Raw genomic sequence first — 94,135 nt, 5'->3', positions numbered from 1 at the left:
CGCAACAAGGGCGTGGCCTACTGCCCGCACTGCGACGGCCCGCTGTTCAAGGGCAGGAAGGTGGCGGTGATCGGCGGCGGCAACTCCGGCGTCGAGGCGGCCATCGACCTGGCCGGCGTGGTCGAGCACGTCACGCTGATCGAGTTCGCCGAGGCGCTGAAGGCCGACGCCGTGCTGGTGAACAAGCTCAGGAGCCTGCCCAACGTCGCGATCCACACCGGCGCACAGACCACCGAGATCGTCGGCAACGGTCAAAAGGTGACCGGCCTGCGCTACAAGGAGCGCACGACCGGCGCCGAACACGGCATCGATCTCGCCGGTGTGTTCGTGCAGATCGGTCTGGTACCCAATACCGAATGGCTCAAGGGCACGCTGGAGCTGTCGAAGTACGGCGAGATCATCGTCGACGCCAAGGGCGCCACGAGCATCCCCGGCGTGTTCGCCGCCGGCGACGCGACGACGACGCCGTACAAGCAGATCATCATCGCCGCTGGCGAAGGCGCGAAGGCGGCGCTGTCGGCCTTCGACCACCTGATCCGGCACGGCACGAACGGCTGAGCTCGAGCACGGCGTTCCACTGCAAACATGGGGGGCCGAGCGCCAAGGCATAGGGATGTGAACGGCGCGTCGACAGGGCTTTGATGGCAGGCCACGCGGACGTGACGTCCGCCCTGCCAAGGAGGCCCGCATGGCCACTGTCTTCCGCATCCACCCCGCGATCGGTGTCGCGCGCGTCGGCAACAGCGACGAATTCTTCATCGGGCCCGAGCGCATCGGGCAACGGCCCCAGCCTGCCGGCGGCTTCAAGGACGCGCAGTGCCGCGTGAAGCGGCAGGCGGCACGCTTCCACATCTTCGCCCACCACGACGACGGCACGGTCGAGGAGATCACCGACGCCGACGCGACGATCACCTGGACCGTGCATCTGGCCAACCGCAAGGCCAGCTACCCCGGCCGCGGCAACAGCGAGCCGGCCGGCGACCTCGCCATCGATCCCGGTGCGCGCAGCACCAACGGGCCGAACCAGCGGCGCCTGTTCGACACCGGCACGATCCGCTTCTCCGGGCAGGGCGCCGTCGCCGTGCCGCTGGGCGAGATGCGCAGCGACACCGAAAACCGGCTGCTCGTCTTCGCCGGCGCGGGCCATTCGGCCTCGCCGGCCGGCAACGGCATCGGCAACTTCTGGGCCAACGCCGGCTGGTACGACGACATCGCCGACGGGCCGGTGTCGGCGACGATCACGCTGCGTGCCGACAACAGTTCGCCGCCGGTGGTCGGCGCCTGGGTCGTCACCGCGCCGCCGAAGTTCGCGCCGCACCAGGACACCTCGACGACGCTGTACGACCGGCTGCTGCAGGTGATGGTCGACGCGGGCCTCGCCGCCGCGCCCGCCGCCACGTCCTACACCCGCGACATCCAGCCCATCCTGCAGCGCGGCCGCGATACGCGGTGGGTCTACAACCTCGGCGGCTTCCCCTCGGCCCACACCTGGGCCGACCCGGTCACCGCGCCGGCCCTGCGCACTGCGGTGCTCAACCGCATGCGCCCCAACGGCAACATGCCGCAGCTCGCCGGCTCCGACCCGGGGCCGACCGCCCTCCAGCTTGCGCACCTGCAGCGCTGGGAAGCCGGCAACTTCGCCGACGACTGGGGCGCCGTGCCGGTGGTCGAGCCTGCGATCACCCCGGCGGGACTGGACCGGGCGGCGCTCGACGCCTGCGTCGGCGGCTCCTTCTTCCCCGGCATCGAGGCCGGCGGCAAGGATCCGTCGAACCGGCCGATCCTCTTTGCCACCAACTACAGCGAGGCCTTCCGCATCAATCACGCCACCGTCCTGCCGGGCACCCTCAGTGCCTCGATGGCGCTGCCCTGGCAGGCGGACTTCATGGCCTGCGGCGGCAACTGGTGGCCGGTGCCGCGGCCGTCGTCGGTGATCCCGCAAGGCAGCAACAGCTACCAGGACTGGACGCGCGGCATCACCGGTTCAGAGGACCTGGTCGAGCGCTGGCACACGCTCGGCTTCGTCGTCGCACAAGGCGCGTCGCATGTCGAGGTGGAGCGCTGCGACACGGCGACCATCAACCTGCTGACCCCGCACCTGAACTTCATCGACGTGCCCCAGGGGCCGATGGGCATGGTGCGCGAGCAGCCGCTGGCAATCAGCTTCGAAGTCGTTGCGCCGAGCGCGGCGGTGACCCTGGAGTACGCGCCCGGCGGCGGTCCGACGCACGCCCAGCTGGTGCCGGGCAACACCAGCGTGACCGTGGGGCCGACGGGTGGCAGCGGCGTGGCCACGGCACGGCTGTGGGTGATCTATCGCACCGGCGCCGCGCCATCGGCGATCTCGACGCAGACCGTCACGGTGCGCGAGCCGGTCAGCGGGCAAAGCTGGAGCATCGGCATCGATGCCAACACGGTCGCGCGCAAGACGGCGGCAGTGGCGCTGGTGCTCGACCGCTCGGGCAGCATGGCGCAGGACCGCGGCGACGGGCAGAGCAAGCATGCCTCGCTGCAGCAGGCGACGGAGACCTTCGTCGACGTGATGCTCGAAGGCGACGGCATCGGACTGGTGCGCTACAACCAGGACGCGCAGGTGCTGCAGGGCGTGGTCCCACTGGGCGCAGGCGGGCTGAGCGACCTCAACCGCAGCGGCACCATCGATCTGATCCGCGGCAACGGCCTCGACCCGGCCGGCGCCACCAGCATCGGCGACGGCATCTTCGAAGGGCGGCAGATCCTCGACAGCGCGGGCGGCTTCGACGTCAAGTCGCTCGTCGTGCTGACCGACGGCGTGGAAAACAGCCCCCGCTTCATTGCCGACGTGGCCGGCGAGATCAACGAGCTCACCTACGCCATCGGCCTGGGCACGCCGCAGAACACCAGCGCCGCCGCGCTGCAGAACATCTCCGGCAACCACGGTGGCTTCCTGCTCATCACCGGCGCGATCGATCAGAACAACCGCTTCCTGCTGCAGAAGTACTTCCTCCAGGTCCTGGCTGGCGTGAGCAACGCGGAGGTGGTGCTCGATCCCGACGGCGAGCTCGTGCCCGGCGCAGTGCATCGCATCCCGTTCCGTCTCACCGACGCCGACGCCGGGGTGGACGTGATCCTGCTCAGCCCGTTCGTGCAGGCGGTGGATTTCCGCCTGCAGACGCCCTCCGGCCTGATTCTCGAGCCCTGGCGTGCGGCCGGCGAGCCGGCGATGCGCTGGGTGCTGGGGCGCGGCGTCAGCTACTACCGGCTGGTGCTGCCCATGCAGCTCCTGCAGGACCGCTTCGACCAGGGCGGCACCTGGCACGCGCTGCTGACCATCGGCAAGCCACGCACCCGGCCGTCCAAGGGCAGCGAGGACGGCGTCGACCTGTCGATCCTGCGCGGCCTGCACGCGAGCCCTGCGAGCCGCCAGCGCGAGCTGCGCGCCGCCGGCATGCCGAGCGAGAACCAGCGGCGCTTCGAGGTGGCACAGCACTTCGATCGCGATGGGCTGGCGGCCACGGTGATCGGCAACGCCTCCGGCGAACTTGCCACGGGCCAGGCGCGGCGCACGCTGCCCTACAGCCTGATCGTGCACAGCTACTCGAGCATCTCGCTGCGCGCCGAATCTCACCAGAGCGGCTACGAGCCCGGCGCGACGGTGCGCGTGCAGGCCACGCTGACGCAGTCGGCCGTGCCGCTGGAAGGCATGGCCAGCGTGTGGGCCGAGCTGCTGCGGCCTGACGGCAGCAGCACGACGTTCGCCCTGCACAGCAGCGAGGCCGGACGCTACGCCGCCGAGTTCACGGCCGACAGCACCGGTGTCTACCGGCTGCGCGTGCGTGCCCATGGCCAGACGCGCCAGGGCATGCCGTTCACGCGCGAGCGCAGCCTGACCGCTGCGGTCTGGCGCGGCGGCGACCGCGACGCCGAAACGGGCGTCGGCCGTCCGGGCGGCGGCGCGAACGAGCAGCTGTGCGAGCTGCTGCAATGCCTGCTGAGGGAGGGCGGGCTGATCAGTCCCGAGCTGGAGAAGCGGCTGCGCGAATCCGGCGTCGACCTCGGCCGGCTGCGCAAGTGCGTCGCCGGCCACTGCGCCGCCGAGAAGCTTTCGCCACGCATGGACGGCTGATCGCCATGGCAGCCACCGAAGCGCTGCGCTGCGACGTGGCCATCGTCGGTGCCGGCCCCGCCGGCGCCGCGCTGGCGCTGCGCCTGGCCCGGCAGGGCCGGCGCGTGGCCCTGCTCGAACGCAGCCGCTTCGAGCAGCCGCGCGTCGGCGAGACCCTGTCGCCGCCCGTGCAGGGCGAACTGCGCGCGCTCGGCGTGTGGGACGCCTGCCTGGCGCTGGGCCCGCTGCCGTCGTGGGGCACCAGCAGCGCCTGGGGCGACGGCGAGCTGCGTTCGCAGTCGCACCTGCTCAGCCCTTGGGGCTGCGGCTGGCACGTCGACCGCGAGGCATTCGACCGCCTGCTCGCGCATTCCGCCGCGGCCGCCGGAGCCTGCCTGGCCGAAGGCGCCGCGGCGCGCGAGTGGCGGCATGACGGCCGGCATTGGTGGCTGCGTGCCGGATCGACAGCGCTGCGCGCGAAGGTGCTGGTCGACGCCAGCGGACGCAGCGCACATGTCGCGAGGCAGCTGGGCGCATGCCGGCTGATGCTCGATCCGCTCGTCGGCATCGCCGCGGCGTGGCGGGACGTGGAGGAAGCGCAGCAGCACCACCTGCTCGTCGAAGCCGTGCCGGAGGGCTGGTGGTACTCCGCGCCGTTACCGGCGCCCGGCGCTGTGCGCTCGATGATCACCATGCTGATGACCGACGCGGACGGCTGCGCCGCGCAGCAGCTGCAGCGTGCCGGGCCATGGCACGCAGCACTGGCGCGCGCCGACGCGACGCGACGGCGACTGAGCGGGGCGCGGGCAGTGGCGGCGCCACGGGTCCACGTCGCGCAGAGCCAGCGGCTGCGCCGCCGGCAGGCATCGACCGCAGATGGCCCCTGGCTCGCCGTCGGCGATGCGGCGCTGGCGGTCGACCCCCTGTCGGGCAGTGGCGTGCTGCGTGCGCTGCGCCAGGCGGCGCAGGCGGCCGAGGCCGTCGCGGGGATCCTGGATCGGCCGCAATGTTCTGTCGAAGTCCTGGCCGCCTACGAATCGGCGCTCGACGGGGAATGCTCGCGCTACTTGGTCGAGCGCGCACAGCAGTACGGAATGGAGGGGCGCTTCGAGACGCCGTTCTGGCGCCGGCGTCAGGCGCGCATGCCGAGCCTGGCGCGACCGGCAGGAATCGAACCTGCGACGTAGCCTTCGGAGGGCTGCATGATATCCACTTCACCACGGTCGCTCGCGAGGGGCGGATTCTACCGCCCAAGCCCTGCGCCCGAAGCGGGGCCCGTCGCCGCGAGGCGCGGGAGGCCTCAGCGCCGGCGACGCTTCAACCAGCGTTCGGCGCCCTCGAACAGCGCCTGCGTCGCCAACGCCATCGCCGCAGCGGGCAGCGCGCCGGCCAGCAGCGTCGCGTGGTCGTTCAGCGCCAGCCCGGTGGCGATGCGCTCGCCGTAGCCGCCGGCGCCGATGAAGGCGGCGATCGTCGCCGTGCCCACCGTGATGACGGCCGCCGTCTTGAGACCGGCGAGGATCACTGGCGCCGCCAGCGGCAGGTCGACCGTGCACCACCGCTGCCAGGGGCTCAGGCCGAGCGCCGTGCCGGCGTCGCGCAAGCCGCGCGGCACCTGCGCCAAACCGGTGGTGGTGTTGCGCACGATCGGCAGCAGCGCGTACAGCGCCAGCGCCACCAGTGCCGGCACGGTGCCGATGCGCCCGAGCAGCGGGATCAGCATGGCGAACAGCGCCAGCGACGGCACCGTCTGCAGCACGCCGACCAGTGCCATCACCGTCTGTTCCAGACGCGGCAGTGCGGCCGCCGCCGCGCCGAGCGGAATGCCGATGGCCGCGGCGGCACCGACGGCGACCAGCACCAGCATGAGGTGCTCGCGCGTGAGCCGGCCGAGGTCGTCGGCGAACAGCCGCTCGCGCCAGCCGCTGCGGCCTGCCGCCGCCTCGCCCCGCGGCGGCGCGACGAAATCGCGTGCGATTTCCATGAACGGACGGCCGCGCAGCTCCGCGTCGCCGTTCATGGCGATCATCCTCGCGGCATCGATGCGTCCTTCGAGCGCCGCGATGGCGCGCCAGGCGGCCGGGGCGCGCTGCGCGAGGTCGAGGCGGTACAGCAGCACAGCGTCGTAGCGCGGGAAGTAGCCTGCGTCGTCGTCGAGCACCGTCAGCTTCATCTCGGCGATCTTCGCGTCGGTCGAGTAGATGTCGGTGAGGTCGATGCGCCGTGTGGCCAGCGCCTCGTAGGCGATGCCATGTTCGATGCCGGTCGGCCGCTGCGGCAGCCGGTAGCGCGCTGCGAGACCGGGCCAGCCATCGGCGCGGCCGATGAATTCGTGGGACAGGCCGAACACCAGCTGCGCATGCGTGGCGAGGTCGCTCAGCCGGGTGATGCCGAGTCGCGCCGCCTGCTCCCCGCGCATCGCCAGGGCATAGCCGTTCTGGAACCCCAAGGGCACCGCCACGCCCAGACCGAGCGGCGCCAGCTCGCGGTTCATCGTCGCAATGTCGGTCGGCCGGGGGTGCTTGAGGATCTCGGCGTCGACGGTGCCCAAGTACTCCGGGTAGACGTCGATTGCACCGGCCTTCAGTGCCTCGAAGACCACGGCGGTGTTGCCCAGGCCCTGTCGATGCTCGACGGCGGCGACATGTGGCGCCGCCGTCTGCGCGACGATCTCGCCGAGGATGTAGGACTCGGTGAAGCGCTTCGAGCCGACCACCAGCCGGCCGGCGTCGGCAGCCAGGGCCGGCAGGCCCACGGCGCACAGCACGAAGCCGAGGACGAGGTCACACGGACGCACGGGCGGTTCCCCCTACGATGGAGCGCCGATTCTGCCTGCGACCCGGGACGCTTGCGGCAAGGGCGCGCGAAGGCGCCCCGTGGGCACCCCTATAATCTGCGGGTTTTTGCTCTCCCGGGCGTGTTCCGGGGAAGCATCGCACCCGCAGCGCACCCGAAGCCGAGGAATTCATGAGCGACTCCCACGACCAAGACGGCCCGCACGAAGGCCCGATCAAGACGCCCAAGCAGCTGATCCTGGCGGTGGTGTTCTCGTTCGTCATCCCGATCCTCGCGATCGTGCTCCTGGTGAAGTACGTGACCACCGAGCACGGCCAGGCCGCCGGCAGCGAAGGTCTGGGCGCCGAGGCCGTGGCCCGCCGCATCCAGCCGATCGGCAGCATCGAGGTGAAAGACGCCAGCGACGCGACCACGCTGAAGACCGGCGAGCAGGTCTACGCCGCGCAGTGCAGCGCCTGTCACGCCTCCGGCGCCGCCGGCGCACCCAAGATCGGCGACACCGCGGCTTGGGCGCCGCGCATCCAGACCGGCTACGAGGCGCTGCTGAGCTCGGCGCTGAAGGGCAAGGGAGCGATGGGCGCGCAAGGCGGCGGCGACTTCAGCGACCTGGAGATCGGCCGCGCCGTGGTGCACATGGCCAACGCGAGCGGCGCCAAGTTCGACGAGCCCAAGGCCCCGGCTGCGGCAGCCTCTGCCGCGAAGTAGGTCTCGCGCCCTGCGACGAAACCGGCCCGCGGGCCGGTTTTTTCATGACCGCTCGCCGGCCGGGCTGAGCCGGAAACCGAAGCGTGCCGGCAGTTCGGCGAAGCGGATCTGCTGCGGTACCCAGAGGCCGCGCTCCACCGCGTCGGCCGCGGTCTCCATGTCCAGGGTGTGCACGAGCCCCAAGCCGAGGTCGGTGGCGAGGAAGAGCCGGCCGTGCTCGTCGAGCCACGCCGAGTCGAAGCGTGCCGCTTGCCCGGTGTGGCTGGTGATGAGCGGCATGCCCGGGGCGGGCGAGAGCCGCCACACGAACGGCGCGGCCTCCAGCTCGACGTAGACGCGCTGCGGCCCGTTCTGGAAGTACCAAGCGCCTGCCTCGTCCACCAGGTAGTTGCGGTGGATGAAGTCGCGCAGCTTGTCGTGCAGGATGCGGCTGCCCTTGACCCGCGGGAAGGGACCGGCGGCCTGCACGCGGTCGTCGCGCATGTACCAGTCGCCGCGAGCGTCCAGCGCGAGCCAGCCCCAGCAGTGCGGCACGTTGGGCCACTTCTTCAGCGCCGCCTTGACGATCTCGTCCATGCGCCGATGCTGCGTCAAAGCTGGCGCGTGATCCAGCCCATCACCTGCTCCGGCAGGGTCATCACGTGGCCAGGCCAGCGGCCACCCGGGAAACCGACATGGCCGCCGTGCGGTGGCTGCCACAGCGTGACGTGGCGACCCACCTCGTGCCCTTGCGGCAGGCAGGCGCCGGGCACGAAGGGATCGTTCAGCGCGTTGAGCACCAGCGCCGGGATGCGGATCAGGCTCAGGTGCGGCTTCGCCGAGCCGCGCGCCCAGTAGTCGTCGGTGCCGGCAAAGCCGTGCAGCGGCGCGGTGAAGACGTTGTCGAACTCGTAGAGGTCGCGCGCCGCGAGCAGCTTCTCGCGGCTGAACAGGCCCGGGTGCTGCGCCAGCTTCGCCAGTGCCTTGGGCTTCATCGAGCGCAGGAACATGCGCGTGTAGACAAGCCGGTTGAAGCCGCGCCCGATGGCGTGGCCGCCGGCGGCGAGGTCGATCGGCGAGCTGATCGCGGCGACCGCCTTCACGGTGGCCGAGGCCGTCTCGCCGGCCTCCTCGGCCCAGCGCAGCAGCGCATTGCCGCCGAGCGACACGCCCACGGCCACCAGCGCTCCGGCATGTCGCGCTCTCGCCTGCGCGAGCATCCAGCCGATTTCCTCGTGGTCGCCGGAGTGGTAGGCGCGAGGCGCCAGGTTCAGTTCCCCCGAGCAGCCGCGGAAGTGCGGCATCACGAAGCGCCAGCCATGGCGGCGCGCCCAGCCGGCGAAGGCCTGCGCATAGTGACTGCGCGTCGAGCCTTCGAGGCCGTGGAACATCACGAGCAGCGGGGCCCGCGGGTCCTCGCCCAACCAGTCGGCGTCGACGAAGTCGTGGTCCGGTGTGACCCAGCGCTCGCGGCGGAATGCAAGCTTCGGCCCATGGTGCCGCCGCCCGAACAGCGCCGGCCAGATGGTCTGCGCGTTGCCGCCGGGCAACCAACGCGGCGCTCGGTACAGCCTCACCGCCGCTCAGTGCAGCGTGGACGCCGCTTCGGCGATGTCCTGCACCTCGCGCGGCGAGCCGGGGCTCGCGTGGTGCGCCGCCATCGCCCAGCCGGCGCCGGACTTCACATAGACGTTGGTCGCCACCACCCAGGCCGTCTGCGGCCCTTCGTCGGTGGGAATCTCGATGCGCTCGAGCACGCTGTGCACCGCGCAGTTCATGGCCTGCAGCCGGCGCACCTTCTCCGCGCGCGCGGCAATGGCGCCGTTGGCGAAGATGGCCTCGAAGGCGGCCCGGATCGCGGCGGCGCCGACCGCCCGCGGCCCGCCCGGGTGCACGCAGACGATCTCGTCGTCGTCCGACCAGACGGCCATGAGCGCCTCGATGTCGGCGCGCTGCAGCGCCTCGTAGAACTGCTGCTCGATCTCGTCGGGCGTCGACGGCGGCGGTGGCGGCTTGGCGCGCGGCATCTTCTGTTCCCGTCCGGCCTCAGCGGAACACGACGGTCTTCCTGCCGTTGAGCAGCACGCGGTGCTCGACATGCCAGCGCACCGCGCGGGCCAGCACCACGCACTCGACGTCTCGGCCGACGGCGGTGAAGTCCTCGGGGCTGAGCGTGTGGTCGACGCGCTCGACGTCCTGCTCGATGATCGGGCCCTCGTCGAGTTCGGCGGTGACGTAGTGCGCGGTGGCGCCGATCAGCTTCACGCCGCGCTCATGCGCCTGATAGTAGGGCTTCGCACCCTTGAAGCTGGGCAGGAAGCTGTGGTGGATGTTGATCGCGCGGCCGCGCAGGAACTGGCAGAACTCGGCGCTGAGGATCTGCATGTAGCGCGCCAGCACGACCAAGTCGACCTGCTCCCGGTCGACCAGCGCCTCGACCTGCTGCTCCTGCGCGCGCTTGGCTTCGGCGCCCGCGCCGGTGGGCAGCGGCAGGTGGTGGAAGGGGATGCCGTAGCTGGCCGCCAGATCGGCGTAGTCCGGATGGTTGGAGACGATCGCCGGGATCTCGACGTCGAGCTGCCCGGAGCGCCAGCGGAACAGCAGGTCGTTCAGGCAGTGGCCGTGCTTGCTGACCATCAGCAGCACGCGCGGCTTGCGTGCCAGCGAGTGCAGCTTCGCGTCCATGCCGAACTGCTCGCGCAGGTGGGTGAACAGCGGGTCGAGCTTGGCCGTGTCGGCCAAGTGCGGCGGTGCCTCGAAATGCACGCGCAGGAAGAACAGGCCCGTCGCGTCGCTGGCGAGCACGTCGCCGTACTGCTGCGAATCGATGATGTTGCAGCCGGCCTGGAACAGCAGGCCGGAGACGGCGTGCACGATGCCTTTGGTATCGCGGCAGGACAGGGTGAGGACGAATTGGTTGCGGCTGGACATCGGTGCGTTCCTGAGGTCCGGGCATTGTACGGAGCGCCTCTGTCGGCCGTCGGCAGGCGCCGGGACGGCGTCAGCGCCCAGCGCCCCGCAAGGTCACGCTGAAGGTCGACCCGCGGCCGGGTGCGCTGGCCACGTCGATGCGGCCACCCATCAGTTCGACCAGCGCCTTGGTCACCGCCAGGCCGATGCCGGCGCCTTCGATCGCGCTCGTCGCCTGGGCACCACGCTGGAAAGGCTCGAACAGCGTGGCCATGTCCTCGGCGGCGATGCCCATGCCGGAGTCGTGCACCTCGATGACCACGGCGCCGCCATCGACGCCGCGCACCGCGATGCCGACGTGGCCGCCGCGGCGGTTGTACTTGATCGCGTTGCCCAGCAGGTTGAGCAGCACCTGGCGCAACCGCGTGGTGTCCACGCGCGCGGACACCGCGGCGCCGGCACCGTCGAAGTCCAGCTCGATGCCTGCCGCATCCGCCTGCGGCCGCACCAGCGCGAGACAGTCGATGATCAGCGGCGCGAGCGGCAGCTCGGCAAGCGTGACGGCGAGCTGGCCGGACTCGATGCGAGTCAGGTCGAGCAGTTCGCCGATCATCTGCAACAGGTGCGCTCCGGCCTCGCGGATCAGCTCGACGCGGCGGCGCTGCGTCTCGGTGAGCGGCTCGCGCACGTCCATCTCGAGCAGTTGCGCAAAGCCGAGCACCGCGTTCAGCGGCGTGCGCAGCTCATGGCTCATGCGAGAGAGGAAGTCGGTCTTGGCGCGGTTGGCGGCCTGCGCCGCCACTGCGTCGGCGCGTGCCTGTTCGAGGTCGTGGGTGTCGGTGATGTCCTCGATGTAGCCGTGCCACAGCACGCTGCCGGCGGCCTCGCGCTGCGGGGTGGCATGCAGGCGGACCCAGCGCGTCTGGCCATCGCCCAGATGGAGACGGAACTCGCAACGCCAGCGCTGCATCGCGCGCAGCGCGTCGGCGACGCCGGCGAACACCCGTTCGCGGTCCGCGCGCTCGATCAGGCGCATGGCGCGCGAGGGGTTCTCGATGAACGCCTGCGGCTCGAGCCCGAGCAGCTCGATGCAGCTCTCGCTGATGAAAGGAAACTCACCGCCGCCATCGGGCAGGGTGCGGTACTGGTAGACGATGCCCGGCACGTTGCGCACGATGCGGCGCAGGCGATCGCTCAGCGTCAGTGCCTCGCGCTGCGCATCGCGGCGCTGCGTGATGTCGGACAGCGTACCGACCACGCGCAGCGGCTCGCCCTGCGCGTCGCGCTCGACCACCCGGCCTCGCTCGGAGATCCAGCGCCACGAGCCGTCCTTGCAGTGCGCGCGGTACTCGTGCTCGTAGATCGGCACCTCGCCGCGCGCATGGCGCAGGTAGGCGGCGTGGTTCTCGGCCAGGTCGTCGGGATGGATCAGCGCGTTCCACGCCTGCTGCGACATCGTGATCTCGCCCGGACCGTAGCCGAGCAGCGCCGCGCTGGCGTCGGTGCTGGAAAGCCGGTCGCTGGGCACCTCCCACTCCCACACCGAGGTGCCGGCACCGAGCAGCGCATCGCGCATCAGCGCCTCGGTGATGCGCCCGGTCTCGTCCCTCATGGCGCCAGCGCCTCGTCCAGCGCGGCCTCGACACGCTGCGGCGCCACCTCGGTCAGGCAGCGCGTGTGGCCGTAGCGGCAGCTGCGCTCGAAGCAGGGCATGCAGTCGAGCTTCAGTTCATGCTTCAGCCACAGCACGCGGGCGCGCGGATTCAGCGGCGGCGTGTGCTCGGGGCTGGTGGAACCGAACACCGCCACCTGCGCGATGCCGAAGGCAGCAGCCACGTGCATCAGCCCGGAATCGTTGCTGACCAGGCCGCGCGCGCCGGCGATGATCGCCATCGCGTCCATCAGCGCGGTCTGGCCGGCCATCACGCGGCAGGCGCCGGGCGCGGCCTCGGCGATCTGCTCGCACAGCGCCGCCTCCTTGCCCGAGCCGAGCAGCAGCACCGGCAGGCCGTCGCGCTGGTGCAGGCGCCGCGCCAGCGTCGCATAGTGCGAGGCTGGCCAGCACTTGGCCGGGCCGTACTCGGCGCCCGGCGCGAAGGCCCAGTAGCGCCCCGGTACGACGCCGGCGGCATGCGCGGCCGAGGTGATCACGCCGGCCTCGAAGCGCAGCCGAGGTCGCTCGTCCGCGCGCGGCCCTTCGCCCGACAGCGCGGCATAGAAGGCGACCATCGGCGGCCGGCCCCCCGGGTTGGGCAGCATCCGATTGAGCAGCAGCCAGCGCCCCTCGCCGCGGTAGCCGACGCGCGTCGCGATGCCGGCGAACCAGGGGATCAGCGCCGCCTTGATCGAATTGGGGAGGACGTAGGCAGTGTCGAAGCGGCCGCGAAGCGTGGCCGCGATGCGACGCCGCGCCGCCCAGTCGAGCCGACCATGGGCGAAGGGCAGCTCGATCACCTCGCGCACCTGCGGCATCGCGCGGTAGACCGGCGCCACCCACGGCAGCGCCGCCACCGCGAGCGTGTCGCCACGCGCCGCCAGGCGCGCCAGCAGCGGCTCGGACATCACCGCGTCGCCGATCCATTGCGGCGCGATGACCAGCGAGCGGGTCATGGACGGCGTGTTCTCAGCGGGCAGACACCCGGCATCAGTGCGAGTGCAGGACTTCGCCGGCCTTCAGCCGGTACACCGTGCCGCAGTACGGGCACTTGCCTTCGCCCTCCGTGGCCACGTCGATGAACACGCGCGGGTGGGTGCTCCACAGCGCCATCTTCGGGTTCGGGCAGGCCACCACTCCCGGGCCCTGCACGTCCTTCGCGGTCACCTCGACCACGGCCTTGGGTTCGCTGCTCATGATGTTCAGACCTTGGTGAGCCACTCGGCGTATTTCGCATTGCGCCCGTTGACGATGTCGAAGAAGGCGCTCTGGATCTTCTCGGTGATCGGGCCGCGCGACCCGCTGCCGATCTCGACGCGGTCGAGCTCGCGGATCGGCGTGACCTCGGCGGCGGTGCCGGTGAAGAAGGCCTCGTCGGCGATGTAGACCTCGTCGCGGGTGATGCGCTTCTCGACCAGCCTGATGCCCAGATCCTGGCAGATCGCGAAGATGGTGTCGCGCGTGATGCCGTTGAGCGCGCCGGCAGACAGGTCCGGCGTGTAGACCACGCCCTTCTTGATGACGAACAGGTTCTCGCCCGCGCCTTCGGAGACGAAGCCCGAGGCGTCGAGCAGCAGCGCCTCGTCGTAGCCTTCGTCGGTGGCCTCCATGTTGGCGAGGATGGAGTTGGTGTAGTTGCTCACCGCCTTGGCCTGCGTCATCGTGATGTTGACGTGGTGGCGGGTATAGCTGCTGGTCTTGACGCGGATGCCGCGCTTCATGCCTTCCTCGCCGAGGTAGGCGCCCCAGGGCCAGGCGGCGATCATCAGGTGGATGGTGTTTCCCTTGGGGCTGACGCCGAGCTTCTCGGAGCCGATCCAAGTCAGCGGGCGCAGGTAGCAGCTCTCCAGCTTGTTGACTCGCACCACTTCGCGCTGAGCCTCCATCACCTGCTCCAGGCTGAAGGGGATCTTCATGCGCAGGATCTTTGCGCTGTTGAAGAGTCGCTCGGTGTGCTCGCGCAACCGGAAGATCGCCGTGCCGTCCACCGTGTTGTAGGCGCGCACGCCCTCGAAGGCGCCGCAGCCGTAGTGCAGCGTGTGGCTCAGCACGTGGATCTTGGCGTCGCGCCAGTCCACCAGCTGGCCATCCATCCAGATCTTTCCGTCGCGGTCGGCCATCGACATGGCAACTCTCCAGGTTTCCTCGAACTGGCGATTTTACGGCGCAGGGGGGGAGGGCTCGCCGGCACCCGGCGGGCGCTCCAGCTGGAAGCGCACCAGCTTGCCACGCGCGAAGTGCAAATGCACGCTGCTGCCGCCTTCGTCGCGCCAGCTCCAGTCGTCGTCGCCGTCACTGAGCTTGCGGCCCAGGCTCCTCGTCAAGCCGATCACCTGCAGCAGGGTCATTCCGGGGCGCAGCTTCGCATGCAGCATCACCGCGCTGTCCACGCGCCCCGCCGGCGCCCGACCGGCCAGGCGCATCGCCCGCATCACGCGGCTGAACTGCAGCAACAGCCAGAACACCACCGCCGAGAAGGCGAACAGCACCCCCTGCCAGCCATAGGCCTGCCAGGCGAGTGCGACGAAGAGGGCGGCAAGCGCCCAGCCGATCACGGGATTCATGGCGGCGATGGTACGGGCGGCGCGCCGGCCTCCCAGCGACCGACGAATCCGCTGCGCAGCGCATCGGCCCAGTCGGCGCGGCCGTTCGCCTCGGCGCGGCGCGCGGCGGACTCGCAGTCGTACGGCAGCGCCCGCAGCTCGACCTGCCAGCCGTCGCGGCGCCGCGTCAGCAGCGCATAGCGCGCATGTGGGGTGCCGGTCTGGGCCACGTGCGGCCGCGGGTGGACATCGTCGAAGGCCTGCAACCCGACGCTGCCGGGATTGACCACCAGGCGCCCGTCGGCGAGCCGCAACATGCGCGGCACGTGGGTGTGGCCGCAAAGGATCAGGCTGTGGCGGACGCCGCCAGCGCGCTCGGCGGCTTCGTCGGGCGTGGCGGCGCGCAGACCGGGCTCGGCGGTGCCGGTCCAGCCCGCTGGCGTCACCGTCTCCAGGAAGTACTGCAGGTCGCTGCTCGGCGTGCCGTGACAACAGAACACGTCGGTGGCGAGCTCCATCGTGGCCGGCAGGGCGACCAGCCAGTCGCGCTGAGCGGCCGTGATCTCATCGCTGGCGAAGGCATCCGATGCCCCCTGGCGCCCGCGCGGCAGCGAGAGCAGTTGCCGTTCGTGGTTGCCGCGGATCGTCGGCAGCCCAAGCGCCATCAGCCGCTGCGCCGTCTGCGCCGGCCACAGCGGGCCGGAGAGGATGTCGCCGAGGTTGACGCTGAGGTCGACATTGCTCCCGGCGATGTCGTCGAGCACCGCCTCGAGCGCCGGCAGGTTGCCGTGGATATCGGAGATCACCGCAATGCGCATGGCGGATCGTGATCAAAGGTTGCGCACCAGCGCGATGGCTTCCTCGATGCGCTCGACCGCATGGATCGTCAGGCCCTCGATCGGCTTCTTCGGCACGTTGGCGTGGGGTACGACCGCGACGGAGAAGCCGAGCTTGGCGGCTTCCTTCAGCCGCTCCTGGCCGCGCGGCGCCGGACGCACCTCGCCGGCCAGCCCGACCTCGCCGAAGGCGATGAAGCCGCGCGGCAGCGCGCGCGCACGCAGCGAGCCCTGGATGGCCAGCATCACCGCGAGGTCGGCCGCCGGCTCGCTGATGCGCACACCGCCGACCGCATTGACGAACACGTCCTGGTCGAAGGCGGCGATGCCGGCGTGGCGGTGCAGCACGGCGAGCATCATCGCCAGCCGGTCGCGCTCGAGACCGACGCTGAGGCGGCGCGGACTCGGCCCGCCGGCATCCACCAGCGCCTGGATCTCCACCAGCAGCGGCCGCGTGCCCTCCAGCGTGACCAGCACGCAGGAGCCCGGCACCGGTTCGCCGTGCGTGGACAGGAAGATCGCGCTGGGGTTGGCCACGCCCTTGAGGCCGCGTTCGGTCATCGCGAACACGCCGATCTCGTTGACCGCGCCGAAGCGATTCTTGATGGCGCGCACGAGGCGGAAGCTGGAGTGGGTGTCGCCCTCGAAGTACAGCACGGTGTCGACGATGTGCTCGAGCACGCGCGGTCCGGCCAGCGTGCCTTCCTTGGTGACGTGGCCGACGAGCACCACCGTCGTGCCGCTGGCCTTGGCAGCGCGCGTCAGGTGCGCGGCGCACTCGCGCACCTGCGCTACCGAGCCGGGCGCGGAGCTGAGCTGGTCCGAGTAGACGGTCTGGATCGAGTCGATCACACACACCGCCGGCTGTTCAGCCTCGAGGGTGGCGAGGATGCGCTCGAGCTGGATCTCGGCGAGCACGCGTACCTGCGAGCCTTCCAGGCCGAGGCGTCGCGAGCGCAGCGCCACCTGTGCGCCGCTTTCCTCGCCGGTGACGTAGAGCGTCCTCATCGAGCGCGAGAGTGCATCGAGCGCCTGCAGCAACAGCGTGCTCTTGCCGATGCCCGGGTCGCCGCCGATCAGCACCACGCCACCTTCGACGATGCCGCCGCCGAGCACCCGGTCGAGTTCGGCGATGCCGGTGGGCTGACGCTCGATCTCGCTGGCCTCGATCTCCGACAAGGTGGCCACCGGCTGGCTCTTCGCGAGCGACTGGAAGCGGTTTTTGCCCGTGCCCGTCTCCGCCACCGACTCCACCAGGGTGTTCCAGGCCCCGCAGCCCGGGCACTTGCCCAGCCACTTCGGGCTGCTGGCGCCGCATTCGTTGCACGTGTAGATCGACTTATCCTTGGCCATGGCGCATTGTCTCCGGCGCAAGGCGTGCAGCGAGGACCGTGCATCACCCGGCGCTCCGACGCAGCTGTGGAGTTCGTCCATTCGTTCGTGCCGGAATTTCTTCACGCCCCGCTGCGCGCCGGCGCATGCGTCGAACGCTCGCAAGGCCAGAATGGGCGGCCGCACCGATTGCCGCGCGCGGCACGAGGGGCCACTGGGCAAGAGAGGTGTCCGAATGCGAACCGTCCTGTCGTCCGTTGCGCTGAGCCTGGCTGCCATCACAGCCTCCGCGGCCGAGCTGTCCGCCATCGTCGCCATCGAGCCGACCTCGAAGAAGGACGGCATGGTGGTCTCCCGGTCGGCCCTGGCCGCGAGCCTGGGCAAGGCCGCCGGAGCACCCGTCACAGTGCTCACCAGTGAGGACCTCGCCGAGGTGATGCGCGCCACGCGCAGCAGCGGCTTCGACATCTTCATCGCGCCACCACAGGTGGCGGCCTCGGCGCTGATGCGCGGCTACGAACTCGTCGGCTCGACCGATCGCGCCGAGCACTACGTGCTGGTCGGACGGCCGCAGTTCGGTTCGACCGCGGACCTGAAGGGCGGCAGGATCTACCTGCCGCAGCAGGACTCGATCTACACCTACATGGCCCGCGGCATGCTGAACGCCAGCGGCCTGTCGTTCAAGGACCTGAGCTCGGTTCAGCATGAACGCTACCCGCAGGCCGGCCTGACCGCACTGCTGCTCGGACAGGCCGACGCGACCGTCGTGCGCCGCAGCGACTGGGAGGAATGGTCCAGGGACCATGGCGGAGCCGGAAAGTTGCTGGCCTCTTCTTCTCCGGTGCCCGGGGGCTTCACGGTGGTCGTCAAGAAGGACCTGCCGGCCGACGTACGCTCACGCGTGGCCAGCTGGTTCGCCAGCGCGGCGCAGACCGCCGGGCTGAAACCGGTGGTCCTGCGCGCCGAGCTGGCCGAGTACAAGACCGTCGCCGAGCTGGGCCTGTTCACGCCCACCCTGCTGCCGGGCGCCAGGATGGTCACGGCGCGCGAAGTGCAGCAGTTGATCGCGCGCGGCGCCGTCATGGTCGATACGCGCACCGAGAAGGAGTACGCCACGAAGCGCATTCCGGGCGCGGTGTTCGTGCCGTACCACGAAAAGAGCCTGAAGGACGTCGCCTTCGATGCGAGCAAGGACGACTTCTCCGGTGTGGCCAAGCTGGACCGCGCGAAGCCGACCGTCTTCGCCTGCAACGGCGCGGAGTGCTGGAAGTCGTACAAGGCCAGCCGCGTCGCCCTGTCCAGCGGCCTGAAGGAGGTCTACTGGTTCCGCGGCGGCTTGCCCGAATGGGAGGCCGCCGGCCTGCCGGTGGAGAAGAACTGAGGAGCGCCTGAGCCGGCCACGTTGCGCGAGCCCGCTGGCCGTGCGCATTGCAGGCCTTGCGCGACAATTCGTGCCATGGAGCCCGCCACCTGGATCGCCTTCTTTGCCGCCGCCTGGGCGATCAGCCTGTCGCCCGGCGCCGGCGCCGTCGCCGCCATGAGCGCCGGGATGAACCACGGCTTCCGGCGCGGCTACACCATGACTTTCGGACTCGTCACCGGCATCTGGACGCAGGTGCTGGTGGTCGGCGTCGGCCTGGGCGCGCTGATCGCGGCGTCCAGCCTGGCCTTCGCCGTCGTGAAGTGGGCGGGTGTGGCCTACCTCGTCTGGCTCGGCATTCGACAGTGGCGCGCACCGGCCGCGCCGATGGCCGCCGCCGACGGCCCGAGCGCCACGGTGTCGCGCCGAGAGTTGTTCGTGCGCGGCTGGATCGTCAACGCGCTGAACCCCAAGGGCACGGTGTTCCTGCTCGCCGTGGTGCCTCAGTTCCTCGAGCTCGCGCAGCCGCTGCTGCCGCAGTATGCGGTGATCGCGCTGACGCTGGCCTTCACCGACCTGGTGGTGATGGCCGGCTACACCGCACTCGCTGCACGTGTGCTTCGTGCCTTGCAGGCGCCGGGCCACATCAGGGCCATGAACCGCGCGTTCGGCGGGCTCTTCGTCGCCGCCGGAGCACTGCTTGCCTTGTTCAAGCGCGCCTGATGCGTCGTTCGGCCCCGTCACCGACCATTACTATATTTGTCCGAATATTCCTATAGCATCCCGGGCGGCGCGGCGACTCCGCTGCACGCCGTCACTCAGGAGAGACCGCATGAATCAGAGAACGTTGGGCGTGATGTTCACCCTGGCGAGCGCCCTGCTCGCCGCTTGCAGCAGCACGCCGGTGACCCCGACCGCCGCTGCGCCCGCACCCGCCGCCGCGGCGCCCGCCGCGCCGGCACCGACCGCTACGGCCAAGCCGGCACCCGCGTCGACCGTGGCCACGGTGAACCTGCCGGCCCACCTGGATCCGAACAATGCCATCTCGAAGGAGCGCAGCGTCTACTTCGACTTCGACGACTTCTCGATCAAGGCGGAGTTCTCCGCGCTGATCGAGCGCCATGGCAAGTACCTCGCCGGCTCGCCGGCACTGGCGATCAAGGTCGAGGGCAATGCCGACGAACGCGGCAGCACCGAGTACAACCTCGCGCTCGGCCAGAAGCGCGCTGAAGCGGTACTGCGCTCGCTGAAGATCTACGGCGCGAAGGACCAGCAGATGGAAGCGGTGAGCTGGGGCGAAGAGCGCCCCGTGGCCAGCGGCCACGACGAGGCCGCCTGGGCGAAGAACCGCCGCGCCGACCTCGTCTACCCGAAGCAGTAAGGCCGCGAAGCTGCCGGCTTCACTGGCCCAGCGGGATGTTGGCGCCGCGTTCGTCGACACCGAGCGCGGCGATCAGTCGCGCCAGGTCGGCGTCGAGCCGCGTCAGCGTCTTCGCGTCGAGACCGGCCAGCGCCTGCGGCAGCACACCTGTGAAGGGCCCCGGAGCTTGGCGAAGCACCTTGCGCCCGGCGGCAAGAACGTTCAGTTGCACGGCGCGGCGGTCCGGCCCTTCGCGTGCGGCGACGATCAGCTCGCGCTCGGCGAGCGCCCTGACGAGATTGCTTGCCGTGGACTGGTGCACGTCCATCGCGCGCGCCAGTTCGTTCACGCCGAGACCCGGACGGGCGTGGATGATGCTCAAGGCCCAGAGCTGCGCGCCGCCGACCCCCGCGCGGCGCTCGACCTGCTGAAAATGCGTCTTCACCGCATTGAACACGAGACGGAAGCGCCGCAGCACGCGGGCCGCCGGCTCACCGATCTCGTCGACCAGGGTGTCTTGCGTCGCGTCGCTGACGGCAGGCATCTCGTTGCGACGGGGGTTGCTGCGAGCGGTCATCGCAACATGATAGAGGGCCGGACGTGAACCACGAGTTGCGCATCGTTGCCGCGTTCCGGCGCGAGTTGTCGGATTGGCGGCTGTGGCTGGCGCGTAGCGTGGTCATCGCCGTGGCCGCGGCCGCCGGGCTCACCGTGGTCGCCTTCACCTGGATCACCGAGCGTGCGCTGGAGCTGTTCTTCACGGTGCGTGCGTCGTGGTGGTGGATGCCGCTGATCGCTACGCCGTTGATCACCGGCGCGATCGTCTGGCTGACGCGGCGCTTCGCACCGGGGGCCGCCGGCTCGGGCATCCCGCAGGTGATGGCGGCGCTCGACCCGAGCGTGGACGGCACCAGCCGCAGCCTGTACGTGTCGCTGCGGCTGACGGCGGCGAAGATGCTGTTCACCGCGTCGGGCCTGCTTGGCGGCCTGTCGCTCGGCCGCGAAGGCCCCTCGGTGCAGATCGCCGCCGGCGTGATGCACGCCGCCAAGCGCTGGCTGCCCCAGCGCAGCGCCGTCACCGAGCACGGCCTGCTGGTGGCCGGCGGTGCCGCCGGCATCGCTGCCGCCTTCAACACGCCACTGGCCGGCGTGATGTTCGCCATCGAGGAACTCTCGCGCGCTCCGGAGCAGCGCAACAGCGGCCTGCTCGTCGCCGGCATCGTGCTCGCCGGCCTGGTGGCGGTGTCCATTCTCGGCAATGGCACCTACTTCGGCGTCATCCAGGTGCCCGCGCTCAACCTCTCGCTGCTCGGCCCCGGCCTGCTCGTCGCACTGACCGCAGGCGTGACCGGCGGGCTGTTCTCGCGGCTGCTGATCGCCTCGCTGTCGGGCAAGTCCGCCGACGGCGCGAGCCGCTGGCGCGCTCGGTACCCGGTGCGCTTCGCCATGGCTTGCGGCCTGGCGGTGGCCATCATCGGCGTGGCCACGCTGGGTGCCACCTTCGGCAGCGGCTACGGCTACACGCGCGAGATGCTCGGCGGCGGCGAGACCACGCCGGGGCTGCACTTCGTGCTGAAGTTCGTCGCCACCTGGCTGACCGCCTGGTCGGGCGTGCCCGGCGGCATCTTCGCGCCGGCCCTGACGATCGGCGCCTCGCTGGGCAACGACATCGCACTGCTGACGAGCTACCCGCATGCCCCGGCGCTCATAGCCCTGGGCATGGCCGGCTTCCTGGCCGCGGCGACGCAGGCGCCGCTGACGGCGTTCATCATCGTCATGGAGATGGTCGACGGCCACGCGATGGTGCTCAGCCTGATGGCCTGCGCACTGGTGGCCAGCGGCATCTCGCGGCTGATCAGCCGGCCGCTGTACCCCACGCTGGCGCGGTTGCAGCTCGAGCGGCTGCCGCCACCCGGCCCGCGCTGAGCAGCGGCCCAAAAAAAGGGGGCCCGCGCGGGGCCCCCATGAGGACAAGACTCTTCCTGGCTTGCTCGCCGCCCTGAGACAGAGCGAGCGAAGTGGATTGTATTTGTATCAATCCATTTCCGCCAGTCGACTTCGGGACATCCCTCGTCCTCGCCCGTGTCCCGGTGAACCGGACCCGCGCGGCGTCGCGCTCGCCGTCAGAGACTGACCTTTGCCCGCCCGGCCTTGATGCCGCTGCGCAGCGACTTGCCCTCCAGCCGGCGCTGCTTCGAGGCGCGCGTGGGCTGGGTCGGGCGGCGCACGCGCGGCAGGGTGGCCGCCGCCTGCACCAGCTCGTGCAGCCGTGCCATCGCGTCCGCGCGGTTCTGCTCGAGGCTGCGGTGCTGCTGCGCCTTGATGACCACCACCCCCTCGTCGTTGATGCGCTGATCGCGGGTCGCGAGCAGGCGCGCCTTGATCGGCTCGGGCAACGAGGAGGCGCGCACGTCGAACCGCAGGTGCACGGCGTTCGACACCTTGTTGACGTTCTGGCCGCCCGCGCCCTGGGCGCGGATGGCGCTGATCTCCACCTCGGCCGGATCGATGGCGAAGGGGATGCGCATGGGCGTCAGCCGCGCAGCAGCCTGACCGCCTGCGGCAATGAGCCGGCCTGCGGCAGCCAGTGGTCGATCGTCGCGCCGAGCAGCGCAGCGAGCACGACGAGGATCAGCATCGGCCGCCAGGTGCGGCCGAAGGCATGCTGCAGCCAACCCTCGCGGCGTGCGCGGAAGGCGAACGCGCCACCGGCCGAGGCGAAGGCGATCTCCACCGCCACGCCGAGCAGCACCTCGACGCCGAACAGGCCGAACACCGCCACGCTCAGACCGCTGGCGATCAGCACCGCGATGCCGATCACCACGGCCAGCGGGACCGCCACGACTGCCGCTTCGTCGGCCGAACCGACCAACTGCAGTGAGCCCTCGGCGAGGTCGCCCGCCTCGAGGCCGCTGTCACCACATTCCACGCCGCCGCCGCCGCGCGTCGGCACGAAGCCGTCCAGCGGCAGGTCGCAGTCGGCCTCGCCGCGAGACAGCAGCCAGCGGCACCACAACCACAGCAGTCCCAGGAAGACGAGGTAGCCGCCCGACAGCGCCGCCGACCAGCGCAGCGCCAGGCTGCCGATGCCGGCGCGCATCAGCGCCGCCGAGAACGCCCAGCTGGCGAGGAAGCACAGCGTGCCGATCAGGAACGCATGCACGCGCAGCCAGCGGCGCTGCTGCAGGTCGGCGCGCACGCGGCGCTCGAACAGGCTCGGGTCGGGGTGCCCCCGACTCATGCTGCGCTCACCGGCACGCGCGGCGCGAGCGCGCACATGAGTTCGTAGCCGACGGTGCCCGCCGCGCGCGCCACCTCGTCGATCGACAGCAGGCTGCCCTTCGGGCCCCGACCCCACAGCGTGACCTCGGCGCCGAGGCCGGCGGCGCGCACCGGCGTCAGGTCGACCGTGATCATGTCCATCGACACGCGGCCCACGGTGCGCGTCCGAACGCCGTCGACGAGCACCGGCGTGCCGGTCGGCGCCACGCGCGGGTAGCCGTCGGCATAGCCGCAGGCGACGATGCCGATGCGCATGGCCTCGCCGGCCGTGAAGCTGCCGCCGTAGCCGACACGGTCGCCGGGGCTCAGCGCCTGAATGGCGATCAGCTTCGCGCTCAACGTCATGGCCGGCTGCAGACCCCAGTCGCGCGCGTCGTGGGCCGGGTGGTCGGGCGCTGAGCCATAGACCATGATGCCCGGTCGCACCCAGTCGGCGGCGACGCGCAGGCCGTCGCCCTCGGCGCCGGCAAAGCGCAGCGTCGCCGCGCTGTTGCCCACCGATCGCTCACCGGGCAGGTCGCGCGTGGCCGCCTCGAAGGCCTCGAGCTGGGCGGCCACGCCGCCCTCGCCGTCGGCATCGGCGAAGTGCGTCATGAGCGTGATCTCGTCGACCTGCGTGAGCCCCGACAGCCGCTGCCAGGCGGCACGGTAGTGCTGCGGTCGGAATCCGAGCCGGTTCATGCCGCTGTTCATCTTCAGGAACACACGGTGCGGCGCATGGGTCTTGTGCGCCGCGAGCATGTCGATCTGCGCCTCATGGTGCACGGTGTGCCAGAGGCCGAGCCGAGAGCACAGGTCCAGATCGCGCGGCTCGAAGCAACCTTCGAGCAGCAGGATGGGCCCGCGCCATCCGAGGTCGCGCACGCGTTGCGCCTCGTCGAGGTCGAGCAGCGCGAAGCCGTCGGCGCCGGACAACCCTGCATAGGCCCGCTCGATGCCGTGACCATAGGCGTTGGCCTTGACGACCGCCCAGACGCGTGACTGCGGCGCCGCCTGCCGCGCGCGGCGCAGGTTGTGGGCGAGCGCCTCGGTATGGATGGTCGCCGAGATCGGACGGGGCATGGTGCAACCGATTCTGCCAGCGCCTTCACGCCCGAGGAGACCACCCGGACGAGGGCGCGTAACCACATGCTATAAACCTGCGCCGCCGACGACATCCCCCGCATTCCCGGGCCACGTGCGCGCGATACGGAGCGAATGAAAAAGGGCTTCTACACCATCATGTCGGCGCAGTTCTTCAGCTCGCTGGCCGACAACGCACTGTTGGTGGCGGCCATCGAACTGCTGAAGAGCGCCGGAGCGCCGTCTTGGCACGTGCCGGCGCTGTCTCCGATGTTCGCGCTGTTCTACGTGATCCTCGCACCCTTCGTCGGCGCCTTCGCCGACGCGGTGCCCAAGGGTAGGGTCATGTTCGTCTCGAACGCGATCAAGGTGGTCGGCTGCCTGTTGATGCTGTTCGGCGGCCACCCGCTGCTCGCCTACGCCATCGTCGGCCTGGGCGCGGCGGCCTACTCGCCGGCCAAGTACGGCATCCTCACCGAGCTGCTGCCGGCCTCGCAGCTGGTCAAGGCCAACGGCTGGATCGAGGGTCTGACCATTCTGTCGATCATCTTCGGCATCCTGCTCGGCGGCCAGCTGGTCGGCCAGCGCGTCGCCGGCGCGCTGCTCGCCTTCAATCTGCCGCTCATCGACACCTCGATCGACACCGCGCCGGAAGCGGCGATCTCGCTGATCGTCATCCTTTACGTGATCGCAGCGCTGTTCAACCTGAAGATTCCGCGCACCGAGGCGCCCCTGCAGGCGCTGAGCGGCAACGTTGTCGCGCTGGTGCGCGACTTCTCCAGCTGCAACGCGAGACTGTGGAGCGACAAGCTCGGCCAGATCTCGCTGGCCACCACCACCTTGTTCTGGGGGGTGTCGGGCAACCTGCGCGTGATCGTGTTCGCCTGGGCCGCGGCGGCGCTGGGTTACAGCACCACGCAGGCCTCGTCGCTGGTCGGCGTGGTGGCCATCGGCACCGCCGCCGGCGCGATCGTCGCCTCGCTGCGCTGCCGGCTCGACCAGGCCACCGGCGTGATCCCGCTGGGCGTCGCGATGGGCGTGCTGGTGATCGGCCTGAACTTCATCACCAACGTCTGGGCAGCGGCACCGTTCCTGATCGTCCTCGGCGCGATCGGCGGATATCTGGTCGTGCCGATGAACGCGCTGTTGCAGCACCGCGGCCACAACCTGATGGGAGCCGGCCGCTCGATCGCGGTGCAGAACTTCAACGAACAGGCCTGCATCCTCGGCCTGGGCGCCTTCTACGCCGCACTCACCAAGTTCGGCATGTCGGCATTCGGCTCCATCACCCTCTTCGGCCTCGTGGTGACCGGCACGATGTGGCTGATTCGCGGTTGGCATCGATCCAACCTGGTGAAGCACAAGGCCGAACTCGATCACCTGCTGGCGATCGCCCGGACCGACAAGCACTGACCTCGGTCCGCGCCTGCGGGGCGCAGTGTCGTGCCACCGCAGGCCCCCGAGACACAGCCACCAGCCCGCGGCGGACCTCAGGCCCTCTGGTCGTTGATCACCTTCTCGATCGCCGCCGCCCACGGCACCGCCAGCTTCTGGCAGCCGGCGCGGTTCAAGTGGATCTCGTTGATCCAGTCGCCGCTTTCGCCGGTGCTGCCCTGGGCCGCCGGCGTCACCGCGATCGTCGTGGAGTCGAAGAAGTGCAGGTTCGGGAAGCGCGCCGCATCGGCCGCGCAGCCCGCCAGCAGCGCCGCCAGCCGACCGATCAGCAGTGCCGCCACGGCCTCGAAGTCGACCTCGGGAATGGCGTAGGCCTGCACGGAAGGCAGCAGCCACGGGCCGATGCCCAGTTCGGCCGGCGCCGGACGAGGCGTCGGCACCGCGTAGCCATGCATGAAGATCGGCGCCCCCTTGGATTGCGACGACGCGGCGTCGCGCAAGGCGACGATGTGGTCGAGGTTGGCCTTCAGGTAGGTGCTGAATGTCTGCCAGCCGGCATCGCTGAGGTAGCGCGACGCGCCCTGAACAGGGTCACCCCACTCGGCCGCTTCGCGAAGCAGGCGCAGCTGCAACGGGATGCCGGGGCCGCGCACGGCCAGCGCGTCGATCAGGTCGTTGCCGCCACACGACAGCAGGATGCCGTCCCAGGGGCGTCGGCGCTTGCCGACCAGCAGGTCGGTGAACACCGGATCGCTGCTCGTCTGCGCCATGCGCTGCAGCGTGTCGCCGGGCGTCGCGCAATTGATCGCCACCGCGCTCTGCGCGAAGCGCATCTCGAACAGCAGGTTGGCGTTCTTCAGCGGGTTCAATGCACCGATGGTGAACCACGAGTCGCCCTCGGCGAGGAAGCGGATGCCGAACTCGCCGAGGTTCGGTGCCAGGTCGGGGGTGTCCAGGTCGGATGGCGGGTGGATCTTCAGCTTTGGCATGGCGGAGCTCCTCCTTGCGGACGGTGAAGGTAACGCCGCCCGCCGCGCCAGGCAATCCGACAAGCTTGGGAAGGCGCGGCATGCCCAGCGGCGAGAATCGCGCGGATGTCCCTGGCCAGCCACCGCACACCCTTCCTCTGGCCCGCCCTGGCCCTCACGCTCAACGCCTTCGTCTGGGGCACATCCTGGTGGCCCTTCCGCCAGCTCGAGGCCCGTGGGCTGCACCCGCTGTGGGCCACCGTGCTGATCTATGCCGTGGCGGTGCTGGTGATCCTCGCGCTGCGCCCGCGTGCGCTTGGCCAGCTCGTGCGCACGCCGACGCTGTGGGTGCTGGTGCTCGCCTCGGGCACCACCAATGCCGCCTTCAACTGGGCGGTGACCCTGGGCGACGTGGTGCGCGTGGTGCTGCTGTTCTACCTCATGCCGCTGTGGACGGTGCTGCTGGCGAGGCTGCTGCTGCACGAGCCGCTCACCCGCACAGCCAGCGCCCGCGTCGTGCTGGCGCTGGCCGGTGCGGCCATCGTGCTGTGGCCGGCCGAGCGCAGCGGCTGGGAGGCTCTGCCGCTGCCGCGTTCGCTGCCCGACTGGCTGGGCGTGATCGGCGGCTTCAGCTTCGCGCTGAACAACGTGATGCTGCGCCGCGAGGCGCACCGCCCGGAGGAAGGCCGTGTGCTGGCGATGTTCTGCGGCGGCATGGGGGTCGCCGGCGCGCTCGCGCTGGTGCTGTCCGGCGACGCCGCGGTGCCCGGCATCCCCGCGCCCGCGACGCTGTGGATCGCCGGCGTGGCGGCGATGGCGCTGCTGTTCCTCGTCGGCAACCTAGCGCTGCAGTACGGCGCGGCGCGTCTGCCGGCCAACGTGACCGCGGTGGTGATGCTCACCGAGATCCTGTTCGCCTCGGTCTCGGCGCTGGCGCTGGGCGGCGGCAGCCTGACTGCTCAGCTGTTTGCCGGCGGCCTGCTGATCCTGCTCGCGGCGCTGCTGTCGACGCTGTCCAAGGCGCCCTCACACTGAGGCCGGCGTGTCGGTGTCCCACTCGAAGTCCGGGTCGACCTGCAGCAGCGCGGCGATGAACTCGGCCTCGTGCAGCGGCTTGGTCAGGTAGGCGTCGCAGCCGGCGAGCGAAGCGCGCACGCGATCGGTGGCGCCGTCCAGACCGGTGACCATCACCACGACGGTGCGCAGGCCGGCGCCCTGCGCGCCGCGCTGCTTGAGGCGCTGGCACAACTGCAGTCCGGTGATGCTGCCCGGCGGGCCGAGCGTGACGTCGAGGAACGCCATGACGAAGGTGCGCTTGGCCAGCATGTCCATCGCGGCCTCGCCCGAGGCGCATTCGTGCACGCGGTATCCGAGGGTCTGCAGCCGCCGCTTGAGGAACTGGCGGGCGATCGCGCTGTCCTCCACGACCAGCACCTCGCGCCCCCCGCCGCCACGCGGCGTCACGGGCTCCACGGCTCGTGCCACCGGCACCTCGCGGCGCAGCGCGGCGCTGGCACGCGCGGGCGCCGCCACGGGCGTCGGCGCAAGCGCGGGTGCGGCCAAGGGGCTCAAGTCGATCACCGGCGACCGCGAATCGCCATCGAACGGATCGAGATCCATCATCGCGCTCGGCGGGTCCGGCGTGGTCAGGCGCAGTTCGACCAGCGCGTCGAGTTCGCGCATCACGTGCATCGGATCGATCGGCCGCGGCATCCAGGCGCTGGCTCCTTCCGGCGGCGCGGCGCCGATGAAGACGGTGTCGCCCATTCGCCGGCCGCGCCGGACCGCCGCCATCGCGGCGGCGCTGTCGGCGTCGGCGATGAGGAAGTCGGCCATGCCGGGTTCGTCGACCTGGCGGAAGGCCGGCGCACGCCGGGCGGCGAGACGGAAACAGGAGGCGAGCGCCTGGCGTTCGAAGGACGAGAAGCCTTCGATGGCCACGGTGAAGGTGTCGGTGAACCCGGAGACGGACATCGGCGTGCATCATCGCGCGCCGCGAACCCGCGTCAAGAAGCGCTGTGCGGAATTGCCGGATCTGCACGGTGATTCCTCACACCGCCGTTACCATCGCGGCTCCACCCGCGGAGGAGCCCATGGCCCAGCCCAGCGTCTACGACTTCGAGGCCCTGTCCATCGAAGGCAAACCCGCCCACCTGTCCACCCAGCGCGGCAAGGTGCTGCTGATCGTCAACACCGCCAGCCAGTGCGGCTTCACGCCGCAGTTCGCCGGGCTGGAGCAGCTCTGGAAGGACTACCGCGACCGCGGCCTGGTGGTGATCGGCTTCCCGAGCAACGAGTTCGGCGGCCAGGATCCAGGCGACAACGGCGAGATCGCCTCGTTCTGCGAGATGAACTACGGCGTGAGCTTCCCGATGATGGGCAAGATCGCGGTCAACGGCGCGCACGCTCACCCGCTGTGGAAGTTCCTCACCCGCGAGGCGCGCGGCGTGCTCGGGTCCCAGGCCGTCAAGTGGAACTTCACCAAGTTCCTCGTCGGCCGCGACGGCACCGTGCTCAAGCGCTACGCGCCCACCGACACCCCTGAATCCCTGCGCCAGGACATCGAGGCCGCGCTGGCGGCCTGAGAACACGGACCCTTCCCATGTTTGCCCACGTCGAACCCTTTGCCGGCGACCCCATCCTCAGCCTCAACGAGGACTTCCAGAAGGACCCCCGGCCGCACAAGATCAACCTGTCCATCGGCATCTACTTCGACGACGCCGGGCGCATCCCGGTGCTGGAGTCGGTCAGGCGCGCCGAGGCGAGGGTGGTGGCCGAGGGCGGCGCCAAGCCCTACTTGCCGATCGAGGGCGCGGCCAACTTCCGCAGCGCCGTGCAGGCGCTGCTGTTCGGCGCCGAGCACGAGGCGCTGAAGAGCGGTCGCGTGGCCACCCTCCAGTCGGTCGGCTCCTCGGGCGGCCTGAAGGTCGGCGCCGACTTCATCGCGCGCTGGTTCCCCGGCAGCGGCGTGTGGGTCAGCGACCCCACCTGGGACAACCACCGCTCGATGTTCGAAGGCGCCGGCATCGCGGTGAACACCTACCCGTACTACGACGCTCAGAGCGGCGGCCTGCGCTTCGCCGACATGCTGGCCACGCTGGAGACGCTGCCGGCGCGCAGTGTCGTGCTGCTGCACGCCTGCTGCCACAACCCGACCGGCGTCGACCTGACGCGTGCGCAGTGGGACGAGCTGATCCCCCTGCTCAAGCGCCGCAGCCTCATCCCTTACCTCGACCTCGCCTACCAGGGCTTCGGCGACGGCATCGCGGAAGACGCCTATGCGATCCGCGCCATCGCGGCGGCCGGGCTTCCCGCCTTCGTGGCCAACTCGTTCTCCAAGAGCATGAGCGTCTACGGCGAGCGTGCCGGCGCGCTCAGCGTGGTCTGCCCGGACGCGGCGCAGGCGGCGCTGGTGCTCGGCCAGCTCAAGTTCACCGTGCGGCGCAATTACTCCAGCCCGCCGATCCACGGCGGCCAGATCGTCGCGAGGGTCCTCAGCGACCCCGAGCTGCGTCCGCTGTGGGAGGGCGAACTCGCCGCCATGCGCACGCGCATGCTGGCGATGCGCCAGCAACTGCACGCAGTGCTCAGCGCCAAGCTGCCGGGCCGCGACTTCGGCTACTTCCTCAGCCAGCGCGGCATGTTCAGCTACACCGGTCTGTCGGCCGCGCAGGTGGACCGGCTGCGCGAGGAGTTCGCGGTCTACCTGATCCGCTCCGGCCGCCTGTGCGTGGCCGGGCTGAACAGCGGCAACGTCGAGGCCACCGCCCGGGCCATGGCCGCCGTGATGTGACGCAGGTCAAGCGGCGCGGGGCGCTAAGAGTTCCTTAAACCCGCGCCGCGACCATGGCGACACCGAAAGGAGTCGCCATGCAGAAATCCACCGTTCTCGTGATCGCCCTGGCGCTGGCCGCCACGGCGGTCGCCCGCGCCGCCACGCCGGCCGAGCAGCTCGCCGGCTACAGCAGCGCCGCCAAGGCCGCCGCCGAGCCCGCGCGCGGCCAGAAGTTCTTCACCACCCAGGGCCCCAAGGACTGGAGCTGCTCGTCGTGCCACGGCGCCACGCCCACCGGCACGGGCAAGCACGCCTCCACCGGCAAGCTCATCCAGCCGCTCGCGCCGGCCGCCAACGCCGAGCGCTTCACCGACGTCGCCAAGACCGAGAAGTGGTTCCGCCGCAACTGCAACGACGTGCTCGGCCGCGAGTGCACGCCCGGCGAGAAGGCCGACGTGCTGGCCTGGCTGCTGACGCTGAAGTGAGGAGCGTTGCCATGAACCCGATCCGCCTCGCCCTCCTTGCTCCGCTCACGCTGGCCGCCTCGCTGGCCCACGCGGACGACGACCGCTACATGCTCTCGCCGGCCTACGTGCAGGAATGCGGCGCCTGCCACACGCCCTACCCGCCGGCCCTGCTGCCGAAGGAATCCTGGCAGCGGTTGATGGCCAACCTCGGCAAGCATTACGGCACCGACGCCTCGCTCGACGCCGCCGCGCAGAAGTCCATCGGTGACTGGCTGGTGGCCTACGCCGGCAGCGGCAAGCGTGCCCGAACGGCGCCGCCCGAAGACCGCATCACGCGCAGCGACTGGTTCGTGCGCGAGCACCGCGAGGTGCCCAAGGCGGCCTGGACGCGGCCGGCGATCAAGAGCGCCTCGAACTGCGGCGCCTGCCACCGCGGTGCCGCCGAGGGCGAATACAACGAAGACCGCATCAGCATTCCGCGCTGAGCCGAAGGAGATCACGATGAACACCGAATCCCGGACTCCGTCCACCCTGGTGTGGGACGTGCCCGTGCGCGTCTTCCACTGGCTGCTGGTGGCCAGCTTCGCGGGCGCCTGGATCACCGCGGAGAGCGAACACTGGCGGCTCGTGCACGTGACGCTGGGTTACACCATGGCCGGCCTGGTGGCCTTCCGCGTGCTGTGGGGCCTGGTCGGCACCCGCTACGCGCGCTTCAGCAGCTTCGTGCGCGGCCCGCGCGCGGCCTTCGCCTACCTGCGCTCGCTGCTGGGCCGCTCGCCCGAGCACCACACCGGCCACAACCCGGCCGGCGCACTGGCCATCGTCGGACTGCTCGCCTTGATCGGCGTCACGGCCGCGAGCGGCTTCGCGACCTACAACGACCTCGGGGGGGAATGGCTCGAGGAACTGCATGAACTCGCCGCCAACGGATTGATGGCCTTGGTGGTGATTCACGTCGCCGGCGTGGTGGTGGGCAGCCTCGTGCACAAGGAGAATCTGGTGCGATCGATGTTCACCGGCCGCAAGCCGGTGCCGCAGGGCGAGGGCATCCGCCGCGGCTGGGCGACCTTGGCTGCGGTGATGATCGCCGCGGTGCTGGGCTTCTGGTGGACGCAGTGGCAAGCCGCGCCGCAGGACGCCGGCACACAGCTGACGCGGCTGGTGCACGACGGCGACCGCGACGACGACTGACAATCCGGCCATGCGCATCCTGCTCGTCGAAGACGACCCCCTGCTCGGCGACGGCCTGCGTGCCGGCTTGAGGCAGCTCGGCTTCCAGGTCGACTGGGTGCGCGACGGCCAGGCGGCCGAGCGCGAGTTGCGCGGCGCCAGCCACGATGCCGCGGTGCTCGACCTCGGACTGCCGATGAAGGATGGCATGGACGTGCTCGGCGCCGTCCGCGCCGAGGGCGTCAAGCTGCCGGTGCTGGTGCTGACGGCACGCGACGCGGTCAGTGAACGCATCCGCGGGCTGGACCTCGGTGCCGACGACTACGTGCTCAAGCCGGTCGACCTGCACGAGTTGGCGGCGCGGCTGCGCGCGCTGGTGCGCCGCGCCCACGGCCAGGCCGACCAGCAGCTCGCCCTCGACGGCGTGGTGCTCGATCCGGCCAAGCGCATGGTCACGATGGACGGCGAGCCGGTGGCCCTGTCGGCCCGCGAGTTCGACGTGCTGCACGCGCTGATGCTGGCCGACGGCCGCGTGCTCTCGCGCGAGCAGCTTGAGCAGCGCATCTACGGCTGGGGCCAGGAGGTGGAGAGCAACGCCGTGGAGGTGCACATCCACCACCTGCGGCGCAAGCTGAAGACCTCGTTGATCCAGACCGTGCGCGGCATCGGCTACGCGATCGCGCGCCCCTCGTCCTCGTGAAGATCCTGCACTCCCTGCAGGCACGCGTGCTCGCCCTGGCGCTCGCCACGGTGAGCCTGGTCTGGCTCGCTGCCGCGGCCTTCACCTGGTGGGAGGCCAGGAACGAGCTGGGCGAACTGCTCGACGGCCATCTCGCCCAGGCCGCCGCGCTGCTCATCGTGCGCCAGGTCGACGACATCGAGGAGACCGAGGACGACGCGCGCATCGATGCGCCGACGCTGCACCGTCATGCGCCCAAGGTGGCGTTCCAGATCTGGCACGAGGGCCGGCTGGTGGCGCGCTCGGCCAACGCGCCGGCCACGCCGATGACCGCGCTGCGTCGCGGATTCGCCTCGCCGGAGATCGCGGGGGAACGCTGGCGCGTGTTCGCCGCGCACGGCGACAAGCGCGATGTGCAGGTCTACGTCGGCGAGCAGCTCGCGTCGCGCGATTCCATCCTCGAGGGTCTGCTCGCCGGGCTGGTCGGACCGATGCTCGTGGCATTGCCACCGATGGCGCTGCTGCTGTGGTGGGCGGTGCACCGGGGGCTGCTGCCGCTGCGGCGCATCGGCGTGGCGATCGCGGCGCGCGAACCGAAGGCACTGCAGCCGATCCGTGCCGACGCCGCTGGCGACCGCCTGCCCAGCGAGATCGCCCCGCTGGTGGAGGCGCTCAACGGCCTGTTCGCTCGCATTGCCGCGCTGCTGGAGAGCGAGCGCCGCTTCACCGCCGACGCGGCACACGAGTTGCGCACGCCGATCGCCGCGATCCGCGCCCAGGCGCAGGTGGCGCAGGGTGCCGGTGGTGACGACACCGCACGCGCGCAGGCGCTGGCGGCCACGCTGGCCGGCTGCGACCGCGCCACGCGCCTGGTGGAGCAGTTGCTGACGCTGGCGCGGCTGGAGTCCGCCGCCGAAGGCCCGGGCGAGACGGTGGACCTCGCCGCCGTCGCGCGCGAGGTGCTGGCTGACCTGGCCCCGGCGGCGTTGGCGCGCAGCCAGTCGCTGGAGCTGGAGGCCGAAGGCGCCCAGCCGGTGCGCGGCAGTGCCACGCTGCTGGCCGTGCTGCTGCGCAACCTTGCCGACAACGCCTTGCGTTACGGTGGTGACGGCGTGCGCGTGGTGGTGACACTGGCGCGCGAGGATGGGCGCACCGTGCTGCGCGTGGAAGACAGCGGGCCGGGCCTCAGCGACGAACAGCGCTCACACCTCGGGGAGCGCTTCTTCCGCGTGCTCGGCACGGCCGCGCCGGGCAGCGGCCTGGGCTGGTCGATCGTCCGGCGCATTGCGGCGGTGCATGGCGCGCATGTCGACACCGCGCGCTCCGGGGCGCTGGGCGGACTGGCGGTGCGCGTGACCTTCTCGGCCTGAGGCGTTCGCAGGCTCGGGGTCGCACGGGAGATCGGCAGTTCCCGACCCGTCCGAGACATCGGGCGCATTGAAGTCGTCGCCTCGAGGCCGCCGTTTTCACCATTGGGTGAGGCACTGCTTGACCTTTCGAGCGGGATGGTCGCCTTGACAAGAATTGACCCACGCCGCAACCTGTTTCGGGTCGACGAGACGTAGCTGCCCGCCCAAGGCGGCAAGCATCGAGCATCTCCTGCGGGCATCTGTTCACGGTCCCAAATGTTGGGTCCACGTCTGCGCATGGATCCGACGCAAGGGGGTGTGGCATGTCGGACGACATCGATCGGAATGCGTTCCGCGACTTCGAGCGCAGCGCCCATGACCGGCTCGCGAGCACCTACCATGCCTTCTTTGCGCCGGTCACCGAGCGAGCCGCAGGTCCGCTTCTGACCAAGGCCAACGTCGGCGCGCGCACGCAGGTTCTCGATGCGGCATGCGGTTCCGGCGTGATCGCGAGGCACGCCGCGCTGCTTGGCGCAATCGTTACCGGCGTGGATCTCTCCCCACGCATGATCGAGCTTGCCGCCAGGCTCAACCCCGGCTGCACGTTTCGCGAAGCGAGCGTCGACTCGATGCTCTTTGACGATGGCGCGTTCGATGCGGTGGTGTGCGCGTTCGGCATCGGCCACTTTCCCGACCCGCCAGTCGCGGTGGCCGAGTGCGCCCGTGTATTGCGCGACGGTCGTATCTGCGCACTCGCCTGGTGGGATCTTCCGGCACGCAATCGCTTGCATGGCGTGCTAATGGCGGCGCTGGAAGAGATCAACCCCGTGGCGCCGCCGGATCTTCCGGCGGGGCCGCCGCTGTTCAGGTACTCAGAGGATGACGCCTTCCGTGGCCTGCTCGAATCCGCCGGACTTCGAGATGTCGGCGTTGCGTCGCACACCTTCGAGTGGCGCCTGCCCGATGCCCAGGCGCTCTGGTCGGGCTCGCTGGGCTGCATGGCTCGCAACTCTGCCCTGATCTGCGCACAGCTTCCGGAGACTCGTGCGCGAATCCAGGCTGCGTTCATCCGCCATGCGAATCAGTACCTGGCCGAAGACGGGCTCAGCTTGCCGATGGCCTTCAAGGTTTGCGCAGGGCGCAAGCCGGCATTTCGATAGGTCCGCTCCTGGCCGGGAACGGACGCCACGAACAGGCCCGTTCTTCGCCCGCGATGTTCGCTGCGCCGGATCAGACGCCGAGGTAGCCCGCCAGCGCCGGGCTCGCCGCCACCGTCTCGCTCTCGCCCTCCAGCACCACCTGGCCCTTCTGCAGCACCAGCGCGCGGTCGCTGCGCGCGAGCACACGGCGGTAGTCGCGGTCGACGATCAGCGTGGCGATGCCGCTGGCGCGGATCTCGCCGATGACGCGCCAGATGTCGGCCACGATCAGCGGCGCCAGGCCTTCCGTGGCCTCGTCGAGGATGATCAGCTCCGGGTGCGTCATCAGCGCGCGGCCGATCGACAGCATCTGCTGCTCGCCCCCAGAGAGCTGCGCGCCGAGGTTCGTGAGCCGCTCCTTCAGCCGCGGGAAGGTCTCGAGCACGCGCTCGTAGCTCCAGTCTGCGCGGCCATCGCGGCCGGGCCGCGCAGCCATCACCAGGTTCTCGCGCACCGTCAGGTTGCCGAACACGCCGCGGCCCTCGGGCACGTAGGCCACGCCCAGGCGCGCCACCTGGTGCGGTTTCGCCTTCGAGGCATCCTGCCCGAAGAAGGCGATCTGCCCTTCGCGCTGCGCCACGTGGCCGAGCAGCGTGCGGATCAGCGTGCTCTTGCCCATGCCGTTGCGGCCCAGCAGGCCGAGCGTCTGGCCACGCGCGATCGTGAGGTCGATGCCGTGCAGCACGTGGCTGGAGCCGTACCACGCGTGCAGGCCGCGCGCTTCGACGAGGTAGTCGTGGTTCATCTCAATGTCCGAGGTAGGCCGACTGCACCTGCGGGTTGGTGCGGATCGCATCGGGCGTGTCGGAGGCGATCACGCAGCCGTTGACCATCACCGTGATGCGGTCGGCGATGCGGAACACCGCATCCATGTCGTGCTCGACGAGCAGGATGGCGTGGTCGGCGCGCAGCTCGGCCAGCAGCGCCAGCATGCGCTCGGTCTCCTCGGCACCCATGCCGGCCAGCGGCTCGTCCAGCAGCAGCACCTCGGGTGCGGTGGCCAGGCACATGGCGATCTCGAGCTGGCGCTTCTGCCCGTGGCTGAGCAGGCCGGCCGGGCGCTCGAGCAGTGCGTCGAGCCCGGCCTTCGTCGCCGCCAGGCGCGCGGCGGCGGTACTGGCCGCGCAGCGCTGTGCGTCCTGCCACCAGGCCCACGGCTTCTGCGTGCGCGCCTGCGCGGCGAGGCGGCAGTTCTCGAAGACGGTGAAGCTCGGGTAGATGGTGTTGCGCTGGTAGCTGCGGCCGAGGCCCGCTCTCGCGCGCTTGGGTTGTGTCCAGCGCGTCACGTCCTGGCCGAGCAGCTCGACACTGCCGCCCGAAGGCGGGATCTCGCCGGAGAGGATGTTGATCAGCGTGGACTTTCCGGCGCCGTTGGTGCCGATCACCGCGTGCACGCTGCCGCGCTCGAGCTCGATCGAGACGCGGTCCACCGCCACCAGGCCGCCCCAGCGGCGGGTGATGTCCCGGCCGCGCAAGAGCACGCCGTTCGCTTCAGGCTTCATTCAGCGCCTCCTTCCCGGTGACGGCCGGGCGGCTGCGGCCCACCAGCCGCTCGCGCCACTGGCCCGGCATCCCCACCAGCCCGCGCGGCAGCAGTGCCACGCTGGCGATGATGGTCAGGCCCAGGCCCAGGTGCCAGTGCTTGGCGAAGCCAGCGAAGATCGCCTCGCTCTTGAAGAACTCCTGCAGCAGCGCGAAGGCGAAGGCGCCGATCAGCGCGCCGCGCAGGTGGCCGATGCCGCCGAGGATGATCATGATCAGCACCGCGCCACTCAGGTGCCAGCTCATCAGCTCGGGGTTCACGAAGCCGTCCTTCACCGCGAACAGGAAGCCGGCCAGGCCGGCGACGCCGCCGGAGATCGTGAAGGCCGCCAGCTTGTACGGGTAGGTGGAGAAGCCGGTGGCGCGCATGCGCTGCTCGTTGACGCGGATGCCGGCCAGCGCCCGGCCGAAGCGCGAGCGCAGCAGCACGGCGAGGAAGGCGAACACCGCGACCAGGCAGGCGAGCGTGAAGAAGTACAGCGTGAGCGCACCGTCGAGGTCGACCAGCGAGCCCAGCACCGGCTTGACGTAGAGGTAGATGCCGTCGGTGCCGCCGCCCAGCGGTGTGTCATGCACCACGTAGTAGGCCATCTGCGCGAAGGCCAGCGTGACCATGATGAAGTACACGCCCTTGGTGCGCAGGCTGAGCGCACCCACCGCCAGCGCGTAGAGCGCCGCCGCGACGACGCTCACCGGCAGCAGCCACCCCAGGCCGGCCGCCTCGCTCTGCGGCGACAGCAGCACGGCCGCATAGGCCCCGATGCCGAAGAAGGCGGCTTGCCCGAAGCACACCAGCCCGGTGGCGCCGACGAGCAGTTCCAGGCTCAGCGCGAAGATCGCGTAGACCATGATCTTGGTGACCAGGTCCACGCCGTAGCTGCCGGCCAGCATCGGCAGCAGCGCGAGGGCGAGGAAGCAGGCGGCGACGAAGCCGGCCTTGGAGCGATCGATCCCGTTCATCGTCAGGCCGCCTTGAAGAGTCCGTCGGGCTTCCACAGCAGGATCAGCGCCATCAGCACGTAGACCAGCACACCGGCGGCCTGCGGCAGCAGCACCTTGCCGAAGGTGTCGACCGCGCCGATCAGCAGGGCTGCCAGCAGCGCGCCGCGGATCGAGCCGATGCCGCCGATCACCACCACCACGAAGCAGATGATCAGCACGGTGTTGCCCATGCCCGGGTAGACGCTGGACACCGGCGCGGCCACCATCCCGGCAAGCACCGCGATCGCCACGCCTGCGGCGAACACCACGCGGTAGAGGAACTTGATGTCGATGCCCAGGCTCTGCACCATCTCTCGGTTGGTGCTGCCGGCGCGGATCATCATGCCCAGCCGCGTGCGCGTGAACACGAACCACATGCCGATGGCCAGCGCCAGGCACACGCCGCTGACGAACAGGCGATAGACCGGGTAGGTCATCATCTCGCCGAGCGGCAGCGTGCCGGCGAGGATCTCGGGCGGCTGCACGCCGTGCACGTCGTCGCCCACCAGCAGGCTGCGCAGCTCCTCGAAGACGAGGATCAGCCCGTAGGTCATCAGCACCTGCTGCAGGTGCTCGCGTTCGTAGAGGAAGCTGAAGAAGGCCCACTCCAGCACGTAGCCCAGCAGCACCGCGAGCACGGTGCCGACCACCAACACGGCGAAGAAGCCGCCACCGAAGGTGGCCGCGACCACCGGCGCCAGCGCGAAGGCCATGTAGGCGCCGATCATGTAGAAACTGCCGTGCGCCAGGTTGATGACGCCCATGATCCCGAAGATCAGCGTCAGGCCGCTGGCCACGAGGAACAGCAGCAGCCCGTACTGCAGCGAGTTCAGGCACTGGATGAGGAACGTGGCGAGATCCATGGGCGAAGCCTTCCCCTGCGGCCGCCCTTCCGGCGGCCGTTGGTCGGTTGAATCGGGAGTGCCGGAGCGGCCTTACATCCTGCAGCCGCGGGCGGGGTCGGCGAGAGACTTCGAAGCCACGCCGACCAGCTTGTTCTCCTTGCCGCTGACCTGGCGCAGGTAGATGTCCTGCACCGGGTTGTGCGCCTTGGAGACGCTGAAGGCGCCGCGCGGGCTGTCGATCTTGGCCTTCTCCACCGCCGCGGCGAACTCGGCCTTCTTGCTCACGTCGCCCTTCACCGCCGCCAGGCCGATGCCGAGCATCTGCGCCGCATCGTAGCCCTGCACCGCATACACGTCGGGCTGCAGCTTGTAGGCCTTCGCGTAGGCCAGGCGGAAGGCGTTGTCGCGCGGCGTGTTCAGGCTGTCGCTGTAATGCAGCGTGGTGAGCAACCCGTCGGCGTCGGCGCCCTGCGCCTCCAGCGTGCCGTCGGTGAGGAAGCCGGCACCGTACAGCGGGATGTTCTTCTTCAGGCCGGCGGCGGCGTAGTCCTTGACGAACTTCACCGCGCCGCCGCCGGCGAAGAAGGTGTAGACCGCGTCGGGCTTGCTGGCGGCGATCTCGGTCAGCAGCGCCTGGAACTCCACGTTCGGGAAGGGCAGGTTCAGTTCCTTGACCACCTTGCCGCCAGCCTTCTCGAAGGCCTCCTTGAAGCCCCTGACCGACTCGTCGCCGGCAGCGTACTTCCAGGTGATGGTGACGACGTTCTTGTGGCCCTTCTTGGCCATCACCTCGCCCATCGCATAGCCCGGCTGCCAGTTGCTGAAGCTGGAGCGGAAGATGTTCGGCGCGCACATCGGGCCGGTCACCGCATCGGCGCCGGCGTTGGGCACCAGCAGCAGCGTGCCGGTGTCCTTGGCGACCTTGGCCATCGCCATCGCCACGCCCGAGTGCACCGTGCCGACCAGCACGTCGACGTTGTCGCGCTTGATCAGCTTGTTGACGTTGTCGGTGGCCTTGGCCGGATCGCTCTCGTCGTCGACCTTGACGTATTCGATCTCGCGGCCGCCGAGCTTGCCGCCCTGCTCCTCCACGTACAACCGGAAGCCGTTCTCGATGGCCGTGCCCAGCGCCGCGAAGGTGCCGGTGGCCGGCAGCATCAGGCCGACCTTGAGCTTGGCACCCTGGGCCTGGGCGGTGGCGGCGGCCGCGACGAGCGCAGCGGCGAGGGCGATGGTCTTCAGCTTCATGGCGTCTTGTCTCCGGTGGTGTGCGAGCGAATGAATCGGTTGGCGGCCTCGATCAGCGCCTGTGGCTGGTCCTTGTGCGGCGAGTGGCCGCACTGCGGCAGTTCGAGCAACTGCGCCTGCGGCACGCGCCGTGCAATGCCGCGGACCTGCTCCAGCGTGCCGTACTCGTCGTCCAGGCCCTGCACCGCCAGCAGCGGGCAGGTGATGGTGCGGATCTCCTCCTCGATCGACCACTGCTTGAACGGCGGATGCAGCCAGATGCTGTTCCAGCCCCAGAAAGCCGAGTCGGGGTCGTCGTGGTACTTCGCCAGGCGCTGCCTGAGATCGGTGGTTTCGTAGGCGGTCTTCGCCTTGGCGATGCTGTCGACAGACAGATCCTCGACCAGGATGTGCGGCGCCAGCACGATCGCGCCGGCAATCGCCTCGCGCAGTTTCGCGGCGTAGAGCAGGGTGATCGAGCCGCCGTCGCTGTGGCCGAACAGCCAGGGCTTGTCGTGGACGGTGTCGATGTCCAGGGTCTGCAGCAGCGCGGGCAGCACCTCGTGCGCTTGGCGGTGCATGAAGTCGAGGTCCCAGGCCTCCTGTGGCGCGCGCGGTGTCGAGCGACCGTAGCCGGGGCGCGAGTAGACCAGGCCGCGCACCCCCGCCGCGTCGCACAGCGCGCTCGGAAAGTCGCGCCACATGGCCAGCGAGCCCAGCCCCTCGTGCAGGAACACGACCAGCGGGGCCGTCTTGCGCTGCGGCGCGATGAACGCGTGCTCGATGCGCACGCGCTTGCCGCGCCACTCGATCTCGACGAACGATGGAGTCACTGTCCCGCGCCCTTTTCCTGCTCACGCAGCTTGAAGCGCTGGATTTTCCCGGTGGCCGTCTTCGGCAGGTCCGCCACGAAGGCGATCTGCCGCGGGTACTTGTAGGGCGCGAGCTTGTCCTTCACGAAGGCCTTCAGTTCCGCGTCGGTCGCGCTGGCGCCGGACTTGAGCACGACGAAGGCCTTGGTCTTGGTGAGCCCCTCCGCATCGGGCACGCCGATCACCGCGGCCTCCAGCACGGCCGGGTGCTGCACCAGCGTCGCCTCGACCTCGAAGGGCGAGACGTAGATGCCGCTGACCTTGAGCATGTCGTCGCTGCGTCCGCCGTAGGTGTAGCTGCCGTCGGCGTTGCGGATGTACTTGTCGCCGCTCTTCGTCCAGCCGCCCTGGAAGGTCTCGCGCGTCTTGGCGCGGTTGCCCCAGTACATCATCGCCGCCGAGGGGCCGTGGATGTAGAGGTCGCCCGGCTCGCCGTCGGGCACGGGTTGGCCATCGTCGCCGCGCAGCTCGATCTCGTAACCCGGCACCGGCCAGCCGGTGGTGCCGTAGCGCACCTTGTCGGGCCGGTTCGAGATGAAGATGTGCAGCATCTCGGTGGAGCCGATGCCGTCGACGATGTCGACGCCGAAATGCGCCTTGAAGCGCTCGCCGAGTTCGGCCGGCAGGGCCTCGCCGGCCGAAGAGACGAGGCGCAGTTCGACCTCGCTCCGCTTCGGCAGGTTCGGCGAAGCCAGCATGCCGGCGAAGCCGGTGGGCGCACCGTAGAACACGGTCGGCTTCGTGCCGCCGACACCGCCGGTCCAGCGCCGGAAGGTGGCATCGGGCGTCGGGCGCTCGCCCATCAGGATCGTCGTAGCCCCCACGCTCATCGGGAAGGTCAGCGCATTGCCCAGGCCGTAGGCGAAGAACAGCTTGGCGGCGGAAAAGCACACGTCCTTGTCGGTCAATCCGAGGATCGCCTTGCCATACAGCTCCGAGGTCCAGTACGGATTGGCGTGCGAGTGCACCGTGCCCTTGGGGCGTCCGGTGGATCCGGAGGAATACAACCAGAAGCCCGGGTCGTCGGGACCGGTTCTGGCGGGCTTGGCCATCGGCGTCTGCGCGGCGATGAAGGCCTCGAATTCGACCTCGGCCGGGTGCAGCGGCGCCACCGGGCGCGACACGATGACCTTCTGCACTTCGTGGTCCGACTTGATCAGCGCGCTGGTCAGCGCCGGCAACAGCGCGCCCGACACCAGCACGGCCTGGGCTCGGCTGTGCTCCAGCATGTAGGCGTAGTCGTCCGCGGTGAGCAGGGTGTTGACCGCCACCGGCACCACGCCGGCGTACATTGCGCCGAGGAAGCTCACCGGCCAGTCGGTGCCGTCCTGCATCAGCAGCAGCACACGCTCCTCTCTCTTGAGTCCGAGCGAGCGCAGGCCGGCGGCGATGCGCCTCACACGCTCTGCCAGCTCGCCGTAGGTGAGGGTACCGGCGTCGTCGATGAAGGCGGCCTTGCTCGCGCGCGCGGCGTTTTGGCCGAGCAGGTGCTGCGCGAAGTTGAAGGATTCCGGCGGCGCGGGAACGTTGGCGGTGTCGGTCTGGGTCATGGTTGTCTCCTCCGGCTCAGGCCAGATGGTTCAGCGTCGCCGTGCTCGCCTGGATGGCGGCGCGGCGATGGTAGAAGTTCAAGGCGCGCAATCCGCCGAGTTCCTCGCCGCCACCCGCGCGGCCGGGGCCGCCGTGCAGCGATTGCGGCATCACGTTGCCGTGTCCGGTGTGCAGCGCGGCGACGTCGGGGCTGACGACGTGCACGCGGCCGTGCAGCGGCGCCAGCTCGATCGCAGCTTCGGCGAGGGCTTGGGGGTCACTGCCGTACAGCGAGGCCACCAGCGAACCTTGGCCGCGGCCGATCAGCTGCAGCGCATGGGCCCGGTTGCGGTAGGGCACAAGGGTCGCCACGGGGCCGAACACCTCGGTGTCGTGGATGTGGTCGCCGGTGTCGCTGCCGGCGGCATCGCGCGTGCCCAGCAGCGTCGGGCCGACACAGCAGGCCACCGCCGGATCGGCGTCGACCAGCGCATGCTTGCTGCCGTCATGCAGGGTCTCGGCCTGCGCCTGCAGATGGGCCAGCCCCTCGCGCACGGCGTTGAGTTGCGCGCGGCTGACCAGCGCGCCCATGCGCACCGCCTCGTTGCGCGGGTTGCCGACCGTGGTCTTGGCCAGCCGCCCTGCGATCGCCTCGGCGGCCTGCGCGTACAGAGTCTCGGGCACGAAGATCCGGCGGATCGCCGTGCATTTCTGGCCGGACTTCTGCGTCATCTCGCGGGCCACCTCCTTGGCCAGCAGCTCGAAGGCCTCGCTGCCCGGCACGTCCCCCGGCAGCAGGAGGGCGCTGTTGACACTGTCGGCCTCGATGTTGACGCGCACCGAGCGCTGCGTCACCGCGGCATGCGAACGGATCAGCGCGGCCGTGTCGGCCGAGCCCGTGAAGGAGACGACGTCGAAGGGGTCGAGCGCATCCATCAGGCCTGCCGAGCTGCCGCACACCACCGACAGCGCGCCGGCGGGCAGCACGCCGGCCTCGACCACGTCGTGCACCATGCGCTGGGTCAGCCAGGCCGTCGCAGTGGCCGGCTTGATGACCACCGGCACACCGGACAGCAGCGCCGGCGCCGCCTTCTCCCACAGGCCCCAGCTCGGGAAGTTGAAGGCGTTGATGAAGAGCGCGAGGCCACGCGTCGGCACCATCACGTGGCGGCTCTGGAACAGCGGCTCCTTGCCCAGGCGCGCCGATTCACCGTCGGCCAGGAAGTGGCGCTCGCCGAGCGATTCGCCCAGCTTCGCGTAGGTCGACAGCGTGTAGATGCCGCCGTCGATGTCCACCGCCGAGTCGTTCTTCACCGTGCCGCTGTTGGCGGTGGCGATGGCGTAGTAGTCGTCCCGTTTGCCTTGCAGCACCTTCACCGCGGCGGCCAGCATCGCGGCCCGCTCGCGGTAGCTCATGGCGCGCAGCGCGCCACCGCCTGCTTCGCGGGCGAAGGCGAACCCGGCGCGCAGGTCCAGGCCGGTGGCGTCGACACGGGCAAGCTCGTCGCCCAGCACCGGGTCGAACAGCGCCACGCCGGCTCCCGCGCCGGCGATCCAGCGGCCGCCCAGGTAGTTCTTCAGCAGTTCGCTCATCTCTGTCTACTTAGTGAACTCGATCGCGCCTTGCGGCAGCAGGTAGAGCACCAGGGCGCGACCCTGGCTCACGGTGGGGCGGTGCGCGCTGCCGGGCGGCATCACCACCCAGCCGGCGGGACGGCCATCGAAGCGCGCGTCGCCTTCGATCGGCAGCACCAAGTCGATCTCGCCGTTCGGATGCACATGGTGCGGGCCGGCGATGTCCTGCATGTCGACCACGTCCACCGAGAAGCCCTGCAGGTCGTCGGCCGGCTTGAAGATGCGGCCGTACTTGATGCCGCCGCCTTCGCGGTTGCACAGCCAGCCATCGGCGACGCCTGCTTCGCAGCTGGCCTTGAGCTCGGCGAAGGTGGCGCTGCCGGCACCATGCTCGCGATTCAGCCAGGCGTCGAGTTCGGCGTCGAGGGTCTGGCCGGCGAGCTGCGCGGTCAGCCCGGCGATCTGCGCACGGAATTTGTCGGGGGTCATGCTGAGCTCTCCAGAACCCACATCCACCTTGCCTTGCCCCAGGGGATGCAGTATTGTGCTTGAAGGCACTTTAGGGGCCAGACTGAACCATGTCAAGCACTATATTGCAAGCTTCGGGGAATCCCCAGGGCGAAGCCGAGGTCCTGGAGGGGGCAGACGAGGCGAAGAACCCGTTCCTGGTGGCGCTGGGCGAGCGCGCCCGTGCCCTGCGCTCGCGCCGCGGCATGACGCGCAAGGCGCTGGCGCTCGCGGCGGATGTCTCCGAACGCCACCTGGCCAATCTCGAATACGGCGTGGGCAACGCCTCCATCCTCGTGCTGCTCGATGTTGCGCGCGCGCTCCAGTGCTCCCTGGCCGAGCTTCTCGGAGATGTGACCACCAGCTCACCCGAATGGCTGATGCTTCGGGAGCTGCTCGAGAACCGCGATGAGGCCACGCTGCACCGGGTGCGCGTGATGGTCGGCGAGATGCTCGGCACGGGCGGCGCCAACGCCAGCGGCGGTCGCGCGCGCAGCCAGCAGGTGGCACTGATCGGCCTGCGAGGCGCGGGCAAGTCCACGCTGGGCGCCATGCTCGCGGAAGACCTCGGCTTTACCTTCGTCGAACTGAGTCGCGAGATCGAGAAATTCGCCGGCTGCAGCATCAGCGAGATCCAGGCCCTTTACGGCCAGAACGCGTACCGACGCTACGAGCGCCGCGCACTGGAGGAGGCGATCCAGATCTACCCCGAGGCGGTGATCGCCACACCGGGCGGCATCGTCTCCGATCCGGCCAACTTCAACCTGCTGCTCGCCCATTGCACCACCGTCTGGCTGCAGGCCGATGCGGAGGATCACATGAAGCGAGTGCTTGCTCAAGGCGATACCCGTCCCATGGCAGCCAGCCGAGAGGCCATGGAGGACCTGAAATCCATCCTGGCCGGCCGCGCCGCCTTCTATTCGAAGGCCGAGTTCCGTCTCGACACCAGCTCGCAGGCGCTGGAACCCACCTTTGTGGCGCTGCGCGCTCTGGTGCGCGAGGCGCTGCAACTGCCCGCCTGATCATGGTTCAGCGAAGGCATGCAGAAAATTGCATCTTTTGCTTGACGGTCGAAAGTTCATGCACTATGCTGCTCATCATTCACTGCACGAACACCAGCAGCCCCTTGCATCCTGACCGGGAGACACCCCATGAGCACTGACCGCGTCGACTACCAGACCCACCCCAACCAGTACAAGCACTGGAAACTGAAGTTCGAGGGCCCCGTGGCGACGCTGGCCGCCGACTTCGACGAGAACGGCGGCCTGCGCCCCGGCTACAAGCTGAAGCTGAACAGCTACGACCTCGGCGTCGACATCGAGCTGAACGACGCCGTCAACCGCATCCGCTTCGAGCACCCGGAGGTGCGCACGGTGGTGGTGACGAGCGCCAAGGAGAAGGTGTTCTGCTCCGGCGCCAACATCTTCATGCTCGGCGTCTCCAGCCACGCCTGGAAGGTGAACTTCTGCAAGTTCACCAACGAGACGCGCAACGGCCTGGAAGACTCCTCCAGGCACAGCGGCCTGAAGTTCCTCGCTGCGGTCAACGGCGCCTGCGCCGGCGGCGGCTACGAGCTGGCACTGGCCTGCGACGAGATCGTACTGGTGGACGACCGCAGCAGCGCGGTCAGCCTGCCCGAGGTGCCGCTGCTGGGCGTGCTGCCCGGCACCGGCGGCCTGACCCGCGTGACCGACAAGCGCAAGGTCCGCCACGACCTGGCCGACATCTTCTGCACCACCACCGAAGGCGTGCGCGGCCAGAAGGCCAAGGACTGGCGCCTGGTGGACGACATCGCCAAGCCGGCGGTGTTCGCCGCCAAGGTGCAGGAGCGTGCGCTGGAGCTCGCCAAGCAGAGCCACCGTCCCACCCACGGCAAGGGTGTGACGCTCACGCCGCTGCAGCGCACGATCGAGGCCAACGCGCTGCGCTACCCGAGCGTGACGGTCGAGATCGACCGCGCCAAGCGCACCGCCGTCTTCACCGTCAAGGCGCCGACCGGGACGCAGCCGAGCGACGTCGCCGGCATCGAAGCCGCGGGCTCCGACTGGTACCCGCTTCAGCTGGCCCGCCAGCTGGAGGACGCCATCCTCGAGATGCGCACCAACGAGCTCGACATCGGCCTGTGGCTGGTGAAGACCGAAGGCGACGCCCAGGCGGTGCTGGCCATGGACGCCACGCTCGCCGCGCATCAGGATCACTGGCTGGTGCGCGAGACCATCGGCTACCTGCGCCGCACGCTCAGCCGGCTGGATCTCTCGTCGCGCAGCCTGTACGCGCTGATCGAGCCGGGCTCCTGCTTCGCCGGCAGCTTCCTCGAGCTGGCCTTGGCCTGCGACCGCAGCTACATGCTGATGCTGCCCGACGACGAGGCGAAGACACCGAAGATCACGGCGGGCGAGGCCAACTTCGGCTTCTACCCGATGATCACCGGCCAGAGCCGCCTGCAGCGCCGCTTCTACGAAGAGGCGCCCGCGCTCGACGCCGTCCGCGCGCAGGCTGGCCGGGCGCTGGACGCCGACGCCGCCTTCAAGCTCGGCCTCGTGACCAGCAATCCGGACGACATCGACTGGGCCGACGAAACGCGCATCGCCATCGAGGAGCGTGTGTCGATGAGCCCCGACGCGCTGACCGGCATGGAAGCCAACCTGCGCTTCAACGGCCCCGAGAACATGTTCACCCGCGTCTTCGGCCGACTGACCGCCTGGCAGAACTGGATCTTCCAGCGCCCCAACGCCGTCGGCGAGAAGGGTGCCTTGAAGGTGTACGGCAAGGGCGACAAGGCCGCCTTCGACTGGAACAGAGTTTGACGACCACCCCCCGGAGCGGCTGACGCCGCTCCCCCTCGAGGGGGCGACGCCAATGGCCCGGCAAAGCCGAATCCACGGCGCCTGCTTGAACGACACATGCACCGGAGCGACAGATGAGCACCATCAACTACAGCGAGAAGATCCCCAACAACGTCAACCTGAGCGAGGACCGCACGCTGCAGCGTGCGCTCGAGCAGTGGCAGCCGAACTACCTGCAGTGGTGGGGCGACATGGGTCCGGACGGCTCGCAGAACTTCGACGTCTACCTGCGCACGGCGATCAGCGTCGACCCGCAGGGCTGGGCGCAGTTCGGCCACGTGAAGATGCCGGACTACCGCTGGGGCATCTTCCTCAACCCGGCCGAGAAGGATCGCAAGATCCACTTCGGCGACCACAAGGGCGAGGACGCCTGGCAGGACGTGCCTGGAGAGTACCGCGCCAACCTGCGTCGCATCATCGTCACCCAGGGTGACACCGAGCCCGCCTCGGTGGAGCAGCAGCGCCACCTCGGACTGACCTGCCCGAGCCAGTACGACCTGCGCAACCTGTTCCAGGTGAACGTCGAGGAAGGCCGTCACCTGTGGGCGATGGTCTACCTGCTGCACAAGTACTTCGGGCGCGACGGGCGCGAGGAGGGCGAGGCGCTGCTCGAGCGCCGCAGCGGCAACCAGGACAACCCGCGCATCCTGCAGGCGTTCAACGAAGAGACGCCGGACTGGCTGTCGTTCTTCATGTTCACCTACTTCACCGACCGGGACGGCAAGTTCCAGCTGTGCGCGCTGGCCGAGTCGAGCTTCGACCCGCTGGCCCGCACGACCAAGTTCATGCTCACCGAGGAAGCCCACCACATGTTCGTGGGCGAGTCCGGCGTGTCGCGCGTCATCCAGCGCACCTGCCAGGCGATGAACGAGCTGAAGACCGACGACCCGGCCAGGCTGCGCGCCGCCGGCGTGATCGACCTGCCGACCATCCAGCGCTACCTGAACTTCCACTTCAGCGTGACGATCGACCTGTTCGGTGCCGACCAGTCGAGCAACGCGGCGATCTTCTACTCGACCGGCCTGAAGGGCCGCTTCGAGGAAGGCAAGCGCAACGACGACCACCTGCTCAAGGGCCAGACCTACAAGGTGCTGGAGGTCAGCAACGGCATGCTCGTCGAGAAGGAGGTGCCGATGCTCAACGCGCTCAACGAGGTGCTGCGCGACGACTACATCACCGACTCCAGGGCCGGCGTGGAGCGCTGGAACAAGGTGATCGAGAAGGCCGGCATCCCGTTCCGCCTGAAGGTGCCGCACAAGGCCTTCCACCGCAACATCGGCGCGCTGGCCGGGGTGAAGGTGAGCCCGGATGGCCGCCACATCCACGACCACGAATGGAACGCCAACGTCGAGCAGTGGCTGCCCAGCGACGAGGACCGCGCCTTCGTGGCCAGCCTGATGGGCCGCGTCGTCGAGCCGGGCCGATTCGCCAACTGGATCGCGCCACCGGTGATGGGCATCAACCGTCAACCCGTCGATTTCGAGTACGTGCGCTTCAACTGATTTCGCGCATCATCGAGGCAGTCGCGAGGGGCCTGCGGGCCCCTCGTGTCCAGAGGAGACAAGGCGATGGACATGGCCGTCAGTGTCATCAAGCAGCACCTGATCGACCCGGAGATCTGCATCCGCTGCAACACCTGCGAGGCCACCTGCCCGGTGCAGGCGATCACGCACGACTCGCGCAATTACGTGGTCGATGCGGAGAAGTGCAACCTCTGCATGGACTGCATCCCGCCCTGCCCGACCGGCAGCATCGACAACTGGCGCACCGTGCCGCGCGTGAAGGCCTACAGCGTCACCGAGCAGCTGGGTTGGGACGAGCTTCCCGCCGAGCTGACGCCCGAGCAGCTCGCCGAGGCCGGCGTCACCGCCGACACGCTGCCTGCGCCCGTGCCCGCCACGCCGTCGGCCGCGGCGAGCGCCACGCCGGGCAGCGAACAGGCCTTCAACAGCGCGCAGTACAACGCCACGCTGCCGCCGTGGTCGGCAGCGCACGCCTACACGAACCTCTACGGCCCGAAGGCGGCGGAAAAGAGCGTCACCGCCACGGTGGTCGGCAACGTGCGCGTCACCGAGGTGGGCACGGAGTACGACACCCACCACATCGTGCTCGACTTCGGCGCCATGCCCTTCCCGGTGCTCGAAGGGCAGAGCATCGGCATCGTGCCCCCGGGCACCGACGCCGGCGGCCGACCGCACCATGCGCGCCAGTACAGCATCGCCAGCCCGCGCAACGGCGAGCGCCCGGGCTACAACAACGTCTCGCTGACCATCAAGCGCGTGCTGGAAGACCACCAGGGCCAACCGGTGCGCGGCGTGGCGAGCAACTACATGTGCGACCTGAAGGTCGGCGACAAGGTCCAGGTGATCGGCCCGTTCGGCAGCACCTTCCTGATGCCGAATCATCCGAAGAGCCACATCGTGATGATCTGCACCGGCACCGGCAGCGCGCCGATGCGGGCAATGACCGAATGGCGCCGACGGCTGCGCCAATCGGGCAAGTTCGAGGGCGGCAAGCTGATGCTGTTCTTCGGCGCGCGCACCAAGGAGGAGCTGCCTTACTTCGGCCCGCTGCAGAACCTGCCCAAGGACTTCATCGACATCAACTTCGCCTTCAGCCGCACGCCGGGGCAACCGAAGCGCTACGTGCAGCACGCCATGGCCGAGCGCAACGCCGACCTCGCCGCGCTGCTGGCGGACCCGAACGCCTATTTCTACGTCTGCGGCCTGAAATCGATGGAGGAGGGCGTGGTGGCCACGCTGCGCGACATCGCGCGCGGCGCCGGCCTTGACTGGGACACGGTCGGCGCGGCGCTCAAGCGCGAAGGGCGACTGCACCTGGAGACCTACTGAGCATGACGATCGATCTTCGCGGCGCGCCCGTGCTGGTGGTGGGCGCCGGCATCATGGGCGCCGGCATCGCGCAGGTGGCCGCGCTGGCCGGCCACAGGGTGCAACTGTTCGACATGCGCGAGGGCGCGGCGCTGCAGGCGCTCGACAAGCTCTCCGCCACGCTGAAGTCGTTGGTCGACAAGGGCAGGCTGAGCGCCGACGCGGCCCGCGCCGCGCTCGAGCGCATGGCGCCCATCGGTGCGCTGGCCGAGGCGCGCGAGGCCAGCCTCGTCGTCGAGGCGATCGTCGAGAACCTCGACGCCAAGCGCGCGCTGTTCCGCGAGCTCGAGGCCCTGCTCGCCCCCGAGGCCGTGCTCGCCACCAACACCTCGTCGATCAGCGTCACCGCCATCGCCAACGGCCTGAGGCATCCGGCGCGTCTGGTCGGCATGCACTTCTTCAACCCGGTGCCGCTGATGAAGCTGGTCGAGGTGGTGAGCGGGCTGCAGACCTCGCCCCAGGTGGCGGCGGCCATCTTCGAGCTGAGCCGGCACTGGAGCAAGGTGCCGGTGCACGCGAAGAGCACGCCGGGATTCATCGTCAACCGCATCGCGCGTCCGTACTACGCGGAGACGCTGGCGCTGCTGCAGGAGCAGGCGGCCACGCCACAGGTGCTCGACGCCTGCCTGAAGGCTGCCGGCTTCCGCATGGGGCCGTGCGAGCTGATGGACCTGATCGGCCACGACACCAACTTCGCCGTCACCGGCTCGGTCTACGAAGCCACCTTCTACGACAAGCGCTACGTGCCCTCGCTGGTGCAGCGCGAGATGGTCGCCGGCGGACTGCTGGGCCGCAAGAGCGGGCGCGGCTTCTACGCCTACGAAGGCGGCGCGGCCGGCGTGCCACCGCTGCCGGTGGCGGTGCACGAGGCGCCGGCGACGGCACAGCAGGTCACCGTGCACGGCATCGGGCCCATCGCCGACCACCTCGAGCACGCCGCCATCGCGGCGCTGGCGCCGCAGGGCTGGGGCCCGGCGCGCGACCTGGCGAGCGACTGGATCGGCCTGTCCGTCGACGGCGCACGCCTCGTGCTCACCGACGGCCGCAGCGCGCAGCAGCTCGCACGCGACATCGGCGCGGCCGACGTGGCGGTGTTCGACCGGCCGCTGCTGCAGCCGATCGCGCCCGGCACGGCGCTCGCCTACGCCGTCGCGCCGGGCGCGCACACCGCCTGGCGCACTCAGGCCGGCGCCTGGCTGGCCGCGCTCGGCTTCACGCCGCTGCCGCTGGCCGATTCGCCCGGCCTGGTGGTGGCGCGCACCATCGCTATGCTCATCAACGAAGCCGCCGACGCGGTGCTGCAGGGCGTGTGCGACTGCAGCGGCGCGGACGCGGCGATGAAGCTCGGCGTCAACTACCCGGCCGGCCCCTTCGAATGGCTGGCGCATTGGAGCGTCGACGGAGTCGCTGGCGTGGTCGACGCGCTCGACGCCGAGTACCGCGGCGAGCGCTACCGCCTCAGCCCCTGGCTGCGCCGGCGCGCGCACCACTGATCGCCGGATCATGAAGTTCGCCGAGTTCCAGCCCGGCCAGGTGATCGAGGCCGGGCCCTATGCGGTCAGCGAGGAGGAGATCGTCCGCTTCGCCACGCAGTACGACCCGCAGTGGTTCCACACCGATGCGCGGGCCGCGAAGGCTGGGCGCTTCGAGGGTCTGATCGCCAGCGGCTGGCACACCTGCGGCATCGCGATGCGGCTGGTGGCCGACGCGGCACTCGCCGGCAGCGAGTCGTTCGCCTCGCCCGGCCTGGCCTACGTGAAGTGGCCCCATCCGGTGCGACCGGGCGACCGCCTCACGATGCGCGCCACCGTCGTCGAGGCGCGCCTTTCGAAGGGGCGCACCGCGCTGGGCATCCTGCGCTGGCGCTGGCAGCTCTTCAACCAGCACGCCACCGAGGTGCTGGATCTGGAGGCCACCAGCCTGTTCGACCTCAGCTGAGCGCGATCCATACGCGGCGGTGCCCCCGACCAGCTGCTTGACGCCGCGCCGCTGCGGCACGTCCTGGGGGTCGCCCTGGAGGGTGCAGTTCGACAGGAAGCAGGGGGCAGACTCACTCCTTGCGATGGCAGTGCCGCTAGCCGCAGATGCGCATGCTGCAGTGGTCGAGGCGCCAGCGCTGCCGTGCAGCTGCCTGAAACGGCGCAGCAGATTCGCCCCTCGTCCCGACCGAACAGTTGCCTTGCCAGCAGTCTTTCGAGCTGTTCGGCGACGCTGACTAGCGTCCGTACCAGCGCTGCGCGAACACCGCGAGCCCGCTGGCGACGCTGGCGAAGCGGTCGCCACGGACGACTCGCGCGTCCGGAAAGGCCGCCGCGATGCGTTGCGCCAGCAGGCGCAGGCCGGTCGATCCACCGGTGAAGTAGAGCGCATCGATCGCCCGGCGCGCGAGGCCGGCGAGCCGAACCGTCTCCTGGGCTGCGGCGACGATGCGCCCGATGTCGGCATCGAGCGCGGCCATGGCCTGCGGCTCGGTCAGCTCGACGGCCAGGCCACGCTCGACGTGCGACAGGTCGATGACCGTGCGCCCGCCTTCCGACACGGCGATCTTCGCGCCTTCCGCGCGCGCCGCCAGCTCGTGTCCCAGCCGCTCGGTGAGCACCGTCATCAGCCGCTCGTGGTGGCGCGGGTCGGCGTAGAAGCCGCGCATGGCGCGCAATTCGGCCACGCGCGCCGGGTTGTAGACGGTGTTGATGAGATGCCAGCTGGCGAGGTCGAAGTAGATGCCGCTGGGCACCTCGCGCGGCGCGGCGCCGTCGATGCTGCGTCCGTAGGCGCCGTAGCCGAACTCCGGCAGGATGGCCGCCAGCTCGATGCGGCGGTCGAAGTCGGTGCCGGCGATGTGCACGCCGTGGCTGGCGAGGATGTCGTCCTTGCGCTCGAGCTTGCCCGCATGCTGCGGGCCGACACGCACGATGGAGAAGTCCGAGGTGCCGCCGCCGATGTCGGCCACCAGCACGACCTGCTCGGACTCGACGCCCCGCTCGTAGTCGAAGGCGGCGGCGATCGGCTCGTACTGGAAGTGGATGTCGGCGAAGCCGACCTGGCGCGCCGCGTTCTCCAGCGCCGCCTGAGCCTGCGCGTCGCGCGCCGGGTCGTCGTCGACGAAGAACACCGGCCGGCCGAGCACCGCGCGGTCGATCGCCGCGCCGGCGTCGCGTTCCGCGCAGCGCTTCAGGTGGCGCAGGTAGCCGGCGACGACGTCGAGGTACTTCGCACCGCGCCCGCCACCGACGTCGGTGGTCTGCTCGATCAGGCTGCTGCCGAGGATGCTCTTCATCGACCGCATCAGCCGCCCGTCCAGCCCGTCGACATAGGCGGCCACCGCGGCGCGGCCGAAGGCACGCGGCGGGCCGTCGTGCTCGGAGCCTTCGACAAAATAGAAGACCGCCGTCGGCATGGTCGTGTGGCCGGGCTCCAGTTCGACCAGGCGCATGCCGAGCGCCGCGTCGGGCACGGCGACGGCGGAGTTGGAGGTGCCGAAGTCGATGGCGCAGTACATGGCGGCGGTGTCGGGCGCGAGGGGGCGCGATTGTAGGGGCCCCGTGAGCCAGCCGGCACAATGCAGGGCTGACCATGGATCGCCGCCAACTGCTCCAGCAGCTCGGCCGACAGGCCGCCGCCGTGGCCCTGTCCAGCCTGTTCGGTCACGCCGCGCGAGCGCAGGCCGCCGCCGCGCGCTGGCCGCCGGGGCTGGGCAACCCGTTCACGCTGGGCGTGGCCAGCGGCATGCCCCGCCCGGACTCGGTGGCGATCTGGACGCGGCTTGCGCCGCGCCCGCTGGAACCGGGCGGCGGGCTGCCGGCCACGCCGCTGGCGCTTCGCTGGGAGCTCGCCGAGGACGAGCGCTTCTCGAAGGGCGTGCGCCGCGGCGAGTTCGTCGCCCGGCCCGAGCATGGGCACAGCGTGCACGTCGATGTCGGTGGCCTGACCAGCGGCCGCACCTGGTACTACCGCTTCATCGCCGGCGACGCGGCGAGCCCGATCGGCCGCACGCGCACCGCGCCGGCCGAGGACGAAGCCGTGGGGCGCCTGCGCATCGCGCTCGCCTCCTGCCAGCACTACGAGCAGGGATGGTACGTGGCGCATCGCGAGATCGCCGCGCGCGAGGTCGACCTGGTGCTGTTCGTCGGAGACTACATCTACGAGTCCTCCAGTCCGCGCTACCGACTGCGCGCCCACGAAGGTCCGGCACCGCACACCCTGGACGCTTACCGGGCCCGCCACGCCACCTACAAGCTCGATGCCGACCTGCGCGCCGCCCATGCCGCCCATCCCTGGCTGTTGACCTGGGACGACCACGAGGTGGAGAACGACTACGCCGGCGAGGTCGGCCCGGCCGGCCGCGACCGCGACACGTTCCTGCAGCGCCGAGCCGCGGCCTACCAGGCCTATTTCGAACACCTGCCGGTGTCGCCATCGATGGCGCCGCGCGGCGCGGCGATGCGCATCCACCAGGACTTCCGCTGGGGCCGGCTGGCCGAGCTGTGGACGCTGGACAACCGCCAGTACCGCAGCCTGCAGGCCTGCAGCACGCCCTACAGAAGGGGCGGCGACCTGCTCGCCGGCTGCGACGAGCTCGCCGATCCCGCCCGCACGATGCTGGGCCGCGAACAGGAAGCGTGGCTGGCCCGCGGCCTGGCCGGCAGCCAGTCTCGCTGGCAGCTGCTTGCCCAGTCCACACAGCTCAGCCCGTGCGGCCTCGACACGCCGCTGGGGCGCCGCCTCTTCAGCGACGGCTGGGACGGCTACCCGCGCGCCCGTGAGCGGTTGCTCGATGCGATCGCCGCGGCCGGACGCCGCGACGTGCTGGTGCTCGGCGGCGACGTGCACCGCCACGTGTCGGCGAACCTGCGGCTGCGGCCCGATGATCCTCGCTCGCCGGTGGTGGCCAGCGAGTTCGTCTGCAGTTCGATCACCAGCCGCGGGCTGTCGGAAGCCGTGACGTCGCTGATCAGGGCGAGCAACCCGGACCTGCTGCACGCGCGCAGCGACGAACGCGGCTATGCACTGCTGGAGATCACGCCCGAGGCAGCGCTCTGCGACTTCCGCGCCACGCCGTTCCCAGCCCAGGCGGACGCGAGGCTGCACTCGCAGGCACGCTTCGTCGTCGAAGCCGGCCAGCCGGGTGTGGTGCGCGACTGACGCTCGATCCGCCCTTTTGTCACGCCGGTCGGCCTCTCGTATCGAAATGCACGGCAGGGGTGCGGTTGTTCTCGGCTTCGGCCCACCGGGGCGTTCACCACACTGGAATCATTGCGACATCGCGGTGGTGATCAGGTCGGAGGTGCACATGGACAAATCGTCTTCAGTTCCTTGGTGGTCAGCGCTGGGCTTCGCCAAGACGGCACCGGCGCAGGACACGGACTATGCCGACATGGGCACGGCCTTCGGTCTCGATGCCAGCTTCGGCAAGGCGGCGATGCCCGGCCCTCGCGACGCCAGCGGCGACAAGGGCGTGCCAGCGCGCTCCGGCGCCAGCCCCCTCAAGAAGCGCTGACTGCCGTCGGCTCGAGCGCACTTCGGCAGCACCGCGCTGCCGCTCGCGTGATCACCCCGCTCGAGCCGGGTGGACCGCCGGCGGCTGTCGCATGAACGGGAGCGAGCGTCCCGAAAGACAGAGTGACTCAGCACTGGAGCAACCCACGAGTTCCATTGGTGACCGTCAGGTCACACAAAGACTCCAGCGTCCCGTTTCACCCCGCGTTGGCTAGAATGTGCCGATGGCCAAGGTGTCGTTCCGTGAGCAGGTGTTGCGCGCCCGAGAAGACGCGATCGTGTCGTCCGTGAACCGCCTGCTGGCGGAGAAGGGCTTCGACCTGATGACGGTCGACGAAGTGGCGGCCGACGTGGGTATCGCCAAGGCCAGCTTGTACAAGCACTTTGCCTCGAAGGAGGCGCTGGCCGCGGCGGCGATGATTCGTGTCCTCGACCGTGCGCTCGCATTGCTCGACGAAACCGCCGCGAAGTCGCCGGCACGCGCCATCGATCAGCTCAAGTCGGTGGCGCGCTGGACCATGCAGGTGCAGCTGGCCGGAGAGATGCCGTCACTGCCGGCGCAGAACTCCAGCCTGCGCGCGGCGCTGACGGCCAACAAGGCCTACCTCGACCGGCTGATGGCGGTGAGCGACCGGCTCGGCGCCTGGATCACCGCCGCGCAGGCATCCGGCGACCTCAATCCGGCGCTGCCGCCGGAACTCGTCCTGTACACCCTGTTCGCCCGTGCCTGTGACCCGGTGCTCGGCCTGCTGAAGCTCAGCGGGCAGTACAGTGACGAGCAGATCGTCGAGTTGCTGCTGTCCACCTGCTTCGACGGCCTGGCGAAGCGTTGAGCTCGGCGCCCCCCGGCCTTTCGATCAGCGCACCAGCAGGACCGGCGTCTTGCACGCCGAGAGGACCTTGGTCGCCACCGAGCCCATCACCAGGTTGCCCAGCGAGCCGTGGCCGTGCGAGCCCATCACCAGCAGGTCGTACTTGCCGGAGTCGGCGGTCTTGGCGATGACCTCCGGCGCGTGGCCGACCTTGCCGATGAACTCGGCCTCGATGCCCTGCTTCTTGAAGAAGGCGCGGATGGGCTTGAAGACCGCCTCGCTGGACTCGGCGTAGTAGCTCTTCAACGTGTCGCGATCGATCACCGCGGCTGCACGCGGCGGCACCGGCGCCACGGTGTTGAGCACCGTGAACTGGTGGCGACCGCCGCCGAGCCACTCGTCGTGCGCGGCGAGGTACGCCAGCATGCGCTTGGTGAACGGGCTGCCGTCGGCGGCGATGAGGATCTTCATGGGCGTCGTCTCCGCAAGGGGAATCTTCGAAAGCGCCGCAAGTCTCGCACAGGGTGCCACACCGTTCTTGACAACCCGCAACCTCGCCCGGCCTTACCATCCACGCCCCATGAACCCTCGCATCGATGAAATCAAGCGCCAGTTGCGGCAGCTCGAAGAGCTCGCCGCGTCCGGCGCGCTGCCGGCCGACCAGGCCGCGGCCTCGCGCAGCACGCTGGAGCAGGAACTGCTCGCGCTCGTCCTGCAATCCGGCGATGCCTCCGCGCCCCCCGCGGCGCCGGCGGCCCCCAGGCCGTCGCGCCGCCTGCTCGCTGCGATCGCGGGCTTCGTGGTCGTCGTCGCCGTGGCCGGCTATGCCGTCTACGGCACGCCGGGCGCGTGGAAGGGCGTGCCGGTCGCCGGTGGCGAGGGCGACGGCGGGCACGGCAGTGCCATGGCCCAGATCGAAGCGATGGTCGCCAAGCTCGAACAGCGGCTGAAGGACTCGCCCGAGGATGCCGAGGGCTGGTCCATGCTCGGCCGCAGCTACAGCGCCATGGGCCGCTACCCCGAAGCGGTGAAGGCCTTCCAGCGCGTCATCGACATGACGCCGAAGGACGCGCAAGCCTATGCCGACCTGGCCGACGCCACCGCCATGGCAGCCGGGCGCAAGCTGGCCGGCGAGCCGGCGGCGCTGATCGCCAAGGCCCTCGAGCTCGATCCGAAGAACCTCAAGGCGCTGGCGCTGGCCGGCACGATCGCCTTCGACAACAACGACTACGACAAGGCGGCGAGGCTGTGGGAGGCCGCCGTCGCGGCCGCGGAGCCCGGCAGCGAGCTCGCGCGCAACCTGCAAGGCGGCGTGGCCGAGGCACGCTCGCGTGCCGGTCAGGCTTCGCCGGGCGCTGCGCCGCCCGCGCCGCAGGCCGTGGCGGGGGCCAGCGTGGCCGGCGAAGTGCAGCTCGCTGCGGCATTGAAGGGTCGGGTCTCGCCCGAGGACACGGTGTTCGTCTTCGCGCGCGCGGTCGACGGCCCGCGCGTGCCGCTGGCCATCCTGCGCAAGCAGGTGAAGGATCTGCCGTTGAACTTCACCCTCGACGACTCGATGGCGATGAGTCCGGCCACGCGCCTGTCCACCGCGAAGCAGGTGGTCGTCGGCGCACGCGTCAGCAAGAGCGGCAACGCGATGCCGCAGCCGGGCGACCTGCAGGGCTTCTCGCCACCCACCGCCGTGGGCGCCAGCGGGCTGAAGATCGAAATCGCCGAAGAGCTGAAATGAACCGCGGGACGCCTCAGAGCTCGTAGACGCGCAGCGGGTCGTGGCCCTCGGCCTCGCCCTTGCGGCCATGACCGCGCGCGTTGCACACCACCCGGGTGCGGCCGTGCTCGTGCTCGACCAGGTAGTCATGGCGGCAGTGCAGGTGGCCGTGGATCCAGGTCGACGCCAGCGGCAGCAGCGCGTCGTCGGCATTGCAGAAGCTCGCCGTGCCCGGCTGGGCGCCGTAGCGCGGATCGGCACTGCGCAGTGACGGCGCGAAGTGCGTCAGCACCACGGTACGGTCCCAGTCACCGCGCGGCGCACGCAACGCGTCCGCCAGCCAAGCGCGGCAGGCCAGCGCCTCCTCTCGCACGCCATCGGGATCGAAGGGCTCGCCGCGGCGCACGCTGCGCATGATGCGCATGTAGTAGCCCGCCGCGCGCATCGCGGTGGCCCGGCCAGGCTCGCCGAAGAGGTCGAAGTCGCACCAACGCACGGTGGCGACGAAGCGGATGCGCTCCCCGCCCGTGCCCTGCAGCACGCGGCACTCGCGCTCGATCAGGTCGATGCCGAGCGCGTCGCAGCGTGCACGCAGCGCAGGCCAGGCCTCGTCGACGTCGCGGCCGTCGAACTCGTGGTTGCCCGCCACCATGAGCACCGGCACCGGCCAGCCGCGAAAGCGCGCCAGCGCTTCCCACGAACTGTCGATGTCGCCACCCAGGACGAGCAATTCGGCGGCCGGGTTCGGCTCCGGCTCGAAGTCCTCGGTCTCGAGGTGAAGGTCGGACAGCAGCTGGGCTCTCATCGCCCCCCTCGCCGGACGCTCAGGCCTTGCCGTGGCACTGCTTGAATTTCCTGCCGCTGCCGCAGGGACAGGGGTCGTTGCGGCCGACCTTGGGCGCGTCGCGCTTCACCGTCTCGACCTTGTAGCGACGCTCGCGCGTCAGGTCCTCGAGATCGGCGACGATGACGATCATGTCCTCGATCGCCTCGTCCAGCGTGGCCAGCGGATGCTCGCGGTCGAGCGTGGCCACCACCTCGCGCTCCTCGTCGGTCTGCGCCGGCAGGTGGCGGTACAGCCTGGCGAGGGCGACGTCGATCGCCGCGTCGGGCAGCTCCAGCAGGTCGGGGAACGTCTCCATCGCGTGCTGGAAACCGGCCACCCAGGGGAACAGCGCCTGCGACAGCGGATTGAGGCTGGCCGCCGGTTCGTCGGTTCGCGGCGGGTTGAAGTCGTCGGGTTCGAGGATCAGCGGGTCGAACCAGCCGTCCTCGGCGAGCGCGCGGTTCAGCGCGGCGTGCCGGCGCAGGATCAGCGCGGTGATGCGCTCGCGCCAGACCGGGTCGGTGTCGTCCGGCAGTGGCTGGCCGTCGAAGTCGAACACATGGGGCAGCCAGGCGTCGGTCTCGATGAGCACCGGCTGCACGAGCACGCCGCAGAGGTAGCCGTCGAGCATCACCGCATCCAGCGGCTCGAAGGGCTCCGGCGTCACGGCGAGCAGTTCGTCGAGCTCGGCGAACTCGGCGTCGGTGAGGTCCTGGGAGGGCAGTCGGTGGGCGGGAGTCTGCATGGCGCGCTTTCGTCGTGCTCAGACCGAGAAGTGCCCGATCAGCCGGTAGCGGGAGCCCGGATGGTACAGGCGCGCCACCGAGGCCACCGCGCCCTGGGACACGGTGCGCCGCGACACCATCAGCAGCGCGCTGCCCTCGGGCACCTCGAGCGCCCTGGCCTGCTCGGCGTCGGCGAGCACGGCCTCGACCACCTGCTCGGCCTCGGTGAGCGGCGCATGCCGGAACAGCACGTGCGAGGGCGTGACCTGCGTGAAGTCAATCGCCAGGAAGTCGGGCGCGAGGGCCGGATTGACGTGACGGTCCTCGAGCTGGATGGCCACGCCGTTCTCCAGGTGCACGAGACGCACGTGGTAGACCGTCGCGCCCTTGCGCAGCCGCATCGCCGTGGCGATCTCGGCGCCGGCCTTCTCGCGCGCCACGTCGAGCACGCGCGTGACGTGCACATGGCCGCGCTCGGCGATCTCCTCGTGGATGTCGCGCACCTGCAGCACGTTGGAGATCGGGTGCAGCTGCGCCACGTAGGAGCCCGAACCCTGGCGCCGTTCGATCAGGCCCTCGCCCTCCAGCTCGCGCAGCGCATGGTGCACCGTCATGCGTGCGCAGCCGAACTGCTGCACCAGCTCGCGCTCGGATGGCAGCCGCATGCCGGCCTGCCAGCCGCCCTCGGCAATGCGCTGGCGGATCGAGGCCTTGACTTCCTCGGATGGCAAGCGGCGGGGCGCGACGGGCGGCGTCATGGTTCCATTCTATCCGTCGCCATGCTAAAGTTGTCTAGACCACTTTCGGAGCCCGATCATGCATGCCATCGTTCCCGGCGAACTCGACAAGCCCCTGCTGCAGCGCGTCGCGGCCGGCCCGCTGCGTCTGACCATCGCCGACTCTGCCCGGCCCGGCATTGCAGCCAGCGTGGCGGCGGTGCGCACGCTGGTATCGCGGCACGAGCCGGTATACGGCATCAACACCGGTTTCGGCAAGCTGGCGCAGACGCGCATCGCGGACGACCAACTCGTGCAGCTGCAGAAGAACCTGGTGCTGTCGCACAGCGCCGGGATCGGCCAGCCGCTGGCCGCGCCGGTGGTGCGACTGATGCTGCTGCTCAAGGCGGCGAGCCTCGCGCACGGCGTGTCGGGCGTGCGCCTCGAGGTGATCGAGGCGTTGCTCGCGCTGCTCGCGCACGACGTGCTGCCGGTGGTCCCGGAGAAGGGCTCGGTCGGCGCCTCGGGCGACCTCGCGCCGCTGTCGCACATGGCCGGCGTGCTGATCGGCGTGGGCGAGGCCTTCGTCGGCGGGAAGCGCATGAGCGCGCTGGAGGCGCTGCCCCATGCCGGCCTGACGCCGATGCAGCTCGGCCCCAAGGAAGGCCTCGCCTTGCTCAACGGCACGCAGGCGTCCACCGCGCTGGCCATCCACGCCGCGCTGCGCCTGGAGCGCGTGTTCGATGCCGCGCTGGCGGTCGGCGCGATGACGGTGGACGCGGCCAAGGGCTCTGACACCCCCTTCGACGATCGCATTCACGCGGTGCGCGGCCAGAAGGGCCAGCGTGCGGTGGCCGCTCGCTATCGCGCCTGGCTGAAGGACAGCCCGCTGCGCGCCTCGCACCTGCACTGCGAGAAGGTGCAGGACCCGTACTGCCTGCGCTGCCAGCCGCAGGTGATGGGCGCCTGCCTCGACCAGATGGCGCACGCCTGGGACATCCTGCTCACCGAAGCCAACGGTGTGTCGGACAACCCGCTGGTGTTCGCCGACACGATGGAGGCGTTGTCGGGCGGCAACTTCCACGCCGAGCCGGTGGCCTTCGCCGCCGACAACCTGGCGCTGGCCATCGCCGAAGTCGGCGCACTGTCGGAGCGGCGCACCGCGATGCTGATGGATCCGGTGCTGTCGAACCTGCCGGCCTTCCTGGTCGAGCACGGCGGCCTCAACTCGGGTTTCATGATCGCGCAAGTGACCTCGGCCGCGCTGGCCTCCGAGAACAAGTCGCTGGCGCATCCGGCCAGCGTCGATTCGCTGCCGACCTCGGCGAACCAGGAGGACCACGTCTCGATGGCCACCTACGCCGCGCGGCGCCTGCACCAGATGCTCGACAACACCGCCGGCATCGTCGGCATCGAGTGGCTCTCGGCGGCACAGGCGCTGGACTTCCACCGGCCGATGCAGTCGTCGCCGGCGATCGAGGCGTTTCATTCGCGGCTGCGCGCCAGGGTGCCGCGGCTCTCGCAGGACCGGCTGATGGCGCCGGACATCGCGGCAGCCACGGCGCTGGTCGAGGAAGGTGCCTCGATCTGATCAGTGCTCCATCTGGGCGGTCTTCAGACTCTCCGCCCGGATGTCCTCGGTGACCACCGCCTTCAGCTCGGAGAAGCGCGGCGTGGTCTTCACGGTGTAGTGGCGCGGGTAGGGCAAGTCGATCGCCAGCTCGTTCTTGATGCGCCCGGGGCGCGCGCTGAACACCACGCAGCGGTTGGCCATGAAGATCGCCTCATCGACGTCGTGCGTCACGAAGAGCACGGTCTTCCTGTGCTGTTCCCAGATCGACAGCAGCAGCTCCTGCATCAGCGCGCGGGTCTGGTTGTCGAGGGCGCCGAAGGGCTCGTCGAGCAGCAGGATCTTCGGGTCGTTGGCAAGCGCCCGGGCCAGCGCCACGCGCTGCTGCATGCCGCCGGAGAGCTGCTTGGGGAAGTGGCTCTCGAAACCCCTCAGGCCCACCTCGGCGATGAAGCGCGCGGCGATCTCGGCCTGCTGCGCGGCCGGCATGCCCTTCTCGCGCAGGCCGAAGCAGATGTTCTCGCGCACCGTCAGCCAGGGGAACAGCGTGTAGCTCTGGAACACCATGCCGCGCTCGGCGCCGGGGCCGCGCACCGGCTCGCCGTCGAGCCGCACCTCGCCCTGCGTGGGCCCGTCCAGTCCGGCGACGATGCGCAGCAGCGTCGACTTGCCGCAGCCGGAGGGCCCGAGCACGGTGATGAAGTCGTTGTCGGCCACCTCGAGGTCGGTGGGCTGCAGCGCCAGCGTCGGCGCGCCGCCGTGCACGCCGGGGAAGGTGCGGCCGATGCCGCGGATCGAGAGTCGACTCACAGCGAGGCCCAGCGGAACAGCGCGCGGTTGGCGCGCTTGAAGGCGAGGTCGGAGACGAGCCCGATCACGCCGATGGTGATGATGCCGAAGATGATCTGGTCGGTGGCCAGCAGCGCCTGGCTGTCGGTGATCATGTGGCCGATGCCGTGCGAGGCGCCGATCAGCTCGGCGACGATCACGTAGGTCCAGGCCCAGCCGAGCACCAGGCGCAACGTCTCGGCCACCTGCGGCGCCGCCGCAGGGATGAGCACGCGGCGCACGATGCCCCAGTCGTTGGCGCCCAGCGTGTAGGCCGCCTCGACCAGATCACGCCGCGTGCCGCCGACCGTGACCGCGATCATCAGCACGAGCTGGAAGAACGAGCCGATGAAGATCACCGCGAGCTTCTGCGCCTCGCCGATGCCGGCCCACAGGATCAGCAGCGGGATGAAGGCCGAGGCCGGCAGGTAGCGCGCGAAGGACACGAAGGGTTCGAAGAAGGCCTCGACCGGCTTGTAGGCGCCCATCGCCACGCCCAGCGGCACGGCGACGATCGCCGCCAGCACGAAGCCGCCGACCACGCGCCAGACGGTGTAGCCGATGTCGGTGGCGAAGCCCTGCTCGGCCAGCAGGGTCCAGCCCGACCGCAGCATCGTCAGCGGGTCGGCGAGAAAGGTCTTGGACACGTAGCCGCCGAAGGTGGCGACCGCCCAGGCGGCAAAGAACAGCACGAAGAAGCTGATGCCCAGGGCCATGCGGGCCCCGGGCGACACGTCGCGAAGCGGCTTCAAGGCGCAGCGTGCCTACTTGATGAATTGCGTGTCGGCGAGCGACTTCAGGTCGGGGATCTGCCTGATGATGCCGATCTCCAGCAGCAGATCGGCTGCCTCCTTGCTGAACTGCGCATGCTCGCCGGCGAAGAACTTCTGGTTCGCCGCACGGTCCTGCCAGCGCAGATAGGCCTGGCTCTTCTCGAAGGCCTCGCCGCTCTGCTTGACGTCGGCGCCCATGATCTCGAAGCTCTTCTTCGGGTCGGCCTTGATCATGTCCAGCGCGGCGAAGTAGCCGTCGGCCAGCGCCTTGGCGGCCTTGGGGTTGTCCTTCAGGAACTTGGGCGTGCAGCCGAAGGTGTCCATCACCATCGGGTAGTCGAGCGTGGTCGCGATGATCTTGCCGGCCTCGGGCTTGGCGCGCACCGCGCCGAGGTAGGGTTCATACGTCATCGCGGCGTCGAGGTCGGCGTTGCCGGCGATCATCGCGTTGGCGGCCGCCTGCGGCTCCAGTGTCACGACCTTCACGTCCTTCACCGACAGGCCGTTCTTCTTCAGCATCCAGGCCAGCGTGAAGTAGGGCGCCGTGCCGGGCGCAGAGGCGGCGACGGTCTTGCCCTTCAGGTCGGTGATCTTCGCGATGGAGGGCTTCACCACCATGCCGTCGGCGCCGTAGCTCTTGTCGAGCTGGAAGATCTGCGTGGTGGCCACGCCGTTAGCGTTCCACACCACCCAGGTCTCCACCGTGGTGGCGGCGCACTGGATGTCGCCCGAGGCGATGGCCAGGTGGCGATCCTTCTGCGGGATCTTCTTGATCGAGACGTCGAGTCCGAGCTTTTTGAACAGGCCGGCCTCCTTGGCGAGCGTCAGCGGCGCAAAGCCGGTCCAGCCGGAGATGCCGATGGCCACCGGGGTTTCCTGGGCGGCAGCGGGCAAGGCGGTCAGAATGGCGGCAGCGGCGGCGGCGCCGGCCAGCATGCGTGGGAGGGTCATGGCAGCTCCTGCGTTGAGTGGGTGGCGTCGCCTTGCAAGGCGCGTGCCGCAGTCTACACTGCGGCATTCACTTGTCTAGACCAGTTGACCAAGGGTTGTCTCGCATGGATCCGGACATCTTCGCACTGACTCGGGGATCGGCGCCGCTGCTGGTGTCGATCCCGCACGCCGGCACGCGCATCCCGCCCGAGCTGGAGCGTCGCATGACGCCCGCCGCGCTGCAGCGCGCCGACGTCGACTGGCACCTGCCGCAGCTCTACGACTTCGCGCAGGCGATGGGCGCGACCGTGCTGGCGGCGAACTACGCGCGCCACGTCATCGACCTGAACCGGCCGCCGCACGACGAGAGCCTCTACCCCGGGCAGGACGTCACTGGCCTGCTGCCGCTGGACACCTTCCGCAAGGAGCCGCTGTACCTGCCCGGCGAGGCGCCCGACGACGCTGAGCGCGACCAGCGGCGCGAGCGCTACTGGCAGCCCTACCACGACGCGCTGCGCGGCGAGCTCGAGCGGCTGCGCGCGCGCCATGGGCAAGTCGTGCTGTGGGATGCGCACTCGATCTGCAGCGTGCTGCCTCGCTTCTTCGAGGGCCGCCTGCCCGACCTCAACCTCGGCACCGCCGATGGCCGTTCCTGCGCGCCGGCGATGCAGGCGGCGGTGGAGAGGCAGATGGCGTCACAGACGGTCTACGACCATGTCAGCAACGGGCGCTTCAAGGGCGGCTGGATCACGCGGCACTACGGCGCGCCGCAGCAGGGCATCCACGCCCTGCAGCTCGAGTTGTGCCAGTGCACCTACATGGACGAGACCGCGCCCTTCGCCTACCGCACCGACCTGGCGGCGCGGGTGCAGCCGCTGCTACAGCGCATGCTGGCGGCCGCGCTGGAGGCGCGCCCTTAAGGGGCTCGCCCCGACGGCGTAGGCCAGCTCGGCCGGGTGGTCGACGTTCCACAGGCACAGGTCGGCGGCCTTGCCGAGTTCGATGGTGCCATGCGTGACGGACATCCCCAGCGCCTGCGCCGCATGGCGTGTCACACCCAGCAGCGCCTCGGCCGGCGTCATGCGGAACAGCGTGCAGGCCATGTTCATCATCAGCGGCAGGTGCGTGGTCGGGCTGCTGCCGGGGTTGCAGTCGGTGGCCACGGCCATGGGCACACCGTGGCGGCGGAACAGGTCGATCGGCGGCACATGGGTGTCGCGCAGGAAGTAGTAGGCGCCTGGCAGCATCACCGCCACCGTGCCCGCCTTGGCCATGGCGGCCACGCCGGCCTCGTCGACATGCTCGAGGTGGTCGGCCGACAGCGCACCGAACTCGGCGGCGAGCGCCGCACCGTGCATGTTGGACAGCTGCTCGGCATGCAACTTGACCGGCAGCCCGTGCTGCCGCGCGGCCTGGAAGACGTGGCGCGTCTGCAGCAGGTCGAATCCGATCGTCTCGCAGAAGGCGTCGACCGCATCGGCCAGACGCAGCCGTGCCGCCTCCGGAACGATGTGCTCGACGACATGGGCGATGTAGTCGTCCGGTCGCCCGGCATACTCCGGCGGCAGCGCATGCGCGGCGAGCAGCGTGGTGCGCACGGTGACCGGATGATGCAGCCCGAGCTCGCGCGCCACGCGCAGGCACTTCAGCTCGTCCTTCAGCGACAAGCCATAGCCCGACTTGATCTCCACCGTGGTGACGCCATGCGCCATCATCTCGCGCAGACGTCGCGCCGACTGCACATGCAGGTCCGCCTGCACCGCCTCGCGGGTCTGCCTGACGGTGGAGACGATGCCGCCGCCGGCGCGCGCGATGTCCTCGTAGCTGGCGCCCTGCAGGCGCAATTCGAACTCGCGCGCGCGGTGACCTGCATGCACCAGGTGCGTGTGGCAGTCGATCAGCCCGGGCGTGAGCAAGGCGCCCGCGCCGTCGAGCTCCTGGGCCACCGGCGCGTCGGGGTCGAGCTGGGACATCGGCCCGAGGCCGGCTATCAACCCTCCGACGATCGCCACGAAGGCCGGCGGCGTGATGCTGCACGCAGCGTCGGTACAGGTGACGATGCGCACGTTGCGCAGCAGCAGGTCGATCGACGGTGTCATCCCAGTTCGGAGAGCAGGCGACCGCGCGCGGCCACGAAGCGCTCGGCAGCGGCCTCCGCCCCGGCGTGCTGGCCATTCTGCACGCGGCAGCGGCCACCGACCCAGACCTCTCGGATGCTGGCGCGGCGATGGCTGGCGAATACATGGGTGGCGAGCTGCTGCGCCGGTGTCAGCCCGTCGAGCACGGCATCGGCGAGCACGACGAAGTCGGCCTGCTGCCCTGCGACGAGCCCGGCGACCGGCCGGCCGGTGGCCTGCGCGCCGCCGGCCACCGCCGACAGCCAGAGCGATTCGGCCACGCCGGGGAGCGCGGCGTCGGCGAGCACGTTGCGCTGGAGCCGCGCGAGGCGCTGCGTGTACTCGAGCAGGCGCAGCTCCTCGGCGGCGTCGACGCTGGCGTGGCTGTCCGAGCCGATGCCCCAGACACCGTGCCAGGCCGGGGCATCGAAGATGCCGTCGCCGAGGTTGGCCTCGGTGGTCGGGCACAACCCGATCACGGCGTCGCGCGAGAGGGCTCCGGCGCGCTCGCGGTCGTCGAGATGCGTGGCGTGCACCAGGCACCAGCGCGCGTCGACGGGCGCGTGGTCGAGCAGCCACTGCACCGGCCGCTGTCCGCACCAAGCTTCGCAGTCGCGCACCTCCTGCAGCTGCTCGGCGACGTGGATGTGCACCGGTGCGGTCGCGTCGACCCGCTGCATGGCGTCGAGCAGTTCAGCCAGCGCCGCCGGACCGACAGCCCGCAGCGAATGCGGCGCCACGCCGGTGCGCACACCCTGCGCGCGCAGCGCCTCGACGATGCGCATCAGGCCGTCGACGTCGAGCACGAAGCGTCGCTGATCCTCGCGCGCAGCCGAGGCGCCGAAGCCGCTGTGCTGGTACAGCACCGGGAGCATCGTCAGCCCAATGCCGGCGCGACGCGCGGCGCGCGCCAGGCGCAGCGACATCTCGGCCGGATTGGCGTAGGGACGGCCAGCCTGGTCGTGGTGCACGTAATGGAACTCGCACACCGAGGTGTAGCCGCAGCGCAGCATCTCGAGGTAGAGAAGCGTCGCGATGTCCTCCAGATCGTCGGGCGAGAGCCGCAGCGCGAAGCGGTACATGAGGTCGCGCCAGGTCCAGAAGCTGTCCTGCGCCGCGGCACGGTACTCGGTCAGGCCGGCAAAGGCACGCTGGAAGGCGTGCGAGTGCAGGTTCGGCATGCCTGGCAGCAGCACGCCAGGGGCGCGCGGCACGCCCGTCGGCGCCGTGCTCCCGGGCTCGACGCGCAGCAGGGTGCCATCCTCTTCCCAGGCGAGCATCACGTCCTGGGCCCAGCCGCCGGGCAGCAGGGCATCGGTGGCGTACAGCATGCTCATCGGAAGGGGTCTTGGCACAGGCGCACATGCAGCATCGCAGCCGCGCCCGCCTCCTGTGGCGCGACGGTGAGGGGCGCGTCCAGGGCGCGCCACAGCAGCGCCTGCATCGGTGCGAGGGTGTCGCCGCCGGCCTGCCAGCGGCCTGCCACGCACAGCAGCAGGGTGACCTGACCGGACGCCACCGCGGCCGCGCCGTGCAGCACCCGCACGTCGGCGCGCCAGCGGCCCTGACGCGTCATGACGTTGAGATCGCGGCAGGTGGTGCCTGCCAGCCGCGCCGTGAGCGGGCTTCCGCCGTCGAAGCACCAGGGCTGCAGCGGCCGCAGCGAGTGCACGATGGCGCCTTCGCGCGAGAGCATCTCCATGCCATCTCCACGCAGCAGGACGATGCAACGGTCGACACCGGGAAAGGCCGAGAACGGCGCGTCTCGCTCGAGTTCGGCCACGCTCAGCCGCCAGTCGAAGTCGTCCAGCCCCGCGCCGGCAGGGCCGGCAGCGAGTTCTCGCGTGAAACCCGCGCCGTTCTTCCAGCGTTGCGCCGGCAGTGCGTCGATGTCGATGCGTTGCGGTGCGGCGGGGGCGTTCATGCGCGCAGCATCGGCAGGTTCAGACCCTGCTCGCGCGCCGTGCGGATGGCCAGTTCGTAGCCTGCGTCGGCGTGGCGCATGACGCCGCTGCCGCAGTCGTTGACGAGCACGCGCGCGAGGCGCTTCGCCGCGGCGTCGGTGCCGTCCGCGACGATCACCATGCCTGCGTGCTGCGAGTAGCCCATGCCGACGCCCCCGCCGTGGTGCAGCGACACCCAGGTGGCGCCGCCCGACGCGTTGAGCAGCGCGTTGAGCAGCGGCCAGTCGGACACTGCGTCGGTGCCGTCCTTCATGCCTTCGGTCTCGCGGTTCGGGCTGGCCACCGAGCCGGTGTCGAGGTGGTCGCGGCCGATGACGATCGGCGCCTTCAGCTCGCCCGTGCGCACCATCTCGTTGAAGGCCAGGCCGGCGAGGTGCCGTTCGCCCAGGCCCAGCCAGCAGATGCGCGCCGGCAGGCCCTGGAAGGCGATGCGCTGGCCGGCCATGTCGAGCCAGCGGTGCACGTGTGCGTTTTGCGGGAAGAGCTGCTTGATCTTCGCATCGGTCTTGCGGATGTCTTCCGGGTCGCCCGACAGCGCCACCCAGCGAAACGGCCCCTTGCCCTCGCAGAACAGCGGGCGGATGTAGGCGGGCACGAAGCCGGGGAAGTCGAAAGCGTTCTTCACACCTTGGTCGAAGGCGACCTGACGGATGTTGTTGCCGTAGTCGACGGTAGGCACACCCATCGCGTGGAAGTCGAGCATGGCGCGCACGTGCACCGCGCAGGAGGCGGCCGCCTCCTGCTTGAGCCTGGCATGCTGCGCCGGGTCGGCCTGAGCAGCGCGCCACTGCAACACCGTCCAGCCGGCGGGCAGGTAGCCGTTGATCAGGTCGTGGGCCGAGGTCTGGTCGGTGACGAGGTCGGGCTTGAGGCCGCCGGCCCTCGCGCGCCGGGCCAGCTCCGGCAGGATCTCCGCCGCATTGCCGAGCAGGCCGATCGAGACCGCCTCGCCTCGGGCGGTGTGCTCCTGCACGAGCCGCAGCGCGTCGTCGAGGTCCTTCGCCTGCTTGTCGAGGTAGCGCGTGCGCAGCCGGAAGTCGATGCTCGTCTGCTGGCACTCGATGTTCAGCGACACTGCGCCGGCGAAGGTGGCCGCCAGCGGCTGCGCGCCGCCCATGCCGCCGAGGCCGGCGGTGAGGATCCAGCGGCCAGCGAGGTCGCCGCCGTAGTGCTGCCGTCCGGCTTCGGCGAAGGTCTCGTAGGTGCCCTGCACGATGCCTTGCGTGCCGATGTAGATCCACGAACCCGCGGTCATCTGGCCATACATGAACAGGCCCTGGCGGTCCAGCTCGTGGAAGTGCTCCCAGGTGGCCCACTTGTGAACGAGGTTGGAATTGGCCAGCAGCACGCGCGGCGCATCGGCGTGCGTCTTGAACACCCCCACCGGCTTGCCCGACTGGATGAGCAGTGACTCGTCGTCGTTCAGCTCCTTCAGGCACTCGAGGATGCGGTCGAAGCAGGCCCAGTCGCGCGCCGCGCGGCCGATGCCGCCATAGACCACCAGTTCCTCGGGGCGTTCGGCCACCTCGGGATCGAGGTTGTTCTGGATCATGCGGAACGCGGCCTCGGCGAGCCACGACTTGCAGGCGAGCGTGCTGCCGCGCGGCGCGCGCACGACGCGGCCGGGGGCGCTGCGGGCGGCCTGGGCAGCGGCGTGGGCAACGCGGCTCTGGTCGGCGGGTGAGTTCATGGCGGCGGCTCCGTGGATGGTTGCGCAGGGATCTCGGCAAACTGGCCTAGACCACTTGGAGAAGCATGATCGAAGTCGGGACGCGCGTCAAGTCGGCGCCGCTTCGGCCGCCAGCTCCTGCCCGACCTCGTCGAAGCGCGCGAGCAGCCACTGGTGCGCCGCCGAGCGGTCGTGGCGCACGTGCCAGAGCGCGTCGGCGTAGACGGTGCCGGGCTCCACCGGCAGCTCGCGCACCACCAGGCGCTCCTGCAGGCCGGTCAGCGGCAAGAAGCCGTCGGGCAGCACGGTCAGCAGGTCGCAGCCTGCCACCACGTGCGCGGCGGTGAAGAACTGGTTGACGGTCAGCGCGACGTGCCGTGTGCGACCCTGGCTGGTCAGCGCCTGGTCAACGAAGCCATGCGCCCGCCCGCTGAAGCTGACCAACACGTGGCTGGCGCTGCAGAAGGCGTCGAGCGTGAGCGGCTGCTCGGCGAGCGGGTGGTCAAACCGCATCGCACAAACGTAACGACCCTCGGCCAACCGGCGGTGGCGCAGCGGTGCCACGCGGCCCTGCGACACCAGCGAGGCCACCGTCTCCGGGAAGTGGCCGATCGCGAAATCGATGTCGCCATGGCTGAACAGGCCACGGGGGTCGCGATCGAGCAGCGGCCGCACTTCGACCTGGGCACGCACCTGCAGCGCCTGGAAACGCGCCATCAGCGCCGGCAGCATCAGTGCAGCCACCGCGTCGGCCATGGTCAGCCGAAACACCCGCGCTTCGGCGGCCGGGTCGAAGTCTCCCGGCTCCAGCGCCGCGCGCAGCTGGCCCAGGGCGGAGCGCACCTGCGGCCACAGCGCCTCGCCGAAGGCGGTTGGCTGGACCCCTCTGGGCGCCCTTGTGAGCAAGTCTTCACCTACACTTTCGCGTAGCCTTTTCAATGCATTGCTGACCGCGGGCTGGGTCATGGAGAGCCGTTGGGCGGCGCGGGTGATGCTGCCTTCGGCCATCACCACGTCGAACACGCGCAGCAGGTTGAGGTCGAGCGTGCGGAAGTTCACAGAGGCCTGTTCATCATGATGGTGAATGTCCAGTATTCAGAGCATTCACTGCAACGCATGAGTGTTTACCCTATACTGCGCTGCAGCATCATCCCGATGCCCAAGGAGTAAACGCCATGACCAGCCACATCCTGCCTTCGCAATCCTTCCGGTCGGCTCGCCCGCTGGGCGTCGGCCAGGCATTGAGCAATCTGGCTCTTGCCACCGCGCGCCTCACCCAGGCGCTGATGTTCTCGCTGCGCCGCCCGGTGCGCCAAAACCGGCGCCTGAGCGTCGTCGAGGAAGCCAACGAGCTGCGCAACTTCGCCATCGCCTACCTGCGCACCGACCCCGGTTTCGCCGCCGACCTGATGGCCGCGGCTGACCGCCACGAACTGAAGGACGAGAAGGCCTGAGCCATCGTCCACACCGAAGGAATTCACACCATGACCACCATCACCCTGCCTTCCGGCCAGGTGGTGCGCGTCGCCGACATGATGGCCCCGAAGCTGGCCGACTGGCTGGCCCGCGCCATCCTGAAGCTGCAGTCCTACGGCCACCTGCTGCGCATGCCCGCACCGGGCGTGCCGGAGGCCACCGTGCAGCTGCTGCTTATGGCCGAAGCGTACGAGGCCACCCAGCCGAGTTACGCGGCCGACCTGCGCGCCGCGGCCATGCTGGCCGACCATCGCGAGCGTTGAGCCGCACGCACCACCCCCATGACAAAGGCCGGCTCTTGCCGGCCTTTTGTCTCGGTGCGTGGCCCGCTCAGGCGGAGGCCAGGCGCGCCTCGATCTTCGCCTTGGTGGCCTTCAGCGCTTCGGGCAGGTGGTACGAGAGCTGCTGAAACAGCTCGCCATGCAGCGCCATCTCGGCCCGCCACTCGGCCGCGTCGATGCGCGTGACCTGATCGAACTGCGCCTGGCTGAAGTCCAGACCTGCCCAGTTGAGGTGCTCGTAGTTCGGCGTTACGCCGAACACATGCTCCTCGCCGCCGCCCGAGCCTTCGATCCGCTCGACCATCCACTCCAGCACGCGCATGTTCTCGCCGTAGCCCGGCCAGACGAACTTGCCGTCGGCGCCCTTGCGGAACCAGTTGACGCAATAGATCTTCGGCAGCTTGCTGCCCGCGGCCTCCAGCTTCGCGCCCAGGTCCAGCCAGTGCTGGAAATAGTCGCTCATATTGTAGCCCATGAAGGGCAGCATGGCGAACGGATCGCGGCGCACCACGCCTTGCGCGCCGGCCGCGGCGGCGGTGGTTTCCGAGCCCATGGTCGCGGCCATGTAGACGCCTTCGGTCCAGTCGCGTGCTTCCGTCACCAGCGGCACGGTGGTCGAGCGCCGGCCGCCGAAGATGAAGGCGTCGATCGCCACGCCGTTGGGGTTGTCCCACTCGGCGTCGAGCGCCGGATTGTTGGTGGCGGCCACCGTGAAGCGAGCGTTCGGATGCGCGGCCTTGGCACCGGTTTCCTTGGCCAGGGCTGGCGTCCAGTCCTTGCCCTGCCAGTCGATCAGGTGCGCCGGCGGCGTGTCGGTCATGCCCTCCCACCACACGTCACCGTCGTCGGTCATCGCCACGTTCGTGAAGATCACGTCACGCACGAGGCTGGCCATGCAGTTCTCGTTGGTCTTGTGGTTGGTGCCCGGCGCCACACCGAAGTAGCCCGCTTCGGGGTTGATCGCGTACAGGCGACCGTCGGCATGCGGCTTGATCCAGGCGATGTCGTCGCCGATGGTGGTGACTTTCCAGCCCTTGAGTCCCGGCGGCGGGATCAGCATCGAGAAGTTGGTCTTGCCGCAGGCGCTGGGGAACGCGGCGGCCAGGTGGTACTTCTTGCCCTGCGGCGAGGTGACGCCGAGGATCAGCATGTGCTCGGCGAGCCATCCCTGATCGCGGCCCATGGTCGAGGCGATGCGCAGCGCGAAGCACTTCTTGCCCAGCAGGGCGTTGCCACCGTAGCCGGAGCCGTAGCTCCAGATCTCCTGCGTCTCGGGGTAATGGACGATGTACTTCGTCTTGTTGCAGGGCCAGGCCACGTCCTTCTGACCCGGTTCGAGCGGCGCCCCGACAGTGTGCATGCAGGGCACGAAGAAGCCGTCGCTGCCCAGCACGTCGAGCACGGCGCGGCCCATGCGCGTCATGATTTTCATGTTGACCGCCACGTACGGGCTGTCGCTCAGCTCGACGCCGATGTGCGCGATCGGCGAGCCGATCGGACCCATGCTGAAAGGCACCACGTACATCGTGCGGCCGCGCATCGCGCCGCGGAACAGGGCCTTGTCTCCTGTCTGCAGCAGTTCGCGCATCTGCGCCGGCGCCACCCAGTTGTTGGTCGGGCCGGCGTCTTCCTTGCGTTCGCAGCAGATGAAGGTGCGGTCCTCGACGCGCGCCACGTCGCTGGGGTCGCTGCAGGCCAGGTAGCTGTTCGGCCGCAGTTCCGGATTGAGCCGCTTCATCGTGCCGGCCTCGACGAGCTGGCTGCACAGGCGGTCGTATTCCTCCCGCGAACCGTCGCACCAGTAGACCTCCCTCGCTTCGGTGAGCGCCGCCATCTCGGCGACCCAGGCCAGCAGCCGGGCATGACGAACATAGGCGGGCGCGTTCAGGCGCACCCCTTCCAGCACGGGACGATTCATGTCAGGTCCAATCTTCAAAGTCAAAAGGCGGGATTGGGCAAACCTGCTGAGCCCGGTTCGACGGCCCGGAGGGCTTGCCCAATGCCGCTGATCGCTTCGCCGAGGGGGTTACGGCGGGTTTCGCGGCGGCGCCGGATCACGGCGGCGGGCCACGTGCGAAACAGGCTGGAACGATTGTCGATCCAGTGTAATGGCCCGGTAACCACCAGAGATCGGGGGGTCATGCATTTCTGGAATAGTCTTATGCAGAACGATGCAGACCCCGCCACCGTCGGAACCGTTGTCGAAGTTCGTCGTTGATGAAGATCGTGTCGAAATCCATCAATTTCTGATCTTCATTTGTTGATTATTGAACTCCGAAAGCGGCCAGGGAGGCGCGCAAGTGGTTGATTTGCCGCGAAAGGTTGCCCACTAACGCCCGCCGCAGGCGGCCCGACTCCTGGCGCACCTTGATCGATGTCGCACGCGTCGCAACGGGTAGCTTGGTCGCGCGCAGAGCCCCGAGAGCCGCTGGGAACTTCGTCGTTCAGCCTCGCCGCGAAGTTCGCGACCCCGTGCGTGAGCCTCGCCAGACCCCTGCCCAAGTCTTGCGATCTGTGCACCGCCGTCCAGTCCACATAGGCCACCTCCGGGATACGGCCAAGCGCGCTTTGCCGCGGCGTCCGTCAGCCAGCACGGCTACTCAGTCGACCGTTGACGACAAGAGTAGTCATCGATGTCCCTGCACCTTCCCGACCGTGAGACCGGTGATTCTGATGGTTGGCAAGCGGTCGTCGAGCGCCGTGGAGTGTCTTGATACCCAGTGCGCACCAGGTGTGTGGCAAGCTCGTCACCATGTTCCACGGGCTGTTCTCGGTCCGACGCTGCGGATCCGACGCGTTTTTGCCAGGCAGGCGGGCATTGCTGCGCGCCGCACTGGGAGCGATCCTGGTTCCTACGCTGTGCGTGCAGGCGCGCCCGGTCCGTGCCGGTCTGAACTTGCTGCTGAACGAGTTCACCGCCACGCGCGATGAACTGCAAGCAGAACTGGCCCGACGCTTCCCGATCGCGCGCCGCTATGGCGACCTGGCCTCGGTGTCGCTGCACGACCCGCAGCTGCTGCTGGACGGCAGTGCCAACCGGGCCACGCTGGCTTCTCGATTGGTGATCGTCAGCCCATTGCTGCGCCCATCGTCCATGGGCGGGCAGGTGGCTGTGAGCAGCGGCCTGCGCTGGGATGCCGCGGGCCTGGCCGTGCGCCTCCAGGACCCACGCGCGGAGCAACTGCGCATCGACGGCGTCACCGGCAGCGACGCACAGAACCTTGAGCGCATCAGCGCGGCCGTTGTTCAGGAGGCGCTGCAAGGCTATCCGTTGCGGACATTCCGCCCGGAGGAGCTTCGTTTCGGGCTCAGGGTCCAGGGAATCACCATCGGCGTAAACGAGATCAAAGTGCAGTTCGAGTAGCCGCCCGAAACCGGCTCAGCTGCGCACTTGGGCAACTGCTTCAGACGGTGAACTCGGCCGTTCGGCTTCGGATCTTTACACGGCAGCAGCAGGCCACTGTCTGCCGCTCGCCATGGGCAGCGCAAGGGCTGGCCACAGTCACCCAGACTTAACTTCGATCAAACCTGTGGATGCGGCCCAGCCAACGCCGTCGAGATCGGCGTGGTGCCAGCGTGCCCTCGGTGAAGGCTGCGAATCCAGCCCCAGGTGCGTCAGGATCGTCTCGATCACCGTGCGTTCCAGGATGGCGATGATGGACTTGAGTTCGCCGCCGCAGTGCGGGCGTGCTGCATGTCGAAGTCAAAGACTCGCTTGAGCAGCCGCGCCCAGCTGATGCGGTGCGGCCGGGTCTGGACAGTCACCACCTCGCACTTGGCGGCCGCATCGGCTCCGGTGGCCGGCTCCTCTTGCTCGGGTGGCCCCTGCGGCACCACCAGCGCGGGCGACCCGGCATTAGGTGCCGGCACGCCATGGAACCTGATGCGACCCAGCCGCGGCCGCAGGACCAACGCGGCCAGCCGCTGCAGGAACTCCAACGGGCTCATCACCAGGTGCGTGGTCCCGTCGCGCTACGGCGTCCTGGGCATGAGTTCCACCTGCCTTGCTGCTTTGAGCTGCACCCGCTCGTCCGCTAGAGTCGGTCGCTTGATGTAGCGGCACAGTTGCTCCAGCCGCTCGCGGTCGTGAGCTTCGACCCGCACCGCGGCGTGCAGACTGAAGCCGTCGATGCCGGCACACAGGGGCTGGTGCGAAGTCGTCTCGCGGGGCAGCAGCGGGCACGATCCGTGGTTCGTCGCGCGCAAGGACATGGCGACCAACACGCTGTACGTGATGCAGGGCCACGACCACCCGTGGCTGCTCTCGCCGGCACTGCACGGCGATGCTCTGAGCTGCGTGGCCGGCGCACACGGCGCGAAGACGCGCTACCGCCAGCCCGATGCCGCGTGCCGCTTCGAGCCGGAGTCGGCAGGCGACTTCGTGCCACGCTTCGACTTGCCGCAGTGGGCGGTGACGCACGGGCAGTCGGCGGTGCTGCACGACGGCGAGGTCTGTCTCGGCGGCGGCGTGATCGCCGCCGCGATCGGTGCAGGCCTCAGTGCGGACGCTCGAGCCGGTTCCGCGCGTTCGTGAGGATCTGCTGCGCCGACAGCTGCCGCATCGGCTGGGTGATGTGCTGCGAGACCTCGCCGAGCCGGGCCAGCAGTTCCTCGCGGGTCCCGGCACGGCGCAGCTTCATGACCGTCATCGCGCCGGCGACCGGCGCACGCGAGCGCACCTCGCGCATGAGCATGCGGCGCACCTCGACCAGCTCGGGATCGGACGTCGGACCCTCGTCGTCGCTCACCGGGTCGAGACCCCCGAAGGCCGACTCGAGCAGCGGGTAGATCGAGCTGCGCATCGTGTCAAGCAGACCGCCGAGCGTCGTTTGCCCGGAACGCTGCGAATCGAGGTCGCGCAGTTCGGCCGGCGTGTCCTCGGAGTGCTGCTCCTCTGCCTCGATGAACACCTGCGGTGCCCGCGGCTGCGCTTCGATCGCTGGCGGCCGCACCGGCTCCGCTGGCTGCGCCGGTTTGCTCTCGATCGACTGTGCCGGCTGGATTTGCTGCAGTCCCTGCACAGGGTGCGCGAGTTGCTCCGGCCACAGCGGCTCCGGCGGCGGCGGCTCCGGGTGCGTCGGCTGCAACGACATCTGGATCGACTCGGCAGCCGCGACGACCGGAGGTTCGGGCGCCGGCTGCACGACCATCGTCGGCAGTGCCGCGATGCTTGCCGACGGTTCGGCGGCCTTCGGAATGCGGATCAGGCCAAGCGACTCGAGCGACTCGAGGCTGCCCTCGGGCACGCCGAAATTCTCGCCGAGCCGGCGCAATTCGGCGTGCGTGCGCCGACCGTCGACGAGCAGCAGGATGGCGCGCATGCGCGGGCCGATCAGCGGGCTGCGCCTGCTGATCTCCTCGTGACCGCGCTCGGTCTTACACGGCACGGTGGTGTGCGCCGGCGGTGCCGGCACGGGTGCATGTCCGATTTCCATTGCCTCTTTCCCCAACGTTGAAATCCTGGGCCGGCGCCATCTAGCGAGCCGCCGTGCCCGTTGAGGCGAATTCTTTGCGGAATTTTGTCGCGCTGGGGGGGCCGACCCCGGGGTCAAGGGTGCCACGCCCCCGCAAGCTGATGGCACGCTACGGTCCACAGCTTCAGATCACCGACATGACTCACGATCCCGGTACCGGCCGGCAGCCCGACTCAGGCGCTGGCACCCTGGCCAGCCTGATGGCCCGCTTCGGCGAGCGCCAGAGACTGCGCGCATTCCGCGACCGCACCTGGAGCGCGTTGTCCGATCTCGGACTGGATCGCGCCCACCTGATCCCGCACGCACGCAAGCTGCTCGAAGAGTTGTGCGAGCGCGGGCATGCCGGGCCCTACGCCAGCCCGGACGCGCTCGCGGTCGAGTTCTTCCTGCGTGCGACGATCGAATACCCGAAGATGATCGGCAGACCGAGCTCGTGCCGCGGCTTGCTGATGAGTGCGCCGCGGACGCTGCGCGCCTGGCAGCTCGTCGACCGACTCGACGCGAGACTCGTCGAAGCTGGCATCGAGCGCATCCGCGCGAGCCTGCGCGCCAGCCTGGACAGCCTTGAGATGCACCCTGCCGACCGGCGCGAGACGCTGGCACAAATCGCCGCGCTCTGAGGCCCGTCGACGCTAACGCGGCCGCGCGAGATCCAGCGTCCTGTATGCGGTAGGTCGCGCTGCTCCTCCCATAGGCGCAGGACAGCCCGACGTGCACGAACGCCGGATTCATGATGTTGGCGCAGTGGCCGTCGCTGGCCATCCAGCCATGGACCACCTGCTGATGTCCGCGAGCGCCGTCGTCATGCTGTTCGGACGCGGCGGCTTCGTGTTCGCGCTGCTGCCCGGCTCGTTCGTCGCCCGGCTCGGCGAGGCCGGCCTCGCCCGCTGGGGCGGGGCTGGCACGGGAGGCGCGCTGCTGGAGATCGCATTCGCGCCCACATGGGGCTGAGCCGGTCGGTGGCTGCCTGCTGCTCGGGTTGGCCTTCTGCATGATGCACAACACGCTGCAGGTCCACGGGGCCCAGATGGCACCGGACCGCCGCGGCGCCGCCGTCTCCGCCTTCGCGGCGTGTTTCTTCCGCGGCCAGTCGGCCGAGGTGTCCCTGGGCGGACTGGCGGTAGGCCGGTTCGGCATTGCGCCGCTTCTGGCCGTCGGGGCGGCGGGATTGATCGCAGCGGTCACGGCGTTCGCCACGCTGCTGCGGCGGCGTGCGCAAGAGTGGCGGGCCTGAACGTGGCGGCTTTTGGCCGGGCGGGCCGTGTCGCGTGGCTGGCCGGCGGCGTCAGCCGTTCTTGAACAGCCCGCGCTCCCTCATGAGCAGGAGCCGCGAGCGCGTGCCCGGCTTCTTGGCGACCGTCTCGTCCGGTGGCGTCGTGGCGGCCGGCGGCTCGTCCGCCGGCACGGGCGGGACTGCCTCGGTCGCTGAGACGGCGGCGCTCTTCTCGCGATCCGTGGCCTCGCGCGGTTCGCGCGTGCGCTCGCTCTTGCCTGCCGCGCCGCGACTCCGCGAACGGGACGCGGCACGGCCAGGGAGTTCGACCACGTCCTGCAACACCGGGGGCTCTTCCGAGACCGGCTCGGCCGGCGCCGCGGACACCCGCGCCAGCGCGCGCTCGAGGGCCGAGCCGTCGGCCGTGCGAGCGGATTCGGCCAGCGCCGGGCCGGCGCCCGCGTCGAGCCGCGGCTGGGCGCGCAGGTGCTCCCAGATCAGGCCACCCGCGGCGAGCTGGCGCAACCGCTCGGGCCGCAGCGAGGCGCGGCCGACGGCCGTGAGCAGCGCGTACAGCTCGGGGTGGACCTCGCTGTCGATTTCGACCTGCAGCTGCAGCGTCGGCATGCCGGGTGCCGGTCGCCGATCAGTGGCGCAGATCGGACGTCGCTGCCTCCGCCTCGCCGATCATCTGGAAGCCGCGCACGTTGGCGTACATGGCATCCGGCAGGACGAACACCGGGATGGCCGGGAAGCGCTTGGCGAGCAACTCGCGATAGTGCTCGGGGTGTCCGCCGACCAGCACGATCAGGTCGATGAGCTCGTGGGCATCGCGCAGGCCGTCGACCATCCGGTTGATCGAGTCGTCGATCACGCTGACGACCACCGGCTCGAACTGGCGCAGGTCGTGCGAGACACCCGACAGCTTCACCGGCTTGCCCAGGCGCAGCGCATCGTTGATGCGTGGCTCCACCGAGGGGCCCAGCGGACGACCGATCTGGGCACTCAGGGCATCCTGCACGGCGCGCACGACGCGATGGCGGCCGGCGTCCGATGCGGCCCCGCTGGCCCGCGGATTGATCACGCCCTGCTGCACGAGCAGCCAGTCGAGCGTGTGTTCGCCGGGATCGACCATCAGCACCGCGAGGTCCTCCAGTGCGTCGCCGCTGGGCAGCGGCGTCAACGCCCCGCCGGTGCGCGCGATCACCGCATTGAGCTGGTCCAGGTGCTCGTCGATGGCAACGTAGCCGCCGACAGGCTGGGCCTGCACCATGACCCGCTTCACGATCACCGTCTTGCCGTCGCCGACGTCGATGGAGCCCTCGAAGGCCGTGCGTAGGTAGTCGCGCCGTTTGGCGTCGTTGTACTGGTTCACGGGCAGGCCGAGCACGAGGACGTCGATCAGGTGGTCGCCGGCCTGGTGCATGTAACGCAGCGCGCCGCGGGTGAGCGCCTCGTAGATCGCGCCGCGGTAGAACTCGTCGGTCACGTCGCGGCCGAAGTTGCCGCCGGCATGGGCGAGCGCGACGTCGCGGCCGACCTCGTAGAGCGCGCCGCGCACCGGAACGTCGAAGGTATCCCGGCGGCGCGTGCCGAGCGTGCGCACGGCGCTGCCGTCGGCCGGGATCGCCATGGACGGGAAGCTCGTGAACTCGACGTCGTTGCCGGAGCGCAGGCTCAGCTTGACCTGGCCGAAGCCGACGTCGATGGCGCGCACCACCGGCGAGGTCGCCGCGTAGGCAGAAGCGGCCGGTTGCAGATTGGCATCGTGGAATTGCTGTTGTTCGAGCACGCGACGGCTCCTGGCTGGGGTTGGAGTGGGGCACGGAACGCCGCGCCGATTCGACGTGACTTTAGTATCGACACGACGCGCGGCAAGGACGCTTACCAACTTCTTACGATTCGCCCCGGCGATTCGTGACAGGCCTCGCACTCTGCCGCGTGGCCGAACCGGCCGACACGGGGATGGTCGCGCCGCGAGCCGGCGGCGCGTGGTCGCCACGGCGCGCAGCGGGCGAGAGGCCTGCGGGTCAGAAGGTCGACTGCTCGGCGTCGCGCTTGGCGAGCGCGATGAACACGCTGTAGTCCAGGGCGGCGTTGTTTCGCAGCACGTCCTGTAGGCCGTCGCCGTTGCTGTCGATTACGAACAGGTGCCTGGCACTGGCCAGCACCTTGAGCACGGTGACCGGCCTGCTCGCATCGCCCACATTCCTGCAGGACTGCGAGGTGCGCTGCTCGAAGGCGCTGGTGCCGGCGTTGTAGGCCGCCTCGTGCACGGTGCCGACGGTGCCGGCATCGGTGCGCAGCCACCCCAGGTCGGTGTCGCGGTCGCCGTCGCTGTCGGTGGCGGTGGCGGTGGCGATGACCGTGAAGCGCGCCGGCGCCGGGCTGGTGTTGTAGTAGTCGGTGAAGGCGCCGATCTGGCCGTAGGCTTGCAGCACCAGCCTGCCGGGCGGCGCCGGGTCGCTGCGCAGGATCTGTTGCCACATGCGGCTCTGCGCGCCGACCCGGCTCACGAACCTGAGCACAATGTCGTCGCGGAGGTCACCGTTCATGTCGGCGATCACCGCCGGCGGTCGCAGGCCGTTCAGGCCGCCCGTGGGAAGGATTGAAGACGTAGTGGAGCGGGGCGCCATCCGGCGCCCGGTGGGGTTGCCGGTCTGTGGCGTGCACGATCGGCTCCCGAGGTGGTGAGCCCGCACGGTCTCGAGCCGTGCGGCGAGCTTCAATCGCTCAGCGTGCCGGCTGCCTGTGTGCGCGCTCCGCGGGGGGGCCTCCTCCGGGGGCCCGGTGCCGATGCGCAGTTGTCGGTCGAGGCTGCGGCCTCCGACCGAGAGGTGATCGGGGCCACCGACCTTCAGACACCCGAGCGCGAGTCACGGGGGCAACGCGTCGCGGGTGCCGTGATGTGCCTTTGCGGGTCCGCTTGCGGGAGGACAGGCGCATCGCCCGGTCTGCGCCGCGGCAGCATGAGGCGCTGGCCGCGCCGCCCTGGTTCCGGCAGTTTTCACGCATCCGGCGATCTGGCACGATGACCTTGCCCGAGTTCGCGACCGGGTGCCCGCCGCGGGGTCGGCGCCGGCCTGTTGCCACGCGCCGCGCGGCGCCGTGGAGATGACGATGACCGCCCGATCACCCGAGAACGACTGCGCCGACGACCACGTGCTGCCCGTTACCCGCGTCGTTGCCGCCTGCGTCGTGCCCTTCCTGCTGATCGCGTTCGCGTCGCTGTACCTGCGACCGGACCTCAGCGCGACGCACTTCGCGTGGAGGATCGCGCCGAACTTCACCGCCTATTGGCTCGCCACCGGTTACCTCGGCGGGGCATGGTTCTTCTTTCGCGTGACACGGGTGCGGCGATGGCACGAAGTCACGCTCGGCTTCCTGCCGGTGACGGTCTTCGTGTGGCTGATGCTGTTGCTCACGGTGCTGTTCTGGGGGCGCTTCGACATCCATCACTTCCCGTTCCAGCTCTGGCTCGTGCTCTACGTGGCGACGCCGATCGTCGTGCCGGCGCTGTGGTGGCGCAACCGCCGCCACGACCCGCACCGGATAGAGCCCGGCGCCATCGTCGTGCCGGCCACGGTGCGCGCGACGATGGGCGTGATCGGCGGCGCGCTCGTGCTGACAGCGCTGTGGATGCTGGTCGTGCCGCAGGCGGCGATCGCCGCCTGGGCCTGGAAGCTGACGCCGCTCTCGGCGTGCGCCATGGGCGGCTGGCTTGCGCTGTCGGGCGTCGGCGGGCTGGTGCTCGCGGCAGAGCCGCGCTGGTCCGCCTGGCGCGTGCTGATCCAGAGCATGCTGATCTGGCTCGCGCTGCTAACGGTCGGCGCCTGGCGCGCCTGGGAAGAGTTCGATCCTTCGCGGCCGGCGTTCGTGGCCGTGGTCGCGGTGCCGGCGTCGCTCGTCGGCCTCGGCGCCCTCTACGCGGCGATGGAGCGCCGCCGCGCGGCGGCGTCGGGCGCGCCGCGCTGAGATGGGAACGGCGCGCGCCGCGCACGCTGCGCGCCATGGGCCTGTCAGTGCGGAGTTCATGCAGCGGCTAGACGCGCCCTTGGCAGGCTACAACTGCATCCGCCAAGACTGCATGTCCGTTGTCCATCGCGGCAGGCGGATGTCCGACATGGGTCGACTCTCGCCGACCACGGCCCAAGGAAGCGGCCCTTCGGACTGGGGAACCCAAAGACGTCAGCAACCCGATGTTGCTGTCCACTCGCGGTCCCGGCCACGTGCGGATCGTGGCGTTGGCTCCGCGGGTGGCGGCCTCGGGCTGAGGCTGGACGTTCGGTGGCGTCAGCTGCAAGACGGTGATCCTAGGGATTGCCAGAATCCAAGCTCTGGCGCAGCGTCCGCGCTCACTCCGACCGGAGGCGAGGCCCAGCGATGAACGGGAATCATGGCCGGTGTAGCTGTTGCCGGCTGTAGCTGCCGGAGTGCGCAATGCCAGCCCAACGGAACCACCCAGGAGCACTTCCAATGAGTCTGTATCTGACCCGAGCCAAGTATTCACAAGAAGCCTTCAAGGGCATGATCGCCAACCCCTCTGACCGGGAGGCAGCCGCCAAGGCGATGTTCGAGGCTGCTGGCATCAAGCTTCACCACATGTGGTACTCGGGCAATGGCGAGGTCATCTGTGTCGTCGAGGGCAATGCGGTTGCCGGGTCCACCGCCACCATGGTCGTGATGGCCAGCGGTGGCTTTACCGATGTCGATTCGACCGAACTGGTCACGATGAGCCAGATGGTCGATGCGATGAAGGCGGCCGGGGGGGTCGCTGCGAAGTTCCGTCCGCCCGGCAAGTAGCGCGCACTCGACCTGAGTCATGACCGTCCGCTGCCGATCGGACGGTCGCTGCGCTTGCAGCCGCTACGGTCACCACACCTCGGACCCAGGCGTCCAAGCGAGGTAGCTGCCAGTGCATGCTTGCTGTTCTGGCTCCTCGGGTTGCCGCCTCAGCGGTCCGACGCTCGTCTAGGGCCACCGCATCGCTTTCGCTTGAAGCGCCGCGACGGTCGAATGTCCAATCACTCTCGCGTCGAGGGCCTGTGTGCGTGCCCGACCGGCAGGTTTGGGGCAACGAGATGCGGACCGCGGATGTCACCTTGGGGTCGGGAGTCGCCAGCCGCGATCGTTAGAAGCTGACATTCGCCTTGTCTCACCGGCCAAGGTCTGCTGTCGGCTGCAGCCACGATGTGACGGTCCCCGTCACAACCGGTCTTTCACCGACGCCCGCCTTGTGATGATCCTGAGTTCGACGACTCGCCGCGCCCGACGGGCGGCCGTTAGAAGAGGCTTTGGGCACGCGGCGAGGCTGAGAGGAAGCGTGGGCGTCATGGCCGAGGCCCCGTCCAGAGGACTCGCCGAGGTCGGCGCCCTTTGCGTGGCGCGCCGCCGCGCACTGGCCGCGGCGTTGCTCGAGCGCGTGTTTCCGTCCCGGCACGGGACCATCAAGTGACCATCACGAGACGGCGCTGTGACCTTTGGGTCCGACAGTGCATGCGCGGCAACCACTCGTGCCGCTTCGCAACCCACGGAGGCTTCCTATGCGTCTTCACGCCCCAGTTCTCCCGGCACTTCCTGTCGCCGCGGTCGCCATCGCCTGCGCCGGCGGCGTTGCCATGCCTGCGCTGGCCGACTGCCGCAATGTCAATGGCCACTACACCGAGCAATTGGCGACGTCGACCCCCTGCAGTTCGATGGTCGGTGTCTGCCTGCAAGGTGTCTTCAGCGGCGTTGTCCTCGGCAGCTTTACGACCGCCGTCGACACTTTCGTACCGACCCCCGACGCTCTTTCAATCGGGGTGGCGCAGTTCACCGCAGGCTCGATCCTCGACGTGCGCATTGGCAATCGTGCGGGCGGGCTGTACGTGCGCAACACAGGCGCCACTCGGACGACCGGCGCGGGCGAGATCGTCGACCTGCAGACCATTGTCGGCGGTACCGGCGACTTCCTCGGTGCCAGCGGCGTGATGACAGCCGTCGGCACGTTCAGCTTCGCCAGTGGCGGTCGCTCGGAGTATGCCGGCATGGTCTGCGTGCCGGGGATGTTCTGACCCGCGAGCCGGACCGGGCATGACAACGTCCCAGCACCCACAGGCTGCAACGCGTGGCTGCGTGACGTGACTCATCGAGTGGCCATGCGAACCTGAACAGAGGGCGTCGTGTGGAAGCTCCAGGCTCCAAGATCAGGCGCGCCGCGCGTGCGGCAGCTCTGCGGCGACAGGTACACGGCAGTGAGCGCCAGGAGTGGGTCGCGAGTGCCAGCTCGCGGCCAGGAAGAGCAGTCGTTCGCGCGCCTCTTCGCCAGGTAACGCGGTCGATGGCTACGGGACGACGACTGCCCCTGCGAATCCAACGCGCCTCCGTTGGTCGACCTGGCCAGCAAGGAGACGGCTCCCGCCCACCGGTGGCGGTCATGGATTCGCCGACCTGACCGGCCGCAGGCGGGCATCCGCTTTCACCCCATGGCAGTGGGCGACGGGTGCGAGTTGACCGACCAGACGCTCGGACGCTCGACCGCGCGGCGGCCGGCGCGCCGCCCCAGGGTGAGCGCCCCAGCCCCGCGATGATCCGGAGTTGCGGCGCGGCGGCGCTCGGGCATGATCGGCGCCGGAACAGCAAGCGCGGGCGCCCCGACAGATGCACATCGCAAGCACCATGGCCGGCGCGTCGTCGCCGGCACGGCCGGACAAGATCGTGAGCGCGGCCGAGGCCGTGCGGCTGATCCACGACGGCGACACGGTGGCCACCGGCGGCTTCGTCGGCATCGGCTTCGCCGAGGGGATCGCCATCGCGCTCGAGGAGCGCTTCCTCGCCAACGAGGCGGAGACCGGCACCGGCTCGCCGCGTGACCTGACGCTCGTCTACGCCGCGGGTCAGGGCGACGGCAAGACGCGCGGGCTCAACCATTTCGGTCACGACGGGCTCGTCAAGCGCGTGGTCGGGGGCCACTGGGGTCTCGTGCCCAAGCTGCAGGCTCTCGCCGTGGCCGGGAAGATCGAGGCCTACAACCTGCCGCAGGGCGTGATCGCGCACCTGTTCCGCGACATCGCGGCCCACAAGCCGGGCACGCTCAGCCGCATCGGCCTCGGCACCTTCGTCGACCCGCGTCACGGCGGCGGCAAGATCAACGCCGTCACCACCGAGGACCTGGTGCGCCTGATGGAGATCGACGGACAGGAGGCGCTGTTCTATCGCGCCTTCCCGATCCAGGTGGGCATCATCCGTGCCACCACGGCCGACCCCGATGGCAACCTCACGATGGAGCGCGAGGCGCTGACGCTCGAAGCGCTGGCCATCGCGATGGCGGCCCACAACAGCGGCGGCGTCGTGATCGCGCAGGTGGAGCGGCTGGCCGAGCGCGGCTCGCTCAACCCGCGGCAGGTCAAGGTCCCGGGTGTGCTCGTGGATGCCGTGGTCGTGGCCGAGAAGCCGGAACACCACCTGCAGACGTTCGCGACGCCCTACAGCGCCGCCTATGCCGGCGAGATCCGCGTGCCGCAGAACACGCTGAAGCCGCTGCCGATGAGCGAGCGCAAGCTGATTGCGCGGCGCGCCGCGTTCGAACTGCCGCGCAACGCGGTGGTCAATCTCGGCATCGGCATGCCCGAGGGTGTGGCCGACGTGGCGGCCGAGGAGGAGATCATCGAGCTGCTCACGCTCACGGCGGAGCCAGGTGTGATCGGCGGCATTCCGGCCGGCGGCCTGAACTTCGGCGCTGCGGTAAACACGCAGGCGATCATCGACCAGCCGAACCAGTTCGATTTCTACGACGGCGGCGGTCTCGACGTGGCCGTGCTCGGCCTCGCACAGGCCGACGCGCAGGGCAACCTCAACGTCAGCAAGTTCGGCCCGCGGCTGGCCGGTGCGGGCGGCTTCATCAACATCAGCCAGTCGGCGCATGCGGTGGTCTTCGTCGGCACGTTCACCGCCGGCGACCTCGACGTGCGCATCGAGGGCGGGCGGGTTCGCATCGCCAGCGAGGGCACGATGCGCAAGTTCGTGCGCGAAGTCGAGCACCGCACCTTCAGCGGCGAACGGGCCCGCCAGCTCGGGCAGAAGGTGCTCTACGTCACCGAGCGTTGCGTGTTCCGCCTCGCCGCGGGCGGCGGGCTCGAGCTGATCGAGATCGCCCCCGGCATCGACCTGGAGCGCGACATCCTCGCGCAGATGGACTTCATCCCCGCGATCAGCCCCGAGCTGCGGCCGATGGAGCCGCGGCTGTTCGCCGAAGAGCCGATGGGCCTGCGCAACCGGATGCTGACGATCCCCATCGGTGCGCGCATCGACGTGGACGCCGCCAAGCGCATGCTATTCATCAACTTCGAAGGGCTGGCCGTGGAGGGGCATGCCGACATCGACGAGATCGAGCGCGAGGTGGCGGCGCGCGTTGCGCCGCTCGGCGAGCGTGTGGACGTGATCGTCAACTACGACCACTTCAGCATCCGGCCCGAGCTGATGGAGGTCTACAGCGCGATGGTGCAGCGGCTCACCGAGCGCTACTACGCCCGCGTGACGCGCTACGGCGGAAACAGCTTCGTGAAGGCGCGGCTCGAGGGGCGGCGCTAGGCCTGCTCAGGCCGTTGGTCGGCGACGGATTGCGTCAAGACTGAGCTCGATCATTCGCGACCGACGGCCACAGGTCGGCCATGCCATCACCCGTCGGTCCATGACGCGGCCACGATCGACCGCTGCACCTTCGTCACCGGTCACTCGCCCGTGGCTGGCTGGGTGGCGGTTCGCGAATGACCCCTTGCGCACCAGACGATCGGCTGTGCCCGACCCCGAGTGGTCGCTCACAAAGCGAGCGAGCGGACACTCATGCAGAGGGGGCGCTGACTCTGATGCGACGCGCTCGAAACCCGCGACCGCAGGTCACGCTTCGTAGCGCAGAGCGTTCATCACCAAACGGAACGCTGGCGACGGCTGACGACGGCTGGGGTAGTAGAGGTGATAGCCCGCAAACGGCGGGCACCAATCCTCGAGCACGCGCGTGAGCCGACCATCTGCCAGGGGCGCCGACACTTCGTCTTCGGGCAACAGCGCGATGCCGAGTCCGGCGACGGCCGCATCGACCTGAGGCGGCGATGTGTTGAAGATCAGCGGTCCGTCGACCCGCACATTGATCGCCTTCCCGCGCCGTGCGAAATCCCAGACGTACAACCCGCCGGAGGTCGCCATGCGCTGGTTGATGCAGCGATGCGCCGTCAGTTCGGCGGGCGTCCTGGGCTTGCCGTGGGTCGCGAAGTAGGCCGGCGAGGCCACCACGGCCATGCGCAGTGGCGGGCCGATCGGCACAGCGATCATGTCCTTGTCGATCGTGCGGCCGATGCGCACGCCGGCGTCGAAGCGGTCCGCGACGATGTCGCGAAATCCGTAGCTGATGTCGAACTCCAGCGTGACTTCCGGGTAGTGACGCAGCAACGACGTCAGCCTGGGCATCAGGATGCTTTGCAGCACGTGCTCGCCGCAGGTGATGCGAACCGTGCCTGCGGGCTTGTCGCGCAGCTCGGTCAGTGCGTCCAGCTCCGCCTCGATCTCGTCGAGACGGTGGCCGATGGCGCGCGCCAGGCGCTCGCCGGCGGCCGTGGGCGCCACGCTGCGCGTCGTGCGGGCGAGCAGGCGGATCTGCAACCGCTCTTCCAGTCCGCGAACGGCTTGGCTGAGGGCCGATTGGGTCACACCCAGCACCGCGGCGGCACGCGTGAAACTGCCCTCGCGTGCCACGGTGACGAAGGCCACCAAGTCGTTCAGGTTGCGCCGCGGCAAGGATTCAGCCCCGGTGTTTTGATTAGCTCATCTTATAAGAAAGATCACCATTGGACAGCTAGTCCGCTCCTCGTCGCATGCACAGAATTCCGGCAACGACCGATTCAACGGAGTGACACATGGACAACCCGATCTCTCGCCGCCTCGCCCTGCAAGGTGCAATCTCCATCGGCGCCGCTGGACTTGCCGCCGCGCCAGTTGCCCTGGCTCAATCGTCTGCCGCTTCGCCGGGAGGCCAGCGCATGCCGCTTACGCGGCAGTGGGACAAGACCTTCCCCCAGAGCACGCAAGTGGCGCACCGGAAAGTGACCTTCAAGAACCGGTACGGCATCACGTTGGCTGGCGACCTGTACCAGCCGAAGAAGCGCGACGGCCAGAAGCTGCCGGCGCTCGTGCTCAGCGGCCCGTTTGGCGCGGTCAAGGAGCAGTCGTCCGGCCTGTATGCACAGCAGCTTGCCGAGCGCGGCTTCGTGACCCTGGCATTCGACCCGTCGTTCACCGGCGAAAGCGGCGGCGACGTGCGCGATGTGGCATCGCCCGATATCAACACGGAAGACTTCAGCGCCGCCATCGACCACATCGGCCTGCTGCCGTTCGTCGATCGCGATCGCATCGGCATCATGGCCATTTGCGGCCTGAGCGGGATGGCGCTGACGGCCGCAAGCGCCGATTCACGCATCAAGGCGGTGGCGACGGCTTCCATGTACGACATGTCGCGCAGCATCAGCCGCAGCTACAAGGACAGCTACACCCGCGAGCAGCGCCACAAGGTCATCGACTACCTGAGCCGGCAACGCTGGGTCGACGCCGAGAAGGGTCACTTCGCGCCGGGCTTCCACGAGGTCCCGTTCGACGAGAAGGGCAACCTCATGAAGGGCAACCGCGCGCTGCCCGAAAAGTTGCCGGCCGATGCCAATCCAGTGCTCACCGCCTTCTACAACTACTACCGCACACCGCGTGGCTTCCACCCCCGCTCGATCAACTCCGCCTCCGCGTGGACGGCCACCACGCCGATGGCCTTCTTCGCCTTCCCGATGGCGGCGAACATCGACATGATCGCGCCACGGCCGATCATGCTGGTGGCCGGCGCCAATGCCCACTCGCGCTACTTCTCGGAAGACGTGTACAAGGCGGCCTCGGGACCTAAGGAACTGGTCATCGTGCCGAATGCGGATCACGTCGGTCTGTACGACGACGTGAAGAAAATTCCCTTCGACCGGCTGGAGTCGTTCTTCAAGCAGAGCCTGGCCTGAGGCATGTGAGGCACTGGCATCCCGGCAAGCGGATGAAGGAGACTGTGTTGCGCTCATCGTTCGGTCCCGCCAGCTGGCATTTGCGCCAGGTCGCCTGGCTGTGCGTGGCCTCGGCGCTCGCGATGATCGGCATCGGCGATGGCCGAGCCGCGGACGGCCTTCGACCCGCAGGAGGTGCCACGGCAGCCCAGGAGCAGACCCGGATGTGGATGATCATCGACGGCACACACCGCTTTGCCGTGACTCTGGAAGAGAACCCGACCGCGCGGGCGTTTGTGCAGATGCTCCCCATGACGCTCGACATGCCCGACCTGAATGACAACGAGAAGCACGTTCGGTTGCCGCGAAGCTTGCCGACCGATACGAAACGGCCGGGAACGATCCGGACCGGTGACGTGATGCTGTACGGCAGTGACACCTTGGTCGTCTTCTATAAGACCTTCCCATCGAGCTACAGCTACACGCGAATTGGGCGCGTCACCCAGGTGGATGGCCTGGCAGAGACGCTTGGACCGGGCAGCCAGCGCATCCGCTTCACGCTGGATTGACGCGGACGACTGGTTCGTGTCGTCGGATCGACGGTCTGCTGCTGGCCGGGACCGCGAGCCCACTCGCACTCCCCACAGCCGACCCCCACGGGGAACCGGTGCCGGCATTGGCTGGTTGACGGAACCCAGATACGAACGGTGTCTGCAGACGCATCCTGCGTGGCCCTCCACTCCATGGAGACCAACATGGAAACCCCAGGCATCGCCACTCATCGGGAGCCGTGGAACAAGGGCAAGATCGTCGGGCAGAAGGCACCCTTCAAACCAAAGGACATCTGGGCGCTGCGCGTCCGTCTTCAGATGGAAGGCCGGGTGCGCGAATTGGCCCTGTTCAACCTGGGCATCGACTGCAAGCTGCGCGGATGCGACCTCGTCGCGCTCAGGGTGCGGGACGTGTGCCATGGCGACCAGATGGCGTCACGCGCCATCGTCATGCAGCACAAGACCCAACGCCCAGTGCAGGTCGAGATCACGCAGTCCACCCGGGACGCCTTGCAAGCATGGATCAAGCAGACCGGGCTAAGGACAGAGGACTTCCTGTTCCCCAGCCGGCTCCGCGACTCACCCATCTCGGAACCCGTCAGTACGCTCGGATTGTTGGCCACTGGGTCGACGAACTGGGACTGGACCGCGCCGACTACGGGACGCACTCGATGCGACGGACAAAGGCGACGCTGATCTACCGGCCACCAAGAACCTTCGCGCCGTTCAGCTGCTGCTTGGACACTCCAAGCTGGAGTCGACGGTGAGGTATCTTGGTATCGAAGTGGATGTCGCACTGGAGATCTCGGAGCAGACCGAGATCTGACGTCATTTGTCCCGGCCGCTCGGGCCGCCGTGCCACGGGCGGCCGCCTCCAATGGCAGTCAAGTGGCGCTTTGTCGGTCTGGCAGTCCCGGCCAGGAGCCGTCACATACTAAGGGCAGCTACTGGGCAACTCACCCAGCCTGGTTCATGCAAGCAGCGAGCAAGCGGTGGGCTGATCGAAGGAGGTCAGGAACTTCGTCTCGGTGACTTGCCGGAGCGGGATGGAACAGGGGTCGCTGCCCCTGAGGTGCGCTGTGGCATTTCGGAGCAGATTCGCCGCAGGTTCTCGCGCACGATGCCTTGAGCCTGCGCGAGTTGGTTTGGCCCCATTCGGCTCCAGTCCAGGTGTCGCATCACACCGGCGCGAGCCACGCGGAACACCATCACCTGACCCATCAGGCTCACCACCGTCAGCCGGGCCGCCGGCTCCGTGCGCGTGGGGTCGGCGGCGAGCACCAGCCGGGTCATCGTGCCCAGTACACGCTCCATGAAGCGCTCGTATATCAGATCGAAGGCGGGTGACGGCGCCTGCTGTTCGCGCATCATCAGCGGGCCCCAGGGGCCACTCGTCTCGTCGGCCAACGTGGCGAGCATGGCGTCGCACAGCTGGCCCAGCAGCTCCAGGCTGCGCTGGGCCAGCTCTGCCGGGGGGCCAGGGCTGGCAAGGACTTGGTCGATGCCCGCCAGCGCCGGGCCGATCCGCTCTTCCATCGTCGCGGCGATGTGCTCGAACACGGCGAGGTACAGTCCCTCCTTGCTTCCGAAGTGGTAGCCGATGAGGGCCGGGTGGACGCCCGCCGCCGCAGCGATGTCGCGCGTGCCGACGGACTCGAAGCCCGATCGCGCGAACACCTCGGTTGCGGCGGTGATCAGCGCCGACCGGGTGGCGTCGCTGCGTGGGTTGCCAGTGGCGGACATACGGGCCATGCGGCGGATTACACCTCAGCAGCCGGCCGACGGTCCCCCACTAGCCGGCCCTGCTCCATGGTCACGATGCGGTCGGCAAGATCGATCACCTTGCTGTCGTGCGTGACCATCAGCACTGTGGTGCCGCGTTCCCGCGCCAGTGCCTTCAGCAGGTAGACCACCTGCAGTGCCGAGTCGCGGTCGAGCGCGGCGGTCGGTTCGTCGGCCAAGACCACCAGCGGGTTGCCCACCAGCGCCCGTGCAATGGCCACGCGCTGCTTCTGCCCGCCCGAAAGCCGCGAAGGCAGGTAGTGCAGGCGCTCGCCCAGGCCCAGCAGGCCGAGAAGGTGCGTGGCGGCGGTCTCCCACTCGCGGTCGGCGCGGCCGCCGTGCACTGCCAGGCCCAGGCGCACGTTCTGCAGCGCCGTGAGGCTGTCGTGCAGGTTGTGGGCCTGAAAAATGAAGCCCAGCTGGCGGCGCATGCGCACCAGTGTTGCCTCGTCGGCGCCCAGCAACTCCTGGTCGAGCAGGCGCGCGCTGCCGTGCTGCAAGCCCCGCAGGCAGCCCACCAGGGTGAGCAGCGTCGTCTTCCCCGAGCCCGAGGCACCCATCAGCACGGTCAGTTCGCCGGCATGGATGTCCAAGTCGATGTCGAAGAGGGCCTGCTTGCGCGCTTCGGCTTCGCCGAACCAATGCTGAAGTCCGCGCACGGTCACCGAAGAGAGACCTGGACTGGTGGTCGGCGCCACGATCAGAACAGCTCCGCGGGATTGGCGCGCGTCAGTCGTCGTGTGGCGATCGCACCCGACAAGGTGCACATCGCCACCGTGCCAAGCAATACGACAGCGGCGCGCGCGGCCGTCATTTCCAACGGCAGGCCGGTCTGGGCCGCTACCGCGGCGTAGAGGCCGATCGAGGCCAGCAGCCCCGGCACGAAGCCCAGCAAACCCAGGATCACGGCCTCCTCGAAGACGATGCCCAGGAAGAAGCGTGGCGGGTAGCCCACGGCCTTGAGGGTGGCGTACTCCTTCAAGTGGTCAGCCACGTCGCTGGCCAGCACCTGGTAGACGATGACGATGCCCACCAGCACGCCGATCACGATTCCGAAGCCGAAGATCAGTCCGATGGGCCGCTGCGTGGTCTGGAATCGCTGGTCACCGACGATGGCCTCCTCCAAGGGGCGCACCTTGACGTCGTCGGCGCCACCGAAGCGTTCGCGCAGCGCCTGGGTGACCGCCGAACGGTCGGCGCCGGGCGCCAGGGTGACCAGGCCCAGGTTGGGCGCGCCGGCGCTGCGGCTGGGGAACAGGCGCTGGAAGGTCTGGTCGGACGCGAGCAGGTAGCCGTCCGCCGAGAAGCCGCCGCCAATGGAGAAATGGCCCGCCACCTGCAGGCTGCGGCCGCGCATCTCCAGGCGCAGGGGCGCCGAGGGCGTGGCCGCCAGCAACGCGGCCGAGTCGATGTTGCGGGTGCGGATGTCGATCAGCACGGTGTCAGCCCTTGCCAGCACGTTTTGCTGGCGGCGGATCTCCGCGGCGCGCAGCGGCGTGGTCGACGGCTCGAAGCCCAGCACGTCCAGGGCACGCAGCGTGCCGTCGGGCTGACGCCAGTCCAGCCGGCCCAGGTAGACCGGCGTCACGCTGCGCACACCGGGCACGGAGGCCGCCTGCAGCAGGCGGGCGCGAGCCACCGGGTTGGCATCGGCCAGGGTGTTCATGTCTGAGGCGCTGATCAGCAGTTCTGCATCCAGCGCGCGGTACGGCAGACCGATGCTGCCGACCAAGGCGCCCTGGAACCCCAACTGCATCAGCACCAGCAGGCTCGCAAAGGCCACGCCACCGATGGCGGCGATGAGCCGTGTGCGGTTGTGGCGCAACTGCAGCCAGCCGATGGGCAGGCGGCCGAGCGCGCGCTCGATCGCGCGGCCCACGGCGTCGTCCAGACGCGCAAGTCTTCCGCGCGGCAAGGCGGCGGTGCTCATGGTGTGCCGGTTTCGATGTCGGCCTGCACTTCCAGGCCCACGAGGCGACGGGCGCGGACCGATGAGGCCTCATCCAGCACCACCGTAGCGCGCACGACGCGGGCGTCGACGTTGGCGCCCGGGCTGGTGTCGGTCAGTCGCTGGCGGCCCACGCTCAAGCCGATGCGGCTGACAACGCCGGACAGGGGAGTCGTGAGCGCGGGCGAGTGCAGCGTCACTTGCTGGCCCGTGGCGACTCGGGTCACATCGGCCTGATAGAGCTCGAGTTCGGCCGTCATCACGCGGGTGTCGCCGAAATCGAGCACACCGGCGCCGCCCGGACGCTCGCCCGGCTTCGCGTGGACGGCGATCACCGTGCCGTCGCCGGGTGCGCGCAGCATGGCACGGGCAAGGTCCTTCACGGCCCGATCGCGCTCGGCCGCTGCCGCTTCGACGGCGCGTTGCGCCACCCACAGATCAGGCTGCTCCAAGCCTTGGCCGGCGTGGCGGGCCAGACTGGCACGCGCGCGACGTTGCTCCGCCGCCGCCTCGTCGCGCAGGGCCTTGCGCTGGTCGGCGGCAGCCGGGGACACG

91 protein-coding genes, 1 tRNA gene and 4 pseudogenes (1 of these 96 cut by a window edge) are annotated in these 94,135 nt (G+C 69.6%); 43 read left to right on the top strand and 53 right to left on the bottom strand.

What is annotated here, in order from left to right; all coding sequences use genetic code 11:
* The 3 genes from Q0599_RS23975 to Q0599_RS23965 form a co-directional block, all read left to right on the top strand.
* Window positions 1-558: FAD-dependent oxidoreductase (locus Q0599_RS23975; RefSeq protein ID WP_298835211.1), on the top strand; the 558-nt coding region annotated here is incomplete at its 5' end.
* Window positions 559-688: 130 nt separating this feature from the next.
* On the top strand, window positions 689-4,105 hold the full coding sequence (locus Q0599_RS23970) for a LodA/GoxA family CTQ-dependent oxidase (RefSeq protein ID WP_298835210.1): 3,417 nt from the start codon (window positions 689-691) through the stop codon (window positions 4,103-4,105).
* Window positions 4,106-4,110: 5 nt separating this feature from the next.
* Complete coding sequence (locus Q0599_RS23965) at window positions 4,111-5,271, top strand: NAD(P)/FAD-dependent oxidoreductase (RefSeq protein WP_298835209.1); 1,161 nt, start codon at window positions 4,111-4,113, stop codon at window positions 5,269-5,271.
* Here Q0599_RS23965 and Q0599_RS23960 read toward each other — a convergent pair.
* A tRNA-Arg gene (locus Q0599_RS23960) sits at window positions 5,237-5,311 on the bottom strand. The two genes, Q0599_RS23965 and Q0599_RS23960, sit on opposite strands and share 35 nt — an antisense overlap.
* A gap of 73 nt (window positions 5,312-5,384) precedes the next feature.
* Complete coding sequence (locus Q0599_RS23955; protein WP_298835219.1) at window positions 5,385-6,851, bottom strand: glycine betaine ABC transporter substrate-binding protein; 1,467 nt, start codon at window positions 6,849-6,851, stop codon at window positions 5,385-5,387.
* Window positions 6,852-7,051: 200 nt separating this feature from the next.
* Here Q0599_RS23955 and Q0599_RS23950 point away from each other — a divergent pair, with 200 nt between their 5' ends.
* Window positions 7,052-7,585, top strand: coding sequence for a c-type cytochrome (locus Q0599_RS23950; protein WP_298835208.1), 534 nt, complete (start codon window positions 7,052-7,054; stop codon window positions 7,583-7,585).
* A 42-nt stretch (window positions 7,586-7,627) separates the two neighbouring features.
* On the opposite strand, the gene Q0599_RS23945 is transcribed toward Q0599_RS23950, so the two are convergent.
* From Q0599_RS23945 to radA, 11 genes are all read right to left on the bottom strand, one after another.
* Entirely contained in the window at window positions 7,628-8,161 is a 534-nt protein-coding gene (locus Q0599_RS23945) for a DUF2946 family protein (protein WP_298835207.1), read from the bottom strand.
* Between the two features lie 14 nt (window positions 8,162-8,175).
* Window positions 8,176-9,141, bottom strand: a complete 966-nt coding sequence (locus Q0599_RS23940; protein WP_298835206.1) for an alpha/beta fold hydrolase — start codon at window positions 9,139-9,141, stop codon at window positions 8,176-8,178.
* Window positions 9,142-9,147: 6 nt separating this feature from the next.
* On the bottom strand, window positions 9,148-9,591 hold the full coding sequence (locus Q0599_RS23935) for a nuclear transport factor 2 family protein (protein WP_298835205.1): 444 nt from the start codon (window positions 9,589-9,591) through the stop codon (window positions 9,148-9,150).
* Between the two features lie 19 nt (window positions 9,592-9,610).
* Entirely contained in the window at window positions 9,611-10,495 is an 885-nt protein-coding gene (gene purU / locus Q0599_RS23930) for a formyltetrahydrofolate deformylase (RefSeq protein ID WP_298835204.1), read from the bottom strand.
* A gap of 70 nt (window positions 10,496-10,565) precedes the next feature.
* A complete protein-coding gene (locus Q0599_RS23925; protein WP_298835203.1) occupies window positions 10,566-12,086 on the bottom strand; it encodes a PAS domain-containing sensor histidine kinase in 1,521 nt (506 codons plus the stop codon).
* Window positions 12,083-13,084: a lipopolysaccharide heptosyltransferase II gene (gene waaF, locus Q0599_RS23920; RefSeq protein WP_298835202.1), complete on the bottom strand. Its 1,002-nt coding sequence runs from the start codon at window positions 13,082-13,084 to the stop codon at window positions 12,083-12,085. Before waaF ends, Q0599_RS23925 begins: the two co-directional genes overlap by 4 nt.
* A 34-nt stretch (window positions 13,085-13,118) precedes the next feature.
* Window positions 13,119-13,325, bottom strand: coding sequence for a zinc-finger domain-containing protein (locus Q0599_RS23915; RefSeq protein WP_298835201.1), 207 nt, complete (start codon window positions 13,323-13,325; stop codon window positions 13,119-13,121).
* 5 nt (window positions 13,326-13,330) lie between these two features.
* Window positions 13,331-14,254, bottom strand: a complete 924-nt coding sequence (locus Q0599_RS23910) for a branched-chain amino acid transaminase (protein WP_298835200.1) — start codon at window positions 14,252-14,254, stop codon at window positions 13,331-13,333.
* Window positions 14,255-14,287: 33 nt separating this feature from the next.
* Window positions 14,288-14,692 (bottom strand): hypothetical protein, encoded by a 405-nt coding sequence (locus Q0599_RS23905; RefSeq protein ID WP_298835199.1) that lies wholly within the window; start codon window positions 14,690-14,692, stop codon window positions 14,288-14,290.
* The gene (locus Q0599_RS23900) at window positions 14,689-15,489 is read right to left on the bottom strand and encodes a metallophosphoesterase family protein (RefSeq protein WP_298835198.1); all 801 of its coding nucleotides are present in this window, start codon (window positions 15,487-15,489) and stop codon (window positions 14,689-14,691) included. Before Q0599_RS23900 ends, Q0599_RS23905 begins: the two co-directional genes overlap by 4 nt.
* Window positions 15,490-15,501: 12 nt before the next feature.
* Complete coding sequence (radA, locus tag Q0599_RS23895; RefSeq protein ID WP_298835197.1) at window positions 15,502-16,860, bottom strand: DNA repair protein RadA; 1,359 nt, start codon at window positions 16,858-16,860, stop codon at window positions 15,502-15,504.
* Between the two features lie 214 nt (window positions 16,861-17,074).
* Here radA and Q0599_RS23890 point away from each other — a divergent pair, with 214 nt between their 5' ends.
* The 3 genes from Q0599_RS23890 (at window position 17,075) to pal (ending at window position 19,580) form a co-directional block, all read left to right on the top strand.
* Window positions 17,075-18,220, top strand: a complete 1,146-nt coding sequence (locus Q0599_RS23890) for a PhnD/SsuA/transferrin family substrate-binding protein (protein ID WP_298835196.1) — start codon at window positions 17,075-17,077, stop codon at window positions 18,218-18,220.
* Between the two features lie 75 nt (window positions 18,221-18,295).
* Window positions 18,296-18,922, top strand: coding sequence for a LysE family transporter (locus Q0599_RS23885; RefSeq protein WP_298835195.1), 627 nt, complete (start codon window positions 18,296-18,298; stop codon window positions 18,920-18,922).
* Window positions 18,923-19,031: 109 nt separating this feature from the next.
* A complete protein-coding gene (gene pal, locus Q0599_RS23880; protein WP_298835194.1) occupies window positions 19,032-19,580 on the top strand; it encodes a peptidoglycan-associated lipoprotein Pal in 549 nt (182 codons plus the stop codon).
* Window positions 19,581-19,599: 19 nt separating this feature from the next.
* Here the strand turns inward: pal and Q0599_RS23875 are convergent, their stop codons facing one another.
* Window positions 19,600-20,136 carry a MarR family winged helix-turn-helix transcriptional regulator gene (locus Q0599_RS23875; RefSeq protein WP_298835193.1) on the bottom strand — a complete coding sequence of 179 codons (537 nt, stop codon included), beginning with the start codon at window positions 20,134-20,136 and terminating at the stop codon, window positions 19,600-19,602.
* Between the two features lie 23 nt (window positions 20,137-20,159).
* On the opposite strand from Q0599_RS23875, the gene Q0599_RS23870 reads away from it, so the two are divergent.
* A complete protein-coding gene (locus Q0599_RS23870) occupies window positions 20,160-21,485 on the top strand; it encodes a chloride channel protein (protein ID WP_298835192.1) in 1,326 nt (441 codons plus the stop codon).
* 197 nt (window positions 21,486-21,682) lie between these two features.
* Here Q0599_RS23870 and arfB read toward each other — a convergent pair whose 3' ends face one another.
* Genes arfB through alr form a run of 3 tightly spaced genes read right to left on the bottom strand, consistent with a single transcriptional unit; the run spans window position 21,683 to window position 23,903 of the window.
* A complete protein-coding gene (gene arfB / locus Q0599_RS23865; protein WP_298835191.1) occupies window positions 21,683-22,087 on the bottom strand; it encodes an alternative ribosome rescue aminoacyl-tRNA hydrolase ArfB in 405 nt (134 codons plus the stop codon).
* Window positions 22,088-22,092: 5 nt separating this feature from the next.
* Window positions 22,093-22,800: a hypothetical protein gene (locus tag Q0599_RS23860; protein ID WP_298835190.1), complete on the bottom strand. Its 708-nt coding sequence runs from the start codon at window positions 22,798-22,800 to the stop codon at window positions 22,093-22,095.
* Window positions 22,797-23,903 carry an alanine racemase gene (alr, locus tag Q0599_RS23855; protein ID WP_298835189.1) on the bottom strand — a complete coding sequence of 369 codons (1,107 nt, stop codon included), beginning with the start codon at window positions 23,901-23,903 and terminating at the stop codon, window positions 22,797-22,799. Before alr ends, Q0599_RS23860 begins: the two co-directional genes overlap by 4 nt.
* 135 nt (window positions 23,904-24,038) lie before the next feature.
* On the opposite strand from alr, the gene lplT reads away from it, so the two are divergent.
* Window positions 24,039-25,316 carry a lysophospholipid transporter LplT gene (lplT, locus tag Q0599_RS23850; protein WP_298835188.1) on the top strand — a complete coding sequence of 426 codons (1,278 nt, stop codon included), beginning with the start codon at window positions 24,039-24,041 and terminating at the stop codon, window positions 25,314-25,316.
* Window positions 25,317-25,393: 77 nt separating this feature from the next.
* Here lplT and Q0599_RS23845 read toward each other — a convergent pair whose 3' ends face one another.
* Window positions 25,394-26,287, bottom strand: coding sequence for a hypothetical protein (locus tag Q0599_RS23845; protein ID WP_298835187.1), 894 nt, complete (start codon window positions 26,285-26,287; stop codon window positions 25,394-25,396).
* Window positions 26,288-26,392: 105 nt separating this feature from the next.
* Between Q0599_RS23845 and Q0599_RS23840 the strand changes: the two genes are divergently transcribed.
* Complete coding sequence (locus Q0599_RS23840; protein WP_298835186.1) at window positions 26,393-27,301, top strand: DMT family transporter; 909 nt, start codon at window positions 26,393-26,395, stop codon at window positions 27,299-27,301.
* Here the strand turns inward: Q0599_RS23840 and Q0599_RS23835 are convergent.
* Entirely contained in the window at window positions 27,293-28,240 is a 948-nt protein-coding gene (locus tag Q0599_RS23835) for a response regulator (protein ID WP_298835185.1), read from the bottom strand. The genes Q0599_RS23840 and Q0599_RS23835 overlap by 9 nt on opposite strands.
* A 119-nt stretch (window positions 28,241-28,359) precedes the next feature.
* Here Q0599_RS23835 and Q0599_RS23830 point away from each other — a divergent pair, with 119 nt between their 5' ends.
* The 8 genes from Q0599_RS23830 (at window position 28,360) to Q0599_RS23795 (ending at window position 34,866) form a co-directional block, all read left to right on the top strand.
* Window positions 28,360-28,851: a glutathione peroxidase gene (locus Q0599_RS23830; protein WP_298835184.1), complete on the top strand. Its 492-nt coding sequence runs from the start codon at window positions 28,360-28,362 to the stop codon at window positions 28,849-28,851.
* Window positions 28,852-28,868: 17 nt separating this feature from the next.
* Window positions 28,869-30,059 carry an amino acid aminotransferase gene (locus Q0599_RS23825; protein ID WP_298835183.1) on the top strand — a complete coding sequence of 397 codons (1,191 nt, stop codon included), beginning with the start codon at window positions 28,869-28,871 and terminating at the stop codon, window positions 30,057-30,059.
* Between the two features lie 77 nt (window positions 30,060-30,136).
* The gene (locus tag Q0599_RS23820) at window positions 30,137-30,526 is read left to right on the top strand and encodes a DUF1924 domain-containing protein (RefSeq protein WP_298835182.1); all 390 of its coding nucleotides are present in this window, start codon (window positions 30,137-30,139) and stop codon (window positions 30,524-30,526) included.
* Window positions 30,527-30,537: 11 nt separating this feature from the next.
* Window positions 30,538-30,993 (top strand): diheme cytochrome c, encoded by a 456-nt coding sequence (locus Q0599_RS23815; protein ID WP_298835181.1) that lies wholly within the window; start codon window positions 30,538-30,540, stop codon window positions 30,991-30,993.
* 16 nt (window positions 30,994-31,009) lie between these two features.
* Entirely contained in the window at window positions 31,010-31,699 is a 690-nt protein-coding gene (locus Q0599_RS23810) for a cytochrome b/b6 domain-containing protein (protein ID WP_298835180.1), read from the top strand.
* A 10-nt stretch (window positions 31,700-31,709) separates the two neighbouring features.
* Window positions 31,710-32,378, top strand: a complete 669-nt coding sequence (locus Q0599_RS23805) for a winged helix-turn-helix domain-containing protein (protein ID WP_298835179.1) — start codon at window positions 31,710-31,712, stop codon at window positions 32,376-32,378.
* Window positions 32,375-33,727, top strand: a complete 1,353-nt coding sequence (locus Q0599_RS23800; protein WP_298835178.1) for an ATP-binding protein — start codon at window positions 32,375-32,377, stop codon at window positions 33,725-33,727. Before Q0599_RS23805 ends, Q0599_RS23800 begins: the two co-directional genes overlap by 4 nt.
* Before the next feature lie 302 nt (window positions 33,728-34,029).
* Window positions 34,030-34,866 carry a class I SAM-dependent methyltransferase gene (locus Q0599_RS23795; RefSeq protein ID WP_298835177.1) on the top strand — a complete coding sequence of 279 codons (837 nt, stop codon included), beginning with the start codon at window positions 34,030-34,032 and terminating at the stop codon, window positions 34,864-34,866.
* Window positions 34,867-34,936: 70 nt separating this feature from the next.
* Here the strand turns inward: Q0599_RS23795 and Q0599_RS23790 are convergent, their stop codons facing one another.
* The 9 genes from Q0599_RS23790 to Q0599_RS23750 all read right to left on the bottom strand — a co-directional run bounded on the left by Q0599_RS23790 (window position 34,937) and on the right by Q0599_RS23750 (window position 43,966).
* Window positions 34,937-35,650, bottom strand: a complete 714-nt coding sequence (locus Q0599_RS23790) for an ABC transporter ATP-binding protein (RefSeq protein WP_298835176.1) — start codon at window positions 35,648-35,650, stop codon at window positions 34,937-34,939.
* Between the two features lies 1 nt (window position 35,651).
* Entirely contained in the window at window positions 35,652-36,407 is a 756-nt protein-coding gene (locus Q0599_RS23785) for an ABC transporter ATP-binding protein (protein WP_298835175.1), read from the bottom strand.
* Window positions 36,397-37,407: a branched-chain amino acid ABC transporter permease gene (locus tag Q0599_RS23780; protein ID WP_298835174.1), complete on the bottom strand. Its 1,011-nt coding sequence runs from the start codon at window positions 37,405-37,407 to the stop codon at window positions 36,397-36,399. The genes Q0599_RS23785 and Q0599_RS23780 overlap by 11 nt, the downstream gene beginning before the upstream one ends.
* A gap of 2 nt (window positions 37,408-37,409) precedes the next feature.
* Entirely contained in the window at window positions 37,410-38,291 is an 882-nt protein-coding gene (locus Q0599_RS23775) for a branched-chain amino acid ABC transporter permease (protein ID WP_298835173.1), read from the bottom strand.
* Between the two features lie 72 nt (window positions 38,292-38,363).
* Window positions 38,364-39,521 (bottom strand): ABC transporter substrate-binding protein, encoded by a 1,158-nt coding sequence (locus Q0599_RS23770; protein ID WP_298835172.1) that lies wholly within the window; start codon window positions 39,519-39,521, stop codon window positions 38,364-38,366.
* The gene (locus Q0599_RS23765) at window positions 39,518-40,333 is read right to left on the bottom strand and encodes an alpha/beta hydrolase (RefSeq protein WP_298835171.1); all 816 of its coding nucleotides are present in this window, start codon (window positions 40,331-40,333) and stop codon (window positions 39,518-39,520) included. Before Q0599_RS23765 ends, Q0599_RS23770 begins: the two co-directional genes overlap by 4 nt.
* Window positions 40,330-41,922, bottom strand: coding sequence for a benzoate-CoA ligase family protein (locus Q0599_RS23760; RefSeq protein ID WP_298835170.1), 1,593 nt, complete (start codon window positions 41,920-41,922; stop codon window positions 40,330-40,332). The genes Q0599_RS23765 and Q0599_RS23760 overlap by 4 nt, the downstream gene beginning before the upstream one ends.
* Before the next feature lie 16 nt (window positions 41,923-41,938).
* The gene (locus Q0599_RS23755; RefSeq protein ID WP_298835169.1) at window positions 41,939-43,495 is read right to left on the bottom strand and encodes a 3,4-dehydroadipyl-CoA semialdehyde dehydrogenase; all 1,557 of its coding nucleotides are present in this window, start codon (window positions 43,493-43,495) and stop codon (window positions 41,939-41,941) included.
* Window positions 43,496-43,501: 6 nt separating this feature from the next.
* On the bottom strand, window positions 43,502-43,966 hold the full coding sequence (locus tag Q0599_RS23750) for a DUF4863 family protein (protein WP_298835168.1): 465 nt from the start codon (window positions 43,964-43,966) through the stop codon (window positions 43,502-43,504).
* Window positions 43,967-44,055: 89 nt separating this feature from the next.
* On the opposite strand from Q0599_RS23750, the gene Q0599_RS23745 reads away from it, so the two are divergent.
* From Q0599_RS23745 to Q0599_RS23720, 6 genes are all read left to right on the top strand, one after another.
* The gene (locus tag Q0599_RS23745; RefSeq protein ID WP_298835167.1) at window positions 44,056-45,006 is read left to right on the top strand and encodes a helix-turn-helix transcriptional regulator; all 951 of its coding nucleotides are present in this window, start codon (window positions 44,056-44,058) and stop codon (window positions 45,004-45,006) included.
* Window positions 45,007-45,135: 129 nt separating this feature from the next.
* The gene (boxC, locus tag Q0599_RS23740; RefSeq protein WP_298835166.1) at window positions 45,136-46,791 is read left to right on the top strand and encodes a 2,3-epoxybenzoyl-CoA dihydrolase; all 1,656 of its coding nucleotides are present in this window, start codon (window positions 45,136-45,138) and stop codon (window positions 46,789-46,791) included.
* 113 nt (window positions 46,792-46,904) lie between these two features.
* On the top strand, window positions 46,905-48,332 hold the full coding sequence (boxB, locus tag Q0599_RS23735; RefSeq protein WP_298835165.1) for a benzoyl-CoA 2,3-epoxidase subunit BoxB: 1,428 nt from the start codon (window positions 46,905-46,907) through the stop codon (window positions 48,330-48,332).
* A gap of 66 nt (window positions 48,333-48,398) precedes the next feature.
* Complete coding sequence (gene boxA / locus Q0599_RS23730; RefSeq protein ID WP_298835164.1) at window positions 48,399-49,682, top strand: benzoyl-CoA 2,3-epoxidase subunit BoxA; 1,284 nt, start codon at window positions 48,399-48,401, stop codon at window positions 49,680-49,682.
* Window positions 49,683-49,684: 2 nt separating this feature from the next.
* The gene (locus Q0599_RS23725; protein ID WP_298835163.1) at window positions 49,685-51,214 is read left to right on the top strand and encodes a 3-hydroxyacyl-CoA dehydrogenase; all 1,530 of its coding nucleotides are present in this window, start codon (window positions 49,685-49,687) and stop codon (window positions 51,212-51,214) included.
* Window positions 51,215-51,224: 10 nt separating this feature from the next.
* Window positions 51,225-51,659 carry a MaoC family dehydratase gene (locus tag Q0599_RS23720; protein WP_298835162.1) on the top strand — a complete coding sequence of 145 codons (435 nt, stop codon included), beginning with the start codon at window positions 51,225-51,227 and terminating at the stop codon, window positions 51,657-51,659.
* A 277-nt stretch (window positions 51,660-51,936) separates the two neighbouring features.
* Here the strand turns inward: Q0599_RS23720 and Q0599_RS23715 are convergent, their stop codons facing one another.
* Window positions 51,937-53,220, bottom strand: a complete 1,284-nt coding sequence (locus tag Q0599_RS23715; protein WP_298835160.1) for an Hsp70 family protein — start codon at window positions 53,218-53,220, stop codon at window positions 51,937-51,939.
* A 74-nt stretch (window positions 53,221-53,294) separates the two neighbouring features.
* Here Q0599_RS23715 and Q0599_RS23710 point away from each other — a divergent pair, with 74 nt between their 5' ends.
* The 3 genes from Q0599_RS23710 (at window position 53,295) to Q0599_RS23700 (ending at window position 56,050) form a co-directional block, all read left to right on the top strand.
* Complete coding sequence (locus tag Q0599_RS23710; RefSeq protein WP_298835158.1) at window positions 53,295-54,863, top strand: alkaline phosphatase D family protein; 1,569 nt, start codon at window positions 53,295-53,297, stop codon at window positions 54,861-54,863.
* Between the two features lie 148 nt (window positions 54,864-55,011).
* On the top strand, window positions 55,012-55,218 hold the full coding sequence (locus Q0599_RS23705) for a hypothetical protein (protein ID WP_298835156.1): 207 nt from the start codon (window positions 55,012-55,014) through the stop codon (window positions 55,216-55,218).
* 223 nt (window positions 55,219-55,441) lie between these two features.
* Window positions 55,442-56,050, top strand: coding sequence for a TetR/AcrR family transcriptional regulator (locus Q0599_RS23700; protein WP_298835153.1), 609 nt, complete (start codon window positions 55,442-55,444; stop codon window positions 56,048-56,050).
* 24 nt (window positions 56,051-56,074) lie between these two features.
* Here the strand turns inward: Q0599_RS23700 and Q0599_RS23695 are convergent, their stop codons facing one another.
* Window positions 56,075-56,500 (bottom strand): universal stress protein, encoded by a 426-nt coding sequence (locus tag Q0599_RS23695; protein WP_298835151.1) that lies wholly within the window; start codon window positions 56,498-56,500, stop codon window positions 56,075-56,077.
* Window positions 56,501-56,609: 109 nt separating this feature from the next.
* Here Q0599_RS23695 and ccmI point away from each other — a divergent pair, with 109 nt between their 5' ends.
* On the top strand, window positions 56,610-57,758 hold the full coding sequence (ccmI, locus tag Q0599_RS23690; RefSeq protein ID WP_298835149.1) for a c-type cytochrome biogenesis protein CcmI: 1,149 nt from the start codon (window positions 56,610-56,612) through the stop codon (window positions 57,756-57,758).
* A gap of 13 nt (window positions 57,759-57,771) precedes the next feature.
* Here ccmI and Q0599_RS23685 read toward each other — a convergent pair whose 3' ends face one another.
* Genes Q0599_RS23685 through hutC form a run of 3 tightly spaced genes read right to left on the bottom strand, consistent with a single transcriptional unit; the run spans window position 57,772 to window position 60,046 of the window.
* Complete coding sequence (locus Q0599_RS23685) at window positions 57,772-58,542, bottom strand: metallophosphoesterase (RefSeq protein ID WP_298835147.1); 771 nt, start codon at window positions 58,540-58,542, stop codon at window positions 57,772-57,774.
* A 19-nt stretch (window positions 58,543-58,561) separates the two neighbouring features.
* The gene (locus tag Q0599_RS23680) at window positions 58,562-59,308 is read right to left on the bottom strand and encodes a UPF0149 family protein (RefSeq protein ID WP_298835145.1); all 747 of its coding nucleotides are present in this window, start codon (window positions 59,306-59,308) and stop codon (window positions 58,562-58,564) included.
* An 18-nt stretch (window positions 59,309-59,326) separates the two neighbouring features.
* The gene (gene hutC, locus Q0599_RS23675; protein ID WP_298835143.1) at window positions 59,327-60,046 is read right to left on the bottom strand and encodes a histidine utilization repressor; all 720 of its coding nucleotides are present in this window, start codon (window positions 60,044-60,046) and stop codon (window positions 59,327-59,329) included.
* Window positions 60,047-60,104: 58 nt separating this feature from the next.
* On the opposite strand from hutC, the gene hutH reads away from it, so the two are divergent.
* On the top strand, window positions 60,105-61,595 hold the full coding sequence (hutH, locus tag Q0599_RS23670; RefSeq protein WP_298835142.1) for a histidine ammonia-lyase: 1,491 nt from the start codon (window positions 60,105-60,107) through the stop codon (window positions 61,593-61,595).
* Here hutH and Q0599_RS23665 read toward each other — a convergent pair whose 3' ends face one another.
* The 3 genes from Q0599_RS23665 to Q0599_RS23655 are packed head-to-tail and all read right to left on the bottom strand — an operon-like array spanning window position 61,596 to window position 64,111.
* On the bottom strand, window positions 61,596-62,384 hold the full coding sequence (locus Q0599_RS23665; protein ID WP_298835140.1) for an ABC transporter ATP-binding protein: 789 nt from the start codon (window positions 62,382-62,384) through the stop codon (window positions 61,596-61,598).
* The gene (locus tag Q0599_RS23660; protein WP_298835218.1) at window positions 62,381-63,118 is read right to left on the bottom strand and encodes an ABC transporter permease; all 738 of its coding nucleotides are present in this window, start codon (window positions 63,116-63,118) and stop codon (window positions 62,381-62,383) included. Before Q0599_RS23660 ends, Q0599_RS23665 begins: the two co-directional genes overlap by 4 nt.
* Window positions 63,119-63,166: 48 nt before the next feature.
* Window positions 63,167-64,111 (bottom strand): ABC transporter substrate-binding protein, encoded by a 945-nt coding sequence (locus Q0599_RS23655; protein ID WP_298835217.1) that lies wholly within the window; start codon window positions 64,109-64,111, stop codon window positions 63,167-63,169.
* Between the two features lie 119 nt (window positions 64,112-64,230).
* On the opposite strand from Q0599_RS23655, the gene hutG reads away from it, so the two are divergent.
* Window positions 64,231-65,025 (top strand): N-formylglutamate deformylase, encoded by a 795-nt coding sequence (gene hutG, locus Q0599_RS23650; protein ID WP_298835138.1) that lies wholly within the window; start codon window positions 64,231-64,233, stop codon window positions 65,023-65,025.
* Here the strand turns inward: hutG and hutI are convergent.
* The 5 genes from hutI to Q0599_RS23625 all read right to left on the bottom strand — a co-directional run bounded on the left by hutI (window position 64,984) and on the right by Q0599_RS23625 (window position 70,914).
* Window positions 64,984-66,204: an imidazolonepropionase gene (hutI, locus tag Q0599_RS23645; protein WP_298835137.1), complete on the bottom strand. Its 1,221-nt coding sequence runs from the start codon at window positions 66,202-66,204 to the stop codon at window positions 64,984-64,986. The two genes, hutG and hutI, sit on opposite strands and share 42 nt — an antisense overlap.
* Window positions 66,201-67,559, bottom strand: coding sequence for a formimidoylglutamate deiminase (locus Q0599_RS23640; RefSeq protein ID WP_298835136.1), 1,359 nt, complete (start codon window positions 67,557-67,559; stop codon window positions 66,201-66,203). The genes hutI and Q0599_RS23640 overlap by 4 nt, the downstream gene beginning before the upstream one ends.
* Entirely contained in the window at window positions 67,556-68,146 is a 591-nt protein-coding gene (locus Q0599_RS23635; protein ID WP_298835135.1) for a HutD family protein, read from the bottom strand. The genes Q0599_RS23640 and Q0599_RS23635 overlap by 4 nt, the downstream gene beginning before the upstream one ends.
* Complete coding sequence (gene hutU / locus Q0599_RS23630) at window positions 68,143-69,876, bottom strand: urocanate hydratase (protein ID WP_298835133.1); 1,734 nt, start codon at window positions 69,874-69,876, stop codon at window positions 68,143-68,145. The genes Q0599_RS23635 and hutU overlap by 4 nt, the downstream gene beginning before the upstream one ends.
* Before the next feature lie 87 nt (window positions 69,877-69,963).
* Entirely contained in the window at window positions 69,964-70,914 is a 951-nt protein-coding gene (locus tag Q0599_RS23625; protein ID WP_298835131.1) for a LysR family transcriptional regulator, read from the bottom strand.
* A 116-nt stretch (window positions 70,915-71,030) separates the two neighbouring features.
* On the opposite strand from Q0599_RS23625, the gene Q0599_RS23620 reads away from it, so the two are divergent.
* Together Q0599_RS23620 and Q0599_RS23615 are read left to right on the top strand one after the other, a co-directional pair.
* Window positions 71,031-71,309 carry a hypothetical protein gene (locus Q0599_RS23620; protein WP_298835129.1) on the top strand — a complete coding sequence of 93 codons (279 nt, stop codon included), beginning with the start codon at window positions 71,031-71,033 and terminating at the stop codon, window positions 71,307-71,309.
* 30 nt (window positions 71,310-71,339) lie between these two features.
* Window positions 71,340-71,594, top strand: coding sequence for a hypothetical protein (locus Q0599_RS23615; RefSeq protein WP_298835127.1), 255 nt, complete (start codon window positions 71,340-71,342; stop codon window positions 71,592-71,594).
* Window positions 71,595-71,661: 67 nt separating this feature from the next.
* On the opposite strand, the gene Q0599_RS23610 is transcribed toward Q0599_RS23615, so the two are convergent.
* Window positions 71,662-73,530 carry a phosphoenolpyruvate carboxykinase (GTP) gene (locus Q0599_RS23610; protein WP_298835125.1) on the bottom strand — a complete coding sequence of 623 codons (1,869 nt, stop codon included), beginning with the start codon at window positions 73,528-73,530 and terminating at the stop codon, window positions 71,662-71,664.
* Window positions 73,531-74,364: 834 nt separating this feature from the next.
* On the opposite strand from Q0599_RS23610, the gene Q0599_RS23605 reads away from it, so the two are divergent.
* Window positions 74,365-74,976, top strand: coding sequence for a DUF1439 domain-containing protein (locus Q0599_RS23605; RefSeq protein ID WP_298835123.1), 612 nt, complete (start codon window positions 74,365-74,367; stop codon window positions 74,974-74,976).
* Between the two features lie 266 nt (window positions 74,977-75,242).
* Here Q0599_RS23605 and Q0599_RS23600 read toward each other — a convergent pair.
* A pseudogene (locus tag Q0599_RS23600) lies at window positions 75,243-75,824 on the bottom strand (transposase).
* On the opposite strand from Q0599_RS23600, the pseudogene Q0599_RS23595 reads away from it, so the two are divergent.
* Window positions 75,778-76,146: pseudogene (locus tag Q0599_RS23595) on the top strand (aminomethyltransferase beta-barrel domain-containing protein); the annotation flags it as partial. The pseudogenes Q0599_RS23600 and Q0599_RS23595 sit on opposite strands and share 47 nt — an antisense overlap.
* Here Q0599_RS23595 and Q0599_RS23590 read toward each other — a convergent pair.
* Window positions 76,109-77,047, bottom strand: a complete 939-nt coding sequence (locus tag Q0599_RS23590) for a hypothetical protein (RefSeq protein ID WP_298835122.1) — start codon at window positions 77,045-77,047, stop codon at window positions 76,109-76,111. The pseudogene Q0599_RS23595 and the gene Q0599_RS23590 overlap by 38 nt on opposite strands.
* A 176-nt stretch (window positions 77,048-77,223) precedes the next feature.
* Between Q0599_RS23590 and Q0599_RS23585 the strand changes: the two genes are divergently transcribed.
* Window positions 77,224-77,706, top strand: coding sequence for a hypothetical protein (locus Q0599_RS23585; protein ID WP_298835120.1), 483 nt, complete (start codon window positions 77,224-77,226; stop codon window positions 77,704-77,706).
* A gap of 118 nt (window positions 77,707-77,824) precedes the next feature.
* Here the strand turns inward: Q0599_RS23585 and Q0599_RS26235 are convergent.
* Window positions 77,825-78,079, bottom strand: a pseudogene (locus Q0599_RS26235) (hypothetical protein); the annotation flags it as partial.
* Here Q0599_RS26235 and Q0599_RS23575 point away from each other — a divergent pair.
* Complete coding sequence (locus tag Q0599_RS23575; RefSeq protein WP_298835116.1) at window positions 78,078-78,320, top strand: hypothetical protein; 243 nt, start codon at window positions 78,078-78,080, stop codon at window positions 78,318-78,320. The pseudogene Q0599_RS26235 and the gene Q0599_RS23575 sit on opposite strands and share 2 nt — an antisense overlap.
* Before the next feature lie 51 nt (window positions 78,321-78,371).
* Here the strand turns inward: Q0599_RS23575 and Q0599_RS23570 are convergent, their stop codons facing one another.
* From Q0599_RS23570 to Q0599_RS23560, 3 genes are all read right to left on the bottom strand, one after another.
* The gene (locus Q0599_RS23570) at window positions 78,372-78,926 is read right to left on the bottom strand and encodes a hypothetical protein (protein WP_298835114.1); all 555 of its coding nucleotides are present in this window, start codon (window positions 78,924-78,926) and stop codon (window positions 78,372-78,374) included.
* Window positions 78,927-78,945: 19 nt separating this feature from the next.
* Window positions 78,946-80,091: a hypothetical protein gene (locus Q0599_RS23565; RefSeq protein WP_298835112.1), complete on the bottom strand. Its 1,146-nt coding sequence runs from the start codon at window positions 80,089-80,091 to the stop codon at window positions 78,946-78,948.
* 238 nt (window positions 80,092-80,329) lie between these two features.
* Entirely contained in the window at window positions 80,330-80,854 is a 525-nt protein-coding gene (locus Q0599_RS23560; RefSeq protein ID WP_298835110.1) for a hypothetical protein, read from the bottom strand.
* 565 nt (window positions 80,855-81,419) lie between these two features.
* Between Q0599_RS23560 and Q0599_RS23555 the strand changes: the two genes are divergently transcribed.
* From Q0599_RS23555 to Q0599_RS23540, 4 genes are all read left to right on the top strand, one after another.
* A complete protein-coding gene (locus Q0599_RS23555; protein WP_298835108.1) occupies window positions 81,420-82,274 on the top strand; it encodes a hypothetical protein in 855 nt (284 codons plus the stop codon).
* Window positions 82,275-82,775: 501 nt separating this feature from the next.
* Window positions 82,776-83,102: a GYD domain-containing protein gene (locus Q0599_RS23550; protein WP_298835106.1), complete on the top strand. Its 327-nt coding sequence runs from the start codon at window positions 82,776-82,778 to the stop codon at window positions 83,100-83,102.
* A gap of 740 nt (window positions 83,103-83,842) precedes the next feature.
* The gene (locus Q0599_RS23545; RefSeq protein ID WP_298835103.1) at window positions 83,843-84,352 is read left to right on the top strand and encodes a hypothetical protein; all 510 of its coding nucleotides are present in this window, start codon (window positions 83,843-83,845) and stop codon (window positions 84,350-84,352) included.
* A 604-nt stretch (window positions 84,353-84,956) separates the two neighbouring features.
* Window positions 84,957-86,867 (top strand): acyl CoA:acetate/3-ketoacid CoA transferase, encoded by a 1,911-nt coding sequence (locus tag Q0599_RS23540; protein WP_298835101.1) that lies wholly within the window; start codon window positions 84,957-84,959, stop codon window positions 86,865-86,867.
* A gap of 306 nt (window positions 86,868-87,173) precedes the next feature.
* Here the strand turns inward: Q0599_RS23540 and Q0599_RS23535 are convergent, their stop codons facing one another.
* Entirely contained in the window at window positions 87,174-88,067 is an 894-nt protein-coding gene (locus tag Q0599_RS23535; protein ID WP_298835099.1) for a LysR family transcriptional regulator, read from the bottom strand.
* Window positions 88,068-88,309: 242 nt separating this feature from the next.
* Here Q0599_RS23535 and Q0599_RS23530 point away from each other — a divergent pair, with 242 nt between their 5' ends.
* From Q0599_RS23530 to Q0599_RS23520, 3 genes and pseudogenes are all read left to right on the top strand, one after another.
* Window positions 88,310-89,320, top strand: coding sequence for an alpha/beta hydrolase (locus Q0599_RS23530; protein WP_298835098.1), 1,011 nt, complete (start codon window positions 88,310-88,312; stop codon window positions 89,318-89,320).
* Window positions 89,321-89,367: 47 nt separating this feature from the next.
* Window positions 89,368-89,868: a cyclophilin-like fold protein gene (locus Q0599_RS23525; protein ID WP_298835096.1), complete on the top strand. Its 501-nt coding sequence runs from the start codon at window positions 89,368-89,370 to the stop codon at window positions 89,866-89,868.
* A 186-nt stretch (window positions 89,869-90,054) separates the two neighbouring features.
* Window positions 90,055-90,676: pseudogene (locus Q0599_RS23520) on the top strand (tyrosine-type recombinase/integrase).
* Between the two features lie 185 nt (window positions 90,677-90,861).
* Here Q0599_RS23520 and Q0599_RS23515 read toward each other — a convergent pair.
* The 4 genes in view from Q0599_RS23515 to Q0599_RS23500 are tightly spaced (at most 35 nt apart) and all read right to left on the bottom strand, a layout consistent with a single transcriptional unit that may run on beyond the window.
* Complete coding sequence (locus Q0599_RS23515; protein WP_298835094.1) at window positions 90,862-91,602, bottom strand: CerR family C-terminal domain-containing protein; 741 nt, start codon at window positions 91,600-91,602, stop codon at window positions 90,862-90,864.
* An 8-nt stretch (window positions 91,603-91,610) separates the two neighbouring features.
* Window positions 91,611-92,297 carry an ATP-binding cassette domain-containing protein gene (locus Q0599_RS23510; protein ID WP_298835092.1) on the bottom strand — a complete coding sequence of 229 codons (687 nt, stop codon included), beginning with the start codon at window positions 92,295-92,297 and terminating at the stop codon, window positions 91,611-91,613.
* 35 nt (window positions 92,298-92,332) lie between these two features.
* Window positions 92,333-93,562 (bottom strand): ABC transporter permease DevC, encoded by a 1,230-nt coding sequence (gene devC, locus Q0599_RS23505; protein ID WP_298835091.1) that lies wholly within the window; start codon window positions 93,560-93,562, stop codon window positions 92,333-92,335.
* Window positions 93,559-94,135, bottom strand: the 3' end of a protein-coding gene (locus Q0599_RS23500; RefSeq protein ID WP_298835089.1) for an HlyD family efflux transporter periplasmic adaptor subunit. The gene runs 608 nt beyond the window's last position; only the last 577 of its 1,185 coding nucleotides appear in the window; the start codon falls outside the window, past its right edge; the stop codon is at window positions 93,559-93,561. Before Q0599_RS23500 ends, devC begins: the two co-directional genes overlap by 4 nt.

Origin of the sequence: uncultured Piscinibacter sp. (assembly GCF_937952055.1) — a bacterium.
GTDB lineage: Bacteria > Pseudomonadota > Gammaproteobacteria > Burkholderiales > Burkholderiaceae_C > Piscinibacter.
Note: the sequence above shows the minus strand (reverse complement) of the source record. Positions and strands in the feature narration are given on the sequence as shown.

Bases quoted from the DNA above. Each gene is read 5' to 3' on its own strand.
- Q0599_RS23970 (WP_298835210.1), top strand. From the start codon at position 689: ATGGCCACTGTCTTCCGCATCCACCCCGCGATCGGTGTCGCGCGCGTC.
- Q0599_RS23965 (WP_298835209.1), top strand. From the start codon at position 4,111: ATGGCAGCCACCGAAGCGCTGCGCTGCGACGTGGCCATCGTCGGTGCC.
- Q0599_RS23950 (WP_298835208.1), top strand. From the start codon at position 7,052: ATGAGCGACTCCCACGACCAAGACGGCCCGCACGAAGGCCCGATCAAG.
- Q0599_RS23945 (WP_298835207.1), bottom strand. From the start codon at position 8,161: ATGGACGAGATCGTCAAGGCGGCGCTGAAGAAGTGGCCCAACGTGCCG.
- Q0599_RS23935 (WP_298835205.1), bottom strand. From the start codon at position 9,591: ATGCCGCGCGCCAAGCCGCCACCGCCGCCGTCGACGCCCGACGAGATC.
- purU (WP_298835204.1), bottom strand. From the start codon at position 10,495: ATGTCCAGCCGCAACCAATTCGTCCTCACCCTGTCCTGCCGCGATACC.
- Q0599_RS23925 (WP_298835203.1), bottom strand. From the start codon at position 12,086: ATGAGGGACGAGACCGGGCGCATCACCGAGGCGCTGATGCGCGATGCG.
- waaF (WP_298835202.1), bottom strand. From the start codon at position 13,084: ATGACCCGCTCGCTGGTCATCGCGCCGCAATGGATCGGCGACGCGGTG.
- Q0599_RS23915 (WP_298835201.1), bottom strand. From the start codon at position 13,325: ATGAGCAGCGAACCCAAGGCCGTGGTCGAGGTGACCGCGAAGGACGTG.
- Q0599_RS23910 (WP_298835200.1), bottom strand. From the start codon at position 14,254: ATGTCGATGGCCGACCGCGACGGAAAGATCTGGATGGATGGCCAGCTG.
- Q0599_RS23905 (WP_298835199.1), bottom strand. From the start codon at position 14,692: ATGAATCCCGTGATCGGCTGGGCGCTTGCCGCCCTCTTCGTCGCACTC.
- Q0599_RS23900 (WP_298835198.1), bottom strand. From the start codon at position 15,489: ATGCGCATTGCGGTGATCTCCGATATCCACGGCAACCTGCCGGCGCTC.
- radA (WP_298835197.1), bottom strand. From the start codon at position 16,860: ATGGCCAAGGATAAGTCGATCTACACGTGCAACGAATGCGGCGCCAGC.
- Q0599_RS23890 (WP_298835196.1), top strand. From the start codon at position 17,075: ATGCGAACCGTCCTGTCGTCCGTTGCGCTGAGCCTGGCTGCCATCACA.
- Q0599_RS23885 (WP_298835195.1), top strand. From the start codon at position 18,296: ATGGAGCCCGCCACCTGGATCGCCTTCTTTGCCGCCGCCTGGGCGATC.
- pal (WP_298835194.1), top strand. From the start codon at position 19,032: ATGAATCAGAGAACGTTGGGCGTGATGTTCACCCTGGCGAGCGCCCTG.
- Q0599_RS23875 (WP_298835193.1), bottom strand. From the start codon at position 20,136: ATGACCGCTCGCAGCAACCCCCGTCGCAACGAGATGCCTGCCGTCAGC.
- arfB (WP_298835191.1), bottom strand. From the start codon at position 22,087: ATGCGCATCCCCTTCGCCATCGATCCGGCCGAGGTGGAGATCAGCGCC.
- Q0599_RS23860 (WP_298835190.1), bottom strand. From the start codon at position 22,800: ATGAGTCGGGGGCACCCCGACCCGAGCCTGTTCGAGCGCCGCGTGCGC.
- alr (WP_298835189.1), bottom strand. From the start codon at position 23,903: ATGCCCCGTCCGATCTCGGCGACCATCCATACCGAGGCGCTCGCCCAC.
- lplT (WP_298835188.1), top strand. From the start codon at position 24,039: ATGAAAAAGGGCTTCTACACCATCATGTCGGCGCAGTTCTTCAGCTCG.
- Q0599_RS23845 (WP_298835187.1), bottom strand. From the start codon at position 26,287: ATGCCAAAGCTGAAGATCCACCCGCCATCCGACCTGGACACCCCCGAC.
- Q0599_RS23840 (WP_298835186.1), top strand. From the start codon at position 26,393: ATGTCCCTGGCCAGCCACCGCACACCCTTCCTCTGGCCCGCCCTGGCC.
- Q0599_RS23835 (WP_298835185.1), bottom strand. From the start codon at position 28,240: ATGTCCGTCTCCGGGTTCACCGACACCTTCACCGTGGCCATCGAAGGC.
- Q0599_RS23830 (WP_298835184.1), top strand. From the start codon at position 28,360: ATGGCCCAGCCCAGCGTCTACGACTTCGAGGCCCTGTCCATCGAAGGC.
- Q0599_RS23825 (WP_298835183.1), top strand. From the start codon at position 28,869: ATGTTTGCCCACGTCGAACCCTTTGCCGGCGACCCCATCCTCAGCCTC.
- Q0599_RS23820 (WP_298835182.1), top strand. From the start codon at position 30,137: ATGCAGAAATCCACCGTTCTCGTGATCGCCCTGGCGCTGGCCGCCACG.
- Q0599_RS23815 (WP_298835181.1), top strand. From the start codon at position 30,538: ATGAACCCGATCCGCCTCGCCCTCCTTGCTCCGCTCACGCTGGCCGCC.
- Q0599_RS23810 (WP_298835180.1), top strand. From the start codon at position 31,010: ATGAACACCGAATCCCGGACTCCGTCCACCCTGGTGTGGGACGTGCCC.
- Q0599_RS23805 (WP_298835179.1), top strand. From the start codon at position 31,710: ATGCGCATCCTGCTCGTCGAAGACGACCCCCTGCTCGGCGACGGCCTG.
- Q0599_RS23795 (WP_298835177.1), top strand. From the start codon at position 34,030: ATGTCGGACGACATCGATCGGAATGCGTTCCGCGACTTCGAGCGCAGC.
- Q0599_RS23790 (WP_298835176.1), bottom strand. From the start codon at position 35,650: ATGAACCACGACTACCTCGTCGAAGCGCGCGGCCTGCACGCGTGGTAC.
- Q0599_RS23785 (WP_298835175.1), bottom strand. From the start codon at position 36,407: ATGAAGCCTGAAGCGAACGGCGTGCTCTTGCGCGGCCGGGACATCACC.
- Q0599_RS23780 (WP_298835174.1), bottom strand. From the start codon at position 37,407: ATGAACGGGATCGATCGCTCCAAGGCCGGCTTCGTCGCCGCCTGCTTC.
- Q0599_RS23775 (WP_298835173.1), bottom strand. From the start codon at position 38,291: ATGGATCTCGCCACGTTCCTCATCCAGTGCCTGAACTCGCTGCAGTAC.
- Q0599_RS23770 (WP_298835172.1), bottom strand. From the start codon at position 39,521: ATGAAGCTGAAGACCATCGCCCTCGCCGCTGCGCTCGTCGCGGCCGCC.
- Q0599_RS23760 (WP_298835170.1), bottom strand. From the start codon at position 41,922: ATGACCCAGACCGACACCGCCAACGTTCCCGCGCCGCCGGAATCCTTC.
- Q0599_RS23755 (WP_298835169.1), bottom strand. From the start codon at position 43,495: ATGAGCGAACTGCTGAAGAACTACCTGGGCGGCCGCTGGATCGCCGGC.
- Q0599_RS23750 (WP_298835168.1), bottom strand. From the start codon at position 43,966: ATGACCCCCGACAAATTCCGTGCGCAGATCGCCGGGCTGACCGCGCAG.
- Q0599_RS23745 (WP_298835167.1), top strand. From the start codon at position 44,056: ATGTCAAGCACTATATTGCAAGCTTCGGGGAATCCCCAGGGCGAAGCC.
- boxC (WP_298835166.1), top strand. From the start codon at position 45,136: ATGAGCACTGACCGCGTCGACTACCAGACCCACCCCAACCAGTACAAG.
- boxB (WP_298835165.1), top strand. From the start codon at position 46,905: ATGAGCACCATCAACTACAGCGAGAAGATCCCCAACAACGTCAACCTG.
- boxA (WP_298835164.1), top strand. From the start codon at position 48,399: ATGGACATGGCCGTCAGTGTCATCAAGCAGCACCTGATCGACCCGGAG.
- Q0599_RS23725 (WP_298835163.1), top strand. From the start codon at position 49,685: ATGACGATCGATCTTCGCGGCGCGCCCGTGCTGGTGGTGGGCGCCGGC.
- Q0599_RS23720 (WP_298835162.1), top strand. From the start codon at position 51,225: ATGAAGTTCGCCGAGTTCCAGCCCGGCCAGGTGATCGAGGCCGGGCCC.
- Q0599_RS23715 (WP_298835160.1), bottom strand. From the start codon at position 53,220: ATGTACTGCGCCATCGACTTCGGCACCTCCAACTCCGCCGTCGCCGTG.
- Q0599_RS23710 (WP_298835158.1), top strand. From the start codon at position 53,295: ATGGATCGCCGCCAACTGCTCCAGCAGCTCGGCCGACAGGCCGCCGCC.
- Q0599_RS23705 (WP_298835156.1), top strand. From the start codon at position 55,012: ATGGACAAATCGTCTTCAGTTCCTTGGTGGTCAGCGCTGGGCTTCGCC.
- Q0599_RS23700 (WP_298835153.1), top strand. From the start codon at position 55,442: ATGGCCAAGGTGTCGTTCCGTGAGCAGGTGTTGCGCGCCCGAGAAGAC.
- Q0599_RS23695 (WP_298835151.1), bottom strand. From the start codon at position 56,500: ATGAAGATCCTCATCGCCGCCGACGGCAGCCCGTTCACCAAGCGCATG.
- ccmI (WP_298835149.1), top strand. From the start codon at position 56,610: ATGAACCCTCGCATCGATGAAATCAAGCGCCAGTTGCGGCAGCTCGAA.
- Q0599_RS23685 (WP_298835147.1), bottom strand. From the start codon at position 58,542: ATGAGAGCCCAGCTGCTGTCCGACCTTCACCTCGAGACCGAGGACTTC.
- Q0599_RS23680 (WP_298835145.1), bottom strand. From the start codon at position 59,308: ATGCAGACTCCCGCCCACCGACTGCCCTCCCAGGACCTCACCGACGCC.
- hutC (WP_298835143.1), bottom strand. From the start codon at position 60,046: ATGACGCCGCCCGTCGCGCCCCGCCGCTTGCCATCCGAGGAAGTCAAG.
- hutH (WP_298835142.1), top strand. From the start codon at position 60,105: ATGCATGCCATCGTTCCCGGCGAACTCGACAAGCCCCTGCTGCAGCGC.
- Q0599_RS23660 (WP_298835218.1), bottom strand. From the start codon at position 63,118: ATGGCCCTGGGCATCAGCTTCTTCGTGCTGTTCTTTGCCGCCTGGGCG.
- Q0599_RS23655 (WP_298835217.1), bottom strand. From the start codon at position 64,111: ATGCTGGCCGGCGCCGCCGCCGCTGCCGCCATTCTGACCGCCTTGCCC.
- hutG (WP_298835138.1), top strand. From the start codon at position 64,231: ATGGATCCGGACATCTTCGCACTGACTCGGGGATCGGCGCCGCTGCTG.
- hutI (WP_298835137.1), bottom strand. From the start codon at position 66,204: ATGACACCGTCGATCGACCTGCTGCTGCGCAACGTGCGCATCGTCACC.
- Q0599_RS23640 (WP_298835136.1), bottom strand. From the start codon at position 67,559: ATGAGCATGCTGTACGCCACCGATGCCCTGCTGCCCGGCGGCTGGGCC.
- Q0599_RS23635 (WP_298835135.1), bottom strand. From the start codon at position 68,146: ATGAACGCCCCCGCCGCACCGCAACGCATCGACATCGACGCACTGCCG.
- hutU (WP_298835133.1), bottom strand. From the start codon at position 69,876: ATGAACTCACCCGCCGACCAGAGCCGCGTTGCCCACGCCGCTGCCCAG.
- Q0599_RS23620 (WP_298835129.1), top strand. From the start codon at position 71,031: ATGACCAGCCACATCCTGCCTTCGCAATCCTTCCGGTCGGCTCGCCCG.
- Q0599_RS23615 (WP_298835127.1), top strand. From the start codon at position 71,340: ATGACCACCATCACCCTGCCTTCCGGCCAGGTGGTGCGCGTCGCCGAC.
- Q0599_RS23610 (WP_298835125.1), bottom strand. From the start codon at position 73,530: ATGAATCGTCCCGTGCTGGAAGGGGTGCGCCTGAACGCGCCCGCCTAT.
- Q0599_RS23605 (WP_298835123.1), top strand. From the start codon at position 74,365: ATGTTCCACGGGCTGTTCTCGGTCCGACGCTGCGGATCCGACGCGTTT.
- Q0599_RS23590 (WP_298835122.1), bottom strand. From the start codon at position 77,047: ATGGAAATCGGACATGCACCCGTGCCGGCACCGCCGGCGCACACCACC.
- Q0599_RS23585 (WP_298835120.1), top strand. From the start codon at position 77,224: ATGACTCACGATCCCGGTACCGGCCGGCAGCCCGACTCAGGCGCTGGC.
- Q0599_RS23575 (WP_298835116.1), top strand. From the start codon at position 78,078: ATGATGCACAACACGCTGCAGGTCCACGGGGCCCAGATGGCACCGGAC.
- Q0599_RS23570 (WP_298835114.1), bottom strand. From the start codon at position 78,926: ATGCCGACGCTGCAGCTGCAGGTCGAAATCGACAGCGAGGTCCACCCC.
- Q0599_RS23560 (WP_298835110.1), bottom strand. From the start codon at position 80,854: ATGAACGGTGACCTCCGCGACGACATTGTGCTCAGGTTCGTGAGCCGG.
- Q0599_RS23555 (WP_298835108.1), top strand. From the start codon at position 81,420: ATGACCGCCCGATCACCCGAGAACGACTGCGCCGACGACCACGTGCTG.
- Q0599_RS23550 (WP_298835106.1), top strand. From the start codon at position 82,776: ATGAGTCTGTATCTGACCCGAGCCAAGTATTCACAAGAAGCCTTCAAG.
- Q0599_RS23545 (WP_298835103.1), top strand. From the start codon at position 83,843: ATGCGTCTTCACGCCCCAGTTCTCCCGGCACTTCCTGTCGCCGCGGTC.
- Q0599_RS23540 (WP_298835101.1), top strand. From the start codon at position 84,957: ATGGCCGGCGCGTCGTCGCCGGCACGGCCGGACAAGATCGTGAGCGCG.
- Q0599_RS23530 (WP_298835098.1), top strand. From the start codon at position 88,310: ATGCCGCTTACGCGGCAGTGGGACAAGACCTTCCCCCAGAGCACGCAA.
- Q0599_RS23515 (WP_298835094.1), bottom strand. From the start codon at position 91,602: ATGGCCCGTATGTCCGCCACTGGCAACCCACGCAGCGACGCCACCCGG.
- devC (WP_298835091.1), bottom strand. From the start codon at position 93,562: ATGAGCACCGCCGCCTTGCCGCGCGGAAGACTTGCGCGTCTGGACGAC.